At 39.8% G+C, this 115,343-nt stretch carries 96 protein-coding genes and 1 pseudogene (1 of these 97 running past the window's edge); 54 read left to right on the top strand and 43 right to left on the bottom strand.

Going from position 1 to position 115,343, the window contains the following annotated elements; all coding sequences use genetic code 11:
- From L2B55_RS00490 to L2B55_RS00415, 16 genes are all read left to right on the top strand, one after another.
- On the top strand, positions 1 to 332 hold the 3' portion of the coding sequence (locus L2B55_RS00490) for an MmcQ/YjbR family DNA-binding protein (RefSeq protein WP_237848316.1). The gene continues 25 nt to the left of window position 1, outside the view; the window shows 332 of its 357 coding nt (coding positions 26-357); its start codon lies beyond the left edge, outside the window; its stop codon occupies positions 330 to 332.
- 45 nt (positions 333 to 377) lie between these two features.
- Complete coding sequence (locus tag L2B55_RS00485) at positions 378 to 611, top strand: 4a-hydroxytetrahydrobiopterin dehydratase (RefSeq protein ID WP_237848315.1); 234 nt, start codon at positions 378 to 380, stop codon at positions 609 to 611.
- Between the two features lie 94 nt (positions 612 to 705).
- Positions 706 to 2,445 carry a M14 family metallopeptidase gene (locus tag L2B55_RS00480; RefSeq protein WP_237848314.1) on the top strand — a complete coding sequence of 580 codons (1,740 nt, stop codon included), beginning with the start codon at positions 706 to 708 and terminating at the stop codon, positions 2,443 to 2,445.
- 79 nt (positions 2,446 to 2,524) lie between these two features.
- Positions 2,525 to 2,905, top strand: a complete 381-nt coding sequence (locus L2B55_RS00475; protein WP_237848313.1) for a hypothetical protein — start codon at positions 2,525 to 2,527, stop codon at positions 2,903 to 2,905.
- Positions 2,906 to 3,090: 185 nt separating this feature from the next.
- Complete coding sequence (locus L2B55_RS00470; RefSeq protein WP_237848312.1) at positions 3,091 to 4,029, top strand: hydrogen peroxide-inducible genes activator; 939 nt, start codon at positions 3,091 to 3,093, stop codon at positions 4,027 to 4,029.
- A gap of 107 nt (positions 4,030 to 4,136) precedes the next feature.
- A complete protein-coding gene (locus L2B55_RS00465; protein ID WP_237848311.1) occupies positions 4,137 to 5,144 on the top strand; it encodes a right-handed parallel beta-helix repeat-containing protein in 1,008 nt (335 codons plus the stop codon).
- 65 nt (positions 5,145 to 5,209) lie between these two features.
- Complete coding sequence (locus L2B55_RS00460) at positions 5,210 to 5,848, top strand: rhomboid family intramembrane serine protease (protein ID WP_237848310.1); 639 nt, start codon at positions 5,210 to 5,212, stop codon at positions 5,846 to 5,848.
- Positions 5,849 to 6,040: 192 nt separating this feature from the next.
- Positions 6,041 to 6,595 carry an RNA polymerase sigma-70 factor gene (locus tag L2B55_RS00455; protein WP_237848309.1) on the top strand — a complete coding sequence of 185 codons (555 nt, stop codon included), beginning with the start codon at positions 6,041 to 6,043 and terminating at the stop codon, positions 6,593 to 6,595.
- Between the two features lie 91 nt (positions 6,596 to 6,686).
- Positions 6,687 to 7,691 (top strand): FecR family protein, encoded by a 1,005-nt coding sequence (locus L2B55_RS00450; protein ID WP_237848308.1) that lies wholly within the window; start codon positions 6,687 to 6,689, stop codon positions 7,689 to 7,691.
- 139 nt (positions 7,692 to 7,830) lie between these two features.
- Complete coding sequence (locus L2B55_RS00445) at positions 7,831 to 11,313, top strand: TonB-dependent receptor (protein WP_237848307.1); 3,483 nt, start codon at positions 7,831 to 7,833, stop codon at positions 11,311 to 11,313.
- 39 nt (positions 11,314 to 11,352) lie between these two features.
- The gene (locus L2B55_RS00440) at positions 11,353 to 12,780 is read left to right on the top strand and encodes a RagB/SusD family nutrient uptake outer membrane protein (RefSeq protein WP_237848306.1); all 1,428 of its coding nucleotides are present in this window, start codon (positions 11,353 to 11,355) and stop codon (positions 12,778 to 12,780) included.
- 137 nt (positions 12,781 to 12,917) lie between these two features.
- Entirely contained in the window at positions 12,918 to 14,126 is a 1,209-nt protein-coding gene (locus L2B55_RS00435; protein WP_237848305.1) for a thioredoxin family protein, read from the top strand.
- Positions 14,127 to 14,167: 41 nt separating this feature from the next.
- Positions 14,168 to 15,331, top strand: a complete 1,164-nt coding sequence (locus L2B55_RS00430; RefSeq protein WP_237848304.1) for a TlpA disulfide reductase family protein — start codon at positions 14,168 to 14,170, stop codon at positions 15,329 to 15,331.
- Positions 15,332 to 15,410: 79 nt separating this feature from the next.
- Complete coding sequence (locus tag L2B55_RS00425; RefSeq protein ID WP_237848303.1) at positions 15,411 to 15,956, top strand: SRPBCC family protein; 546 nt, start codon at positions 15,411 to 15,413, stop codon at positions 15,954 to 15,956.
- Positions 15,957 to 16,132: 176 nt separating this feature from the next.
- Positions 16,133 to 16,417, top strand: a complete 285-nt coding sequence (locus L2B55_RS00420; RefSeq protein WP_237848302.1) for a Fic family protein — start codon at positions 16,133 to 16,135, stop codon at positions 16,415 to 16,417.
- Between the two features lie 111 nt (positions 16,418 to 16,528).
- Positions 16,529 to 17,278 (top strand): hypothetical protein, encoded by a 750-nt coding sequence (locus L2B55_RS00415; protein WP_237848301.1) that lies wholly within the window; start codon positions 16,529 to 16,531, stop codon positions 17,276 to 17,278.
- Between the two features lie 53 nt (positions 17,279 to 17,331).
- Here the strand turns inward: L2B55_RS00415 and L2B55_RS00410 are convergent, their stop codons facing one another.
- Genes L2B55_RS00410 through L2B55_RS00390 form a run of 5 tightly spaced genes read right to left on the bottom strand, consistent with a single transcriptional unit; the run spans position 17,332 to position 20,168 of the window.
- Positions 17,332 to 17,748 (bottom strand): arsenate reductase ArsC, encoded by a 417-nt coding sequence (locus L2B55_RS00410; protein WP_237848300.1) that lies wholly within the window; start codon positions 17,746 to 17,748, stop codon positions 17,332 to 17,334.
- Positions 17,749 to 17,761: 13 nt separating this feature from the next.
- Positions 17,762 to 18,421 carry an MIP/aquaporin family protein gene (locus L2B55_RS00405; RefSeq protein WP_237848299.1) on the bottom strand — a complete coding sequence of 220 codons (660 nt, stop codon included), beginning with the start codon at positions 18,419 to 18,421 and terminating at the stop codon, positions 17,762 to 17,764.
- 3 nt (positions 18,422 to 18,424) lie between these two features.
- Positions 18,425 to 18,916 carry a GNAT family N-acetyltransferase gene (locus L2B55_RS00400; RefSeq protein WP_237848296.1) on the bottom strand — a complete coding sequence of 164 codons (492 nt, stop codon included), beginning with the start codon at positions 18,914 to 18,916 and terminating at the stop codon, positions 18,425 to 18,427.
- A gap of 28 nt (positions 18,917 to 18,944) precedes the next feature.
- Entirely contained in the window at positions 18,945 to 19,778 is an 834-nt protein-coding gene (locus L2B55_RS00395) for an arsenite methyltransferase (protein WP_237848294.1), read from the bottom strand.
- A 57-nt stretch (positions 19,779 to 19,835) separates the two neighbouring features.
- The gene (locus L2B55_RS00390) at positions 19,836 to 20,168 is read right to left on the bottom strand and encodes an ArsR/SmtB family transcription factor (protein WP_237848292.1); all 333 of its coding nucleotides are present in this window, start codon (positions 20,166 to 20,168) and stop codon (positions 19,836 to 19,838) included.
- Positions 20,169 to 20,341: 173 nt separating this feature from the next.
- On the opposite strand from L2B55_RS00390, the gene L2B55_RS00385 reads away from it, so the two are divergent.
- Entirely contained in the window at positions 20,342 to 21,679 is a 1,338-nt protein-coding gene (locus tag L2B55_RS00385; protein WP_237848277.1) for a neutral/alkaline non-lysosomal ceramidase N-terminal domain-containing protein, read from the top strand.
- Positions 21,680 to 21,769: 90 nt separating this feature from the next.
- On the opposite strand, the gene L2B55_RS00380 is transcribed toward L2B55_RS00385, so the two are convergent.
- Positions 21,770 to 22,753: a hypothetical protein gene (locus L2B55_RS00380; protein WP_237848269.1), complete on the bottom strand. Its 984-nt coding sequence runs from the start codon at positions 22,751 to 22,753 to the stop codon at positions 21,770 to 21,772.
- A gap of 134 nt (positions 22,754 to 22,887) precedes the next feature.
- Positions 22,888 to 24,018 carry a hypothetical protein gene (locus tag L2B55_RS00375; protein ID WP_237848261.1) on the bottom strand — a complete coding sequence of 377 codons (1,131 nt, stop codon included), beginning with the start codon at positions 24,016 to 24,018 and terminating at the stop codon, positions 22,888 to 22,890.
- Between the two features lie 252 nt (positions 24,019 to 24,270).
- Here L2B55_RS00375 and L2B55_RS00370 point away from each other — a divergent pair, with 252 nt between their 5' ends.
- From L2B55_RS00370 to L2B55_RS00360, 3 genes are all read left to right on the top strand, one after another.
- Entirely contained in the window at positions 24,271 to 25,308 is a 1,038-nt protein-coding gene (locus L2B55_RS00370; protein ID WP_237848253.1) for a dipeptide epimerase, read from the top strand.
- Positions 25,309 to 25,463: 155 nt separating this feature from the next.
- A complete protein-coding gene (locus L2B55_RS00365) occupies positions 25,464 to 26,426 on the top strand; it encodes a glycosyltransferase family 2 protein (RefSeq protein WP_237848245.1) in 963 nt (320 codons plus the stop codon).
- On the top strand, positions 26,392 to 27,306 hold the full coding sequence (locus L2B55_RS00360; protein WP_237848243.1) for a lysylphosphatidylglycerol synthase transmembrane domain-containing protein: 915 nt from the start codon (positions 26,392 to 26,394) through the stop codon (positions 27,304 to 27,306). The genes L2B55_RS00365 and L2B55_RS00360 overlap by 35 nt, the downstream gene beginning before the upstream one ends.
- Here L2B55_RS00360 and L2B55_RS00355 read toward each other — a convergent pair.
- Positions 27,301 to 28,260: a GDP-mannose 4,6-dehydratase gene (locus L2B55_RS00355; protein ID WP_237848240.1), complete on the bottom strand. Its 960-nt coding sequence runs from the start codon at positions 28,258 to 28,260 to the stop codon at positions 27,301 to 27,303. The two genes, L2B55_RS00360 and L2B55_RS00355, sit on opposite strands and share 6 nt — an antisense overlap.
- Positions 28,261 to 28,303: 43 nt before the next feature.
- On the opposite strand from L2B55_RS00355, the gene L2B55_RS00350 reads away from it, so the two are divergent.
- A complete protein-coding gene (locus tag L2B55_RS00350; protein ID WP_237848238.1) occupies positions 28,304 to 29,884 on the top strand; it encodes an ArnT family glycosyltransferase in 1,581 nt (526 codons plus the stop codon).
- Between the two features lie 4 nt (positions 29,885 to 29,888).
- Complete coding sequence (locus L2B55_RS00345; RefSeq protein WP_237848225.1) at positions 29,889 to 30,512, top strand: phosphatase PAP2 family protein; 624 nt, start codon at positions 29,889 to 29,891, stop codon at positions 30,510 to 30,512.
- Here the strand turns inward: L2B55_RS00345 and L2B55_RS00340 are convergent.
- The 3 genes from L2B55_RS00340 to L2B55_RS00330 all read right to left on the bottom strand — a co-directional run bounded on the left by L2B55_RS00340 (position 30,509) and on the right by L2B55_RS00330 (position 31,652).
- Complete coding sequence (locus L2B55_RS00340; RefSeq protein ID WP_237848217.1) at positions 30,509 to 30,964, bottom strand: META domain-containing protein; 456 nt, start codon at positions 30,962 to 30,964, stop codon at positions 30,509 to 30,511. The genes L2B55_RS00345 and L2B55_RS00340 overlap by 4 nt on opposite strands.
- A 176-nt stretch (positions 30,965 to 31,140) precedes the next feature.
- Positions 31,141 to 31,329, bottom strand: a complete 189-nt coding sequence (locus L2B55_RS00335; protein ID WP_237848210.1) for a DUF6358 family protein — start codon at positions 31,327 to 31,329, stop codon at positions 31,141 to 31,143.
- A gap of 5 nt (positions 31,330 to 31,334) precedes the next feature.
- Positions 31,335 to 31,652 carry a rhodanese-like domain-containing protein gene (locus L2B55_RS00330; RefSeq protein WP_237848208.1) on the bottom strand — a complete coding sequence of 106 codons (318 nt, stop codon included), beginning with the start codon at positions 31,650 to 31,652 and terminating at the stop codon, positions 31,335 to 31,337.
- 158 nt (positions 31,653 to 31,810) lie between these two features.
- On the opposite strand from L2B55_RS00330, the gene L2B55_RS00325 reads away from it, so the two are divergent.
- On the top strand, positions 31,811 to 33,661 hold the full coding sequence (locus L2B55_RS00325) for a M61 family metallopeptidase (RefSeq protein ID WP_237848206.1): 1,851 nt from the start codon (positions 31,811 to 31,813) through the stop codon (positions 33,659 to 33,661).
- A 57-nt stretch (positions 33,662 to 33,718) separates the two neighbouring features.
- Here the strand turns inward: L2B55_RS00325 and argH are convergent, their stop codons facing one another.
- The 11 genes from argH to L2B55_RS00270 form a co-directional block, all read right to left on the bottom strand.
- Entirely contained in the window at positions 33,719 to 35,050 is a 1,332-nt protein-coding gene (argH, locus tag L2B55_RS00320; RefSeq protein ID WP_237848203.1) for an argininosuccinate lyase, read from the bottom strand.
- Positions 35,051 to 35,133: 83 nt separating this feature from the next.
- Positions 35,134 to 35,952 (bottom strand): class I SAM-dependent methyltransferase, encoded by an 819-nt coding sequence (locus L2B55_RS00315; RefSeq protein WP_237848200.1) that lies wholly within the window; start codon positions 35,950 to 35,952, stop codon positions 35,134 to 35,136.
- Between the two features lie 110 nt (positions 35,953 to 36,062).
- Complete coding sequence (locus tag L2B55_RS00310) at positions 36,063 to 37,124, bottom strand: M20 family metallo-hydrolase (RefSeq protein WP_237848191.1); 1,062 nt, start codon at positions 37,122 to 37,124, stop codon at positions 36,063 to 36,065.
- Between the two features lie 97 nt (positions 37,125 to 37,221).
- The gene (gene proC / locus L2B55_RS00305; protein ID WP_237848190.1) at positions 37,222 to 38,040 is read right to left on the bottom strand and encodes a pyrroline-5-carboxylate reductase; all 819 of its coding nucleotides are present in this window, start codon (positions 38,038 to 38,040) and stop codon (positions 37,222 to 37,224) included.
- 26 nt (positions 38,041 to 38,066) lie between these two features.
- The gene (locus L2B55_RS00300) at positions 38,067 to 38,414 is read right to left on the bottom strand and encodes a transposase (RefSeq protein ID WP_237848171.1); all 348 of its coding nucleotides are present in this window, start codon (positions 38,412 to 38,414) and stop codon (positions 38,067 to 38,069) included.
- 112 nt (positions 38,415 to 38,526) lie between these two features.
- Entirely contained in the window at positions 38,527 to 39,312 is a 786-nt protein-coding gene (gene argB / locus L2B55_RS00295; protein WP_237848169.1) for an acetylglutamate kinase, read from the bottom strand.
- Positions 39,313 to 39,383: 71 nt separating this feature from the next.
- The gene (locus tag L2B55_RS00290) at positions 39,384 to 40,349 is read right to left on the bottom strand and encodes a Rossmann-fold NAD(P)-binding domain-containing protein (protein ID WP_237848167.1); all 966 of its coding nucleotides are present in this window, start codon (positions 40,347 to 40,349) and stop codon (positions 39,384 to 39,386) included.
- Between the two features lie 93 nt (positions 40,350 to 40,442).
- The gene (locus L2B55_RS00285) at positions 40,443 to 41,585 is read right to left on the bottom strand and encodes an aspartate aminotransferase family protein (RefSeq protein WP_237848159.1); all 1,143 of its coding nucleotides are present in this window, start codon (positions 41,583 to 41,585) and stop codon (positions 40,443 to 40,445) included.
- 40 nt (positions 41,586 to 41,625) lie between these two features.
- Entirely contained in the window at positions 41,626 to 42,633 is a 1,008-nt protein-coding gene (gene argC, locus L2B55_RS00280; RefSeq protein ID WP_237848157.1) for an N-acetyl-gamma-glutamyl-phosphate reductase, read from the bottom strand.
- A gap of 87 nt (positions 42,634 to 42,720) precedes the next feature.
- Positions 42,721 to 43,908 (bottom strand): argininosuccinate synthase, encoded by a 1,188-nt coding sequence (locus L2B55_RS00275; RefSeq protein WP_237848143.1) that lies wholly within the window; start codon positions 43,906 to 43,908, stop codon positions 42,721 to 42,723.
- Between the two features lie 117 nt (positions 43,909 to 44,025).
- Positions 44,026 to 44,703, bottom strand: a complete 678-nt coding sequence (locus L2B55_RS00270) for a GNAT family N-acetyltransferase (protein ID WP_237848125.1) — start codon at positions 44,701 to 44,703, stop codon at positions 44,026 to 44,028.
- A 566-nt stretch (positions 44,704 to 45,269) separates the two neighbouring features.
- Here L2B55_RS00270 and L2B55_RS00265 point away from each other — a divergent pair.
- The 9 genes from L2B55_RS00265 to L2B55_RS00225 all read left to right on the top strand — a co-directional run bounded on the left by L2B55_RS00265 (position 45,270) and on the right by L2B55_RS00225 (position 52,808).
- Positions 45,270 to 45,554 (top strand): hypothetical protein, encoded by a 285-nt coding sequence (locus tag L2B55_RS00265; protein WP_237848123.1) that lies wholly within the window; start codon positions 45,270 to 45,272, stop codon positions 45,552 to 45,554.
- A gap of 192 nt (positions 45,555 to 45,746) precedes the next feature.
- Positions 45,747 to 46,925, top strand: a complete 1,179-nt coding sequence (locus L2B55_RS00260) for a DUF4407 domain-containing protein (protein ID WP_237848121.1) — start codon at positions 45,747 to 45,749, stop codon at positions 46,923 to 46,925.
- Between the two features lie 7 nt (positions 46,926 to 46,932).
- Positions 46,933 to 48,321: a M28 family metallopeptidase gene (locus tag L2B55_RS00255; protein WP_237848119.1), complete on the top strand. Its 1,389-nt coding sequence runs from the start codon at positions 46,933 to 46,935 to the stop codon at positions 48,319 to 48,321.
- A gap of 153 nt (positions 48,322 to 48,474) precedes the next feature.
- Positions 48,475 to 48,975: a CHRD domain-containing protein gene (locus L2B55_RS00250; protein WP_237848117.1), complete on the top strand. Its 501-nt coding sequence runs from the start codon at positions 48,475 to 48,477 to the stop codon at positions 48,973 to 48,975.
- A 22-nt stretch (positions 48,976 to 48,997) separates the two neighbouring features.
- Positions 48,998 to 49,372: a hypothetical protein gene (locus tag L2B55_RS00245; RefSeq protein ID WP_237848115.1), complete on the top strand. Its 375-nt coding sequence runs from the start codon at positions 48,998 to 49,000 to the stop codon at positions 49,370 to 49,372.
- Positions 49,373 to 49,379: 7 nt separating this feature from the next.
- Positions 49,380 to 49,940 (top strand): YceI family protein, encoded by a 561-nt coding sequence (locus tag L2B55_RS00240; RefSeq protein WP_237848113.1) that lies wholly within the window; start codon positions 49,380 to 49,382, stop codon positions 49,938 to 49,940.
- 15 nt (positions 49,941 to 49,955) lie between these two features.
- Positions 49,956 to 50,933 (top strand): DUF5777 family beta-barrel protein, encoded by a 978-nt coding sequence (locus L2B55_RS00235; protein ID WP_237848111.1) that lies wholly within the window; start codon positions 49,956 to 49,958, stop codon positions 50,931 to 50,933.
- 59 nt (positions 50,934 to 50,992) lie between these two features.
- Positions 50,993 to 51,580, top strand: coding sequence for an RNA polymerase sigma factor (locus L2B55_RS00230; RefSeq protein WP_237848109.1), 588 nt, complete (start codon positions 50,993 to 50,995; stop codon positions 51,578 to 51,580).
- Between the two features lie 34 nt (positions 51,581 to 51,614).
- Entirely contained in the window at positions 51,615 to 52,808 is a 1,194-nt protein-coding gene (locus L2B55_RS00225; protein ID WP_237848106.1) for a porin family protein, read from the top strand.
- Here the strand turns inward: L2B55_RS00225 and L2B55_RS00220 are convergent.
- Positions 52,805 to 53,296, bottom strand: a complete 492-nt coding sequence (locus L2B55_RS00220) for a GNAT family N-acetyltransferase (protein ID WP_237848104.1) — start codon at positions 53,294 to 53,296, stop codon at positions 52,805 to 52,807. The two genes, L2B55_RS00225 and L2B55_RS00220, sit on opposite strands and share 4 nt — an antisense overlap.
- A gap of 8 nt (positions 53,297 to 53,304) precedes the next feature.
- Complete coding sequence (locus tag L2B55_RS00215; RefSeq protein WP_237848101.1) at positions 53,305 to 53,886, bottom strand: thiamine pyrophosphokinase; 582 nt, start codon at positions 53,884 to 53,886, stop codon at positions 53,305 to 53,307.
- 142 nt (positions 53,887 to 54,028) lie between these two features.
- On the opposite strand from L2B55_RS00215, the gene L2B55_RS00210 reads away from it, so the two are divergent.
- Together L2B55_RS00210 and L2B55_RS00205 are read left to right on the top strand one after the other, a co-directional pair.
- The gene (locus L2B55_RS00210; protein ID WP_237848100.1) at positions 54,029 to 54,880 is read left to right on the top strand and encodes an alpha/beta hydrolase; all 852 of its coding nucleotides are present in this window, start codon (positions 54,029 to 54,031) and stop codon (positions 54,878 to 54,880) included.
- Between the two features lie 23 nt (positions 54,881 to 54,903).
- Entirely contained in the window at positions 54,904 to 55,758 is an 855-nt protein-coding gene (locus tag L2B55_RS00205) for an alpha/beta hydrolase (protein WP_237848098.1), read from the top strand.
- 63 nt (positions 55,759 to 55,821) lie between these two features.
- Here the strand turns inward: L2B55_RS00205 and thiE are convergent, their stop codons facing one another.
- From thiE to L2B55_RS00190, 3 genes are all read right to left on the bottom strand, one after another.
- Positions 55,822 to 56,460: a thiamine phosphate synthase gene (gene thiE, locus L2B55_RS00200; protein ID WP_237848096.1), complete on the bottom strand. Its 639-nt coding sequence runs from the start codon at positions 56,458 to 56,460 to the stop codon at positions 55,822 to 55,824.
- A 7-nt stretch (positions 56,461 to 56,467) separates the two neighbouring features.
- Positions 56,468 to 56,968 (bottom strand): DinB family protein, encoded by a 501-nt coding sequence (locus tag L2B55_RS00195; protein WP_237848093.1) that lies wholly within the window; start codon positions 56,966 to 56,968, stop codon positions 56,468 to 56,470.
- A 146-nt stretch (positions 56,969 to 57,114) separates the two neighbouring features.
- The gene (locus L2B55_RS00190) at positions 57,115 to 59,583 is read right to left on the bottom strand and encodes a TonB-dependent receptor (RefSeq protein WP_237848091.1); all 2,469 of its coding nucleotides are present in this window, start codon (positions 59,581 to 59,583) and stop codon (positions 57,115 to 57,117) included.
- A gap of 395 nt (positions 59,584 to 59,978) precedes the next feature.
- Here L2B55_RS00190 and L2B55_RS00185 point away from each other — a divergent pair, with 395 nt between their 5' ends.
- Positions 59,979 to 61,301, top strand: coding sequence for a S28 family serine protease (locus L2B55_RS00185; RefSeq protein ID WP_237848089.1), 1,323 nt, complete (start codon positions 59,979 to 59,981; stop codon positions 61,299 to 61,301).
- Positions 61,302 to 61,443: 142 nt separating this feature from the next.
- Here the strand turns inward: L2B55_RS00185 and L2B55_RS00180 are convergent, their stop codons facing one another.
- From L2B55_RS00180 to L2B55_RS00170, 3 genes are all read right to left on the bottom strand, one after another.
- Entirely contained in the window at positions 61,444 to 61,917 is a 474-nt protein-coding gene (locus tag L2B55_RS00180; RefSeq protein WP_237848087.1) for a DinB family protein, read from the bottom strand.
- A 30-nt stretch (positions 61,918 to 61,947) separates the two neighbouring features.
- A complete protein-coding gene (locus tag L2B55_RS00175) occupies positions 61,948 to 62,502 on the bottom strand; it encodes an AAA family ATPase (protein WP_237848085.1) in 555 nt (184 codons plus the stop codon).
- Between the two features lie 114 nt (positions 62,503 to 62,616).
- The gene (locus L2B55_RS00170) at positions 62,617 to 64,665 is read right to left on the bottom strand and encodes a M13 family metallopeptidase (protein WP_237848083.1); all 2,049 of its coding nucleotides are present in this window, start codon (positions 64,663 to 64,665) and stop codon (positions 62,617 to 62,619) included.
- 390 nt (positions 64,666 to 65,055) lie between these two features.
- Here L2B55_RS00170 and L2B55_RS00165 point away from each other — a divergent pair, with 390 nt between their 5' ends.
- The 3 genes from L2B55_RS00165 to L2B55_RS00155 all read left to right on the top strand — a co-directional run bounded on the left by L2B55_RS00165 (position 65,056) and on the right by L2B55_RS00155 (position 69,216).
- Complete coding sequence (locus L2B55_RS00165; protein ID WP_237848081.1) at positions 65,056 to 65,370, top strand: carboxypeptidase-like regulatory domain-containing protein; 315 nt, start codon at positions 65,056 to 65,058, stop codon at positions 65,368 to 65,370.
- A gap of 254 nt (positions 65,371 to 65,624) precedes the next feature.
- Positions 65,625 to 68,438 carry a carbamoyl-phosphate synthase large subunit gene (gene carB, locus L2B55_RS00160; protein ID WP_237848079.1) on the top strand — a complete coding sequence of 938 codons (2,814 nt, stop codon included), beginning with the start codon at positions 65,625 to 65,627 and terminating at the stop codon, positions 68,436 to 68,438.
- Positions 68,439 to 68,634: 196 nt separating this feature from the next.
- Positions 68,635 to 69,216 (top strand): outer membrane beta-barrel protein, encoded by a 582-nt coding sequence (locus L2B55_RS00155; RefSeq protein WP_237848076.1) that lies wholly within the window; start codon positions 68,635 to 68,637, stop codon positions 69,214 to 69,216.
- A 54-nt stretch (positions 69,217 to 69,270) separates the two neighbouring features.
- Here L2B55_RS00155 and L2B55_RS00150 read toward each other — a convergent pair whose 3' ends face one another.
- Entirely contained in the window at positions 69,271 to 69,810 is a 540-nt protein-coding gene (locus L2B55_RS00150; protein WP_237848074.1) for a 2'-5' RNA ligase family protein, read from the bottom strand.
- A 66-nt stretch (positions 69,811 to 69,876) separates the two neighbouring features.
- Between L2B55_RS00150 and L2B55_RS00145 the strand changes: the two genes are divergently transcribed.
- A complete protein-coding gene (locus tag L2B55_RS00145) occupies positions 69,877 to 71,772 on the top strand; it encodes an AMP-dependent synthetase/ligase (protein WP_237848072.1) in 1,896 nt (631 codons plus the stop codon).
- A 60-nt stretch (positions 71,773 to 71,832) separates the two neighbouring features.
- Here L2B55_RS00145 and L2B55_RS00140 read toward each other — a convergent pair whose 3' ends face one another.
- The 3 genes from L2B55_RS00140 to radA form a co-directional block, all read right to left on the bottom strand.
- On the bottom strand, positions 71,833 to 72,123 hold the full coding sequence (locus L2B55_RS00140) for a hypothetical protein (RefSeq protein WP_237848070.1): 291 nt from the start codon (positions 72,121 to 72,123) through the stop codon (positions 71,833 to 71,835).
- Between the two features lie 200 nt (positions 72,124 to 72,323).
- Positions 72,324 to 72,854, bottom strand: coding sequence for a DUF1572 family protein (locus tag L2B55_RS00135; RefSeq protein ID WP_237848068.1), 531 nt, complete (start codon positions 72,852 to 72,854; stop codon positions 72,324 to 72,326).
- A 2-nt stretch (positions 72,855 to 72,856) separates the two neighbouring features.
- Positions 72,857 to 74,245 carry a DNA repair protein RadA gene (radA, locus tag L2B55_RS00130; RefSeq protein ID WP_237848066.1) on the bottom strand — a complete coding sequence of 463 codons (1,389 nt, stop codon included), beginning with the start codon at positions 74,243 to 74,245 and terminating at the stop codon, positions 72,857 to 72,859.
- A gap of 168 nt (positions 74,246 to 74,413) precedes the next feature.
- Here radA and L2B55_RS00125 point away from each other — a divergent pair, with 168 nt between their 5' ends.
- On the top strand, positions 74,414 to 74,656 hold the full coding sequence (locus L2B55_RS00125) for a PLDc N-terminal domain-containing protein (RefSeq protein WP_237848064.1): 243 nt from the start codon (positions 74,414 to 74,416) through the stop codon (positions 74,654 to 74,656).
- A gap of 84 nt (positions 74,657 to 74,740) precedes the next feature.
- On the opposite strand, the gene L2B55_RS00120 is transcribed toward L2B55_RS00125, so the two are convergent.
- The 3 genes from L2B55_RS00120 to L2B55_RS00105 all read right to left on the bottom strand — a co-directional run bounded on the left by L2B55_RS00120 (position 74,741) and on the right by L2B55_RS00105 (position 77,884).
- A complete protein-coding gene (locus tag L2B55_RS00120) occupies positions 74,741 to 76,291 on the bottom strand; it encodes an Rne/Rng family ribonuclease (protein WP_237848062.1) in 1,551 nt (516 codons plus the stop codon).
- Positions 76,292 to 76,658: 367 nt separating this feature from the next.
- On the bottom strand, positions 76,659 to 77,489 hold the full coding sequence (locus L2B55_RS00110) for a tetratricopeptide repeat protein (RefSeq protein WP_237848060.1): 831 nt from the start codon (positions 77,487 to 77,489) through the stop codon (positions 76,659 to 76,661).
- Between the two features lie 17 nt (positions 77,490 to 77,506).
- Positions 77,507 to 77,884: an HU family DNA-binding protein gene (locus L2B55_RS00105; RefSeq protein WP_255696526.1), complete on the bottom strand. Its 378-nt coding sequence runs from the start codon at positions 77,882 to 77,884 to the stop codon at positions 77,507 to 77,509.
- Between the two features lie 48 nt (positions 77,885 to 77,932).
- Here L2B55_RS00105 and mutY point away from each other — a divergent pair, with 48 nt between their 5' ends.
- The 3 genes from mutY (at position 77,933) to L2B55_RS00090 (ending at position 80,944) form a co-directional block, all read left to right on the top strand.
- The gene (mutY, locus tag L2B55_RS00100) at positions 77,933 to 78,976 is read left to right on the top strand and encodes an A/G-specific adenine glycosylase (RefSeq protein ID WP_237848057.1); all 1,044 of its coding nucleotides are present in this window, start codon (positions 77,933 to 77,935) and stop codon (positions 78,974 to 78,976) included.
- 42 nt (positions 78,977 to 79,018) lie between these two features.
- Positions 79,019 to 79,489: a single-stranded DNA-binding protein gene (locus L2B55_RS00095; protein WP_237848055.1), complete on the top strand. Its 471-nt coding sequence runs from the start codon at positions 79,019 to 79,021 to the stop codon at positions 79,487 to 79,489.
- A gap of 156 nt (positions 79,490 to 79,645) precedes the next feature.
- Positions 79,646 to 80,944, top strand: a complete 1,299-nt coding sequence (locus L2B55_RS00090) for an OmpA family protein (protein ID WP_237848053.1) — start codon at positions 79,646 to 79,648, stop codon at positions 80,942 to 80,944.
- Positions 80,945 to 81,031: 87 nt separating this feature from the next.
- On the opposite strand, the gene L2B55_RS00085 is transcribed toward L2B55_RS00090, so the two are convergent.
- Positions 81,032 to 82,252, bottom strand: coding sequence for a purple acid phosphatase family protein (locus L2B55_RS00085; protein ID WP_237848051.1), 1,221 nt, complete (start codon positions 82,250 to 82,252; stop codon positions 81,032 to 81,034).
- Between the two features lie 106 nt (positions 82,253 to 82,358).
- Positions 82,359 to 84,104 carry an aspartate--tRNA ligase gene (gene aspS / locus L2B55_RS00080; RefSeq protein WP_237848049.1) on the bottom strand — a complete coding sequence of 582 codons (1,746 nt, stop codon included), beginning with the start codon at positions 84,102 to 84,104 and terminating at the stop codon, positions 82,359 to 82,361.
- 207 nt (positions 84,105 to 84,311) lie between these two features.
- Between aspS and L2B55_RS00075 the strand changes: the two genes are divergently transcribed.
- From L2B55_RS00075 to L2B55_RS00065, 3 genes are all read left to right on the top strand, one after another.
- On the top strand, positions 84,312 to 84,884 hold the full coding sequence (locus L2B55_RS00075) for an RNA polymerase sigma factor (protein ID WP_237848047.1): 573 nt from the start codon (positions 84,312 to 84,314) through the stop codon (positions 84,882 to 84,884).
- Positions 84,885 to 84,957: 73 nt separating this feature from the next.
- Positions 84,958 to 85,503, top strand: a complete 546-nt coding sequence (locus L2B55_RS00070) for a hypothetical protein (protein ID WP_237848045.1) — start codon at positions 84,958 to 84,960, stop codon at positions 85,501 to 85,503.
- The gene (locus L2B55_RS00065; protein WP_237848042.1) at positions 85,478 to 86,536 is read left to right on the top strand and encodes a hypothetical protein; all 1,059 of its coding nucleotides are present in this window, start codon (positions 85,478 to 85,480) and stop codon (positions 86,534 to 86,536) included. The genes L2B55_RS00070 and L2B55_RS00065 overlap by 26 nt, the downstream gene beginning before the upstream one ends.
- Before the next feature lie 64 nt (positions 86,537 to 86,600).
- On the opposite strand, the gene L2B55_RS00060 is transcribed toward L2B55_RS00065, so the two are convergent.
- Positions 86,601 to 87,242 (bottom strand): NAD(P)-dependent oxidoreductase, encoded by a 642-nt coding sequence (locus L2B55_RS00060; RefSeq protein WP_237848040.1) that lies wholly within the window; start codon positions 87,240 to 87,242, stop codon positions 86,601 to 86,603.
- 178 nt (positions 87,243 to 87,420) lie between these two features.
- Here L2B55_RS00060 and L2B55_RS00055 point away from each other — a divergent pair, with 178 nt between their 5' ends.
- On the top strand, positions 87,421 to 88,224 hold the full coding sequence (locus L2B55_RS00055; RefSeq protein ID WP_237848038.1) for a TerC family protein: 804 nt from the start codon (positions 87,421 to 87,423) through the stop codon (positions 88,222 to 88,224).
- A gap of 78 nt (positions 88,225 to 88,302) precedes the next feature.
- Here L2B55_RS00055 and L2B55_RS00050 read toward each other — a convergent pair whose 3' ends face one another.
- Positions 88,303 to 89,490, bottom strand: a complete 1,188-nt coding sequence (locus L2B55_RS00050; RefSeq protein WP_237848036.1) for a class I SAM-dependent rRNA methyltransferase — start codon at positions 89,488 to 89,490, stop codon at positions 88,303 to 88,305.
- A 55-nt stretch (positions 89,491 to 89,545) separates the two neighbouring features.
- On the opposite strand from L2B55_RS00050, the gene L2B55_RS00045 reads away from it, so the two are divergent.
- Together L2B55_RS00045 and L2B55_RS00040 are read left to right on the top strand one after the other, a co-directional pair.
- Complete coding sequence (locus L2B55_RS00045) at positions 89,546 to 90,010, top strand: nucleoside deaminase (protein WP_237848034.1); 465 nt, start codon at positions 89,546 to 89,548, stop codon at positions 90,008 to 90,010.
- Between the two features lie 142 nt (positions 90,011 to 90,152).
- Positions 90,153 to 90,758, top strand: a complete 606-nt coding sequence (locus L2B55_RS00040) for a superoxide dismutase (RefSeq protein ID WP_237848032.1) — start codon at positions 90,153 to 90,155, stop codon at positions 90,756 to 90,758.
- A gap of 164 nt (positions 90,759 to 90,922) precedes the next feature.
- Here L2B55_RS00040 and L2B55_RS00035 read toward each other — a convergent pair whose 3' ends face one another.
- Both L2B55_RS00035 and L2B55_RS00030 read right to left on the bottom strand, forming a co-directional pair.
- The gene (locus L2B55_RS00035) at positions 90,923 to 92,320 is read right to left on the bottom strand and encodes a DUF4270 family protein (protein WP_237848031.1); all 1,398 of its coding nucleotides are present in this window, start codon (positions 92,318 to 92,320) and stop codon (positions 90,923 to 90,925) included.
- 32 nt (positions 92,321 to 92,352) lie between these two features.
- Positions 92,353 to 93,174 (bottom strand): glycogen/starch synthase, encoded by an 822-nt coding sequence (locus L2B55_RS00030; RefSeq protein ID WP_237848029.1) that lies wholly within the window; start codon positions 93,172 to 93,174, stop codon positions 92,353 to 92,355.
- Between the two features lie 80 nt (positions 93,175 to 93,254).
- Here L2B55_RS00030 and panC point away from each other — a divergent pair, with 80 nt between their 5' ends.
- From panC to L2B55_RS00005, 5 genes and pseudogenes are all read left to right on the top strand, one after another.
- Entirely contained in the window at positions 93,255 to 94,163 is a 909-nt protein-coding gene (gene panC / locus L2B55_RS00025) for a pantoate--beta-alanine ligase (protein WP_237848027.1), read from the top strand.
- 482 nt (positions 94,164 to 94,645) lie between these two features.
- Positions 94,646 to 97,060 carry a beta strand repeat-containing protein gene (locus L2B55_RS00020; protein WP_237848025.1) on the top strand — a complete coding sequence of 805 codons (2,415 nt, stop codon included), beginning with the start codon at positions 94,646 to 94,648 and terminating at the stop codon, positions 97,058 to 97,060.
- 40 nt (positions 97,061 to 97,100) lie between these two features.
- Positions 97,101 to 104,846: an Ig-like domain-containing protein gene (locus L2B55_RS00015; RefSeq protein ID WP_237848023.1), complete on the top strand. Its 7,746-nt coding sequence runs from the start codon at positions 97,101 to 97,103 to the stop codon at positions 104,844 to 104,846.
- Positions 104,847 to 104,891: 45 nt separating this feature from the next.
- Positions 104,892 to 107,282, top strand: coding sequence for an Ig-like domain-containing protein (locus tag L2B55_RS00010; RefSeq protein ID WP_237848021.1), 2,391 nt, complete (start codon positions 104,892 to 104,894; stop codon positions 107,280 to 107,282).
- Positions 107,283 to 107,892: 610 nt separating this feature from the next.
- A pseudogene (locus L2B55_RS00005) lies at positions 107,893 to 114,933 on the top strand (Ig-like domain repeat protein); the annotation flags it as partial.
- Positions 114,934 to 115,343 lie beyond the last annotated feature (410 nt).

Below are 115,343 nucleotides of genomic sequence, written 5' to 3'. Positions count from 1 at the left end.
TTTGTATTGCCAAAAAAGGGGTAACCGAAGAACTTCCGTTTGGTCCCGATACGCTAGTGTTCAAGGTAATGGGCAAAATGTTTTGTTTGATAGGTTTAGATGATCCAACTTCCTGTAATTTAAAGTGTGATCCAGAGTATGCTCTTCAATTGCGTGAGCAATTTTCTGAAGTAACCGGGGCCTATCACATGAACAAAAAGCATTGGAATACAGTAAGATTCGACGGGGCATTAAGTGATACTGATATTTTGAAATGGGTAACAGATTCTTATGATCTGGTGGTCGGGGGGCTTCCTAAGAAATTGCGCGAAGAATTAGTTCAAATTGACTAAATTTAAGTCACTTACTACTATAAACTCACTTAAAAGACTATTAAAATGTGGGCCGAAGTTGATAATAAATTAACACGAACCTTCCAGTTCGCAAGTTTTGTTGAAGCCTGGGGCTTTATGACAAAAGTTGCCTTGCTTGCTGAGCGGATGAACCATCACCCTGATTGGTCCAATGTCTACAATCGTGTAGAAATTAATCTCTGCACACACGATGCTGGAAATGTCGTCACAGAGAAAGATCGCGAACTTGCATTTAAGATCGATCAGCTGCTTCATTAACAATTTGCCAGGTACGTAATATTCTTGATTGGCTATTATATCAATATAGATTATTCGGGGCTGATTTTTACTTTAGGGCTCCATTTATAACTATATGAAGAAAGCCCTGTCCGCATTTATTTTGTGTTTGCTCTCGTTTAATGCATTGTCCCAACAAACTCCATTTGAAAAAAGTGATGGAAAAGAAACGGCTACTTATGCCGAACTTATAGACTTCTGTAAGCAGATAGCTCAAAAATATCCTGAAGCTAAACTAATGGAGTATGGAACAACTGATATTGGCAAGCCATTGCACTTGTTAGTTCTTTCCAAAGCAAAGGATTTTGACCCGGCTTCTGTTCATGCAAAAGGCAAAGCAGTTGTGTTGATCAATAATGGGATTCATCCTGGTGAACCCGAAGGAATTGATGCCAGTATGATGCTTATACGTGATGTGTTGGAAAAAAAACAGTTGCCGGATAATGCGGTGCTATGTTTTGTGCCGGTTTATAATGTGGATGGTATGCATAATCGCGGCTCCTTTTCACGTGTAAACCAAAATGGACCTAAAGAATATGGCTTTCGCGGAAACTACCGCAACCTCGACCTTAACCGTGATTGTATCAAAACAGATTCCCGTAATTCTTTGGCATTTCAGCAGCTTTTTCAGCAATGGAAACCGGAAGTTTTTGTAGATAACCATACTAGTAACGGCGCCGATTACCAATATGTGATGACTTACATTGCTACCCAGAAAGATAAGCTTCATCCCCAGGTGTCAAGTTATATAAATGGTAAAATGATCCCCTTGCTGCTTGAGAAGATGAAAAGTCGGAAGTTTGAGATGATACCTTACGTAAACGTTTGGGGTGAAACGCCGGATAAAGGCTATGAAGGATTTAATGATTCGCCTCGTTATACAACCGGTTACAGTACGCTGTTCAATACCATTGGCTTTGTAGTTGAAACTCATATGTGGAAACCTTTTGATCAGCGTGTTTGGGCAACCTATGCCTTTATGCAAGAGTTAATCAGTATTACTGAAAAAGATGCAAAAGAAATCGTAGAAGCTAAGCGCAAAGCGGATGAGGAAGTAAGGAAGCAAATTACATTTCCTATGGATTGGAAAGTGGATACCTCAAAAGTTGAAACTTTAGCCTTTAAGGGTTTTGCAGGTAAGATAAAGACGAGTGAAGTTAGTGGCTTGGATCGATTGTATTATGATAGAAATGATCCGTATGAAAAGCACATCAACTATTACAATTATTTTAAGCCAACAAGTACGGTTAATAAGCCATGGGCATATGTTGTCCCTCAAGCATGGGGTAAGGTGATTGAACTGTTAAAATTAAATGGTGTTAAAATGAAAACACTCAGTAAAGATATGGTAATGAAGGGTGAAGTTTACTTTATTGAAGATTACAAAACCGGGGCACGGCCATATGAAGGCCATTACAATCATTCAAATGTCAAATTGAGCATAGATACTTTAAGCGTTCAGTTTTATAAAGGAGATGTAATAATTCAGGTTGATCAACCAGTGAACCGCTACATTGTTGAAACATTGGAGCCGCAGGCAATAGACTCATACTTTAATTGGAATTTTTTTGACAGTATTTTAGGCCAAAAAGAGGGTTTTTCAGATTATCTGTTTGAAGATTTGGCGGCTGAGTTGCTAAAGAATAATCCTGATTTAAGAGCTAAATTGGAAGCAAAGAAAAGTGCGGATGCCAAATTCGCACAAAGTGCTTATGCCCAACTCGACTTTGTTTATAAAAACTCACCTTATTACGAAAAAACACATAATCGGTACCCGGTAGTGCGTTTGCTTCAACCGGTGTACTTAGGGAATTAGATGGATTAAGTTAAAGTTGTATGTTGTTGATTTTCATATAATTATTGCTTATTTTTTAAGTAGTTTCTCAATTTGCTTTATGAAAACAATAATTTTTATTCTGTTAATGTTATTCATTTCGTTAACATCTTTTTCACAAACAAGACTTGATTATCAACGAAAGAGCAAAAATCAAAAAACAACAGCATGGGTTCTTCTAATAGGAGGAACTACTATGATTACAGCTGGAGCTATTTCGTTAAGTAGCAGTGATGCATGGTCTTCATCCAACACAGAAGGTTTTTTAATACTTGGAGGACTTGTGGCTGATTTGGTAAGCATTCCATTTTTTATCAGTGCAAGAAGAAACGCACGTAAGACTGCTGCATTGGAGATAAATAATCAGTCTGCTTCGATCTTCAAAAAAAACTCACTTATAGTTAAAACGCAACCGTGCATAACTTTAAAGATTCAGCTATAATGATAATTTTTCTTCATAAAATTAAAAGAGACCGTCTGTAGAGAATGGTTTCTTTTAGTTTTTGGATTATTGGTAAAACCTTATACACAATGCTTTTAGGCTCATGTAGTTATCAATATAAATGATTATTTTTAGGGTTGTATAGATTTTATTGATATTTGTAAGTATTGCCCTTAAAACTGATTATGACTTTAACACAGTTAGAATATATAGTTGCGGTTGATACCTTTAGACATTTTGCTACCGCCGCAGATAATTGCTTTGTTACCCAGCCAACCTTAAGTATGCAAATACAAAAGCTGGAAGAAGAATTGGGTGTAAAGGTTTTTGATAGAAGTAAACAACCGGTTTTGCCTACTGAAATAGGTGTTGATATTATTGATCAAGCCAGGTTGCTGCTGCAGGAAGCTGCTCGTTTAAAAGAAATTGTAAAGAATAAGGTTGGTGAAATTGAAGGTCATCTTCGTTTGGGCATCATCCCAACGCTTGCGCCTTATTTGCTGCCATTGTTTTTAAACTCGTTTCTTGAAAAATACCCGAAGGTGAAAATCAGTGTTTGGGAAGAAACCACCGAGAGCATTATTGATCACTTAAAGCACAATCGACTTGATGCCGGAATTCTGGCTACTCCGCTGAATGATAATTCTATTTTTGAATATCCGCTGTTTTATGAAGAGTTAGTTGTGTACGTATCGGCCCAAAATGAATTGATTAACAAGCAATATGTATTGGCGGATGAAATAGATATACAAAAGCTTTGGCTCTTACAGGAAAGTCATTGCATGCGTTCGCAGATTATGAATTTGTGTCATTTGCATAATCAGCTTAAGGCGGATAATAATTTTGAATACGAAGCCGGCAGCATAGAAACCTTAAAAAAAATGGTGGAACTTAATAATGGTGTCACCATTTTACCTGAGCTGGCAATTGATGATTTGCCTGATGATAAAAAAATGCAGGTTCGAAATTTTAAAGATCCCGTGCCTGTTCGCGAGGTGAGCATTGTTACTCACAGGAGTTATGTAAAAAAACGGCTTATTGATGCACTAAAGGAAGAAGTTTTAAACTCCATACCTGCTAAAATGAAAGACAGAGCGGAAGGAAAAGTCGTTCCCATAAATTAAAATGAGTTATAAAAACTATTTGCTCAAAATCCTGTTATATAATTTTTGAAAAACATTCTAATCCAATTGACATAGAGAAAAAGGATATGAAGTTTAAGCGGGATCTTATGCTCATTTTTGTCGTAAGTGAACTCTTGCAATCCCTTACTTTCTGTAAAAAAGAGGATGCGACTTCACCATCTCAAGGTATAACTCATAATCCTCCGCCCGTAATAACAGAGATCGGCAATGATAAAAAAGTAGTTATTCGAACTGTGGATGAATTAATCTCGGCTAATCGTGTGGCAAAAATTGATGATACTATTTACATTCACGATAGTTCGGTAATCGATTTAACAAATTACAAACCAATCACCATAAAGGCAGGAGTAAAATTAGTAAGTGGACGAGGACAAAAAGGTTCAATGGGGGGATTACTAGTTAAATCGGGTTATGAAAATGGTCCAATTTTTATTTCGGGGGGTGAAAATATTCTTTTTTTAGGTTTAAGAATCAAAGGGCCTAATCCAACAACTGAAAAAAGCAGAAATGCAACTGGTATTTCGGTGAACCACAATTATGTGGAAGTGAGATATTGCGAATTAGCAGGCTGGCCATATGCAGCAATAGAATTTAGCCATTCTAATAACGGAAGGGTCAATAATTGCTTAATTCATCACAATCAGAAAAATGGTTTAGGTTACGGAATCGTGATTGTTTCTGCATCAGTAATAATAGATCATAACGTTTTTGATTATAACAGGCATGCCATTGCCGCTACGGGAAATCCAAACGATAGTTACGAGGCGTACAATAATATTATTCTGGGCCACGGCAATGGCCATTCATTTGATATGCATGGAATGAACATTAATGGGAATGTTCTAGGGGGAAGAGACATTAAAATTTATAATAACGAATTTCGAAACCCTAGTGAAAGGGCTGTAATGATAAGGGGAGTCCCTACAGGAACCTGTGAAATCCTTGATAATAAAGTAAGGTCGATCCGAGCCAGTCTGCGTCCAACAATTTATTTTGTATATCCTGTTCTTTCTGCGAGGGTACAGAATAATGTAACACAAGATGAGTTTCCGCCAATAGAAAATCCAATCTTTCAACCTTCAATAAATTTTTAGTATCAGTGAGATTGTTTTTCTTTGCGCTGACACTTTCATTCTTTATTTAAATCAAACAAGATAGTATGCAAGAAATTATTCAAAACACTCCCGTTGCGGCCATCATATTTGCTTTTACCATGCTAACTAGCGTTTATGGCTTGTTCTTTAATCATGGTGTCAATTACACATTCAGCTTGCATCCATATAGTATTAATCGTGGCAGTAGATACTACACTATATTAACCAGTGGGCTAATTCATGCTGATTTAATGCATCTGGCATTTAATATGATGACCTTTTACTTCTTTGCTTTCCCGTTAGAGAAAATTTTCGTTTACAGTTATGGCTCAATGGGGCATTGGTTATTTGCAGGGATGTATGTTTTAGGATTGATTCTGAGTGATATTAGTACAATAATAAAGCACAAGAACAATATTAATTATTACAGTTTGGGAGCGTCAGGGGCAATTTCAGCTGTATTATTTAGTTTTATATTATTTTCTCCTGATACCAAAATTGGGATATTTCTGATTCCAATAGGAGTTCCTGCATATATTTTCGGGCCTTTGTATCTGATTTATTGTGTTTATGCATCTAAAAACCAACAAGATCATATTAACCATGATGCTCATTTCTACGGTGCTGTAACTGGCTTATTGTTTACTGTTATTGCGTTTCCAGGAGTAATTTCACTCTTTCTAAATACACTGTTAGGTAGTTAATTTTTTAAATAATTTATGCTAATTCTAGGGTCTTCTTGTGTCACAAGCAGACCCTGTTAATATATGCTAAAACTCTCCTAAAACGCCTCTGATGCATGCATAAGGCATGGTTGCGGTCGTAAAAGTGAAGTGTTAAGAAATTGTTATTTTAAATTTCTTTTCTATATTCACCGCAGTCTTAAGGCTTTCCGCGTGAAGAGGTATTCTGATATTGAATTGTTTAATCTCGTAAAACAAGGTAATAAACGAGCTTTTGAGGAACTATACAACAGGCATTGGGAACGATTATTCGTTCTTGCTTGTAATAAACTTTCCTCAAAGGATGACGCTATTGACCTGCTTCAGGACCTGTTTTTTCTATTTTGGGAAAAACGGGAGGTGATTCTTATTACCGATTCTGTTGCATCATATTTGAATGTTATGCTAAAACACAGGGTGTTTAATTTTTATAAACACACCCAGGTTGTTCAAAAGCACACCGATCATGTTAAGGCCACTCAAAACGATTCTGATCAATCTACTTTAAACCAGCTTAATTTTAATGAACTTAATCGTTCTTTAGAATTTGAAATAAATCGGATGCCCGAAAAAATGCGGGAGATTTTTCTTTTAAGTCGCGTAGAAGGCTTATCAATTAACGAAATTTCCAATCGCCTCTCCATATCTGAGCAAACTGTAAAAAACCAGGTGAGTAATGCTATTAAGCGATTAAAAGCACATTTGGGAAGTAATTATTCTGCTGAATAGTTATTCAGTTGTGCTTAATTCTGTTTTTCTGTAAAAAATCTTAAAAAAATTTTACATCCATCTAGTACTATCTATTTTTCAAATTGTCCTTATGACTGAAAACCGAAATAAATTGGAACAAAAGGATTCATATAGACCACAGCCAGATTCATTCTTTCCAGCTAATGCTGAAGAGCAAAAACAGCTGGATGCCTGGTTTGATTCATTAAAAGATAATGGGTCAGTTACTCCTTTTGAAAATGATGCCGAGAAAGCTGCATTAAAACAGCGTGTTATTGAAGGCGTCTTTGATCGGATCGGTGATAGGGAGCAGAAAAATTCCGCAGCTCCGATTCGAACTTTAAATTGGAATTGGTTAAAAGTGGCAGCTTCGGTAGCTATTGTTTCAACCTTGGGATTGATAGGCTATAACTACTGGAACAAGCCTAAACCGGTGGAATATGTTGCAGTGTCGGCCAATAACGGAAGGGTTATGCAAGTGATGTTGCCTGATAGTACTACGATTTGGTTACAGGCAGGTAGTACTTTGAAATACCCTAAACAATTTAGCGACACCACAAGGGAAGTGTACCTGGATGAAGGCTTGGCATATTTCAAAGTAACTCATAACAAGGAGAAGCCTTTTATTGTGCATACTCCACAGCTAGACACGAGGGTGTTGGGAACCTCATTCGTGATAAAGTCATACAAACAGTTGGATGATGTGCAGGTAGATTTGCTTACCGGCCGTGTTCGAGTGAGTCATAACAAGGAAACACTGGGAGAACTTACTCCAAATAAACGCTTAACTTTTCATCGAGCCTCTGCAAAGGTTGATATTGAAGAGTTAAATACAGCCGAATCGGCTCGTTTTGTAAGGGGAGATATCGTTTTGCAGCGTGCCGGCTTTGAAGAGTTGTTTACAACATTGCAGAATATTTATGGGGTTAAGTTCAAATATGATGCTGACCGGCTTAAAGACTGCAAGTTTAACTTACGCTTTAAAACGAGTTTAAAAGTTGAACAGGTGTTGGAAATAGTAAATGGTATTCACCCAATTAAATTCAATAGGAATGGTAAAGAAATAACAATAGAGACAAAAGGCTGCAACAAGTAGAAAAAGAAATCAGCGCCTGCTGCAACAAGCGCTGAACGAACAAAAATTGTCGTGTGTTTTAAAGCCATGAATGGTTGCTTACGCAACTATAAAGGCATGGCTTTGTGTTTTAGTGTTCAACCCAAAACAATTCAAATATATGAAGAAAACGTTTACAAAGCTAATCTGGGAAACTATGAGGCTAAGTGTAATTGTAACAGGCATCATTATGATGACTTTCGGAGTGCTCAAAGCAGAAAAAGGCTGGGGCCAGAAACTGAAGGATCAGAAAGTAAGTCTTGGTATTGAGAAAGGCTCTCTGGAGGCCGCGCTAAGGCGTATTGAGGCCGCCGGAGGCTTGGGATTTGCCTATGATTTTGATCTTATTAAAGACATAAAAGTTGCAGAGCATCGCTTTTTAAATCAGTCATTAGAACAGATTTTGAATGCACTTCTATTGTCTAATGGACTTGAGTATAGCGAAAAGAATAACACCATTCTTATTGTAAAAACTCCTAAAGTGGAGAGTAAAAAGGCCTCAGGAATAGTAAAAGGGCGTGTGGTAGAAAATTCATCAGAGGCAACTCCTCTTCCTGGAGTAACAATTCGGGTAGATGGAACTACCACAGCTACTTCTACTGATGCCGAAGGTAATTACAAAATCAACCTGGCCCCAGGTAAGTATCGCTTGATATTTAGCTTTATCGGTTTTGATACCCGTACGATAGATAACGTAGTGGTAGAAGATGGTAAAACTCGAGATATCAATATTAGTTTGAAACCGTTAATTGCTTACCTGCAAGAGGCTGTGGTGGTTGGTTATGGTGTACAAGAGAAGCGAAGTCTAACCGGTGCCGTTGGAACCTTAAAGCCTAATACATTAGGCAAAACTCCATTGTCAATTAGTTCGGGATTAGTAGGTCGCATTGCCGGCGTGCAAGTATTACCTTCCTCAGGTGTACCCGGTGCCGCTTCAGCAATTACAGTTAGGGGAATCACCAGTATTAATGGTAAAGGGAACTCTCCATTGCTTGTTATTGATGGAGTTCCTATGTACGGTATTGATCAGGATAATAATACCACTAATTATTCAGGCAGAACTTACGGTGCCGGATTTGTTGGTAATATTCCTACTGCCTTAACTCAGAATAATAGAGAACGATTTGAAACAGATCCGTTAGCGTCAATTAATCCGGATGATATTGAGTCAATTGAAATATTAAAAGACGCCTATGCTACGGCCATCTATGGTTCGAGAGGCGCTTCGGGTGTAATCCTTATCAATACCAAGAAGGGTTCAAAAACCAATGGTCCAAAGATGGACGTCCAGCTTTCAACGACCTTAAATACTCCTTTTAAGAAACACAGTTTTATGAACGGAGACCAATATGCTGATTTTTATACCTCCTTTTTAAAGGCGATGAATAAAACTACATCATTCCCTAAAGGAAGCAATACCAATTGGTTTGATGAAATAATTAACACTGGTCAGGGGTATAACGCATCATTCAATATTTCAAATGGTAATGAAAATGGTGGTTATTACATTAGCGCATCATATGCTAAAGAGCAGCCATATATAATCAAAAATAACTTTGATCGCTTTCAGGGACGCATCAATATTGACCAGAAACTAGGGAAGTTGTTTAAGGTTGGGGCTAATATTTCATTGTCAAATACACAAAATAATGCCATCAGTACACAACAAATTTATGGCGATGCAGCCATGACTGCTCCTAATAAGCCAGTTGTGAATGAGCTAGGAGAGTATGTTTGGAACGCATGGAAAAATCCGACTTTGCTTTCAACCGGACGGGATCTTAATCCGGTAGGTTTTGCTAATACCACAAAGAATGAGATAGCTGAAAACAGAACCATTGGTAATGTTTTTGGGGAGTTGTCATTGAACTCATGGCTTAAACTTAGGTCAGAAGTTGGTGCTGACTGGAACACCTCAAGAGCGTATAGCCGCTTTACTAATAAGCCACAAACTGTTGGAGGTATAGCCTCTGAAACTGATCGTCAGAATAAAAAATGGGTAATTAATAATACGGCTGTTCTTAATAAGGCTATTGCTCGTCACTCAATAAATGCTACGTTAGGACAAAGCTTTGAATCATCTACTGAGTATTTAAACGCAGCCACCGGTTCAAATTTCCCTAATGATGAAGTGTTAAGCATTTCAACTGCCGGTACACGTACGCTTTCAAATTCCTTAAAGCAGGAATGGGCCCTTATGTCTTATTTCGGACGTTTGAATTATATGTTCAACAACAGGTATATGCTGGGCGCAACCTATCGTATTGACGGATCTTCGAAGTTTAGTAAAAACAAACGTTATGTGGGATTCCCTTCGGTTTCGGCCGGATGGGATATTAAACAGGAATCCTTTATGAGTAAGCTAACCTTCATTGATCAGCTTAAATTGCGTGGAAGCGTTGGACTTTCAGGTTCTGACGGAGGAACAGGTTATTATGGCAATCAGGGAGTTTATGCTAATGCTAGCGGAAATGCAACTTGGGGTAATGAAGTAGCAGTGACCCCTTTTTCGCCAAATAATCCTAATCTTAAATGGGAAACGAGGACTAAGTACGACTTAGGATTGGATGTTTCACTGTTAAAATCTAACGTAAATGTCAGTTTTGATTATTACGATGAGCTAACCAAAAATGCTATACTTTCGTTCCCAATACCAGGTTATTTAGGCTTTACTTCTCAACAACAAAACATTGGCGAAATCTCGAATAAAGGCGTTGAGCTTACTGTGAATACTTCAAACATTACCAAGAAGGATTTCTCATGGAAATCAAGCTTTAATATTGCCAGAAATATTAATAAAATAGAGAAACTATACGCCAGAGATGGCATTACAAATCCTTATCAGCTAGCCAAAAGCTTAGAATCCGGTACGGGTCGTTTCTTATTGGAAGGAAACTCTGTAACAGCATTTTACTTATTTGAATGGGCTGGTATCAATCCTGCAAATGGAAATCCAATACTTATTGATAAAGACGGCAATAATACTGAGGTTGTTCTTGAAAAAACTACAGGAGGGGAAGTCCATAGAAAATATATGGGAGATGCGGCGCCTAAGTTTTTTGGTGGGTTTGATAACATAATTAGTTTTAAAGGGCTTGAGTTAAATGCATTCATCTCATATGCATACGGCAATAAAATGATTAATGGAGCAAAGGCTTATATGTATACCTATGCAACCAATGATGCCTATAATCTATCGCCTGATATGCTTAATTATTGGAATACTCCAGGCCAACAAACCAATATTCCTGCATTATTGAATGCATATAATTCCTTTACCAATACAACTACTGGTGTAAAAAGTTATTCTGGTTCTGACTATGCACTTAGTAGAAATACTTCTCGCTTTTTAGAAGATGCTTCTTACATCAAATTGCGTAACATAACGGTGGCCTATAATTTCAATAAAGGAATTGCTAATCGACTCCGCTTATCTAATCTTAAACTATATGCAGAGGTGCAAAATGTGTTTACCATTACAAAATATTCAGGTATTGATCCTGAGGTAACTGCATTCGGTTCGTCAGCACTTCAAATGGGACGGGACGAGTTTACATTGCCTTCATCACGCATGTACAGTATGGGAGTTAAAATGGGTTTTTAATTAAGTAGTTGTTGAATACTAATTTAATCAAGGAGAATTATGAAATCTTTATATAAAAATACCGTTTGCTTATCTCTGGTGGCCCTGTTAGCAACAAGTGCTTGTGATAAAAAATTGGATCTGCGACCAGAGAATAATCTTACTGAAGCTGCTTTGCTTGAAAATAAGGTTACAACTGAACGGCTATTAATAGGAGGTTATTACGAGCAGTTCTTAGTTGAACGCAGTGTGATAAACCTGGCAGATATGAGCACCGGTATTGCAACTGGTACCCTTAATAACTATTATACAGGCAGTATTGACTCTAAAAATGATGAAGCCTTTAATATATGGAGTGCGCACTATAAAATTATAAATATTGCTGATGTAGTGATAAATCGCTTGCCTTCAATTGGGAAATATGATGAGAGTGCCAAAAAACAGTTTATTGCTGAGGCTAAGTTTTTACGCGCATTTAGTTATTTTAGATTGATTACGCTTTATGGGGATGATGCATTTGGTATAAATGGAGCTAATAAGTTAGGTGTTCCGCTGCGATTGGATGCTTTTGAACGATATGATGAAAGTCAATTATTGCCTCGTTCTGCCAATAAAGAGGTGTTGGATAGGGTAGTAAAAGATCTGGAAGAAGCACTTCCTGACCTTCCAACTACAACTGCAAACATCGATTTACATGCCCGTGCTACTAAATCAGTAGGAAAAGCATTTCTGTCACGTGTATATCTTTATCTGGGTCAGTATAATAAAGCAATTCAAGTGGCTGATGATGTGTTAGCTGATCCGACGTTTGTGTTAGCAGCTAGTCCAGCTACTATTTTTCCTAATAACAGCTCAGTGGTTCAAACTAATAATGCACCACTTAATATCAAGTTTGATAAAGAGGTAGTCTATGGTTATCCGGTTAGTTGGAATGCTTATTTAAATAGTAGTACGACTCATAAGACTTTTACAGGAACGGGAACTACATTTATTGATCCTCAATTTGTAGCCTCTTTTGCTGCAACTGATATCAGAAAATCGGCGATGATAACTATTAAAGCAGTTAGCGGTATAAACAGATTCATTACTTCCAAATATACACATCCATCGCTTTATGATAACTTAATGGTCATTCGTTTGGCTGAAGTAATTTTAAATAAAGCTGAAGCATTAGCCAAGCGCGATGGTAATGTACAGTCTGCCGTTGATATGCTTAATCTGATACATCAACGGGCATTTCCTGCTGGAAACAAACCTGTACCTTTTACAACTACAAGCTTTACCGACGGGGCTGATTTGGTAAAAGCCATTTTGCAAGAGCGTAAATGGGAGCTGGCTTTTGAAGGTCATGATCGTTTTGACCGACTAAGAAACAACATGCCAATTAATGCAGAAATACCTGCAAATAAAAATGTGTTCCCAATTCCTCAAAAAGAGATTGATATCTCAATGGGATTGATTAAACAAAATCCGGGATACGTACAATAAAAATCTAAACCAATCAATAAACGAATGCGGGGTCACTTTATGATTCCGACCCCGCTTCTATTGTTTAAAAATTAGGCCTATCGCAAGTTTATACTTAATCCAAAACCCGGGTAGGGTTATTAAAAACCACTTGTAGAATGAATAAATTTTTAATCACAGCCCTAATTAGCACTGCAATGCTAACGGCTGCAAATGCCCAAAATCGGGAGATTAATTTTAAACACGATGTTCCTTTTAAGGAGGTATTGGCTGAAGCTAAAAAGCAGAATAAATTAATCTTTTTTGATGCATATACTTCTTGGTGCGGACCGTGTAAGGTTATGTCTAATACGGTTTTCAAAACAGATAGTGTTGCAGATTTCTTCAATCAAACCTTTGTTAATTTAAAAGTTGATATGGAGAAAGGGGAAGGCCCTCAGTTGAAAGATAAGTTTGGTGTAAGTGCATATCCAACCTTAATGTTTATTGATGGAGGAGGGAATGTGGTGCATAAAATTGTTGGCTCTGCGCCGGTTGGTGAGTTTATGGCAGAGTCGCGTAAGGCATTGAATCCGAATACAACGGTTACTGGCCTTGCAATGAAATTCAATAAAGGAGATCATTCAAAGGAAACAGCAATGGCTTATATGAAGGCATTAGAAACTGCTTATGAGCATGTCAAATTGGGTGAAGTAGCCAAAGTGTATTTCGATGCACAGCCACAGGAGTCGTTAATGGAAAGTAAGAACTGGGAGTTAATAACTCGTTATCTACTTGACAATAGCTCTACTGCATTTAAATACCTGTTCAATCGTTCAAACGATTTATATGCTCTGTACGGTAAAGGAAAGGTGGACTCCTACTTTTATAAGGTATTTGGAACTACAACAGGTGCATTAAAGAAGGCATATTCAACAAAAAATGGTATTGAAGAGGCAGAAATTAAAGCAAAGGATATGGAAAGCCTTTTGGCCAATAATCCAGCATATCAAAATACATTGTTTTCATTGCATTTAGTACAGTTTTCAAGTAAAGGTCAGTGGGATCAGTTTTGTACCTTAATGGATAAGACAATTAATCAATCAGATCAACTCAAAATTAATTCGCAGTCAATTTTATGGCCCGCTATGGAAATGGTCAAAAACGCCCCTGTAGCATATTGTAATAACGCACTAAAATGGGCCGATTACTATAGTAAGAATACGAATGACCTGTTTACCCAAATACTGGTTTCCGATTTACGAAAAATGGCCAATAGAAAACTAGGGAAAGATAAAGAGGCACAGGCGTTTGCCTTAAGTTCAGAAAGTTTAAGAAAGGAAGCTGCGGCTAAAGGCACTATGACTCCCCCACTGATGAAAGAATAGAGAATAGTAAACTAAATAATAACAATATAGATTTTATAGAAGTGAAACAGTCAATTAAAAAAGTACTAGCTCTTACACTTGCACTAATGAGTGCCGGAGCGTTATATGCTCAAAGCAATAAGCAGATTACAGTAACAGGCAAAGTGAAGTTCCCTGATCCTACAGGTAAGTATAAGATTTATCTGGGGCAGTATGTTGGCGATGGATTTGCTAAGGCTTTTAAGGCTATGGATAGCACTGCGCTTGATGCCAACAATACCTTTAAGTTCACCATCAATACCAATAAGCCCGATTTTTATCAGGTAAGGGTTTATTATATGGATCGGATTGATTTTTGGGCCGACAAAGATGATCTGAAGATCAATTTCCGTGGTATCGATACGGCAAAAAGAATAGTAAAGAACCCTCCTTACATTCGTATTGAAGGATCAGCAGATAATGATGTAGTCAATCACACTAACTTCGTTAATTATCGCAATTATCAGTCAACAATTCTTCTATATAATCAGCTGTATAAAGCAGAACAGGCTAAAGATTCACTATGGGTGGCGAGTGTAAAACGTACTATCGATAGTTTAAACAGTGACGTTAAGGCAAGAATTCGCAATATTGTTGAAATATACAAAGACAAGCCTACTGTACTTTATGCATTGAATGGTCTCAGAGGAAAAGCTGATGAACCATTTGTAATGAGTGTTTTGGATAATTTGATAGAGAAGTATCCAAATCTGCAACAAGCCAAAGCTACTAAAAAAGAAATGGCTGCGGCTAAGGCCCAAACGGAAAAGATTGCTAATGGTAAAGCGGCTCCTGATTTTGCTTATCCTGATCTTAATGGTAAAAAATGGGGACCAAAAGACTTTAAAGGAAAATATGTTATTGTTGATTTTTGGGCATCATGGTGTGGTCCTTGTCGCCAAGAAATCCCACACTTAAAAGAAGTATATAAAAAATATAAAGATAAAGGATTAGAGATTTTGGCCGTATCAGTAGACGCCCAGCCTGAAAAATGGAAAAAAGCGATGGATGAGGAGAAAATGGCCTGGCCACAAATTAATGCCCAAGATTCAAAACCTGTTATGAGCTCGTATCTGTTTAGTGGTATTCCTTATCTGGTACTATTAGATAAAGAAGGCAGAATCATTGAGAAAAACTTAAGAGGAGAAAGCCTTGACAAAAAACTTAAAGAGATATTCGGAATCTAAGAGCTTCTTTTTCATATAACCTAAATCAATGTTGGGGTCGGCAAAACGGCCCCTTCTTTTAATCCAATCAATTCAGAAAATGAAGAAAATAATCAGTTTAATCGTTCTCTTGGGGTTAATCGTAATTGCCAGTCCTAAACCTGCACAAGCTCAAATGGCGGCCGCACAACAAGTAAGTTGGGATGTGTCAAAAATTGCAACAGTAAAAGCTGAGCAAGATGCAGTTTGGGACTTATTGTCAAACTTAAAAGAAATAACTGTATACGGAAAGGGGACGGTTAAGTCAGTAGAAATTATAGGAACATCACTTCCTTATGATCGTGTGCTTACCTTTTCAGACGGTGCGAAACGTAAGGAACAAATTGATCAGATAGATCAGCGGTATAAATTTATGGCCTATAGGTTTAAAGATGAATCACTGCCGAAAGGGATTGAAAAAGTGTCAATAGCAGTATTTACAAAAGATAATAACGGCAATACCGAAGTAAAATGGTTGGCAAGAATTGAAGGTAATAAGGATGCAAAAATGAGTTTGGTGGAGCAATTAACCAAAGAAGCTGAAGTTTACCTGTCTGGAATGGCCAATCTGTTCAATAATGCAATTCCGGCAATGAAGATGAATTAGGAAAAATAGTTTTTAGTAGTTGTAAGGTTTAAATTAATAGGCAGTGGCCGTTCTTTAATCGAGAATGGCCCTGTTTGTTTATAATCATTCCAAATTTTGCCTTAACAGTAATTTAAAATCACGCTAAAACCCTGATTATATACAGCCGATAGTTTCGCGGTGTAAAAAATCATCTAATGAACAAATTAGCTCAGTCAACTTGCTTTATTGAGTATATGCTTGGCGTAATTGAGAAATCGTTAGAAAGTTTACTTAACTACAATAATAGAATTTTAAAAGATGTTGATAGGCTGGAATATTTTCTAAAACTTGGTTTAAAAGAATTTACAAGAAAGGATTACATGAATGTTTTTAAAGATTTATCTTCTGCAACCGCAAGCAGAGATTTAAAAAAAGGAATCGAATTGAATATGTTTGAGAGCATTGGAAATCTTAACAAAACAAAATACATCGTAAAGTAAGGCGTTCTCATCTTCAGCATTTTCAATTGTCACTTCGCTTACACTATTTTCAATTAGGTATTTGCAGCTATCTTTGGCCCTCATCAAAAATTAACATCTTAATAAACTATTATGGAAGAAAGATTAGCCAAAATGCAAAAAGAAATGGTTCGGCTTAAATGGTATGCAGGTATCTCAACTCTGTTTTTTGTTTCTGTCGCCCTGTTTGCGTTTACCGGTTCAGGTATCACTCGTTTTAAAGAAATTTCTGTGGAACGTATTAATGTTGTAGAAGATAATGGCCAATTGCGAATGGTTATTTCCAACAAAAGTAGGTCGCCGGAAAATTTTGCCTATGGTAAGCCCATTACACCTCCTATTCCAGGTGGTAACAGACCCGGTCTGGTCTTTTATAATGACGAAGGCACAGAAAATGGCGGGTTGGTATTCATGGGTGGCAGGGACAGTAGTGGTAAATATCACGCCACTGGTCATCTTTCTTTTGATCAGTATAACCAGAACCAGGTGCTCTACCTTACCTATTCTGATGAGAATGGCGATCAGCACACCGGTTTGCATGTTGATGATTGGCAAACTGCACCAGCGTTTTGGGATTGGCGTGCCGAATATAAAAAAGCACAAAAGCTTCCTGATGGTCCGGCAAAAGAAGAGCTGTTAAAGAAGCTAATGGAGCCAAGGAAAGGGGAGAAGGCCTACGCTCAGCGAATTTTTGTAGGCAAAGACGATAGTAAAACAGCCATGGTAACGCTTGCCGACCGCATGGGTAAACCACGGCTTCAGCTGCTCGTTGATTCAAATGGGACGGCAAAGCTGAATTTTTTGGACCCGCAGGGAAACATTACTTATAGTTTACCCAAATAGGCTAATTAAATATAAAACAAGCTCATGTTGATTAGCATGAGCTTGTTTTTCATTTAGTTCAATTCCTGATCAATAAATTTTAAAACATAATCTTTAATCAGATTGCGGGTATGGAGAAATGCTTCGCGGTTTTGCTCGTAATCACCGGGAAGTTTGGCCGGATCAGGAAAATTGTAATGGAACTTTTTAGCGTTTGAAGGAAACACCGGGCAGCGTTCTTTTGCATTATCACAAACGGTAATCACATAGTCGAAATCAATGCCTGCATACTCATCTACATTGTTTGATGTATGATTAGAAATATCGATGCCATCTTCGGCCATCGCAGCCACCGCTTTAGTGTTAATACCATGTGTTTCCACTCCGGCACTAAATACCTCGGCTTTATTGCCTGCAAAATGTTCTAGATAGCCATGCGCCATTTGGCTGCGGCATGAATTGCCGGTACAAAGCACCAATATTTTTTTCATTTGGCTTAAAAGTTTAAAGTTGAATTGTTTTAATATCCGGTTGTATGGTTATAAGCTTATAGGCTCCGGTGGCGAGCAAAGCCCCAATGATAGGGGCCGCAATATAGAGCCATAAATGCTCAATATGACTGGAAATAATTGCCGGTGCAATTGATCGGGCAGGGTTCATGGAGGCGCCACTTATAGGGCCTGCAAACATTGCCTCCAGCAGCACAACGCCTCCAACTATCAAACCTGTGAACTGCTTGTTTTTAGAGTTTGCCACCAACAGGATAACTAGCATCAGAATAAAGGTCAAAATTAATTCTAGGATGAATGATTGCATAACTCCCCCTGATGGCAAAGTGGTTCCTAGTAATACACTTTTTGCAAATAATGCCTTAAGAGTAATACTTGCAAATAATGCACCTACAATTTGTGAGCTGATATAGGGGAGTACATCTTTCCGCTGTAAATGACCGCTAACAGCCATCGACAAAGTAACTGCCGGGTTGATGTGTGCATGTGAGATTTCGCCCAAAGCATAAATCATTGCGGCCACAATCAGTCCAAAAGTGATGGCAATGCCTGCATGTGTAACTGCTCCTTGGGTTAATTCATTAATAATAATTGCGCCGGTTCCACAAAAAACCAGACAAAAAGTGCCAATTAATTCGGCAAGGTATCTTCTCATTTTTTATTCAATCCCTACTTTGGTACTTCTTCGTTCTAACAGCAATGTATCACGCCATTTACCATTCATTTTGCCAATTCGTTCTCGTTTGCCAACAAGTCTGAAATCAAATTTTTGGTGTAAGGCTAAACTGCCCTTGTTTTCAGGGAAAATCCCTGCTTGTAGTGTCCAGATGCCATTTTTTTCACTCTCTGCCACCAGTTCATTTAACAAAAGCGCTCCAATGCCGTTGCCGCGGTATTTTTCAGCAACATACACGCTCACTTCGGCAACGCCTGCATAAACGCAACGGTCGGAAACTTGCGTTAAGGCTGCCCAGCCCATCACAATATTATCTTCTATAATCACTAGTCTGCAATGCTTAAGATGTGACTGGTCCCATTCGGCCCAGTCTGGCGCCGACAGCTGAAAGGTGGCGTTGTCGGTAGCAATGCCCTCTTCGTATATTGCTTTTACAGCCTCCCAATGTTCGGGCTGCATAGGAATAATGGTCATATTATGAAAATTAACTGGTTATGAGGTTCTAACAACATCCTGGTTGGCAGCAATAGTCAGGTTTTTCAGCATAAACAGTTACGCTGTAAATTCCGGTATTACTTTCTTTGAACGTTTTAATTTCTTCAGGTGAAAGATAGCTGGAAAGTATATCATCAGGAATGACAATTGCTTTTTCTTTTTGCAGAGTAATTTTCTCAAAGCCAGCTTTATCAATTAAGCCTATGTATTCATTTTTTTGAATAGCTCCTGACACGCAACCGGCATACATTTCGGCCGTTTGTTTTATCCTTTCAGGTAACTCACCAACTAAAACAATATCTGCAATGCTGAAATGTCCCCCGGGCTTTAAGACACGATAAATCTCTTTAATTACGTTTTCTTTGTTTGGCACTAAATTCAATACACAGTTGCTTACAATTACATCAGCTGTAGCTGAAGAAACAGGCATTTTTTCGATATCGCCGTAACGAAACTCCACATTATTGAAACCTAGCTTTTCAGCATTTTCACGAGCTTTGTTAATCATGGCCTCGGTAAAATCAATGCCGATTATTTTTCCGGTTTCGCCCGTAAAGCTGCGGGCAACAAAGCAGTCATTTCCTGCTCCTGAGCCAAGGTCAATAACCACATCTCCCTTTTTAATTTTTGCAAATTCAGTAGGCAAACCACAGCCTAATCCTAAGTCTGAATCGGCATTATAACCTTCCAGTTGAGTGTAATCCTCGCTCATAATATTATACACTTCTGTGGAGCAGCAGCCAGAACCACAACAAGAACTCATATTGGTTTCCTTGTCTTGCAAAGCAATTTCAGTATATTTTTCTTTTACCAATTGTTTTAATTCCGCATCTGTTTTCATATTCGAATTTAATTAGTGGTTAATTGCAATATTGCGATAAATAAGGTTAAAATTTTTTTAGCAGCAGCTATTATTGAATTGTTTAAGGTCAATAAAGAGGTTTTTAAATGTATCGGCATAGTGATTCCACATGATTTCATTTATACAATAGCAAACACTTGTGCCCTCTATTGAGCCTTTTATAATTCCCACTGCTTTTAACTCACGGAGGTGCTGTGAAATGGTTGCTTGTGCAAGTCCTATTTCATCAACCAAATCCCCACAGATACAACTTTGTTGCTTCAACAAATGTTGAATAATAGCGATACGGGCAGGATGCCCCAATGCTTTCATCATTTGTGCCAATTCGTTTTGTTCCTGATTAAATATTTCAGTTTTGGTAACGCCCATTTTTTAATCTATATATCGCAATATTACGATTAATATTCTAAGTTGCAAAATTTATTTCTGAGAGAGGTTCTAGATCCATACCCACGCAGAAAATTCTCTTTCATAGCATGATTTTTGAATACTGATATATTTTCACCGATTTTTGTTGGGTAACATTTCAAAATAATCCTAAGGTGAAAAAGTTTTTCAGAATTCTTAATGGTACTATCGTGATATTAATCTTTTTGGCTTTCCTGATGTTTAAGTCTAATGATGATACTCCTTTGGAGCAAACAGATTATTATTACCAAACCATGAAGATTTTAGCCGCGCTACAGCCTCAAAAGGGTTATGGTTCGCAACTAAAGTGCGGATGGTCCAAAAAGAATATCACACCAGATTTTAAGGTACATATTGCAGGGTATGGCGTTCGCAAAAAGGATTATGACTCTGTACACGACAGTATTTTTGTGCGTACTATGGTGTTTGATAATGGCTTGCAAAAGGTTGCGCTGGTTTCACTGGATTTAATGATTGTTCCGCCTCTGGTTGTTGAAAAAGTTATGCCACAACTGAAGCAACAAGGTTTTTCACGTGGGCAAGTTTATTTAGGGGCTACCCATACACACAGCAGCGCTGGCGGCTGGGCAAAAGGTATTGGCGGCTGGTCATTAGCAGGGCCATTTGAGCAAAAAATGATTGATAAAGTTGCCTATGCAATTGTTAGTTCGGTAAAGGAAGCTGTACGAAGGCAATCAATCTGTAGTATTGGTTTTCAAAAAATTGAAGCAGGTGACTTGGTTGCTAACCGTTTATTGGGTGATAGCTATCCTGAAGATCCTTGGTTAAGGGTGGTTAAAGTTGAAAAGGAAAACAAGGAAACAGCTATGCTGATTACTTATTCAGCGCACGCTACCTGTATTGAAAAAAAGGATAATCAGGTTAGTTGTGATTATCCGGGAATGCTGGCTGCAAAAATGGAGAAGGAAGGTGATTGCAATTTTGCGACTTTCTTTGCAGGTGCCGTTGGCAGTATGCGCCCTACTGTTGATAGCCTGAAAGGCTTTAAGAGGGCAGAGGTGCTTGCTGAAAAACTTCAGCAAAGAATAAAAGCCCACTCATCAGAGTTGAAGACCGATACATCCTCTTATATAGAATCAGCCTATTTGCCTATGCTGATGCACGAGCCACAATTGCGTTTGAACGATTATCTGCGTTTGCGTCCTTGGTTGTTTAATGCTTTGTTGGGTAAGCAGGAAATCGGCATAAACCTGCTACAGCTGGGAAATATCTTGTTAATTGGCACTCCTTGCGACTATTCCGGGGAGTTGGTAAATAAAAACGAGCAGCTCGCTGCTTCAAAAAATAACAAATTGTTAATTACATCATTCAACGGGGGCTATGTGGGATACATCACGCCTGATCAATACTATGATAGTGTAAAGAGAGCTGAAGTGCGCGAAATGAACTGGTATGGCCCCAATAATGGCAGGTACTTCAGTGAAGTAGTGAATGGATTGATTGTTAAATAAATTGATTTCAACTTCCCGGCGCAATTCACAAAAATTGATTGCCGCCGGTGTAAAGGCAAAGTTGTCATCTATTGTGAAGATAGCTTTTGGTTAATAAGGCAGATCAACCTTCTCATTAAAGCCACCTTGCTCATTCACTAAAAAAGTCATCGGGTTATCCGGATTTTTGTAGATTTCAAATAAAACGATTCCCCAAGGTTTCCAAAAGGCTTCTAAAACCTGACAATAGGTTTTGTTGTTCCAGCTGTCAAACAAGGCTTTGCCTTCTCCTCCATGAAGTGGCATGGCACTAATGGTATATTTATTCATTTTTTCAGAAGGAGGCAGGCTTACATACTGCGGAATGCGATTAAAAAGATAAGCCGAATAATAAAAACGCGCATTCATTTCTTGAAACTGAATTGGATGTAGTTCTTTTCCGTTAATCAGTTCCAATGCCGGGCGATGCAGGCGTTTATTTTCTCCGTTATCCTGCATGCATACCACAATGCCAAAGCCGTTCATTTGTAATGAAGCAACAAGGGTGTTCATTTCGTTGCGGTAGTCAAAGCGGTCTTCACTTTGCTTAACCTTAAATACACTTACCGACCATGGTTTAAAATCTTCATACTCTGTTGGGATGAACAAGGTCTGAAGGAAACGCAGATGGTTAGAAAATTTATTGATCAATGTAGCGGAAAACGAAAGGGGTTCTCCGGCAGGTTTTTCCAGTAATGCAATCTGTATTTCATTAAAAATGATGCCGTACATAATTTTGCCAAACCACAGAAAGATTTCCTGCTCACTTAAATCTTTAACAACATCATATCCACTTGTAAAAGCGTGCTCAATTTTAGCTTCAAACGGATTCAAAACGTTATTTAACAATGCATTACTTACAGGTACTTTCAATTTGCCATAAGTAGCGTATTTCTCATTCAAATGACGGAAAGGCTTATCATTAAGGTCAAATCGGTTCTGCAGCCAAAGCGGAAAAACTTCTGTTTTTTGTTCAGTTGAGTCAAGTGTTTCACCGCTCAGGTAGCAGGTTTTATTTCCAAAGTTGAAATTATCAAAAGGAGTATGAAGGTTCATGCAATGCAAAATTTAATTAACATTCAATCTAAACCCTAAAGTTTCTTGAATGTTTACAGCGAGGCAAAAATAAGGATTAAAAAAATAGCCGGTCAAAAGAGATTTGAACCGGCTATTAAAAAGGTTATAGCTAATTAATTGGCATAATATCTTTTCAACTTATTTGTCAACTGATCATAAATAGGGCGAGTAAACTCCACAAATAAATCCTGAGGAGGAGGAGGTAAGATTTCTTTACGATTACAGATTGAAAGCTGGTCTTTTGTCAAAGCTCGCTCATCACCGTTAAAACTTCCCCACTCGTGGGCCCAAACAAAGGTTCCCGGAAGGCGGTCCTGAAACACAACATTGTTGGTTCTTGCATCAGTAAGACGTAAGTTTAGTGCTCCTGAAGTAGATACTTCTTTTCTAAAAATTTTCACCTTAGCTTTTACTGTGCCATATGCATTTCTTCCGTCAATCTTTCCAACAACAACAGAGTCTTTCTTCATTTCGAAATTGTTTTCTTTGACATAGGTGTTGCCAACAATGTACTCGTCAAAAGATAATTGCAGTACTTGATCAGGTTGTTTTAAGCCGCTTTGATTAAAATCTTTAGCCGTATAAAAGGCAACAAAAGAGTTGTTACGGTTTGAAAGATTATTAAGGTATTTCCAAACCTGTTCCCTAAAAAACTCATTGCTTAAGCTGAAAGCACGACTTTTAACAGGAATATCTTCCACTAAAACCTTTACGGTAGCTTCCCAATAGGCATCTTGTGCTTTTTGGCGTGCGTCTTTATAACCAGGGTATAATTCTTCTGCGGCCATGTAATGTTCATAAGCCGAGCGGGCATTTTCGCGATAGCCAATTATGATCTCCTTTTCAGCCAAATCGTAGCGAACATCGGCAGCTTTTAGAAACGCTTCACTTTCTGCTGATTTAGAGCTTTGAACCGGACCAATAATTTTCAAGCAAGCCGGACAATAATTCAACTGGTTTATAAGAGCATTGATTGCCTGATATTCACGGGCGACTTTTTCCCAGCGGTATACATCGTTTGAAAGCTTGGCTTCGTTAATAATCCGTAAGTGATCGTTTACGGCAAAGTCAAATGCATCTTTTAAAACAGCAAGTGCTTTTCGATCGGTTGGGTCTTTTTGTAACCTGCTTACCGATTTTGAAAAAGCTTTGGTGTACTCACCTTTATCAAATGAGTTTTTGGGAGAAGCACAAGCCGCAGCGATAAACGCTCCTAACAATAGTGCCCGTAAACGTTTCTTCATTCGTTTTGTTGGTTTAATATTTAATTATCTCATTACGGTAGTTAACCGAAATGAAAACCTGGCTAAAAATAAGGCACTTTTAGTAATTTCTATAGAAATTATTAATCTGATAAGTAAATCATCGTAAAGTGTTCTTTTGATTAACCAGAAAAGCGATTATAAAAATTGAAAACAAATAATCTCATATTAATTTTAACTTGGCAGAAATGTTTTTGATGTAGAAATACCTTTCTCGAATTAAATAATCCAAACATGAAATTAAGTTTCAGCGCGTTTGATTTACAGTTGAAGTATCCCTTTACCATTGCTAATTTTTCTCGCACTTCAACTCCACTAATGCTTACTCAAATTGAGCATGAAGGTATAGTTGGCTTTGGCGAAGCCTCTATGCCTCCTTATCTGGGAGAATCGCATCAAACAGCTGTTGACTTTTTGTCGAAACTTAATTTAAAACAGTTTTCATCAAACCCAAACATTGAAGAAATACTCAACTATGTTGATGCTGTTGCACCTGGAAATCCTGCTGCTAAAGCTTCAATTGATATAGCCTTACACGATTTGATGGGGAAGCTAAACGATAAGCCTTGTTACACTTTGTTTAATAGCCAGCCCAATCAAATGCCTGTTACAAGTTGCACTATAGGAATTGATAATCCTGAAATAGTGAAAAAGAAAGTGCTTGATGCCGGGGAGTTTAGGGTGCTGAAAGTTAAGTTGGGAGGGGCAAATGATAGGGAAATGATTGAAACCATCCGTTCAATTACCGATAAACCATTGTATATTGATGCAAATCAGGGGTGGAGGGATAAATATGAGGCCTTAGACAAAATAAATTGGCTTGCCCAGCATGGAGCCATGTTTGTGGAACAAGCAATGCCCAAAACAATGATTGATGAAAATGCATGGCTGACAGAAAACTGTCCCATCCCGACTTTTGGAGATGAATCCGTTCAGCGATTTGCAGATGTTGAAAAGGCAAAAGGCGTTTTTTCAGGTATAAATATAAAGTTGATGAAATGCACAGGCATGCTAGAGGCATCAAAAATGATATCCCGAGCACGTGAGTTGGATTTACAGGTAATGATCGGCTGTATGAGCGAAACCTCCTGCGCAATTATGGCTGCAGCAGCCTTAGCTCCATTATGTGACTATGCCGATTTGGACGGGCCCTGGCTTACTGTAAATAAGCCTTTTGAAGATCCGGTGTTAAACGCTGGTAAAATAGTACTACCACAAATTGCTGGCTTGGGAATTCGACATAGCTATAAAATGGAGATAAATATTGGGTAGATAAGCATGCTCGACCTCTGGAGTTTCTTGTAACTGACCCATATAAATCTTAAATTACTTAGGTGTTACCTATTTGTATAAACAACTTAAACTTAACAACAGGGTAACATGGGATAAATAGTTTTGACTGCTGACAGCTTAACTGATCTAACTGCATGAGAGAACTTTCTGTAGTGGTTACCGTAATGAATGAGGAGGATAATATTTCGCCCCTTATTGATGCTCTGCGTCAAGCACTTGACGGCATTGATTATGAAATTGTTTTTGTAGATGACGGCTCAACAGATACTACCCGGAAAAAAATAATCCAGCATTCTGATCATCGTGTGAAACTGGTTGAATTGCGCAAAAACTATGGGCAAAGCACCGCCATGACTGCTGGAATTGATAACTCGGGTGGTCGGTATATAGCCATGATCGATGGTGATTTGCAAAATGATCCAGCAGATATACCGTCGATGCTCATAAAACTTAAAACCGAAGATTGGGATGTTGTTGCGGGGGAACGGGTGAATCGTAAAGATGGGGTATTGTTACGTAAAATACCGAGTCAGATGGCCAATGCAATGATTCGCAGTATGACAGGGGTACATATTCGTGATTATGGTTGTACTCTAAAAGTATTTAAACGTGAAATAGCCGAAGATTTGGGCATTTACGGTGAATTGCATAGGTTTATTCCTGTTTTAGCAAAGCTACAGGGAGCAACAATTACACAAGTTCCGGTAAAACATCATCACAGGAGATTTGGAAAATCAAAATACGGAATTAACAGAACGTTTAAAGTGATAAGTGATGTGATGTTGATGGTGTTTTTCAGGAAATATCTTCAAAAGCCCATGCATTTATTTGGTACCTTGGGATTTGTTTCCACGTTTTTAGGAGTGCTAATTAATGTTTACCTACTTGTACTGAAATTAAGGGGCCAGGATATTTGGGGTAAACCAATGTTAATTGCAGGAATTATTTTGTTGATAGGAGGGATTCAGTTTATTACAATAGGAATTTTATCAGAAATTAGCATCCGTACTTACTTTGAATCTCAAAACAAGAAAACATATCAAATAAGAAGAATTGTTGTGAATGGACAGCGACAAGAAGTGGTGGAGCATTATTAAGTTATTGCTTAAACTAGCAGTAACTGTATTTTCTTTATGGTGGGTATCTCGTAAGGTGGATGTAAATGAGGTTATGATGGCTTTTAAAACCACAAACCTTTGGTACGTGCTGCTTGCGGCACTCTTTTTTATCCTTTCAAAAATAATTTCATCAATTAGGCTTAATGTTTTCTTTCATGCAATTGGCCTGTATTTTTCTCAGCTAATCAACTTGCGGCTTTATTGGCTTGGGATGTTTTACAATCTATTTCTTCCAGGAGGAATCGGAGGTGATGGATATAAAATCTGGTGGCTCAACAAACAATACCAAACTTCGGCAAAAAAGCTGTTTTGGGCAGTTTTTCTTGATCGTGTAAGTGGCTTAGTTGCACTGGCATTATTGATTTTAGCTTTATTATTAGTTGTTCCGCTACCCGATAAATTAAATACAGGTTTAGCTGGAATTTCTTTACGCCAAATTATAATTATCGGAGCATTTGTAGCTTGTATTGCATTTTACCTGTTTTATTATTTATGGTTCAAGGAGTTCTTATCCTCCTTTTTTAAAACAGGGTTACAGGCACTGTTTGTGCAGCTGGCGCAAATGGTAAGCGTTTTTTTCATTTTGAGGGCTTTGGGGATAAAAGGTCATCTTCTTGAGTATGAACTAATCTTTCTTATTTCGTCAGCAATAGCTGTTTTGCCATTTACAATAGGAGGTTTGGGAGCCCGTGAATTGGTCTTTCTATTCGGATCTTCCTATTTACTGCTTGATATGCATTTCGCTGTTACCATCAGTCTGTGGTTCTATTTAATTACAGCAGCGGTATCATTTATAGGTGTTTATTATGTTTTTAACCAAGAGAGATTAACGGTGAGCGAACAACATAAAGGGCTATAAGATTGATTTGTTTACGCAATACCATTCATAGAACTTTTGCAGACCCTCTTCCAGTTTTGTTCTAGGTTGATATCCTAATAATCGATAAGCCTTTGAAACATCAGCATAGGTTTGAGGAACATCGCCAGGTTGGAGCGGTAGGGGGTTAATAATTGCTTTTTTGTCGCAAACTTTTTCAATGGCCTTTATTAAGCTGTTTAAGGTTACTGTTTGGTGGTTGCCAAGGTTGATAATCTCATACAAAGTTTCATCGTAATCAATACAAGCCTTAATGCCTGAAACAATATCATTTATATACGTATAATCTCTACTGGTACTGCCATCTCCAAAAACCGGAATGGGAGCATCCTGCATTATCGCCTTAAAAAATTTATGAATAGCTAAATCAGGGCGCTGACCAGGTCCGTAAACGGTGAAAAAACGTAAAGCCAGAAATCGGATGCCATACAGATGGCTATAAACATGGCCAAGTTGTTCGCATGAGAGTTTGGTACTGGCATACGGACTGATAGGCATTAAGGGTTCGTTTTCTTTCCATGGGGTGTTAGGGTTAACACCATACACGCTACTTGATGAAGCAAAAATAAACTGTTTAATTCCCTTGTTTTTTGCAAATTCAAGCAGATTTTGTGTGGCGCTAACATTGGCTCTTTGGTAAGCTAAAGGCTGCTCAATGCTGGGCCTTACGCCGGCCTTGCCTGCTAAGTGAATAATTATATCGAAAGTTCCTCGCAATTGTTCTTTTATTGATTGTTCGTCGGCAAGATCGAATTCCAATAATTCAAAATTAGGGTGATGTGAAAGAGATGCAAGGTTCAATTCCTTAACTTTCCGTGAATAAAAAGGATCGAAATTATCAACACAAGTAATTTTAAATTGCTCTTCAGTTAACAATTGTTTGATAAGATTGCTCCCGATAAATCCGGCGCCGCCAGTTATTAAAAGGTTTTTCATCTAATGTTTTGCGCTATAATTGCTACTATCAAATATAACTTGAATGAGTAAATCCTTATTAAGAAATAACACTAATAATAATTTGTTAATACTGGTCATAGTGTTGGCTGTTGTAAGTTATTTTTTTCATTTGGGTAAAACACCTGTTTATATTTTAGATGAGGCAAAAAATGCTCAATGCGCCCGGGAGATGATGTTGCGGAGTGATTGGATTACACCTACCTTCAACAATGAATTACGAACCGATAAACCTCCTTTGCATTATTTCTTTATGATTTGTGCCTATAAATTGTTTGGAGTAAATGAGTTCTCGGCACGTTTCTTCTCAGCGGTATTCGGGGTATTTACAGTGTTGATTCTGTTTTGGTTTACACGTCGGTTTTTAGGCGAAAAAACAGCGTTTTTTGCTGCATTAGTGTGGTTAGTGTCAATTAACCTGAATCTGGAATTCCACCTGGCAGTACCTGATCCTTATCTGATTTTCTTTGTATCTACTGCGATGTTTTCAGTTTATACATTTCTGGAAACAAAATCTAAAGGGTGGTTGTACCTATTTTATGCACTGCTAGGATGTGGAACATTAACCAAAGGTCCGGTTGCCCTTTTTTTACCCGTATTAATTGTATTCATCTTTCTGCTCTTTCAGCATCGGTTTACTTTAAAAACAATTTTTGGGGAGCTACAACCTTTTGTAGGCTTGTTCATCATTCTGTTGATTGCAGCCCCTTGGTACATTGCGGTTCATATTGCTACAGATAGTGCTTGGACAAAGGGATTTTTTCTGGAACATAACTTAAACCGGTTTTCCGAAATTAAAGAAGGCCATGGAGGTTTCTTTGGATTAACTGCAATTTTTGTTTTTATCGGTTTGTTGCCTTTCTCAACTTTCATTGTACAAACAGTTAAACAATCGTATCGAACATTTGGCCATCCTTTTATTCAGTTTTGCAGTATTTCAGCTTTAGTCTATGTAGTTTTTTTTACAATATCAGAAACTAAACTGCCAAACTATACAATGCCGGCCTATCCGTTTTGTGCGGTGCTAATAGGAAACTTTTTAAGTGCTATTGCCCAATACAACCCCAAGTCAGTCAAGCTATCGTCCTTCTTCAACGTGATTCTATTCTTTGCCTTGCCCTTTGCTCTTTATTTTATCATCCGCTCTGAAGCTCCTATTCGAAATCATTCGGAGTTGGCCTGGTGGTTTACTATTCTTACAGCTGGGGCAATTTTTTCGTTATGGTACTTTAATAAAAGCGAGTGGGATAAGGGAATCTATGCAATGGCAACGGCTTTTATCTGCATGAATCTGTTGTTTATGGGGTGGATATATCCTAATGTGTATTCTGAAAATCCGGTTAGCAGATCAAAACATTTATTGGATTCGAATTCTCCCATATGTGCTTATAAACGCTATAATCCGGCATTTAATTTTTACTTAGCAGAGACTGTGCAATTGTTTGAAGATAAAGATTCGTTAAGTAGGTTTCTTCAAGGAAATCCAAATGCCAGGGTGATCACCCGCAAGGAGTTTGAAAAAGATTTAAGCGCACTTAAACTTAAAGTGTTATTTGAAGGAAAGGATCTGTTTGAATCGCCTGTGTCTGTAATTTTAGCTAAATAATATCATGGAAAGCTTATTGTATAGAAATCGCCTGTTCCTTTGTGGCTATACCTTCCTGCTGGTTTTAACATTGTTTTTTTTGAATGTTTATGGTAAGGATGGAACCTTTATGTCGATAAATAGCAACCATACTAAGGTGTTTGATTATTTCTTTTGGTTGATAACCTATTTAGGAGATGGTATTTGCTATTTGCTGCTGATTGCTGTTTGTTATTTTATTGACCGTAAATGGTTTTATATTTCTTTATGCAGTTTTGTTGCTACAACTTTTGTGGTTCAATTGCTTAAACGATTGATGGTAGAACCGCGCCCCTTAGATCATTTTCAGGATGTTGCTCATCTGCATTTATGTGATTGGGTTAATGTGCATCATACTAACTCATTTCCCTCTGGTCATACTGCATCGGCATTTAGTATGGCTTTCTTGCTTGTAAACATGGTTAACGATAAGCGATGGGGATTATTAATCCTGTTTCTGGCAGCTCTGGTAGGTTATTCCAGAGTGTACTTAGCCCAGCACTTTTTGAGTGATGTTAGTACTGGTTCATACATTGGGATTACGGTTACCATATTAAGCATTTATGCTGTAAATGAACACCAATTTAACAAAATGAGGCTAAGTATTTAATTAGGTTTAGTTGCAGGAGGTATAGGCGGTACTGGATTTTTACTGCGGGTGTATGATGCAATTTGCTTTGTGCCCTGATAAAGAATGAGTTTTTTGCCGTTTAATTTGTAATTGTCAACTGTTTCAAGCAATCGGAGGTATTCCCGTTCAGCCTGCATTTTAGGACAAGCCATTTGGGTTGAGAAGATATCTGCTAGGTGCATTTTGGAGCCTTCAGTAGTAAGCTTGCCGCCAATGGTGTTGCAGCCTGTTGATCCACTAAATTTATTCTGAGATTCGTCGAAGGTTAGAAATATTTGGGCTTTAGGGTTAACAATGTAATCAATCACCACTCCTTCTACTTCATTGAGTTCCCAACGGGTATTGTTAATTGATGCATCTTTAGTGCTGCCGCAAGACGTGATGGTAACAAATAGCAATGCTGATAGGTAGTTAAATAGATTGTTTTTCATAACAGATCTTAAATTTAGATATTAAAGGATAGAAGAGATGATCCTCTTAACTCTTCTCTTAAATCTAAAGAAAAAAGATGGCTTTTAAGCTAATATTTAACGGTTAATTGTGAATAAAACAAAAAAGGTAAGCAGATTTTAAACCAGCTTACCTTTTTTAACTATTTATTTAACGCTTACTTTCTTTTAAGTTCCTGATGCACGTTACGCACATACATAACTTTGATGGCCAGGAAAGCTAAAAAAGCAATTGCAGAAATACTTACATGAATCCAGTTGCGCGCTTCAAATGTATATAATAGCATAATGAAGGAAATGAACAACATAATGGTAATGCAGGTATTTAAAAGAACTTTCTTGCCCATAGCTTTTAGCTTACTTTTAAACTCGGGTCAATTTCGGCAGCCCAAGCCAAAATACCACCTTGTAAGTTAGCGAGATTAGTAAAGCCAAATTGTTGTTCTAACTGCATGATGGCAGCAGCACTACGTTTGCCACTACGGCAGTGAACCACCACATCTTTATCTTTTGAGATTTTGTCTGATTCTAACAAAATATTACCTAATGGAATTAAGGTACCTCCAATATTTGCATCCTGATATTCAAATTCTTCACGAACATCAATTAGCTGAAAATCTTCTTGGTTATCTATTTTTTGCTTTAACTCTTGTACTGTGATTTCTTTCATCTTTTTTTAGTATTAATTAAGTTAAATCTAGTTATAAAATTAGTACAGACGACTAATTTCATTTTAGATTGTTTTGTTTTAGTTTAGGATTTACAAAGATACAAGTTTAAAAAACAACATTCGTTTTGCAAAGTAATTGGTACAACAACCACATACATATGAAAATTAAATACTTAACTGCCTTTATTACACTGCTGTCTTTTTTTATTACAACTCCAGTATGGGCTCAAATTACTCAATACGAAGTCTCTTTTCCGAACTATAAACATCATGAAGCTGAAATTAGTTTGTTGGTAAAGGAGTTGAAGCCTGGGGCTGTTCAGTTTAGGGCTAGCCGCTCTTCTCCGGGACGCTATGCAACACATGAGTTTGGTAAAAATATTTATAATGTGAGAGCATATGACCCTGCGGGGAGAGAATTAAGGGTAAAGCGCTTACAAGGTGATGTATATGAAATTATTGGACACAATGGAGCTGTCAGGTTAAACTATACTTTATTTGGCGTTCGTGCTGATGGTACTTATGCTGATATTGATGAAACACAAGCCCATTTGAATATTCCAGCTGCGTTTATGTGGACAAAAGGCAGAGAAGGGAATCCAATTGAAGTGAAGTTTAATATTCCCGAAGGGCTAAATTGGAAGGTGGCATCTCAGCTGAAACCGCTATCTAATGGGCTGTATCAGGCCCCAAATCTTCAGTATTTTATGGATAGTCCAACTGAATTGAGCAATCATTTTCAACGTAGTTGGAAGGTGAAAAATCCAGATGGAAAAGAACAAACTATTAGTTTGGCTTTGAACACCTCCGCTAATGACTCTGAAGTTGATAATTACACTAAAATGGTGAAACGTTTGGTGTTAGAGCAACAGCTGGTTTTTGGTGAGTTTCCTAACTATGATTTCGGTCATTATACCTTTATACAAAATGTTAATCAGTTTGTAGACGGAGATGGAATGGAGCATCGGAATTCAACAATTATTACAGTCCCAAATACATTCTCTGGAAATGAGAAAAACTTATTAGGAACCCTTTCTCATGAATTTTTTCATCAATGGAATGTGGAGCGTATTAGGCCGAAGTCATTAGAGCCGTTCAATTTTGAACATGCAAACATGAGTGATGAGTTATGGTTTGCTGAGGGTTTTACTAGTTATTACGGTACTTTGCTACTTAAGCGAGCTGGTTTTTATTTAATTGATGAATATTGCATGCGTTTAAACAACTGCATTAATAGTGTGTTGGTAATGCCCGGGGCTCAAAAATATTCGCCTGTAACAATGAGTAATCAAGCGGTGTTTGTGGATGCCGGTGTTGCAATAGATGAAACCAATTACCCCAATATGTTCGTTTCTTACTATCCGTACGGAGAGGCTACAGCGTTAGCACTTGATTTAAGATTAAGAACCGAATTTAAAAACTTGAATTTAGATGATTATATGAAATTGGTTTGGCAAAAGCATGGTAAAAACGAGCTGCCTTATACTTGCGATGATTTGCAAAGTCTTTTAGCCCAATACACGAATAATAAAACCTTTACTGATGATTTTTTTAATCGGTATATCTATAAGGCAGAAAAGAATAACTATGAGAAATTATTAGGTAAAGCAGGATTATTATTGCGTAAGTCTGCTCCAGGCAGAGCCTGGATAGGGAATTTTGGATCTCAGCCGATTGAAAATGGAAGTTTATTGATCACATCTGTCACACAACATGGATCACCTATATATAATGCAGGAATTGATATAAACGATGTGATTGTAAGCTTGGATGGTAAACAAATTAAAGGCCCTAATGATTTACAGAGTATATTGGTAAGTCAAAAACCAGGCGATAAACTATCGGTGGAATTTGTTCACCGTGGGATGAAGAAGAATTCAGAAGTGGTACTTCAGGAAAACCCTCGTTGGGAGGTGATAACTTATGAAAATGCCGGCTTGGATGTTTCTGAAGAGATGAAGAATTTAAGGAAGGAATGGCTTGAGTCAAAAATGAAGCTCGGTTACTAAACTAAAAGGGTCTTGCAAATGAATTATGCAAGACCCTTTTTAGTTTAAGAGTTATGCTTATGCTAAAAGCTTCTCAACAGCCATTTCTACCTTTTCGAACTCAAATCCTGAGATCACCTTTTCCATAGCAGCCTTAATTTGAGCAGTGCACAAATTGCCGATACTGCCTTCGTGGGTATGATTGATACTTTCCGGCACCTCAAAATTACCGTCCTCAATAGCCAAACCTACGTTTTTATAGGCTTCGCGGAAAGGCACTCCTTGCAATACCAGGTTATTTACCACTTCAACACTGAAAATATACTTATACTTTTCATCACGAGTGATATTATCATTGCAAGTGATATGCTGCAACATGTAGTTGCAAATTTGCAGGCAGTCGGTTAGTTCTTCAAAAGCCGGGATTATAAGGGCTTTGGTAATTTGCATATCACGGAAGTATCCGGATGGCAGGTTATTGGTGAGTAAAGTTAAGTCATTGGGAAGCCCTTGCAGCTTATTGCATTTTGCCCTGATCAACTCAAATACATCCGGATTCTTTTTGTGCGGCATAATGCTTGAACCGGTTGTTAAATGATCCGGAAAACTAATAAATCCAAAGTTCTGGCTGATGTATAAACAAACATCGTAAGCAAATTTCGACAGGGTTGTAGCAACAGAGGCCAATGCCATTGAAACAATTTTTTCCGATTTGCCTCTTGTCATCTGTGCATATACGACGTTATGATTCAGTGCACCAAAACCCAAAAGCTCAGTGGTCATGGTACGGTTAAGCGGGAAAGATGAACCGTAACCGGCAGCAGAGCCTAATGGATTTTTATTGGCGACTTTGTAAGCTGCGAGGAGCAGCTCCATGTCATCAACCAATGACTCGGCATAAGCTCCAAACCAGAGCCCAAAAGATGAAGGCATAGCTATTTGCAGATGCGTATAGCCTGGCATTAGCTTCTCTTTGTGTTCTTCGCTTAATCGCTGCAAAGTTTCAAACAACTGCTTGACATGGGAAACAACCTGCATTAATTCATAACGCAAGTATTGTTTGATGTCTACCAGAACCTGATCGTTACGCGACCGTCCACTATGAATCTTTTTGCCGGCATCTCCAATGCGTTGAGTTAACAAATATTCAACCTGTGAGTGAACGTCTTCAATTCCTTCTTCTATTTTAAACTCTCCATGTTCAATTTCACTATATATTTTTACCAGTTCTTTTTTTAAGGTTGAAAGGTCCTCTTTGCTCAATAAACCTATGCTTTCTAGCATGGTGATATGTGCAATAGAGCCCAAAACATCAAATGGCGCCAGATACATATCTAACTCCCGATCGTTACCTACTGTAAACTGTTCTACTTCTTTTTGTACGTTGGTGTTTTTAGCCCAGAGTTTCATCTTTTAGTATTAGAAAGATTTGAATTGATTATACCCATTGAGCAATGGATAATTTTCAAATCTCCATGGTTTCAATCTCAAATTCACGAAGTATGTGCTTTTGCCTGCACAAACGAATAAAAAAATACTGCGTTAGGGTTTTTGGCAACAGTTTTCATTTCCTCTTTTACTTTTTCAGCAATTTCAGGTTCTACATAGCCTGACTCAATTAAATTTGGCATGCCACTCATTAATAAATCAGCCCAGAAATTAATCATTTCAGCCCTTTTGCCTGGCTGACGATTATCCAGGTGAATGGTTTTAACCATTGTTTGAATATTCGTATAACCCACACTTTGCAGCATATTGCCAAGCTTGGCCCCAATAAACGGATCTCCACCCATGTCGTACTGCAAATCGTTATAACGCATCCAATATTGCCAAGTACTAGGTGAGTAAGGGTCGAGAAAAAAACTCGAGTTCAATACTTCCGTCAAGTACACCACACTACCTGGCTTAAGAACCCTTCTTATCTCTGAAAGTACTTTTACCGGGTTAGGAATATGTTCCAATACCCAGCACAAAAATGCTCCGTCAAATTTTTCATTTGATGCAAAATCCATATCGGTTGCATCCATTTGTTTTATTTCATACCGGCCCTTTGCAACTGCATTATGCCCTAAATATTGTTGAGCGGTAGCAATTTGTGTTTCCGAAAAATCGATACATGTTAGTTGTGCTCTAGGAAACCTTCTTAGTAAAATTTCACTTTGAGCACCGACTCCGCTACCCACTTCCAACAGGTTTTCTACAGACGATAAATCAATATCGTGATAGATATAGTTTTCCAAAAAACGAGCCTGACGCATTAATCGCTCTTGTTCCGTTTTTGAGAAACCGTGCAAGTATTTTTCTTTTAGCATGTTGAATTAATGATGGGGATACGGGTTTAAAATAACGAGCTAGCTATAATTCTAATTTAATTAATATACAGGAATCAGCGTTATTAAACTTGTAATTCGTACTCTCTAATCTAACATACTACTTGCTCTAATATTTTTATATACAGGTCAATCCCTTCTTCTATTTCGTTCAAATAAATGTATTCGTCAGCGGTGTGCGAACGAGCAGAATCACCGGGACCAAGCTTTAACGACGGCACAGGAATCAATGCCTGGTCAGAAGTAGTAGGAGAGCCATAGGTGGTTCTTCCTAAGGTTAATCCAGCTTGTACGATGGGGTGAGTTTCTGCAATTGATGATGAGCGCATTCGCATTGAACGAGGCGTTACTTCACTGCTTACGTTAGCCCTAACAGTTTCCAATAGTTCTTCATGAGTATATTGCTCTGTTACCCGTATATCAACAGTAAATTCACAGCGATCCGGAACAACATTATGCTGAGAGCCTGCATTAATTATGGTAACGGACATTTTTATAGGCCCCATAAACGGAGATACCTTTGGGAACTGGTACGTGCTGAGCCATTGAATGTCTTTAATGGCTTTGTAAATAGCATTGTCACCCTCCTCACGTGCAGCATGTCCTGATCTTCCGTAGGCCACACAGTCGCATACCATTAAACCCTTTTCGGCAATGGCTAAATGCATTTGTGTGGGTTCACCAACAATAGCAAATTCAACCGGACCTAGTTCAGGAACGATTAATTCAATGCCATTATAGCCTGATATTTCTTCTTCTGCCGATGCTGCAAAAGCAATGTTATACTTTAAATCTTCCTTTTCATGGAAATAAAGGAAGGTAGCCATTAATGATACTAAACATCCGCCGGCATCATTACTGCCTAAACCGTATAATTTACCATCTTCAACAATTGGGCTAAATGGATCCTTTGTATATCCTTTATTAGGCTTTACAGTATCGTGGTGCGAGTTTAACAGCACGGTTGGCTTTTTAGGATCATAATGTTTATTAAAAGCCCAGATATTATGGATCTTACGGAATGTAAAAACGCTGCGTTCTTTCAAAAATGCTTCAATTACATCTCCTGTTTGATCTTCTTCCTTACTAAACGATTGAATAGAAATCAGCTTTTTCAGCAACTCTATTGCATCGTGTTTAAGTTGATAAGTCATTCTTTAATTCTTTACAGCTTTCTTCATGTCGAAGAATGCTAAGCTTCGAATAGATTCTTTAAACGGTTAATTGTTGCCCGCAAAGGCGATTGCAAAACTAAGAATCCTTCGAATACAATCCACCGGCTTTTATAGCAGAAGTACAAATACCTTTTATTAATGCTGAACTAAAGCCTTGATGCTCCATTTCATTTAATCCGGCGATGGTACAACCACGTGGAGAGGTTACTTTATCAATTTCATGTTCAGGGTGAGCGCCTTCACGAGCTAGCAATGCAGCAGCTCCTTTAGCCGTTTGCACCGCCATGTTTAAAGCTTCTTCTGAATGAAAACCTATTTCAACCCCGCCTTGCATAGCAGCACGAATAGAACGTAAAAAGAAAGCTATGCCGCATGCGCATAAAGCTGTAGCAGAGGTCATTAACTCTTCTTTGATTTCTTGGGTGATACCAACTGTGTTGAAAATATTGTTCACTAGGTCCTTACGTTCAATGCTAACACCATCAAATGCAATACAGGTCATTGATTCGCCAACCGATATTGCCGTATTGGGCATTGCACGAACTACTGCCGGCGCTTTCCCTAAATTATCTTTAATGTCCTGAATGGAAACACCGGTTACTAACGAAATAATCAGCTGTGATTCATTTACAGATCCCTTGACTTCGGCCAGTAATCCATTTAGTTGCTGGGGCAGAACTCCTAATACAACTATATCGGCGTTTTTTATCGCTTCGTTATTGTTATTGGTGATTTTGAAACCCTGAATGGAAAAAGGTTGTAATGCACCTAAATTACGGCGGGTAATGGTAATTTGCTCAGGTTGATAAGTGCCTGATTTTATCAGTCCTTTGGCTAAGGCCAATCCAATGTTTCCACCGCCTAAAATGGCAATGTTGAGGTTTTTAGTTGACATAATGATAAAGTGTATGAAGCTGTGAACTACCCATTTGCTAAAGACAAATGGGCTTCGGACTTCAACGCCTTGTGCTTCTTTTCAGAAGTCTTATTTAAGGCTCTGCCCGTGTTATCGGAGAGTTCCGCCCCGATTATTCTTAATCCTTCTTCAAGGATATTTTTACTTGCATTTATGTCCCTGTCTAAAGTATGCCCATTTGGACAAGTCCATATTCTTTCAGAAAGAGTTAAGTCCTGATGGATATATCCACATTCGTTGCAAGTCTTTGACGATGGATAGAAGCGATTGATTTTAACTATTCGTTTATCATTCCAGCTTGCTTTATATTCTAAAGGCTTCTCCTGAAACAGTTCGTCAGTACATCCTTTCACAAGGTTAGCGTTTGTCCCTTACATCCCTCCCATCGGCTAAAGACTGATGGGTTTTACGCTCCTTTTATAAATATTTCTTCATAATGGTTTAGCGTTGGTGGCGCCAAGTTTATTATGATATTTGAGTCCCCGTATTTTCTGACTCGTTAATGAGTTTTGGCAGGCCATCGGCGTGCATAATGTATACAGATTTTACACCTTTATTAATTGCAGCAAAGGCGTTATCTAATTTTGGAATCATCCCGGCAACAACAACTCCTTTTTCTTTCAGTTCTTCAAAATAAGGCTTTGATATCTGAGGAATTACTTTTTCCTCAGCATCTAACACCCCCTCTTTCTCAAAACAATAAATAAGGTTTACATTAAAGTTTTTGGCCAGTGAAACTGCTACAGTTGAGGCAATAGTATCGGCATTGGTATTTAATATATTACCTTGCTGATCGTGGGTTAAAGGAGCCAAAATAGGGGCAAGGCCACTTTCTAACAATATTGAAAGTACTTGGCCGTCCATTTTGTCTTCTTCAACATCTCCCACAAACCCATAATCAATTTCCTTAACCGGACGCTTATGAGCAGGAATAATATTAGCATCAGCTCCTGTTAAACCTATGGCATTGCAACCCTTTGACTGAAGCTTGGCAACTAGGTTCTTATTAATCAAACCTGCATATACCATGGTTACGATTTTCAGCGTTTCACTATCGGTAATTCTGCGGCCGTCAACCATTTTAGCCTCAACGCCTAAGCCCTTACTTATTTCTGTAGCAACCTTTCCACCACCGTGGATCAATACTTTTAAACCTTTAAGGTGTGCAAAGTCATTTAGAAAAGAAGTTAATTTCGTTTCGTTATCAATGATGTTTCCGCCTACTTTTATGATGTTAACAGTTTGCTGCATATGTGATTAGTTCATAAAAGTGTAAAATGCGGATTTATATTTGCTCATTCTTCACTTATTACTACTCTTTTTTATAGTTTATTACCTTCGATCAATTTTTTTAATACGGTTTGAGCAGAATAAACCCGGTTTGCCGCTTCATGGACGACCAGTGAGTTTTGTCCGTCCAAAATATCATTACCTAATTCTAAACCTCGGCGAACCGGTAAGCAATGCATCACTTTAGCGTTATCAGTTAACTTAAGTTTTGCGTTATCCATCATCCATCCATTCCCATCGGTTAGTATTTCGCCATATTGATTATAGCTAGACCAGTTTTTTACATAAACGAAATCAGCCCCACTTAATGCTTCGTTTTGGTTTGTAGTTATTGTTGCGCCCAGGGTGAACTCTTCGGCTAATTCATAATCTTCAGGATGTGTAATTACGAAATCAACCATATCCATTTCCTGAGCTTTAACCATCCACTCTGAAAATGAATTGGAAACTGCTTGAGGCAATGGTTTTATATGCGGAGCCCAGGTTAAAACCACTTTAGGTTTAGGCTTGGTCGCATGCTCTTTAATAGTAATAATGTCGGCAAAACTTTGCAAAGGATGACGAGTAGCACTTTCTAACGAAACAACAGGCACTCCACTGTATTTGATAAACTTATTCAAGACCTCTTCACTATAATCCTCATGTTTATCTTTCAGGTTAGGGAAACAACGTAACCCTAAAATGTCACAATATTGGCCTAGAACGGCAGCTGCTTCTTTTATATGTTCAACGGTTTGCCCGTCCATAATGACATCATCATTCATTTCAAGACGCCAACCTTCCTTATCCATGTTAATTACCATGGTGTTCATTCCCAGGTTCATGGCTGCTTTTTGGGTACTCATACGGGTACGTAAACTAGGATTCAAGAAAACAAGTCCTAGTGTTTTCTGACCACCAATATCAACAAAGCCTAAGGGGTCCTTTTTGATTTTCAGCGCTTCGTTAACCAAAGCGTCCAAATTAGGAACATCGTGGATTGATGTGAAGTGTTTCATTTTTGAGATTTGAGATATGCGCCTCTAAGTCCGTTTATTTAGTGCTTTTTGCGCTTTTTCAAAATATTAATTATTTCTTTTGCCTTGTTAAAACTATTGAGCAACTGCCAAAGAATTCATTACCTGAGTAAAAGCTTTCAGGAAGTCATCCGCTTGAGCTTTGGTAATATTCAATGGAGGTAGCAAACGGATAGTGTTTTGTTTACCAGAAACGCCTGTTAAAATTTTATGGTCAGTCATTAGTTTCTTACGAACGTCGGCGTAATTGTCCAACTCCAAGCCAATCATTAAACCGTAACCACGCACATCTTTCACTCCTTCAAATTTGTTTAGAGCCTCTATTAAGTATGCACCAATTTCGGCAGCATTTTGTTGCAGGTTTTCTTGTTTGATGATATCGCAAACTGCAATGGCTGCTGCACAAGCTAAATGGTTGCCTCCAAAAGTAGTACCCAGCATACCGTGCTTAGCCTCAATATGTGGAGCGATGATAATCCCGCCAATAGGAAATCCATTTCCCATACCCTTTGCCATGGAAATAATATCGGCTTTTACCCCAGAATGCTGATGGGCAAAGAATTTGCCAGAACGTCCGTACCCCGACTGAATCTCATCTAAAATCATTAACGCGCCAAATTTGTCGCAAAGTGAACGGATTTTTTTCAAGAATGAATCAGTTGGAACTTGTACTCCTCCAACTCCTTGCAAGCCTTCAACAATTACACCGGCAATTTCATTGTTCATTACTGCTTCTAATGCATCCTCATCATTAAATGGAACGAAGATGATATTGCTTGTCTCATTTACAGGAGCGATAATTGATTTGTCATCTGTTGCAGCAACAACAGCCGAAGTACGGCCATGGAATGATTTACTGAATGCCACAATCTTTTTTCTTCCAGTATGGAAAGAAGCCAGTTTTAGTGCGTTCTCATTGGCCTCGGCACCCGAATTACATAAAAACAGGCTGTAATCATCATAACCACCGGTAAGCGCCCCTAATTTTTGAGCAAGCTCTTTCTGAATGGGAATTTGCACTGAGTTAGAATAAAAACCGATTTTATTTAACTGCTCAGTAATCAGTTGTACATAATGCGGATGCGAGTGACCGATAGAAATTACCGCATGACCGCCATATAGATCTAAATATTTATTGTCATTTTCATCCCAAACGTAAGCACCTTCTGCTTTTACCAATTCGAAAGGGAATAATGGATATACATCAAATAATTTCATTTTAAAAGATTTTTTGGGATGAGGCAAACGCTCATCGAGGTTAAAATCCAACTGGTTTCAAATTTAGTCCCGCTTTTTCATCAAGACCAAACATTAAGTTCATGTTCTGAACAGCCTGGCCTGAAGCCCCTTTTAGCAAGTTATCAATGATGCTGAGTACCATTAACTTATTGCCGTGTTTTTCTACATGAACAAGACACTTGTTCGTGTTAACCACTTGTTTCAAATCGATATTTTTATCTGAAACATGTGTAAACGGATGAGAAGAGTAGAAATCTTTGTACAGTTTTTCAGCTTCTTCCTGAGTACCATCAAACTCTGTGTATGCCGAAACCATAATGCCTCTGGCAAAGTCACCTCGGTAAGGAATGAAATTGATATCCTTTTTGAAGCCATTATGCAGCTGCTTTACACTTTGAGTAATTTCTTTTAAATGTTGATGACCAAAGGCTTTATAAACCGAAAGATTATTGTTTCTCCACGAAAAATGAGACGTTTGGCTTAATGATTGCCCAGCACCGGTAGAGCCCGTTGTTGCCGAAATATGAACATCGCTGTTCAATATTCCTTTTTTTGCCAATGGTAATAATGCCAGTTGAATACAGGTGGCAAAACAGCCTGGATTAGCAATGTTTTGAGCTTGTTTAATTTCTTCCCTTTGAAGTTCTGGTAACCCATAAATAAAGGTTCTGGGCCCTTCTTCTGCGCTTAAAACGTGCCCGTTATCTTTCTGTAACCTGAAGTCTTGACTAAGATCAATGATTTTAATTTTTGGATTGAACAGGTTAGTTGCAAGGAATTTTTTAGCATCACCATGTCCAACACATAAAAATAAAACATCAATATTCTGAGATGTTTCAGATGCAAATTTTAAATCAGTATCGCCTAATAAATCAGTGTGAACATCTGAAATAAGGTTGCCGGCGTTACTGTTGCTATGTACAAAGACAATATCAACGTTGGGGTGATTGATAAGGATGCGCAATAACTCGCCTCCGGTATAACCCGCACCGCCGATAATGCCTGCCTTAATTGAAATTTGAGACATTGAAAATTAGATTTTAGATGAAGGTTGAGATTTGAAAAGCCGATAAACCTAAGCTGACTGAATTTTTCAAATCTCAAGCCATATATCTTATAAGTTATTCACTTTATGATAAATACTTACCTGGTTGCCAAATATTTTGGTAAAGCCTTTTACGTCTTCACCAGTCCAGGCGTTGTTCATTTCACCATAGCTGCCAAATTTGGCGCTCATCAAATCATGGTCAGATTCAATTCCGGTAACCATGAACTGGTAAGGTTTTAATGAAACAAACACCTTTCCGCTGACAAATTTTTGAGTGCTTTGTAAAAAGGCTTCTATGTCACGCATAGTTGGATCAAGCAATTGTCCTTCGTGTAGCCAGTTGCCATAGAACATCGCCAATTGGTCTTTCCAGTATAGTTGCCATTTTGTAAGCACATGTTTTTCGAGTGTATGGTGGGCTTTTATGATGATCAGGGGAGCCGGGGCTTCAAATCCCACACGGCCTTTGATGCCAATAATGGTATCACCTACGTGAATATCGCGACCAATTCCAAACGGAGCAGCAATGGCAGTTAATGCTAAAATAGCATCAGAAGGTTTCTCAAATTTATCTTCATTAATGCCTTTTAATTCACCCTGTTCGAAATGAAGTGTAATATTTTCAGGTTCTGACTTGGTTACTTGAGTTGGCCATGCACTTTCAGGTAAGAAGCCATGTGAGGTCAATGTTTCGGCACCACCTACAGAAGTTCCCCAAATACCTTTATTGATAGAGTATTTTGCCTTTTCAGCGCTGTACACAATTCCGTGTCCAGCAAGGAATTCGATTTCTGCCTCTCGTGAGAGTTTCATGTCACGGATAGGGGTAATAATTTCCACCTCCGGAGTCATGATTTGAAATACCATGTCAAAACGTACCTGGTCATTACCTGCGCCGGTAGAACCATGTGCAATTGCATCAGCTCCAATTTCTTTTGCATAGCTGGCTATGGCCATAGCCTGGGCAATACGCTCAGCGCTGACAGATAATGGGTAAGTATTGTTTTTAAGAATATTGCCGAAGATGAGGTATTTGATGCAACTTTCGTAATAGTTGTCTATTTCGTTAATGCATCGGTAACTTTTGGCGCCCAGGGCGAGGGCTCGTTGCTCGATTTGAACTAATTCTTCTTTACTGAAACCGCCGGTATCAACCGTAACGGCATGCACTTCCATGTTTTTTACCTTTGAAAGGTACACGGCGCAATATGAGGTATCTAAGCCGCCGCTGAATGCCAAAACTACTTTTTTCATTTTTGCTTTAGAATATAAAATTACAGGTGTTAGTGATCAGGAAGACATTTTCCGTGACCTTTTACCCTTTGTATGTTACTAATAGTGTTCATTATAATTGCTCAGCAACTGAGTGTATTAAAATCGATTTAAAAAGAAGGCTTGAAAAAGCTTGAATGAGCCTAATTTGCGCTCAATGCGCTCAAAAAGTTTGGCTTTATGCGTTACTTTTTCAAGATGCTCTGTAGGTTCTTCGGGTTTCTCTTCTTTAGTTTTCTCTGTCGGATCATACAACATAGCCGTGCATAGGCAGTTTTTACGGCCTTTGCTCATTAAAATATCATGATTTATACAGCTTTGACAACCCTTCCAAAACTCTTCGTCGGTGGTGAGCTCGGAATAAGTTACCGGTTCATACCCTAGTTCCGAATTAATTTTCATAACGGCCAATCCTGTTGTTAATCCGAAAATTTTAGCATCCGGGTATTTTTGGCGAGAAAGTTCAAATATTTTGTACTTAATAGCCTTTGCCAGGCCCACTTTTCTAAAAATAGGGTTTACGATCAAACCCGAGTTAGCCACAAACTGGCCATGGCTCCAAGTTTCAATGTAGCAGAAACCGGCCCAAGTTCCATCTTTGTGTAAGGCAATTACAGATTTGCCTTCGCACATCTTATCGGCAACGTAATTTGGAGAACGCTTGGCAATACCAGTTCCTCTGGCTTTAGCCGATTCGGCCATCTCCTCAACAATTTGCTCGGCATATGAAACGTGTTGCGCTGAGGCAACAATAATATCGAAATCAGAAAGTTCCACTTCTTCTAAAATGAAATGATTACAAAAAACAACTAAATCAAATGAAGCGAATACAATAATCAGCTTTTAGTATTTAGTTAATGTTAAATGCTCAGAAAAATTTGGGTGAGTTATGAACATCGCGTAGATGTTCTAGATTAAAATGGACGCATCAGCGTCGCGGGAAGTATGCAACCGGGGTTGGGTGAACAAAAACTACGCTCATAAGCGTAGAAAAAACCACTTCTTTCGAAGCGTTTATCATATCGGTTACGTATGATAAAAAGTGTTTTTTCATTTGTTTGAATCAGTTTTTTAGCTAACAGAAAATCGTTGTTAAGGCTAAATCTTTTATGATAAAGTTCTTGGTTCGGACTTTCTGTTTATCTATTTAATAAACAGTAAACTAAATTAGTTATAAATTTTTGCAAATATTCACATTTAATTCTGAAAATCGCAAGTAAAAAAAATAAAAATTACTAAAATGTTAATGCTATGACGTTTGGTTTCCTCTCTTGGCCTTTCCGTTTGGTTTTGGTAAATTTATAAATAATTGAAAATAAGGATATTAATTAAATTTATTTTCTATGAAAACCTTTTTCTTTGATACTCACAACGACCGTCAGTTCAACCGCGCTGCATGGATTATCTTAATTATTTGTGCAGCATTAGCCATTATGTTCCTTGCGTTAGGATTGTTCCCGCAATACAAATGGAATGTATTTATTGCCTATTTGGTTATGCTTCCAGGCTTGATTATTCGCGAGTGGTATAATTACGGACATAATGGATTTGCCTTTGCGATTACAGCATTATGGTTTGTTGGAGGTACCTTATATGTGATCTTTGCTTGGACGAGTTTCCTTAATTAGAAGTCAATTGCGTAGTTAATTTAGAAGTCATTTTTGTGTAGAGTTAATGACCCTGATTGACTATGATTTCTTATCAGATGATGAAAACGACTGGCTCTTCGCTCAGTCGTTTTCTCTTTCTGCAACAAAAATATTTCAGAAAATCTCCTGAAAAACAATGAGCTTTGTATTACCCACAACCATGTATAACAAATGAAAAAAATACAAAGCTTTTTCTGGTTCTGCTCAGGAGCAAATCAATCCGTTCTGAAGAAACATGCTACAGAATACAACAAATACTTTAGCATTGGAGCTACGGTTTTTTTTACGGCGGTCTTTGCGGCTCTTTCAGGCGGTTATGCATTATGGTTTGTGTTTTCCGGCAATTCGATGGCTGTTGTTTTTGCTATTGTTTTCGGGTTATTATGGGGATTGGCAATTTTCAACCTCGACAGGTATATTGTTTCCAGCATCAGTAAACATGGTTCGGCCTTTAAACAATTATTTCAGGCTTTACCACGATTAATCCTTGCCATTTTGGTGGCTGTGGTTATTGCACGACCCCTTGAGTTGAAAATTTTTGATAAAGAAATTCGCTCAAAACTGAAAGAGAATTATCTTTCTGATCAAAAGTCTAAAATTGATACCATCAACCTAAGTTTTGCAAAAAAATATACCATTGAGCTTAACAAACGGTCAGCCTTACAAAAGGAAGCTGACAGTTTGGATAAGGAAATAAAGCAATTGCGTTTTGTTCTCAACCAAGAGATTTTTGGAGATCGCACCAACCAAACTTCGGGAAAAATGGGATATGGACCTTATGCAAAAATGAAGGAAAGTGTAATTATTGAAAAGGAAAAACGTTTATCATTTTTAAGAGCTGAAGGGCTAAACCTTGATAGCCTGATTTCAGCCCGAAAAGAGGCAGATGGGCTTAACAGACAGGTGATTTTGGACGAAAAAGCCTTAGACAGTTTGGCAAACCTTGCAGGTTTTGCAGATCGTAACAGGGCTTTGGCACAGATTTCGGTGCTGAGAAATGGTAAAGACGACGGATCAACAGCTACAGCCGTCTTATTTATCAGTTTGCTGTTTGTAGCGTTTGAATGTTTGCCTGTAATAGTTAAATTGCTGACAGCAAAAGGACCCTATGACGAAGATATCTATGCTGTTGAAGCTGTTAAGATGAATGAGTTGTTGAAAGATGCAGAGAAATCTATACAGGCTCGTAATCAGCTACAAGACAATTTAATTGAACAGGAGATAACAAAGCAGGCCAGACTTGCAGAAGAACGATCGAATGCTGAAACTGCTACCGGATTGGTTGAAATCGAAAGTTGGAAAGAGAAAAAAATAGCTAACAATAAAGAATTTTATACAGACCAGACTTAAAAAATAAATGAAGCGAAACATTTTCATACTCTTAGCACTTTTAACAGCCAATATTGCATTTGCTCAAAAAGTTGACACTGCCTATAAAAAAATTACCAACTCAATAAATATTAAGGAAGGGGAGGTACACCAAATTATTTCTACCCTTGCAGCTGACTCCATGCTTGGGCGTGGGTTGTTCAATCGAGGAGCTGAAATAGCTGCAAATTTTATTGAAAAAGAATATAAACAAATCGGTCTTGAACCTTTAAAACTGCCCAGTATAAAGGGCTTCCGGCAAGGTTTTTCTTCTGTTAGGGTGCAATCATTAAAAGGTACTGTGAAAGTAGGCGACTCCATAATTGATAATAAAAAAGTTATCTACGTTTCAGACAAAGCAGATGTACATTGGCAAAATACAGATCCAGAAAAAACTAAGATTGAATACTTGGGGGCCAAGGATGATATTTTAAAACGTTTAAAGGAAATAGAAAGCTCAAAAAAAGATGCCATTATTTTGGTAGACGAACAGCTCGGGTTCTTCTTTAATAATTACAAGGCAAGGTTTAGAGGAGACCGATTTGAAAGTGACACCGCTGCGTTGGCAAAGGCATCGTATGTGTTTATTCTAACAAACCAAAAGGAATTGCCGAAATATGATATCTCTATTAAGTCCAATGTTAATCATGTTCCGTTGAGTAATATTATTGGGATGATACCAGGTACGAGCAAAAAAGACGAATACGTAATTTTCTCTGCACATTATGATAACGTTGGAACAATTGCACCTAACAAAGGCGATTCTATAGCCAACGGTGCTGATGAAAATGCCTCTGGTGTTACTGCGGTGTTGGCATTGGCTAAGTACTTTAAGGAGAAAGGAGATAATGAGCGGACCTTGTTATTTGTTAATTACGGAGCTGAAACTAATAATGCTGCAAGTTCAAAATTCTTTGCTAAGAATATTGACGCAAATCAGGTTGTCGCCGTTATTAATGTGGATGCGATTGGGAAGATGTCGAAATTTGGACCTCGCTCAGCATTTATTACCGGCTATGATAAAAGTGATTTAGGGAGTCATTTGACCGAAGCTGCCAACCATATTAAGTTCAAGTTTAAAGCTGATCCATACAAGGATAAAACATTGTTTTATCAAGCAGGCAACACAGCATTAGGTATGATGGGGGTGCCTGCTCATACATTTTCAACTATTCAAATTGATATTGATCGTTATTTCAATTCAGTTCGAGATGATATGAATACAATTGAGTTGGAAAATATGGTTGAAACAATTAAGGCCATTGCATATACTACTGATGATCTTGTAAAAGGGAAATTCACACCTGTGCGAATTTCTAATTATAAAGATGATCCGAGCAGTCCAAAGAATTTAAGAAGGGCACAAGTAAACAGGTAAAAAGCAACCGATAATAAAGCAGGGCCGGACGAGATATCGTTCGGCCCTGCTTTATTATTATGGAATAAAAACATTACAACTCAGGCAACCCAAATGAAATAGCATTCGTAACTATAATGTCAATTAAGTTTATCATCTTAAAAACTAATTTTCATGAAAAAGCTAGCATACAATTTTAAAAGCAGGTCAGGGGTATTTGCTTTTATACTTTTTACGAGTGCTGTCTTAATTCTGAATGCATGTAGTAGCAGTGATAATCCTGAACCCGGGAACGGGAACGTTCAGTACGCGGGAACATTCGCTAAGTCAAATGGCTCAGTGGTTACTACTGCAACCGGTAATGTGTCTGGGTCATTTAATCCGACAAATAATGAGTTGACCTACACAGTAAGCTGGAGCAATTTAACCAGCAATGTGGTTGATATGCACTTCCATGATAACGGTCCGATCATTATTCCGATTACAGGGTTTAGTACCGGAGTAACCGGTAGTTATTCTGGAAAAGCAACATTTACATCTCAACAGGTCGTAGATTTGATCGCAGGTCGTATTTATGTTCAAATTCACAGTGTGAATTTCCCCGGAGGAGAAGTGTTTGCTACACTAACCAAATCAAGTAGTGGCCCATCACCAAACCCAAATCCAGGTTATTAATAATAATTAGTAAAGCTGTCAGATGCAAAATACTATTTCTTGGGTGTTGGGTATATTATTTCTGCTGGAAGCATGCACTAGAATGGCTCCTGAAGTAGAACCTCCCACGGACAATACTGATTGTGTTCCTCAGTTTCCCGATCAAAAGGTTACGTATCAGAATTATGTTAAAAATATCGTTGCCCTGCATTGTACAAGGACTTGCCACAAAGGTGGGAATTCATTGGGAACAGGTAATTTTACTACCTACGCAGGACTTAAACACTTTGCAACCGATAGGTTCTATTTCAGGGTTATTCAGAATAATGCAGATATGCCACAAGGGAAAGCTCCTTTGCCAAAGTCAATAAGAGATTCGCTTAATGTATGGTTAAAAAACTGCGCTCCTGAAAACTAAAAACAAGATGAAGAAAGTTAAATTGATATTGCTTTTATTGCTTTTTTTTGCCGGTTCCACAAAAGCACAAAAGCAACTCATAAGCCGGAATGTCGTCATGAGCTTTTTCTCATCGGCTCCATTGGAAGATATTAAAGCTGAAAGTAAGTCTGGATATTCAATATTGGATACAGCCCAAAATACTTTATATTTTAAGATCGAAATCAGAACTTTTAAATTCAGAAAGGGAATGATGCAGGAACACTTTAATGAGAACTATATGGAGAGCGAGAAATATCCATACGCTGAATTTAAGGGTAAAATTATTGATCGGGTTAATTTTTTAACAGACGGAGAGTACAATGTAAAGGTGCAAGGTGATTTGTTGATTCATGGAGTAAAACAAAATTATCTGGTTAATGGGGTAATCTCAGTGAAGGATGGAGTTGTTTCAGGATCATCGACGTTCCCGGTTAAACTGAAAGATCATAAAATAAAAATACCAACGCTGGTCCTAAAAAATATTGCAGAAGTTGTAGATGTTACCATAAAAGTGATGTACGAAAATCCTAATCCGAAGAAAATATAGATATAGATATAGATAATGCAAATCATAACAAATAAACCGAAAGCCGTAACTTTAATACTAGTATTGATGTGTTTAAAAAGTTTAGGTGCGATGGCTCAGAAGGCTGATACTGCTTTTGCCAGTGATTCAATTTCAGGCAAAAATTTCCCCGTTATAGCCACTTTTAAATCGGGGCTGATTATTAACTGTCAGTCAAATGAAACGCTCCATAAACACGATCTTTTAGTCGACATTGCTCACCGATTCGGTGATATTGCCGGGGCCAATGGAGGGGTGCATAATTTCTATGGCTTGGATAATTCAACAGACATCTACATTTCGTTTAAATATGGTATTACTGACCGGTTTACAATTGGTGCAGGACGGGCAAAAGGTGCTCCTAATGGTGTAAACACATTTCAGAAAGAACTGTATAATCTGAGCTTAAAATATCGTTTGCTGCAACAAACAACTGATAATCGCATGCCAGTTTCAGTGACGTTATACGGCAATACGATAATTTGTGGTATGGAGCCGCTTGATCTGGCAACTTCTGATGCTGATTTTCAAAAATTTGGAGATCGACTAAGCTTTACGACACAAGCAATAATTTCCCGAAAGTTTAACTCAAATTTTTCTCTGGCACTACTACCAACATATATCCGCAGAAATTATGTCTCGTTCATGGATATGAATAATATGTTTGCTTTAGGAGTTGCAGGTAGGTTTAAGTTTACAAAGCGAATGGCTATTGTAGCAGATTATACTCATTCCTTCAGGAGTTCAGAAAGTAAAGACTACTATAAGAATGAAAATGATTTTACCTTTTATAATGCATTGGGAGTTGGACTTGAAATTGAAACCGGGGGACATGTATTCAATCTAAGTTTTACCAACTCGACGGCAATTCTGGAGTCGCAATTTGTGCCAAGTACCAGTTCTTCATGGACCAGTGGACAATTCCGTTGGGGATTTAATATTTCAAGAACCTTCACCCTTAAAAGGGATAAATAATATACTAATGATAAATGAAGGCAGGTATTGATAAAGCTTAAAGAGGCAAATAGTATTGCATGACTGATCAGCAGTTGAAGGTTTTAATTAATGGCTGTGTGAATAACAACCGGCAGAGTCAACGGATGCTTTATGAAACATTCTATGGCTTTGCTATGAGCATATGTTTGCGTTATGCGGGCAATAAATACGAGGCAGACGAAATAATTAATGAAGGTTTTTACAAGGTATTTATCAATATAAAAAAATATGATCAGTCTCGACCATTTAAGGCATGGTTAAGAACTATTATGCAGCATTCTTCAATTGATTATATCAGGGTAAATATTAAACGAGTCCTGGAGGATGATTACGAACAAGCTGCAATGGCAGAGGAAGCGCCGATGATAGAAGGGAAACTGGCTTATGAGGAATTGTTGATGCTGATTCAGCAATTGCCAGCAGCTTATCGTGCAGCATTTAACCTCTTTGTAATTGATGGGTATTCTCATGAAGAAATTGCGGCATTATTACATATTTCGGCGGGGACCTCAAAGTCTAATTTGTTTAAGGCTCGGATGAAATTGCAAAAAATGATATTGCAATATAATGAGGATGTAAATGGAACTACAGTAAATGCAGATTATTCACAAAATATGGATCATTGAATAGATCATAAATAAGATGAGATAAGATAACCAGATGAAAGAAAAAAAGTCTGTAGACGAATTATTGAAGCAAGGGCTTGAGCCAGATACTCCTGCTGTTTTCAATGAACAGCAATGGTACCTGCTTGAGAAACGGTTGGATAAGCATGATCGTAATAAAAGAACAATGCTTTGGCTTGGCGTTGCAGGGGGGATTGCTGCTTCATTGCTTTTGATACTTGGCTTGTTTAAACTTTTTACCCCTGATAATTTTCAGGAACCACGTATTGTAAAACAACAAAAGGTAGGTGATGGGAAAAGTGCCAGTTCGAATATACCTGGAAAAGGACAGATTAGTAGAGGCACTGCATCAAATACAACGAAAGAGGATAAGGAGCTTAATGTATCCAATTCGCAACAAGTTAAGCTTGGCACAAATGAACTTTTCTTATTGAAAACTGATAGCTCGAAAATAAACGAGCTTACAAACATAACTTCGATAAGCAATAAAACCGCATTGGTAGATACTGGAAAAAGTAAAAAGCCAGAAATGAGTTTGGGTAACGAAATGCAAAGTAATAGTATTTCTTCGATTGCTCAGAGCAGTTTTAAAGATGCTAAGAAAACCAGTGATTTTGGACGTTTTACATTCTCGGTTGGAGCAGCCCCTGCATTAAATGGAGTCAATTCATTTAAAGACGCAAGTTTCGGTGGAGATTTTGGAATTGGGGTTTCCATGAGTTTAAGTAAGCGATGGAGTGTGAGTACAGGAGCTGTTTATGCTAAAATGGTGTATTCAACAGGGTTCGAAAATTACAAGCCCTCTAATCCATTATCATTTAATTACTCACCTCAATCTATCGATGCTGATTGTCGTGTATTGGATATTCCGTTAAACCTTCATTATAAAGTGTTGGATAAGAACAAGAATAGGATAACCCTGGGAGCAGGTTTGTCATCGTACATTATGTTGAGAGAAGAATATAAATTTAATTACGCTTATTCATCACCCTCAGATCCTAAGTATTATGAGGTAAATAACCAAAACAAACACTGGTTTAGTGTGGCAAATTTTCAATTGCAATACGATCGTAAAATTAGTCCAACTACCTCAATTGGAATTCAACCTTTTGTAAAGGTTCCATTAGATGGTGTAGGGTATTCTCAAGTTAAGCTGCAATCGGTAGGGGTAGCTGTAAAATTTAATTTTGATTTGAACAAAAATAAGAAGACCACAAAAGGCAATTAAACGATTGGTCTGCGCATTACATAATCGTTTAGTACAAAATCTCCATACGGAATATCAACTTCCTGGCTTATTTCAAAGCCGATTTTTTCATAAAATACTTTAGCCTTATTATATCGGTTTACGTTTAATTCTAAAATTGATGCTCCTAATGTTTTGGCTTGTTCACTAACTGAGTCAATCAGAAATCTACCTACACCTTTTCCTTGAGTATCGGGCAATACATATAATTTATGAATTCTAACAATATCCTGCGCTGGTTGCGAGTATGAGGCAAAGCCTAATGCAATATCTCCTTCAAAGGCTAAAGCATATATATGTCCGTCATTTATTTGATTGGCAATAGCCTCGGCAGTATAATTATTGCTATACATGAACTCGATTTGAGCATCAGATATAATGCCTCTGTACGTTTGCTTCCAGGTACGGTCTGCAATAGAAATTATTTCAGGAATATCAGTTGTTGAGGCAATTTTGAAAATAAGTTTCATTAGTGGTCTTATGCTATTTGTTCAGCTACAAAAATAGGGGATTTAGATGTTGTGATTGTCACAATACCGTTGGTTATAGTTGTAAATGTTATATTGTTAAGGGCTTTGGCTCCTCTAATGGAGAAGTCATTTTCAGAGTTAAAATTTATGATTGTAATTGTTTCGCCCGAAGCATACCACTTATCAAGATGAGTTTTCACTGGAAAAATTTTGAGTTGATGATCAAACAAAACCAAATCTATCTTATCAATGTAATTTGCAAGCTGAGGTAGTAAAGTTGCCGGACCAATAATATTTACCGATGGATACTCTTCTTCAATAAGAAGTTCGAGAGCAGTTTCTATGGAATAAGGATTAAGTTCAATTATTCGGGTGAGTTCTTGAATTTCAGGTATATTTTTATCATTACGGGTAAACAAAACATCTATTTTAATGCCAGTAGATAACAGATAGTCATGCTCTTCTTCATACACAAAAACCGTTGGACTCCATTCCAATAGTTGTCCTAAATACTCTTCATTAAAGCCTTCGTTGCTGTAAATAATTAATGCTGGCTCCTGCTTCTCTCTGACTATATGATGTGATGACATAAATCCCAAATACAATTTTGATTAAATGAATAAAAAGGCCCTTCTAAAGTGTTTTATTTGGATTTTTTTATTAGAAAATCTTCTCCAAAACCAGGCAAATATGGAGCATTTTTTGTAAATTATTTATCTAAATCCGCTCTGTATGAAAACATCCTTACCTCTCCCTATTATTGCTTTTTTGTTGTCGGTCCTGAGCGCTTGCAGCAGTATAAGTCGTAACGAGACGTATACGGAAATGCCTTTGCAAATTCTTAAGAATTTGAAGTATGGAACCGATCCTTCACAAACATTTGATTTGCTTATGCCAGTTGAACGCACTGAAAAAACGAAGGTAATAATCTTTCTACATGGAGGCTCCTGGAAAAAGGGGGATAAATCAGATTATACCCCAGCTCTCCGATTGTTTGCCCAACGCGGTTTTGTTATTGTGAATATGAATTACCGATTGGCCGACAAAGATAAGAATAAGTTTCCGGCACAGATGGATGACATTACTTCAGCTATTCATATGTTGGAAAAGATGGCGAATGAATGGGGAATTCCTATGAATAGTATTGGCTTGGCAGGGCATAGCGCAGGAGCGCATTTGGCTTTATTGTACAGTTATAATTTTAATACCACCGGCAAAATAAAAGCTGTAGCCGCTTTAGCGCCGGTATCAGATTTGGTAGCAGCAGGCCGCTCAGCCAATAAAACCTATATAAGTCCTATTGTAAACTTTTTGGGTAAAAAGTTTACTCAAGATTCTACTTTGTGGGCAACAGCCAGTCCTTATTGGATGGCTACTTCTACTTCGGTTCCAACGATACTCTTTCATGGTACGATTGATAAAATAGTACCTTTTAGTCAAAGTGAGAAGTTGGATGAACGCTTAGAAAGTCTAAAAGTTCCAGCTAAATTGATTAAATACAATGCTGGTCATGTTTGGATGGGAAATGATTTGGCTAATACACGCGAAAACTTTATTAAATGGATGGATATGTACTTGCATTAGTCAGAAGCTTTAATTTTGGGTAAATGAGAATAATAAATAGGTTTTTGCTGCTTTTAATGTTTTCTGCATGTCTTAGCGCTTGTAAAAAAGATCTAATTGAACCTCCTGAGACATCGGGTCGAGAAGCGACTCAGTTTATTGATGTGGTTTACGGTAATGCTGCAGAGCAAAAGTATGATATCCATTTGCCCAAGGGCCGCAATGTGCAAACTAAGGTGATGGTGTTTTTACATGGGGGCAGTTGGCGAGATGAAGATAAGAGTCAGTATACCGAGATATTAAAGTATTTTGTTGATCAGGGGATTGCCGTTGTAAATATGAATTATCGTTTGGCAAAGGCTAGCGATGATAAATTTCCGGTACAGATGGATGATATCCGGATGGCTATTGATCATGTACTTGTAAATAGTGATCAATTTGTGGTATCGGATAATATTGCCTTGGTAGGTAGCAGTGCCGGGGGGCATTTAGCTTTATTATACGCCTATGCTTATGATGAGTTTAAAAATGTTAAAGCTGTAGCCGCTTTATCGGCCCCAACTGATTTTGTGCAGGCTGCTGGCTCAGGTAACAATCAGGCAATTGCGACCATACAATATTTTCTTGGTGTGTCATATTCCAATGACCCTGATCTTTGGAGGAATACTAGCCCATATTGGAAGGCCACATCTCAATCAGCGCCCACAATGTTGTTCGTGGGGGCAAAAGATGTGATTGTTCTTCCAATACAGAGTATTAGCTTGCAGCAGCGATTAAACAGCTTTGGAATAAAGAATGAATTGGTAAGTTATCCAAATGAAGGACATGTTTGGGGTGGAGCCAGTTTGGATGATACCCGAAAAAAGATAGTGGAATGGATGAATGAGAATATGGATTAAGTAGATAAGTGGTCGGACGTTAATGCTAATTACTTAATGTAACGCTCCGGCCACTTGCTATTTTTAATAAAGTTTATTGTAAATCTCTTTATACACTTCGGCTGGATCTTCTGCTTGATTAATCGCTGAACAAACCGCTACACCATGTATGCCGGTTTTCATCAAATCCTCAACATGCTCAGGTTTTATACCTCCTGCTGCAATTACAGGCAGGTCAATCCCTTCCTCGTTCATTTGTTCAATGATTGAACGATAGTCATCTAATGATAAATAATCTGTATTATACTTTATGGTTGAGGTTGGCTTATACGGGCCAAGGCCAACATAGTCAGCTCCAGAGTGATAAATAGCTTTTACTTGCTCAAAGTTATGGGCCGAACCTCCAATAATTTTGGTGTCGCCCAGAATCTCTCTAGCTTCAGCAACAGAAATATCTGCCATCTCAATATGTATTCCTTGAGTATCTTCAACAATTTCTACAACGTCTACATTTGAGCAAACTATTAGGGAAGTACCCCAATCATCGCAGATATTGGCAATCTGTCGAGCTTCTGCAATCCATTCTTCGGTTGAGCGTTTGTTCTTAGTTCTGTATTGAATCCATTTAGCTCCTGCCTGGCAGGCCATCTCAACTTGCTGTATGTGGCTGAAATGGTCCATGTCAAGAGTTAGGTAATGAAACTTTTCTATGTGTTTTTTCATCTATAGGTTATTTTGCGGCTGTCAATCCCATTAATGACCATTCTTCTTTTGCCGGGCCATAAACTCCAGTAACAATTAGTCCTGCCTGACGCATAAGTACAGTTAGCTGTCCGCGATGATGTGTTTGATGTAGTAATAGAACGGTGAGTACCTTTCCTTTGGTCCACTGCTCTCCGTACATTCCCACTACAGATTCAAGATCAGAATCCAGCCATTTTCCGCTTACTTGTTTAACGGCTTGTTCTGCAGTTTTCGAATAAGCAATTCTAAGTTCATCGGCTCTTGTAGGGGCTTCAGCGTCACCATCAAGCTCGTTGAGTTCCATGCCTGCCCGATTTAATATTTCGGGAACACTGGCTGCAATGTGCCATACCAATTGGTTCATGGCTCTGCCATCGTCATAGGATTTCTGATTTAAGGCTTGGTCTGTAATTTGGCGAAACAAGGTTTCAGTAATTTCAACTTCCAGGTTCCAGGCAGTAACAAAATCATCAATAGTTCTGAACATAATCGAGCAAATTTTAGAGTTATGAGCATCCAATTTAGTAAAAAACCTTTAGTGGCCAAATGCTTAACCAATACTTGTTGGTTTTTTTACAAGGAGTTAATGTTTAAAAGGAGGCTGCAAGGGAATGCAGGCCTCCTTTTAAAATATTAAAACTTAAGGTTGATTCCCACTAGTACATTAGTGCCTGATTGAGGGAAATAAAAGTTTTCTATAATTTGCTTTCCTCCTGAAATATAGCCCCAGGTATATCCATTGGCCTCATACTTTGCATTAAATAGATTATTTGCCATTAAAGTAAAGGCGAGATTCTTGATTCCTTTGAATTGTAAATTATAGCTTAATAATAAGTCAGTTACAAAGAAAGAGCCAAGAGAACGATTCGAACTTGAGGTATTATCAAGGTATTGTTTGCTCACGTATTTTCCGGACAGTCCAACGTTGAAATTTTTAAACGGAATGAAGTTAAATTGGGTTCCTGCAATGAAGTCAGGAGAATAGGCGATGTCGGTTCTTTTATAATAAATTTCATCTATTTCTTCAGTGTCATAATTAGTAACATACTCTGTAAAGTTTTTAACCTTATTGGTGCTCAAAGCAGCATTCAAATTCCAGGTTAAGAAGTTGGTAAGCTTAAAGCTGCCATCGAATTCCACTCCAGCGCGGTAACTATCAGGGGTGTTCACTCTTATAGCCTCTCCTACATCATTAATTTGTCCGGTTAGAATAAGCTGATCCCTGTATTTCATGTAATAGAAAATCAGACCCAAGTTGCGTGCTGAAGTTTGATTGCGGTAACCCAGTTCAATGTTGCTTAGTTTTTCGGCTTTAGGTCTACTTGTTGGAGTAGATTTGATGTACTCATCTCTTGAAGGCTCCTTGCCTGTATGGGCGTAGGAGATATAAGCATTGTTATAATCATCAAACTGATAATTAAAGCCAACTTTCGGATTAAAGAAATTTAATATTGCATTTTGCTGAACATTGTTTAATTCCTGGTCATAACCTAAAAATGAATAATTTATACGGCGGTATTGCAAATCTAAGAATGCATTTAACTGATTGTAGATTCTGTAATTTGCTTTGCTATAAATGTTAAAGTCGTTTTTGGCTGCATCGTTATCATAATATCGGTTGTCAGGATTGCTGTTTGACGCGTACTCTGCCCAAATTACTTTGCCGTAATGATTGCCTCTGTATCGATTATAAGCACCTCCGAAGGTTAAAGCAAGTTTATTCACTGGAATATACTCCAGCGAGAAAACGGTTCCATAGAAATCGTTGTTTAGCCATTTCTGGCGGATTAGGTTTGAATTGGTAATGGTTTCTCCTCCGATAACAACATTGTTTAACCCATAATCAGCAAGAGTAGCATTGTATTTATATTCTTCGTAATAACCTTCTCCATGTGTGTAATGTAGACCTAAGTTCAGATTCAAATTGTCACTTATTGCATGTGTATAGAACGCCTGGTAATGGTCCTGACGGTAATTATCTGTTTGATTATCGTAAGTAAAATAATTATAGGTTCTAGGGTTTGATTGGAACAAATTCAGTGAATCTTCTTTAGTGTTATACATTGCTCCGTCGTAACCGGTATTTCGGTCATAATGTTCTTGTAATAAGTTTTGGTCGCCAAAAAGCTTTGCTTCTGGTATACCATTCCAAGCCTGATAGGTTTTTTCTTTACCAGAAATCACGTTAAGTTTTAGCAAGCTTTTATTGCCGTAGTATCCACCTGAAAGAAAAAATGAACGAAGATTTGATGATCCGCGGTCAATAAAACCATTAGAGTTTATCATAGACAAGCGGCCATCAACTGCAAATTTGCCAATTAAACCAGTGCCCAATTTTAACGTATTTTTCACCGAGCCGAATGAACCGCCCGAACTAGCCACTTCGGCATAAGGTTTTTCATTTAAGGTATTGGTTTGTATGTTGATGCTGGCTCCAAATGCCCCAACTCCGTTTGTAGATGTTCCTATTCCTCGTTGAATCTGAATATTTTCAACCGATGAGGCGAAATCCGGTAAATTAACCAGGAATGTCCCTTGTGACTCAGCGTCATTTAAAGGGATTCCATTAATGGTGATGTTGGTACGAGAAGCATCACTTCCCCTAATCCGGATGCCGGTGTAGCCAATGCCATTACCTGCATCAGATGTTACCACTACTGCAGGAGTTTGATTTAAAAGGAAGGGTAAATCTTGACCTAAATTTTGCTTCTCAAGGTCTTGCTTAGAAATGTTTTTAAACGTTGTGCCTGTATTTGCTGTAGCTCGTGTCGAACGGACTACTACCTCCTCTGTAACTATATTTCTTCTCTCAAGTTTTATGTCAATAGTTTGGTCATTAGTTAAGTCTATTGGTTGGTCAATCGTTTGGTAACCTACGAATGAAATTTGAAGTAAATATTTTCCGTTTTTTACCTTTTTGAATTGAAAAGTTCCGGCAGCCGTTGTTTGTGTGCCAATTTGGGTTCCTTTAAGCGCAACACTTGCACCTGCTAATAACTGGTTTGATTGTTTGTCAGTTACTTTCCCACTCAACTGAAATTGAGCAATTGCCAATAATGGCGTTACCATGGCTACAATGGCCATTAGTAAAACTTTCTTCATTTTAAATTGATCTGTTTTGTTAAACACTGCAGAAGTAAAGGGTATACTTCTGTAACTCTACCTCCCTACGCCGGCATTATCCGTATCAGGTGCTCAATGCCCGATTTTTGAGTAATCTCTGCATCGATGGGTATAATCTCAGCCTGTTAGTTCTTAAAATGATCAAACTACTAAGGCACCCCTTAAGAATAGGGCAAAATTAAAGTTAATTTGAGAATGAACGAAATAACAAGGGTGCAAATTCAATCAGTATCATTGTAAACAGATGCTTAATGATGTATTGATGGTGTAATAATCGGGCATTAAGGTCAAAATCGTATTGGTTTGAAATAGAAAAACATCTACAGGGATAACCTTATTATTTTAGATTTGATGAGTATTAAATTTTTAGCCATATGATTAGACGAGTTATAGGGGGGGTAATCCTGTTTATCTCAGTTTGGGCTCAATTAGGTTATGCCCAGGAACAAGGGGTGTATGAAAAGTTGAAGCAGATTCCGGGGGTTGAAGTCCAAGTTGTAAATGGGAGTAAGCTTTTCAAGGAATATTTCATCCTCAATATTGAGCAACCTATTGATTTTAAAAAGCCCAAAGGGGCAAAATTCAAACAACGTGTATTTTTAGGGTTTAGAGATGCTAATGCTCCTACAGTTATAGAAACTGAAGGCTATGCTGGTGACCGGGCTGAGAATCCCAACTTTCAAAATGAACCGGCAAAGTTGCTCAACGGTAATATGGTTTTTGTAGAGCATCGTTACTTTAGTAAATCAACCCCAGCAAATCCCGATTGGACAACTTTAACCGTGGAACAAGCGGTGAATGACTATCACCGAATAAGAGAATTGCTGAGACCTGTTTTTACAGGTAAATGGATAGCTACCGGAATAAGTAAAGGTGGACAAATGAGTACCGCATACCGTGTCTTTTATCCTAATGATGTTAATGCAACCATTGCTTACGTTGCACCAATTAATTTGGAGCTGATTGATCCTCGTATCGAAAAGCATTTTTCAACTGTTGGAACTCAGGAAACAAGGGATAAATTAAGGGCGTTTCAGCAGGTATTGTTGGACAGAAAAAAGGAGCTTTTGCCTTATTTTGAAAAACTTTGGGCCGAGAAAAAGATAGAACTAAAGCCTTTCGATGCAGAAACGGTATTCGATTATGAGGTTTTAGAATATCCATTCTCTTTCTGGCAATGGGGGCATAAAGTTGATGATATTCCTGATGCAGGAGATGCTCCGGAGAAGGTGGCTGGTTATTTAGAGGGCCTTGTTGGTGGGAGCTATTTCACCAATGCTGAAATCGAAAAGACTGGACCTGCTTATTATATGTTTTTTCATGAGTTTGGTTATTATGATTATAAAACAGATTCGTTTAAAGGTAAATTAAAGCAAAGCTCATATCCTCTTAATGTTTTTGTTCCCAAAAACACTCAACCGTCGTTTGATTTAGGATATATTAACAAGCTGAAGAAATTTATTGCAAAAGGAGGAGAAGATAGAATGCTATTTGTTTATGGGGAGCTAGATCCATGGGGTGCAACTCAAATTAACCTGAATGGTAAAAAGGATAATTTGAAGATGGTAGTTGAAAATGGTTCGCATGCTGTTCGGATAAAGCATCTGTCGAATGATCAAAAGGAATTGGTTTACGCGGCCCTTAAGAAATGGGTTGGAGTGGATATTCCTGTTGAAACAGTTTTGCAAGGAAAGTAAGAACTTCTAATTCGAATGGAAAAGGGCATCAGGCTTAGAAATATATTGTAGCCGAGATGCCCTTTTCTGTTTTGTTTTGTAGAGTTAGGAATAAACTTTTTAAGAATTTCTATCCTTCAGTCTTTATCCTTCAAAGTTGCTGCTATACATTTTCTTTTATGGCTACGAGTCTCTTCAGTGCCATAATATAACCTAAATGAAGCCCTTCGTGATAAAGTAAAAAAGTGGTGGCATCTTCAATAGTACGTAGTTCGGTGCCATAACGCGTTGTCCAGGGGGTATAATTAGAAAGCAGCTGATTGTTATAATCTGCTTCAAACTGATCAATTGTGCCTAAAAGAAGATCTCTTGTTTTTTCGATTTCATCCGCACTGATAATTCCTTCAGGTTTCGATCCCGGCTTATAGCTGGAAAAGTAGCTTTCGTCAATAATCATTTTATTGTTTGAACGCAAATAACAAACACCCTGTTGTGCCGCAACAAGGTGACTAAGGTTCCAAGCGATGTTATTATTAAAGCCTGCAGGAACTTCGTTTAATTGTTCAATCGTTAAGTCTCCAATAAGGTCAAGTAAGCTTTTTCTTGTTTTTCTAAGCATTTCAAATTGTTCTTTCATACTGAATTGTAGTTTTATAGTGACGTATTTTTAAAAAACCTGACTGAAGGCAAGAATGGCATTGACTCCATTGTCAAAACGTTGTTGCCCCTGCCCCTTAATTATTGTATAGGTGGCCTTGATTGCTTCGAGTTCTTTTTTGTAAACCTCAAAGAAGAATTCCCGTTTTTCCGGAAAATTACGCAGAGGATCTTCTTCCCATGGGTTGTCGATGTCCATTAGTAGATAGTGGTCATAGTGTCTGTTTTTGATCTCCTCAACAACAAAATCAGGAGTGAATCCAAAAACTTCATCACACCAAATCTTAACTGTTAGGACAGTAACATCACAAATTAGGAGATTGTTTGCTTGTGGGATTAATTTTTCTTCGAGTGCCAGCTGGCCATAAAACATATTGATTTCATCCTCCATTGTACAATCTCTATCTAATCCTTCACAATATTCCCTTGCGTATTCGGGTACCCAAACGGTATTAAAGTAGGTGGCTAAATACTGAGCCATTGTTGACTTTCCTGTTGATTCGGGGCCAATAATTGCAAATTTCTTAATAGTTGATGGAGGATTGTGAGTTTTGAGCTGCATCATGCCCAAAGGTAATTGTTCATAATGATCAAAAGTAGGAGAGTATGAGAATAAGGAAATAATTGAAGAAAAGCCAGAAGTATGAAATTAGTACCTTCTGGCTTTCATTCTTCAATACTACCAAATCTTTACACGCAAACTATCGGGTCGCCACATTGGGTCGCCTTGTTTTATTCCAAATGCTTCATAAAATGCAGGAATATTAGCAAAAGGACCGTTTACCCGAAGGTTAGCCGGAGAATGAACATCGGTCATAATTTGGTTAGCCAGATTTTCATCACGTTGATGTCCGAGCCAGCCAAGTGCATAACCGAGGAAATAGCGTTGAGCCGGAGTTAATCCATTGATTTTCTCTCCTTTCTTGTATTGTTCTGTTTTTACAAATGCATCCCATCCTAATAAAATGCCACCCAGATCGGCTATATTTTCTCCTTGTGTAGCGTCTCCGTTTACATGCATGCTATCAAGCACTTTATATTCATTAAATTGCTTTATAATCATTTTGCAACGCCCTTTAAACTTGGTTTCATCTTCTGGAGTCCACCATTTTTTAAGGTTTCCTTTAGCGTCAAACTGGCTGCCCTGGTCATCAAACCCATGGGTGATTTCGTGCCCAATGGTAGATGCAGCAGCATAACCGTAAACAACTGCATCATCAATATCTTCATCATTCCACCCTGGAATTAAGAAAATGCCAGCAGGAAGAACGATTTCATTATTTGAGGGGTTGTAGTAAGCATTGTAAGTTTGAGGAGTCATTTCCCATTCGGTCCGGTCAACCGGTTTACCCAGCTTGTTAATATTATAGTCATACCAAAAAGCAGCTCCACGTTTCATGTTTTCAACATATGAGCTACGGTCTATTTTTAAGGCTGAAAAATCTTTCCATTTATCAGGATACCCGACTTTCTTGGTCATTGTTGCAAGCTTTTCCAATGCTTTCTTCTTGGTATTTTCACTCATCCAATCCAGTTTTTTGATGCGCTCTTTATAAGCGTCACGAATTGCTTCAACTAAATTTTCATAGCGTTTTTTGGTTTTTGGTGAATAAAATTCTTTTACGTACAACTGTCCCAAAACCTCGCCCATTACCGATTCTTCCGAAGTAAGAACGCGCTTCCAGCGTGGACGCTGTTCTTTTTTTCCGGTTAATACAGTGCCATAAAAGCGGAAGTTTTCATTATCAATAGCTTTATTGAGGTAAGATGCACATGAGCTGAAATAATTCCAGCGTAAATAATTCTTCCAATCATTTAGTGAAGCAGTTTTTAAACTTTGTTCAACTTGTTTGAAAAATTCAGGCTGACCCACAATGACAGAATCCACCTTCTTGATTTTCATTTTGCTGAATAAGTCAATCCAATTAATACTTGGAGTTAGTTTATTCAGATCAACAACTGACATTTTGTTATAGTTAGCATACGGGTCACGTAAGGCCTCCAGTTTACGAGAGGCTTTTGCCAAGTTTTCTTCCAATTTATAAGTTCCTTCTGCCGCTGATTTTGAATTTGTCTCATCAAGGTCCGACAGTTTAAACATTTTGATTAAGTGCTGTCCTTTGTAATCATCTCTTATTGCTTTGGTACGACTATCGGTATTAAAGTAATAGTCTCTGTCGGGAAGTCCAATGCCGCCTTGGTTAAGGTAAAGTGCCATCTCCTCACTATTCTTCATATCCTGATATACATACATGCTGAACAGCGGACTGTTGCCAATGGTATGTTGATAAGCAATTTCATTCAGAATACCCTTAATGTCGCTAATGGCATTTATTCGGTTCAGGTCAGCTTTAATAGGGGTGATTCCTTGCTTTTCTATGGCAACGGTGTCCATACCTGCAGTCCAGAAATCTCCGATTTTTTGAGAGTTGCTGTTTACGGCGGCCTTTTCCTTGGCTGCATCTTCATTAATCTTTTTCAGCTTTTCATAAATCTCATCATTTACCAAATTACCAATTCCCCAGCGGCTATATGCTGCCGGAATAGGGTTATTTTTTATCCAATTGCCATTTGCATACAGGAAAAAATCTTTACCTGGATTTATTGTTGTGTCAATGTTGGTTTTTACCAGGTCTACTTTTAAATCGTTAGAATGCTTGCAACTGAGCGCAATGGCCGATAAGCATCCTGCAAGTATTAAATTGGTGGGGATTCTGTAAAGGTTCATGATTAGTATTGTTTCTTTAAAAATAGAAAAGAAAATAAATAAGAATAAAATATTACCTGTAACGGATGAGTCATAAAAATAATTTTAGATTAAAAGTTTACTGGCCAAGCAAGGCAAAATAATTGTCTGCGTGCATTATAAACGATCTTTTTTTAAAAGAACTATGGAATTAATTATCCAAATAGATGCATATTTTCCCCAGTTTCAATTTGTTTTATGTTCTTGAAATAGAGACAATAACGCTCTTGGTGGTTGTGAGCAAATTTTCAGGCTTCTTTTTTAATAAAGGCATTCAATTTGGATACTAACTAATTATACCAACAATGGAAAGCGATGGATAATATTTACCTGACAATTAATAAATGTTAAACATTAAAATCTAAAAAAATCATGAGAAATGTATTGTTTGGAATTGTAATGCTAACAGGAATATCGGCAGGACTTTTTGCATTTAAAGCTATAGACCATGCAGGTATTAAAGGTAAAATTGTTCCTTCAGAAGGTGCAGCAACAGTTTGGGCAATAATGGGAGCCGACTCTTTACGTGCGCCGGTTAATGGTGGTGCCTTTGAGTTTCAAAATGTGAAACCTGGTAATTATAAAGTAATTGTGGATGCCATCGAGCCATTAAAAGATGTTCAGGTTGAAGTAACTGTTCCTGAAAATAAAATGGTAGATCTTGGAGAAATTAAACTTGTTCAATAATAGATAGATTCTAATAGGATTAGTTTTCTGATAGGATTAGTCATATATAAAAAATATCAAACCCAGAACCCGGTTAATTTCAGGCGAGAAGAGCTGTTTCAGTCGAATGCTGTTGCAGCTCTCTCTGTTTTATAAGCAATTGAACTTTAGCTTTTTGTTAGGTTTTAAGGCGTAAAATAAAAGAAATAAAAAATATCATTATATTATTTCCGAAAAATGATACCTTTGCACAATTTTTAGACTCCCTTCAAGAGATGCCAAGAAACGAAAGTATTAAATCTGTCCTCATCATCGGTTCTGGTCCAATCATTATCGGCCAGGCATGCGAATTCGATTATTCAGGCTCCCAAGCAGCATTATCATTAAAAGAAGAAGGTATTGAAGTTTCGATCATAAATTCGAATCCTGCTACCATCATGACTGATAAGGTAATTGCTGATCATGTGTACCTGTTACCGCTTAATTGTGAAAGTATTGAACAAATTTTACAAGAGCGTAAAATTGATGCCGTGTTGCCAACCATGGGAGGCCAAACGGCTCTGAATCTTGCCAAAGAATCAGAAGAGCGTGGAATATGGGCAAAGTATGGTGTTAAAGTTATCGGGGTGGATGTTGCCGCGATTGAAAAGACTGAAAACCGTGAAGAGTTCCGTCAATTAATGATTGATATTGGAGTGGGTGTTGCCCCTTCAAAAATTGCTAACTCCTTCCTTGAGGGTAAAGAGGCGGCTCAAGAAATTGGGTTCCCATTAGTAATTCGCCCATCATATACCCTTGGCGGATCAGGTGGAGGTTTTGTTCACAGAAAAGAAGAGTTTGATGCGGCCTTAAACCGTGGTTTGCAAGCTTCGCCTACACACGAAGTGTTAGTGGAGAAAGCGGTTTTAGGTTGGAAGGAATATGAGTTAGAGTTACTTCGTGATAACAATGATAATGTGATTATCATTTGTTCTATCGAAAACTTCGACCCAATGGGTATCCATACCGGCGACTCAATTACGGTTGCTCCTGCGATGACCCTTTCTGATCGTTGTTACCAAGAAATGCGTAATCAAGCGATCAAAATGATGCGCGCTATCGGAAACTTTGCCGGAGGATGTAACGTGCAGTTTTCGGTTAATCCTGATGATGAATCAATCATTGCTATTGAGATTAACCCACGTGTGTCTCGCTCATCAGCGCTGGCTTCTAAAGCAACCGGTTATCCAATTGCTAAGATTGCAGCTAAGTTGGCGATTGGTTATAACTTGGATGAAATCGAAAATCAGATTACCAAAACCACATCGGCCTACTTTGAGCCAACTCTTGATTACGTTATTGTAAAAATTCCTCGCTGGAACTTCCAGAAATTTAAAGGAGCCAATAAAGAATTGGGCTTGCAGATGAAATCGGTAGGAGAGGTAATGGGTATTGGCCGTAGCTTTAACGAAGCTTTACAAAAAGCATGTCAGTCGTTGGAAATTAGCCGCAATGGTTTAGGTGCTGATGGAAAACAATTGAAGGATCTTGATAAAATCATGCAAAGCCTTGAGCGTCCAAGTTGGGATCGTTTATTCCATGTAAAAGATGCACTTGCATTAGGAGTTCCGGTTTCTTCTGTTCAAAAGGCTACTAAAATTGATCGTTGGTTCTTGATGCAAATTCAAGAATTGGTGCATCTAGAGCTTGAAGTTAAGCGTTATTCACTTGCTAATATTCCGAAAGACTTACTAATTAACGCTAAGCAAAAAGGCTATTCTGACTTACAGTTAGCGTATTTGTTAGGAGTTGAAGAGGACGATATTTATTACAAGCGTAAAGAATTAGGCATTAATAGGGTTTACAAAATGGTAGATACCTGTGCGGCTGAATTCCCTGCTCAAACACCTTATTATTATTCAACTTATGAGGGCGAAAATGAGTCGATTCCTTCTGATAAGAAAAAGATCATTGTATTAGGTTCAGGTCCTAACCGCATTGGTCAAGGTATTGAGTTCGACTACTCATGTGTTCACGGTTTATTGGCTGCTAAAGAAGCAGGTTATGAATCAATTATGGTGAACTGTAACCCAGAAACGGTGTCTACCGACTTTAACATGGCAGATAAATTATACTTTGAGCCTGTTTTCTGGGAGCACGTCCGTGAAATTATCGACCTTGAAAAACCTGAAGGTGTAATTGTTCAATTGGGCGGACAAACGGCTTTGAAAATGGCAGAGCTGTTGCACAAAAACAATATCAAAATCATCGGTACTTCATTCCCTGATATGGATGTTGCTGAAGATAGAGGTCGTTTCTCTGATCTTTTAAAAGATCTGGATATTCCTTACCCTAAATATGGTGTGGCTCACTCGGCAGATGAGGCTATTAAAGTGGCAAATGAGGTGGGTTATCCTGTATTGGTTCGTCCTAGCTACGTTTTAGGAGGCCAAGGTATGGAAATCGTTATAAACGATGAAGAGCTGGAGCGTGCAGTTGTGAAATTGTTGCGCCATATGCCTGATAACAAAATCCTGATTGACCATTTCCTTGATCGTGCCGAAGAATCAGAATCTGATTCTATTTGTGATGGTGATGACGTTCACATTGTAGGTTTAATGGAACATATTGAACCGGCAGGGATCCACTCAGGCGATTCAAGTGCAGTGTTGCCTCCATTTAGTTTGTCTGAGAATGTGAAGAGTAAAATGGTTGAGTACACTGTTAAGTTAGCGAAAGCATTAAATGTGCGTGGATTGCTTAACATCCAGTTTGCAGTAAAAGATGAGAACGTTTATGTAATTGAGGCTAACCCTCGTGCTTCACGTACGGTTCCGTTCATTGCTAAAGCGTATGATGTACCTTACATAAACATAGCAGCAAAGGTGATGTTGGGGGCTAATAAGCTAAAAGACTTTACCATTAAGGAAAAGTTGAATGGTTATGCCATTAAGGAGCCGGTGTTTTCATTTGATAAATTCCCAGAAGTGAATAAGGAACTTGGGCCTGAAATGAAATCTACTGGTGAAGCAATTCGTTTTATCAAAGATTTGGAAGACCCTTATTTCCGTCATTTGTACAAAGAAAAATCAATGTACTTGTCGAAATAAGCAGGTAACTATAAAGTATAAAAAAAACTCCCGGATATAAATTTATTCGGGAGTTTTTTATTTAAGCATTTACTTATGACTTTGAAAAACTCATTTAAGTTTTGTAATGCGGTGAAACTTAATTAAATTAGGATTACCATCTAATTATTTGTGAAATAAAAACACACTATTTATCTAAAATTAAACGCTAATCTTTATGAAAAAGCTCTCTACTCTCTTTATTTTGCTATTGGCAGTTACGGTAACTGTTAAAGCTCAAACCCAAAAAGGCAACTTCCTCATAGGGGCACAATTGGCCAATATAGGAGGTATTTTTCAAAGCGATAATGATGTCTTTAATTTTGGAATTACACCAATGGTAGGATTCTTTATCCAAGATAACTTGGCTGTTGGTCCAAATGTTAACTTTAGCTATACACATTCAAGTGGCGACAACTACTTTAGGTATGGCGTGGGAGCATTTGGTCGTAAGTATTTTGAGGATCCAAGTATTGAATTTTCTAAAAGAAGTACATGGTTCTTAGAGGCCAATGCAGGCTTCCAGGGCGAGAATTTGGCTGGAAGTAATACTAATGGATTAGGACTTGGTTTTGGGCCTGGATTAGCCTATTTCCTTACTCCAAATATAGGGCTGGAGGGTTTGTTAAAGTACAATCTTACAATTGGATTTGGTAGTTCAACAACTACTAATGCAGTAAATCTTAATGTAGGGTTCCAAATTTATCTACATAAAGAAAAGGCAAAAAAAATCATTGAAGAAGAGAAAAAAGGTCAGTAGGAATAATTTAATTTGAAGCGGCACTTTTAAAGAAGGTGCCGCTTTTATTTTTCATCAGAACTTAAAGGCTTTAAATCTTTGCCATTTGTGCCCATCATGTTTCAGCAAGTGAAACTCCCTTACCTCAAAAGTCCTTGCATAAGATCTGTTTTCAAACTCTTGCCATGCTTTCTTTCTCTCTTTTTTATCTAAATCACGATTGGCAACTGTAAGGTGAGCATTGAAATTGGAAGAAGGTAAATTAATTTCGAAGTCTGCAGATCTAAGCATGTTTGTCAATTCTTTTTGAAAAGCTAATAACTGAACATTTGGTTCAGGTTTTACATAAACAACATCACTATGTCTTCCTGAGAAATAACCAAATCCGTTGAGCTCAATTGAGAAAGTGTTTTGTCTTTCAGCAAATTGTTCCAATGCGGCTGATGCTAAACTTTCTATTTGATCGCTTAATTTCATTGGAGGAATAAGTGTAATATGTGGCAATACTTTTAAACTATAAACAGAGTTGTACTGAGTAGCAAATATCTTTTTGAACTCATTGATTTCTTCAGCAATAATATCAGGCGGTAATATGGCAGTTAAATATAGGCCCATTGAGAAGTATTGATTAACTTGATTTCCTGACTTTGAGAAAGATTATATTTGTCTTTTTACTATGTTATGAAAACAATAGTTGATCTGTTTGAAGAGAGTGTAAATAAATATACTAATAATCCGTTTTTGTGGGAAAAGCAAAGCGGAGATTACCAAGCCTTAACCTATGGGCAAGCCTGTGAACAGGTGCATCTTCTTGGTGCCGGATTGATGGCAATGGGAGTGCAAAAAAATGATAAAATTGCATTTCTATCAGAAGGTCGCAATGCCTGGATAATTGGTGAGCTTGGTGTTTTACATGCAGGGGCTATAAATGTTCCTCTTTCTGTAAAGCTTGAAGAAAGCAATGATCTTATTTTCCGTATTCAACATTCTGATGCTAAATATATAATGGTTTCAGCGCGAAATCTGCCTAAAATTCGTGCAATTATTGATAAGCTAACTGCTATTGAAAAGGTTATTCTTTTTGATGATGTAAGCAATTATCAATCAAAAGAAGTTCACATTTCTACTGTAACGGAAGCTGGAAGAACTTTTTTGGCTAATAATAAGGCTGATTTTGAGTTGCGTTACAAATCGATTGAGGGGGATGATTTTGCTAATATCAGTTATACTTCAGGTACAACTGCAGATCCTAAAGGTATTATCCTTTCGCACCGCAATTACACTGCAAATGTTGAGCAAGCCCTAAGTCTGATGGATATTCCATCAAACTGGAAAACATTAATCATTTTGCCACTTGATCATTGCTTTGCCCACGTCGCCGGCTTTTACAGTTTTATGGCTTCTGGAGCTAGTGTTGCTACCGTTGATCCGGGTAAGAATGCAATGGATACCTTGAAGAATATTCCTATTAACATGAAAGAGGTTAAGCCTAATCTGTTATTGAGTGTGCCGGCATTGGCTAAAAACTTTAAAAAGAATATTGAAACCGCCATAAAGCAAAAAGGAGGATTAACTGAAAAATTATTTAACCATGCATTAGAAACTGCATATAAGTACAATCGTGAAGGATTTAATAAAGGACAAGGGGTAAATCCTTTTTATAAAGTTCTGCTTTCGTTTTATGATAAAGTCATTTTCTCAAAAGTAAGAGAGGCTTTCGGTGGCCAGTTAAATTTCTTTATTGGTGGTGGCGCTTTGCTTGATATTGATTTGCAGCGCTTTTTCTATGCCATAGGCGTACCAATGTTTCAGGGCTATGGTTTGTCGGAAGCTACTCCAATTATTTCGTCAAACGCGCTTAAAAAGCACAAACTGGGCTCGTCAGGTTATTTGGTACAGCCAATGGAGTTGAAAATCTGCGATGAGCAGGGTAACGCCCTTCCCGTTGGGCAAAAAGGAGAAATAGTGATTAAAGGCGAAAACGTGATGATTGGCTACTGGAAGAATGAAGTTGCCACAGCAGATACAATTAAAGATGGATGGCTTCATACCGGTGATTTGGGCTATATGGATGAGGATGGTTTTCTGTATGTTTTAGGTCGCTTTAAAAGTCTGCTTATTGGTGGCGACGGTGAGAAATACAGTCCAGAAGGAATTGAGGAGTCATTGGTGCAGAACTCTAAATTTATCGATCAGGTGATGCTGCATAATAACCAGGATGCTTATACTACTGCATTATTGGTTCCTAATAAAGAGTCGATAAAGTCATATTTAAAACAAAAGGGTATTGAATGGGAGTCAATTGAGGGTAAAAAAGAGGCAGTTAAAATTTTACAGTCAGAACTTAATGAGTATAAAGGTGCCGGAAGATTCTCCGGAATGTTCCCGGAGCGCTGGTTACCTGCAACTTTTGCTGTTTTACCAGAAGGCTTTACCGAGCAAAATCATTTCTTGAATAGCACTATGAAAATGGTGCGGGGTAAGATTGCCGAACATTATCATGATCGCATTGAAATGCTTTATACGCCGGAAGGGAAAAATGTATTGCACAATGAGAATTTAAGTTCATTGAACTAAAAAAACGGTCGGTAATTGTAATTGCCGACCGTTTTTACATACTCAAAAAATAATTAAAGATTAGTTCTTTTCGTCTTCACGAAATACTTTGTAACATGAAACAATGTACCATACACAACCTATTCCTATCATCGTTAGCTCTGGAGCAGAAATACCAGTATTGTTCCCAATAATTAATGTTGCCAACATTAAAAGAACCGGAAGTATTACTTCTTTGCGGTATAATTTAACAGTTTGATTGTCTATATTTTTGCCATCAGTAGCTTCATATACAGAAGATACTTTCGAGAGCTTAGAAACGGTTGGAATACTTTCTAATTTAGATGTTTGAGCGTTTAAATTTAAATCCATAGGCTTTGGGTTTAATTTTCTATTCCAAAAGTAATTTTACTTTAATTCAGTTCAATATAATATTTTCAATTTGCGTATTTATACGTATCGGTTAAGTAGACTAATTTTAAGAATAATGGTTTAATCTTATCTGAAATAAGATACGAAATAAAGTTGAATTAAGGTCGTAATTGGCTGGAAATATTTTAGTTATAGTTGCATTATTTTTTCATAAAGGAATCGTTAAAAGCCTGTGATTGATTCAGTGGGATACTTAAAGAACTCCATTTGTCTTTTTTAATGAGCTTGCCCAATTGAACAATTTGGCCAACATGATACGCATAATGATTAACCTGCCGATTGATGGCATCCAAAGCGGAGTGAGGCTCTGAACGTATATATACGGTTTTAAGCAAGTCCTCGTCTTTAAGAGTATTTAGCAAATTCATCAGAGTAGTCCAGCTACTTTCCCAGGTTGCTAGTAATTCACTTCTCGTTAATTGTCGCTCTTGAAACTCTTCATCACGATTACGATTAGGTTTTTCTCCGTCAGAAATAAAAAAATCAGTAAATCGGGATTTCATATTGCCGCTTATATGCTGAATTTGAATGGCTATGCTGTTGGTATTTTCATCGGGGGTAAAATGCAATTCATTGTCAGTTAGTTGTGCAAATGTTTTGTCTGCAAGTTCTTTTTGTGAATTGAAAAGCTTCTTAACATTTTCAATGTAAACCTGTCCGATTGTTTTCATAGTTAACCAAATAAATAATTAAACACTTCTTCAATTTTACCAACACTAACAATTTCGATGTTAAATCGTTTTAAATCCAATGATTTTTGGTTGTACTTTGAAATAAATATTTGTTCAAATCCTAGTTTCTCTGCTTCAGCAATGCGTTGTTCAATACGGTTAACGGCTCTGATTTCGCCGGATAAGCCAACCTCGGCAGCAAAGCAAGTTTTATAAGAAACGGGAATGTCCTCGTTTGAGGAGATAATTGCTGCAACAAGTCCCAAATCGATTGCCGGATCCTCAATCCTGATTCCACCAGTAATATTTACAAAAACATCCTTCATTCCAAGCTTGAAGCCGCCTCTTTTTTCCAGAACTGCAATCAGCATGTTCATCCTCCGGATATCAAAACCTGTGGCAGAACGTTGTGGAGTGCCATAGGCAGAGTGGCTAACCAATGCCTGCGTTTCAACTAACATGGTACGAGCACCTTCAACAGTTGCTGACACGGTAACGCCACTAAGAGGCTCATCACGCTGCGATAATAAGATTTCCGATGGATTACTCACTTCTCTTAGGCCGCTTCCCTGCATCTCGTAAATGCCCAATTCAGCGGCAGAGCCGAAACGGTTTTTTACTGCACGCAAAATGCGGTACGAATAATGCCTGTCGCCTTCAAACTGTAAAACAGTATCAACCATATGCTCCAGTATTTTTGGGCCGGCTATCATTCCGTCTTTGGTTATATGGCCTATCAGGAATACCGGAGTTGAAGTTTCTTTCGCAAAGCGGAGCATCTCGGCTGTGCATTCCCGAACTTGTGATACGCTTCCCGGAGTTGAGTCAATATGAGCAGAATATAATGTTTGTATCGAATCGATAATGACAATATTGGGCTCCAGCTCTTCTATCTGCTTGAAAATATTTTGGGTAGAGGTTTCTGTAAGAATGTAGCAGTTTCCGCTTCCTCTGGCATTATCGATGCGCTCCGCTCGCATCTTTATCTGCTGATCACTTTCTTCGCCAGAAACATAAAGTACTCGTTGATTCTTCAATGTTAACGCCAATTGTAGCATTAAAGTTGATTTCCCAATACCAGGCTCTCCTCCAATCAGCACTAATGATCCTTGGACAATCCCTCCTCCCAAAACACGGTCGAGTTCACCATCATGGGTGAGAATGCGCTGTTGTTCATTATATGCAATAGAGGTGATTTCTTGTGGTTTGGCAGCCCGTTGAAAACTTGTTGAAGTTGATGGGGCTTTCCAGTCAGGAATATTACTATTAGTTTTTTCTATCACCTCTTCAACAAAGGTATTCCATGATAAGCATGAAGGACATTTGCCTAGCCATTTAGGTGACTGGTAGCCGCAGCTTTGACAGAAATAGGAGGTTTTAATTTTTGACAACGTAGTTAAATTGAAAAATTTGAGAATATGAAAATGTGAAAATTATGGGCAATAAGCCTAATAAATTTTCACATTGCCTATTTAAAAAATGGAATAAGATTGCTTTGCTTTGAGTATACTTTTTAGGAAAGGTCACTATATTTGAAATACAACCTAAAAATTTTATTTATGAATACCTTATTAGCTTTTCTTAATCTTGGCACAGGTGAAATAGTATTACTGCTTTTTGGCCTAATTGTAATTTTGCCATCTCTGATATTGTGGGTGGTATGTTTAGTAGATATTGTGCGTTCTAATATGTCAGGTACTAATACCTTATTGTCGATACTTTTGATTGTGTTATTCCCACTGATTGGAAGTATTATTTACTTAATCATAAGGAATAAATTAAAAGAGCCTGTTCAAGCTTAATTGATAAAAAAGAATATGAAAGGAGCTTCGGCTCCTTTTTTATAATAATTCTAATGAATAGCGCTTTCTAAAGTATGACAAGCCCTAGAAAGAGATTTCTTCTTCGCTAGGATTAAAGAAATGATATTCAGTTAACGTATATGAAGTAACAGCTTTAACTTTTACCCATTTACGGTAATTGAACAACCACTTCATTCGGATTGAAGGAAAGCCTTTGGTTAAGTAAGCCGCAATGTACGGATGAACGCATAGTGTAATATTGTCTTCATTTTGTTCTTCCAGAATATATTGCAAGTTATTTTGAATGTCATCAATCAAAGTAATGGTGGCTTTCACCTCGCCGGTACCGTTACAAGTTGGGCACTTTTCAACAGTAACAATATTCATTTCAGGACGAACACGTTGGCGGGTAATTTGTACTAAGCCAAATTTACTTGGTGGTAAAATTGTGTGTTTTGCACGGTCTTCCGACATTTCTTTACGCAAAGCATCGTATAAAGCTTTACGGTTAGTCGGTTTGTGCATATCAATAAAATCAATCACGATAATACCGCCTAAATCGCGTAAGCGCAATTGACGGGCAATTTCTTTTGCAGCCTCAGTGTTTACCAGCAGTGCATTTTCTTCCTGAGTGTCTTCGCTGGCATTGCGGTTACCGCTGTTTACATCGATAACATGCATAGCCTCAGTGCTTTCGATGATCAGGTAAGCTCCACCATGGAAATTTACAGTGCGGCCGAATGATGATTTTATTTGCTTCTCAATGCCATATTGCTCAAAAAGAGCTTCACGACCTTTGTGAAGTTTAACGATTTTCTCCTGCTCAGGGGCAATGTTATGAATGTACGAACGTATTTCCTCGTAAATTCCTTGATCATCAACAATAATGTTTTGAAAATCAGGGCTTAATATATCTCGTAGAATGCTTGATGTACGGTCGATTTCACCCAGAACCTTTCGTGTAGGCTCGGCCGTCTTTAATCTGCGTGCAAACTCCTCCCATTTATTTACCAACTCAGTTAAATCTGCATGCAGCTCAGCTACACCTTTGTTTTCAGAAACCGTTCTGATGATTACGCCAAAGTTTTTTGGTTTAATGCTTTCAATCAGTTTCTTCAGACGCATGCGCTCTGCTGAAGTTTTGATTTTTTTTGAGATGGAAATGGTGTCAGAAAAAGGTACAAGCACCACAAAACGACCGGCTAAAGAAATATCTGAACTTAAGCGTGGGCCTTTGGTTGAAATAGGTTCTTTAGCAATTTGAACAGGTATTAGTTGGTTCTTGCTAAGAACTTCAGAAATCTTACCGCTTTTATTAATATCCTCTTCACCTTTAAAGCTTTGAAGATCGTGGTAATTGTGACTTCCGTTTCGTACTTCTTTGGTTACCTTTAATAGCGAACGTACCTGCGGACCGAGGTCGAGGTAGTGCAAAAAGGCATCCTTCTCATAACCTACATCAACAAATGCGGCGTTTAAGCCCGGCATTATTTTTTTAATACGGCCAAGATAAATATCGCCAACAGCATAATTCTTATTACGCTGTTCCTGATGTAGCTCTACAAGTTGTTTATCTTTTAATAAGGCGATGGTAACTCCGGTTGGAGTTGAATTGATTAGAAGTTCCTTTACCAAAAAATAAATCCCAGATAATCTACTTGATTAGCATACTGCCAACAAGTGAGATGGTTAGAAATACGATTAATTCTCTACTGAATTCCAACAAAGTGCTTATGATTACAATTATTCATAAGCTAACTATTATCGTTTTTAATGGCTACTGTAAACCTTAAAAACTGATTAAATAGACGAAAAACAAGGACACAAGCGCATTGTTTTGCAGTTTATGTCCTTGTAAGCAATAATAGCGAAAAGAAGATTAACTATTTCTTCTTATGTCTGTTTTTTCTTAAGCGTTTTTTGCGCTTGTGGGTAGCCATTTTATGTCTTTTTCTTTTCTTACCGCTTGGCATAACTTAAAGTCGTTTTAAGGTGTTACAATTTATTTAAGCTCTTTTATAATCATGTCAATTTGCGCAGTAAACTGCGGATCAACTATGAATTCCTTTGATTTCTGATAAGCCTCAATTGCTTTAGCCTTTTGGCCCAGGTTTCGATACGTTTCACCCAGGTAAAAATAAGCATCGCCACTTGGGGCTTTTTTCAGAACGGTGATAAAGCGTTTTTCAGCTTTATCATACTGGCCTGATCGCATAGAAAACAATCCTAAATTTAGGTTTGCTTTTACGTTTTCAGGGTCTTTTTCAACTACCTCGCGAAGCAAAGTAATACCCTGCATTGGGTTTTGAGTAGCTTCAACAAAACAGATCCCTAAACCGGTTTTAGCATCTAAATTTTCAGGATCCATTTCCAGCGCTTTTTGGTAAGAATTTATTGCTTTTTCAACAACAAACTTCACTGCCAAGCTATCATTTAATGCGGAAATTCCTGCCTGTAATTTATCTCCCGCTGTTAACCAATTTTTTAACTCTGGTTGTGTTTGGGCAATTTCATAGTAGTACAAGCCACTTACATAGCTGTAGCTTAAACTTGCTTTTTCCCATTCTTGAGCGAGTGCTTTTTTCAATTCGGCATTTTGAGGGTCTTTGGCTAATTGAGCTTCCAGATCTTCAATTCGTTTGGCTGTTCCAGGGTTTAACTGTTTTTTTGCCGATTTAGCAATCGATTCTGTTGAAACTGTTGATTCGGCCTGAGCCTCCTCCGCTTTCTTGCCCTCTTTGGGGTTTACCAGCCCTTTGATGTCGAGTGAATACAGAACTCCAACCAGTATAACTACCGACAGAATGACTATTATTTGTTTTCTCGACAACAATTTGATAGGGTGTTAAATTACGCTTCTACTACTCTTTCTGCAGCAGCTGCAGCCATTTTAGCTTTCGCACTGCTGTTTTTTACTTTCTCTACAAACACTTTTGCCGGTTTAAAGCTTGGGATAAAGTGCTCAGGAATAATGATTGCAGTGTTTTTAGAAATATTTCTGGCAGTTTTTTCAGCTCTTTTTTTGATAACAAAGCTTCCAAATCCTCTCACATAAACATTCTCGCCTTCAATCATTGAGTTTTTGATTACTTTGAAAAATGCTTCAACACACTCTGCTACATCAACTTTCTCAATTCCAGTTTTTTGTGCAATTTCTGCAATTACCTCAGCTTTAGTCATCTTTTTTCTTTTTAAAGTCCTAACGTCTTCATTAATTTGGGGTTGCAAAGTTATGTGTTTAAACCGATTATAAAAATCAAAAAAATATTTTTTTAAGTGTTTGTTGAAGAAGTTACAAAATGGTACAAAATTAATAAGAGAGATTTGCCTTGGCGCAACACACAAGATGCCTATGTAATATGGCTTTCTGAAGTTATTTTGCAGCAAACACGTGTGGAACAAGGGCTCCCTTATTTTCATAAATTTCATGAACGGTTCAATACAGTAACCGAATTAGCCCAGGCATCAGAAGATGAAGTACTCAAGCTATGGCAGGGGTTAGGGTACTATTCCCGTGCCCGTAACATGCACGCTACTGCAAAGATTGTAATTGAACAATACAATGGAGTATTTCCGACACAGTACGAGCAATTAATAAAGCTCAAGGGGGTTGGAGAATATACAGCAGCGGCTATCTCGTCATTTTCTGCTAATGAACGTCATGCGGTGGTTGACGGCAATGTCTATCGGCTGCTTTCAAGGCATTTCGGGATTGAAACACCCATAGATAGCAGTGCAGGAAAGAAGCAATTCAAAGAATTGGCCTATGAATTGCTATTATATGCAGAGCCTACGGTTTATAATCAGGCAATTATGGAGTTTGGAGCCCGGCAATGTAAACCTGTTGCTCCAAATTGTGGAGATTGTCCGCTAAAACTTACCTGTGTTGCATATAAAGAACAGAAGATAAGTGAATTGCCTGTTAAGGCTAAAAAGATTGTGACTAAGTCGCGTTATTTCAATTATTTGATCTTTAGACAGGACGATGGTGTACTGTTAAAGAAGCGTTTAGGAAAAGATATATGGCAAAACATGTATGATTTTCCGTTGATAGAAAGCTCAAGGTCATTATCTGAAGAAGAGATACTGAAAGACAATTTTTTTCAGAGAATTTTTCCCGGGAAATCGTTCAGAATTATGTCGGTTTCAGATGAGAAAAAACATGTTTTATCTCACCAAGTTATATATGCCCGTTTCTGGGAAATGGAAGCAATTGGTTATAGGATAGATAGTTTTGAAAATGGTTGTTGGGTTGCGGGAGAAATGATGGAGAACTATGCTGTACCAAAATTAGTTGATAATTATTTAAAAAAGTTTTAACTTATTCTGAAAAATCTAAATTGAGCTAAATACAGTTTATCTATGTCTGGAATTAACAAAGTTATCTTAGTTGGACATTTGGGCAAGGATCCCGAATTAAGACACCTGGAAGGCGGTGTAAAGGTGGCAAGTTTCCCTTTGGCAACCTCCGAAACATATACAAAAGATGGTAAAAAGGTTGAACAAACTGAATGGCACAATATTGTAATGTGGCGAGGTTTGGCCGACATTGCTGAGAAATTCCTTGTTAAAGGTAAGTTGGTTTACATTGAAGGTAAACTCCGAACCCGTTCTTGGGAAGATAAGGAAGGACACAAGCGCTACCAAACGGAGATTGTAGCCGATAACTTTACCATGTTGGGAAGAAAGAGTGATAACGAACCAGTAAATGGAGGCAGTTACAGCTCTTCGGGAACGTATGAATCTTCGCAAAATCAAGGAAAGGTTGATGAACATATTCCTGCGGCAATTTCTGCAAGCCAAGATTCGCCAGACGATGATCTTCCATTTTAATTTATTGTTATTTAGAGCATCTATTTATAACGAGGCAGATTCTATTAAAGAGTCTGCCTTCTTTGTTATTAAAATATTGATTAATAGTCAGTTGAAAACGTTATCTTTAAAAGATAACCTGTAAACACTCTATTTATAAACCAAAATCTAAAATTTATGGCAACAAATATTATTGACACCCTCAAAGGGTTTGTCTCCCCCGATTTGGTTTCTCAGGCATCCTCAATGTTTGATGAATCACCTAGTAGTGTAAGCTCAGCAATGGGAACTGCATTCCCAAGTATTTTGGCAGGGTTATTAAATAAATCATCGGATTCATCTGCAATGAGTGGCATCTTTGATTTGATCAAAGGTGCAGGAGGAGGTGCAAATAGTGTCCTGTCTCATCCTAATGATTTATTGACAGGGTTGGGTAGTGGGGAATCAGGGGGTGTGATTGAACAAGGGAAAAAGCTTCTTTCATCGCTTTTTGGGGATAAAACAGCTGAATTGTCCACTATGTTGGGGAGTGTTTCTGGGCTTAAAAGTTCAAGCGCCGGTTCTATTCTGAGCCTGGCAGCTACGATAGTGATGAGTTTCTTAGGGAAAAAAGTTGTTAATGAAGGTCTTGGGTTGAGTGGTCTTCTTAGCTTTTTAGGTAGTCAGAAAGATAATATCATTAATGCTGCTCCAGCCGGTTTAAGTAGTTTACTCGGCTTGGGTAGTTTGGCCAATTTGGGATCCAATTTAGGAAGTATAAAGGATACAGTTACGGGGGCGGCCCGACATGCGGAGCATGCAGCACCTTCTCCGAGCGGATCATCATGGCTGCGTAATTTATTACTTGCTGCTGTTGCGCTGTTAGCAGTATTTTTCTTGTGGAGAAGTTGTAATAAAAAACCTGATATGACTGCTGTAACCCCAACTGTTGACTCAATGGTTGATAAGGCTACGGAAATGGTAGACACAGCAGCACAGATGGCTTCTGATGCAGCAACAAAAGCAGCAGAAAAATTGGGAGCTTTCTTCAAAAGAAAATTACCCAATGGTATTGAGTTAAATATTCCTGAGTTTGGTATCGAAAATAAACTGATTGCCTTTATTGAAGATGCAAACAAACCGGTTGATAAGACTACATGGTTTTCGTTTGACCGGTTAACTTTTGAAACCGGTTCGGCTGTTTTAAAGCCAGAATCACAAGAACAATTGCAGAACATTGCCGAGATTTTGAAAGCCTATCCTAATGTAGAAGTGAAAATTGGAGGCTATACAGACAATGTTGGTGATGCTAAAGCCAATCTTAAACTTTCGACAGATAGAGCTAACAATGTTAAGGCCGAGTTGGAAAAATTAGGTATTGACGGAAAACGTATTTCAGCAGAAGGCTATGGACATGAACACCCGGTAGCTAGTAATGATACAGAAGAGGGTAAGGCTCAAAACCGCCGGATTGATATTAGGGTGACAAAAAAATAACCCCTAGGTTAAGATATTGCCCTAAATGCAAAAAGCAGAGTATTTGACTCTGCTTTTTGCATTAAATTATTTTACAATGATTATGAATTAAGCATTTTTGCTTACCAAATAGTTGCCTACCTCAGAACCATTATCATCAAGCATTTGCATGCTTAGTTTTTTTGTATCAGCTTTTAGTTTAATAAGTGTGCGTTTTCCGTCTATCGGGCCTCCGCCAATAATAATCGGATAATTATGCGTGCCTGGTTTACGTTCGTGAACTTTATAAGTATGGGTGTGTCCACAAATTACCATATCTACTTTCCCTTTGTTAAATAAGTCTGCGAACATTTTGCGTGAATGCGTACTGCCGTGCTCTTCTTCCGAGTAGAAGTGTGGTATATGCATTAAAACTACTCTGAATGGAGCTTTTTTAAACTCAGGCTTTTCAATTTCACGGAGAAGCCATTGCGCTTGCATTTCTCGGTAGTGGTCAAAATCCACTATGCCAGCATAAACTGGATGCGTGTCTTCTTTGTCTTCGCCTGTATCCAGACAAACGAATCTAACCGGGCCAAGGTTAAATGAGAAAAAGAACTTTCCGGAAATATTATCAAAGTAATCTACAAACTCACGAGCGAATTTGCCCCGGGTCTCATGGTTGCCACGAACATACATGAACGGAGTTTTCGTGGCAAAAGATTCCGAACAGGGCTTAAGCATATGATCGATTATTTGTTTTTCATCAGTTTGATAGTCAAACATATCACCATTGAAGAAAACCATATCATACGGATCTTCACCGTTTATGCTCATCATGTGTTTAATGCTTTCGGGTCGATCATGTAAATCATTCATGATAAGCATAGAAACAGTTTCAGATTTCTCTTTAAAAGTTTTAAAACTAGCCTGCTCACTGATTATGGTCTTACCGTAAGTAACACGATAAGGATGGAAATCAAGAATCTCTTTAGAAACAATTCTATAATGATACTCTTTGCCTGGTTCCAGATGTTCGAGTTTAATTTTATATAAGCGACAATTGGCATCAACTAATCCATCATGAGATGAATAGGCCTTTTTATCCAAGGTATTATTCTCACCATACTCTACCCAGCTGAAGGCCTTTTTATTGGTGAGCCACATTAATGTTATTGATGTAGAAGTAGGGCTTTGCAAATAGGGGGCAGTCAAAAAATTAAATTGTTCTTCATCTTTTAACAACTTGTCCGCCTTCGAAATTAATGGAGTGGACAAAACGGCTCCAAGCGCACCGGCCTTTGATAGTAGGCTTACAAAACCTCTGCGAGATAGAGAATCTTTGCTCATAGCTTAAAAACGAAAGAAATGGTTAGCCTTAAAAGTATTGCAATTTCGATGGAAATAAAAAATGCCATGATGGAGGTCATGGCATTTTAGGCGTTTAAACAGTTAATCAAACGGTTGTTTTAATTTTCAACTCATCCAGTTGCTCATGGGCAATTGTCGAAGGAGAATCAATCATTACATCACGCCCGGAATTGTTCTTAGGGAAAGCAATTACGTCGCGAATAGTATCTAATCCCGCAAATAATGAACACAAACGATCAAATCCGAAGGCAATACCACCATGAGGAGGGGCCCCAAATTCAAATGCATCCATTAAGAATCCGAACTGTTTGTGGGCTTCTTCTTTGGTGAATCCTAAATGCTTAAACATTAAGCTTTGTAATTCCTTATCGTGAATACGGATAGAACCTCCCCCAATTTCGGTTCCGTTTAATACCATATCATAGGCATTTGCACGTACGGCTCCCGGATTTGTTTCAAGAAGGGCAATGTCTTCTGGCTTTGGAGAAGTAAATGGATGGTGCATGGCATGCCATCTGCCGCTATCTTCGTCAAATTCTAATAGTGGGAAGTCAAGAACCCAAAGAGGGGCAAAGGTGTTTTTGTCACGAAGTCCTAGACGGTTACCCATCTCCAGGCGAAGTTCGTTTAAAGCTTTGCGGGTTTTATCTGCTTTTCCGGCCAAAATTAAGATCAGGTCTCCTTTTTCGGCTCCAAATGCACTAACCCATTTTTGAAGTTCTTCTTCCGAATAGAATTTGTCTACGGATGATTTAATCGTGCCATCCTCGTTATATCTACAATAAACTAATCCAGTTGCGCCAATTTGAGGTTTTTTTACAAACTCGGTTAACTCATCAACTTGTTTACGCGTATACGATGCACAGCCTTTGGCACATATACCAACAACTAATTCTGCGTCATCAAACACTTTGAAGTCTTTACCTTTTACAATATCATTAAGCTCAATAAACTTCATGTCGAAACGAATGTCTGGTTTGTCAGAGCCATAATATTTCATGGCATCGGCATAAGTCATGCGCGGTACATCGTTGATTGCAATTCCTTTTATCGACTTAAATAAATGCTTAAACAAGCCTTCAAACATATTTAATATGTCTTCTTGCTCTACAAAGCTCATCTCGCAGTCAATCTGCGTAAATTCAGGCTGACGGTCAGCACGCAAGTCTTCGTCGCGGAAACACTTAACAATTTGAAAATAACGGTCAAATCCTGAAACCATTAACAATTGCTTAAATGTTTGTGGTGATTGTGGCAAAGCGTAGAACTCACCAGGATTCATCCTACTTGGCACTACGAAATCACGAGCTCCTTCAGGCGTTGATTTAATTAATACCGGTGTTTCAACCTCGATAAAATTATTATGACTTAAATAATTACGCGTTTCATGAGCCATTTTATGACGAAGCTCCATGTTTTTACGCACCACACTGCGGCGAAGGTCGAGATAGCGGTATTTCATGCGAAGATCATCACCGCCATCAGTCTCATCTTCAATTAAGAATGGAACTGTTTTAGCCGCATTTAAGATCTCCAGCATTGAAACCTTAATTTCAATTTCTCCGGTAGGGATTTTAAGGTTTTTGCTAGAACGCTCAATTACTTTTCCGCTAACTTTGATTACAAACTCGCGGCCAAGCTTACGTGCTTCGGTACAAAGTTGCTCATTGTCTTCCATGTTGAAAACCAGCTGAGTAATACCGTATCGGTCACGCAAATCAATAAATGTCATTCCTCCCAAATCACGCGATTTGGCAACCCAACCGCTCAAGGTAACATCAGTACCTAAATCTTTTATAGTTAACTCTCCACAAGTGTGTGATCTATGCATATGTTTGTGTTTTGCAGTATGTTGAGGCGCAAAAGTAATTAATTAAGCCGAAATTAAGCAGCCAGTTTGTTGCATTTATAATGGTAAAATCGGTTAATTACTATGAATTTAACTATTTTCATTATGATTTATCACCGCCTTTATAATTACTCTTTTTAAGTTTTTTCAAAAAATAGTAAACATCGTGCAACATTTGTTGAAACCCCTATGTCATTACAACGAAAAAAGATCCAATTGGAAGCACTAACACTTGATAAGCATTTCGACCTGGTAGAAAAATGCCGGACGGGTAGCAGTAAAGCTCAGTATGAGCTTTATCGATTGTATTCGCGTAGCATGTTTAACGTTGCAGTGCGCATATTAAATGATACAGGAGATGCAGAAGATGTGTTGCAGGAATCGTTTATAGATGCTTTTGACAAGTTGGATGGTTTTAGAAATGAATCAACATTTGGCGGTTGGCTGAAAAGAATTGTGATCAACAACTCTATTAATTATCTAAGAGCCAGACGGGTAAAGTTTGAAGATATTGACAGTCACCCTGAGGTAGATGTTGAAGATGAGGTGTTTGATGAAGAAGAAATAGTATTGAGGGTGAATGAAGTTAGAGCTGCAATTCAACAATTAGCTGATGGTTATCGAACGGTGTTGACGTTGTATTTACTTGAAGGATATGATCATGAGGAAATTGCAGAGATATTAAGAATTAGTGAGTCAACTTCAAGAACTCAGTATATAAGAGCTAAGAAGCGACTGTTAGAGTTGTTAAAGGCGAAATAAAAAAATTACAAACATGATGAAGATTTAAGAAGCGAATGCTTTCTCAAATCTCAAGTCTAAAATCTAAAGAAATATGAAATATCGTTTGGAGCGCTTTGTTGATGAACATCGGGAAGAGTTTGACGTTTATGAGCCAAGTGCCAATGTGTGGCGTTCAATTGATAAAAGCATGCGCAATGAGCCTAAAATTATTAAGCTCAAATTTAACTGGCGTATAGCTGCTGCAGTTGCCATCGTTATAGGTTTCGGTTTTACTTTATTCCGAATTTCAAATCGTGCCCCACAACCTGAAGATACGTTAGCTCGTGTAAACCCGGAATATGCTCAAACAGCCTTTCATATGGCGGCATTAATTGAGATTAAACGGGAAGAGCTTAAACGTATTGAAAAGGAACAGCCTGAGCTTTACAAAGAGTTCTCCGAGGATTTACAACGATTGGATAAGAATTATCAAAATATGAAAATCCAATTGGGAGGAGCGGCTAATCAGGAAAAATTGGTAGAAGCCATGATACAAAATTTACAATTGCAGATCGATCTGTTAAATCAACAGTTAGTTATAATTCAACGCATTAATAACAAGAACAAACAGTATGATAACAAGACTAATATATTATAAAACATTGTTTATCGCTTTTTTACTTGTTGCATCCAACGCTATGGCCGATGATGGTGCCATGGTAGGATGGGAAGCACAGAAGACAAAAAAGGTAATCAGGACCTATCAGGTAAGCTCAAGAGATGCACTTTCTATAGATAATAAATATGGTTCGGTAACAGTAAACACGTGGGATAAGAGCGAGTTTAGGGTTGAAGTTACCATTACAGCGTATGAAGACAATGAAGAAAGTGCTCAGCAACAACTTGACAGGGTGAGTATTTCTGATAGCAAAGTTGGGAACGAGGTTAAGTTTGTAACTAACATTGAAAGTAAGGGAAACTGGGGCCGGCAACGTTCATCAGGAGGGAAGCAAGGGTTAGAAATTAATTATGTTGTTAACATGCCTAAAAGCAATCCATTAAGTATCAGTAATAAGTATGGAGCAACCATAATTCCTGACTTTAACGGGGCATTAAGCATTAATGAGTCTTATGGATCATTTTCAGGAGGAAAACTTAACAGTTCCGAAAATGCTATTATTGTTAAATACGGCAGCGCAACCATTGAAAGCATTAAAAAGGGTAATTTGGATATTTCTTACTCAAAATTGATTCTTCAAAAAGCTGATGATCTTACATTAGCACATAGATACGGTTCTTTGGAATTGGGAGAGGTAAATAATTTTACAGCAAATATTGACTATTCTAGTATCCGTATTAACGCAATCAACCAAAGTGGAAATATTAATACCAAGTATTCAAGTGGAATTAAGCTCTTGAATGTTCCTAAAACTCTAAAGTCACTAGCTATTAATTCAGCATATTCTGGGGTTAATTTAAATTTTGATGACAATGCAACTTTTGATGTGGCAATAGATGTGTCTTATGGGGATTTCGGATATGACAAAGACAAAGGAGCAGGCATCTCAAAGGTTGGAAGTGATGATAAAGATTGGAAACCCTCAAAAAGCTATTCCGGTCGATATGGAACAGGGGCATCAAATGGTAAAATTGCCATTAGTGTAAAGTACGGAAGCGTAAGGTTTAACTAATTAAGGTTAGATGATAAACACGAAAAACGCCGGTGTAAAAATTAACTCTGGCGTTTTTTTAATATTAATAGCCCACTGTAAATCGCTTCTTGATAAACTTAGGTTTTTCAATTTCATCAACAATAGCAACTGCTAAATCCTGTATTGAAATAATATTCTGACCTTCTGAATTAAATACAGGCTGATCCGTTCCGTAACGGAAATTTCCGGTTCGTTTTCCAGGAACAAGGTGTTGGGCAGGGCTTACAAACGTCCAATCGAGTTTAGTTTCTTCCCTTAGTCGATTTAATGCATCTCGTGCAGCCAATGATCCTTGTTTATATTCTTCGGGGAACTCGTCGGTATCAACCAACTGTAGACCTGGGGATATTTCCAAACTTCCCGCACCTCCAACTACCAATAAGCGCTTAATACCAACCTGTTTAATGGCTGCATTTATTGAGGCTGAACCTTTAAGGAAGTCGGCATAAATATAAGGATTGGTCCATCCGGCATTATAAGCGCTGATTACGACGTTGTGACCTTTTAGGATTTGAGTAAGATTTTCAGTTTCGAAAATGTCAGCCTCTACTATCTTTAAGTTAGGTTGGGCCGTTAAAACCGATGCATTTCTTGCTACAGCAGTTACATTATGACCTCTGCTTAATAATTCTGTTAAAATATGTGAGCCCACAAATCCAGTGGCTCCAATTAAAACAATTTTCATAAAGCATAATAAATTTAAACTTCATTACACCAATAGAAACTTAAGGACTAGAAGTGTTAGCAGCTTAATATTATATAGTGAGCCTTAACGCTTCCGGAATTCACCCTTATTCTCTGCTCTCATAAATTTCGCAATAATATTTATCTTGGCGCCTCATTAAAATAATTAAATTATATCTATGGAGTGGATTTCTAATCCCGACGCTTGGTTGGGACTATTTACATTAACATTTCTTGAAATTGTATTAGGGGTTGATAACATTATCTTTATTTCAATTGCTGCCGGTAAGTTGCCAGGAGAGCAAAGAAGCAAAGCGACTAATATTGGGTTGTTTTTAGCGATGATCATGCGTATTGCCTTGCTTTTTGGTATAAACATTCTTATCTCAATGAAAGAGCCGTGGATTGAGTTTCACGCATCTTGGTTTCATGGGGCATTTTCAGGTCAAAGCTTGATATTACTTGCAGGAGGGATTTTCTTGTTATATAAAAGTACTTCTGAAATCCACCATAAGCTGGAGGGGATCGAACATCATGAAAGTTCAACAGGAAAGAAAGTTGTGCATAGTTTAGGAGGAGCAATTCTTCAAATTACAGTTATCAACATTGTTTTCTCTTTCGACTCAATTTTAACTGCTGTTGGTATGACCAATGGATTGCCTAATGCATTAACATTGATGATCATAGCAGTGGTTTTGTCAATGTTGATTATGATGTTGTTTGCAGCACCGGTAGGCAAATTTGTAAATGAGCACCCTACTATTCAAATGTTAGGCTTGTCGTTCTTAATTCTTATAGGCTTTATGTTGATTACGGAATCTGCGCATTTGGGTCATTTGGTAATAATGGGTAATGAAGTGGGAGCTATTCCTAAAGGATACTTGTATTTTGCAATTTCCTTCTCATTGGCAGTGGAGTTTTTAAACATGCGATTAAGAAAAAAAGGAGAGCCTGTTCATTTGCATTCACATTTAGATCAATAATTTTCTTGTACAGGACAATCAAAACGGGCTTGTTTCAACTGAAACAAGCCCGTTTTGATATTTATCTTTTTTATATTCTTATACAATTCTGCACATCAGCCCTTTCAAATATTCTGATTCAGGGAATGAGGCTAGAATAGGATGATCTTCAGGTTGTCCGAACACTTCAATAAATTGCACTTCTTTGCCTGCATCTAATGCCGCCCAAGCTACAGCCTGTTTAAGCATTGAAAGTTCAACGCCTCCTGAGCATGAAAACGTTGCTAGTAAGCCTCCTTTTTTCAATAGTTTTAATGCCTGCAGATTTAAGTCTTTGTACGCCCTTAGCGCACGGTCAACCATTGAGCGACTTGGAGCTAACTTTGGCGGGTCGAGAATAATTAAATCAAAAGCTCTGTTCTCTTGCTGAAATCTTCTTAACGTAGTGTTGGCGTCGCCTTTAATCAACTCTTCCTCTGAGAAAGGAATGTCATTAGCTTGATGATTTCTTCTAACCATTTCAATTGCCAATGCAGAGGAGTCAACACTAATTACTGATTTTGCACCTGCATTTTTGGCGTTTAGGGTAAAGCCACCCGCATAACAAAAACAATCGAGGACATTTAGATTTTGGGCATAAGCAGCCACGCGTTTACGAGTTGTACGCTGGTCTAAGAAATAGCCTGACTTTTGTCCATCGGCAATATTTACAACAAACTTAAGATCATTTTCGATGATAGTGGTAAATTCTGGCGGTTCGGTTCCTAATAGTAAACCGTTTGATGTTTTTATTCCTTCCAGACTTCGAGCGGTAGCATCACTGCGCTCATAAATACCAATTGGCTTTAATAAGTCGAAAAGAGTTTCTGCAATTAGTTGTTTTCGCACTTCAATGCCAACAGTTAAAACCTGAATAACAAGATAATCGGCGTATTTGTCAACAATTAAGCCCGGTAGTCCATCGGCCTCACTATATATTAATCGATATGAGTCGTGATTTTTTGCAGCGGATAAGTGTTTCCTGCGCTTCAGAGCACTTTCTATCTTTTCTTTCCACCACCCATCATTCACTTTAATTTCTTCATTCCATTCAATGGCTCGTACAGAAATTTTTGAATTTTGATTGTAATATCCATAAGCAAGAAAGTCTCCTTTAGCGGAGATGAGTTTTACTATTTCCCCTGATTCGGGTTGATGCTTTATGGGCTCTAATGCGCCCGAAAATACCCATGGATGATGCTGACATAATGCTTTGTCTTTTTTGGCTTTTAATTGCAGCGTTTTCATGCAGCAAAAGTAGACTTTTGATTACACAGATTATTAATAATGCTAGTTTTGTGCTATGATATTTAAGTTTGAAGACGAAGCAAGCGTTTCAACCGATGAGTTTTATATGAAACAGGCGTTAAAGGAAGCTCTGCTTGCCTTGCAAGCGGATGAGGTTCCGGTGGGCGCAGTTGTAGTTTGTAGAAATAGAATTATTGCCAGGGCTCACAACTTAACTGAGCGCTTAAATGACGTAACTGCCCATGCCGAGATGCAGGCCATTACCGCAGCAGCTAATTTTCTTAATGGTAAATACCTTGATGAATGCACTTTATACGTTACGCTTGAACCTTGCGTAATGTGTTCAGGAGCATTGCATTGGGCACAAATTGGTCGTATTGTATTTGGAGCATTTGATCCTAAGAGAGGCTTCATGCGATTGCTCCCTAATCCACTTCATCCTAAAACGGAATTTGTTGGTGGTATACTGGAAAATGAATGCGGTCAGTTGATTAAGGATTTCTTTAAGGGCAAAAGATAAATCTCTTTAAGAGGCACATAACTAAAATCTTGCACCAGGGCAATAATTAATTAATCATAAACAAGTATTTTTACGAGCAAACCATTGAGGTGCTTAATGGTTATTTATTCATCTATTGTTTTACTTTAAAAATCTATAAAAGATGGCATTTGAATTACCTGCGTTACCATACGCATTCGACGCCTTAGAGCCTAACATCGACAAATTAACCATGGAAATTCATCATGGTAAACATCACCAGGCTTATGTAACCAATCTTAATAATGCAATTAAAGGTACCGATGCAGAGAGCTTGAGCATTGAAGCGATCTGCAATAATGTATCTAAATACCCTATGGCTGTGCGTAACAACGGAGGAGGTCATTATAATCACTCATTGTTCTGGTCGGTTATTGGGCCAAATGCAGGTGGTATGCCTACTGGTGAATTAGCTGATGCTATTAATAGCACATTTGGTTCTTTTGAAGCATTCAAAGAAAAATTTGCTAACGCTGGTGCTACCCGTTTTGGTTCGGGATGGGCTTGGTTATTAGTTAAAGACGGTAAGTTGGAAGTTAGTTCAACTCCTAATCAAGACAATCCTTTGATGGATGTTGCTGAAGTTAAAGGAACTCCAATTTTAGGTATGGACGTGTGGGAGCATGCTTATTATTTAAAATACCAGAACCGTCGTCCTGATTATATCGCTGCATTCTTTAATGTGATTAACTGGAAAGCTGTTGCAGAGCTTTACGCTAAAGCGAAGTAATAAGTTAAGAGATAGAAACAAGTATTCACTTGTAAGTTTAAACAGGATCTTTCAGCAAAAAGAAGATCCTGTTTTTATTTCAAGGGATTTTATAAAAGGAAGCCCCTGCATGAGTTTCATACGGGGGCTTCCTTTTATAGTTATAGTATTACTGTAGAATTGTACTATTTATTATCAGAGTATATAATTCTAAGTTTCATGCTGTAGCTAGGACCTTTAGGGCCTCCAAGTACGGCTCTTTCTGCACTTGCCGCAGGGTTGTCAAACGTTAAGAACAAGTTGTCGTCAGTTTCTTTCCCATCTAAAATATCCTGGATGTATTTGGTAACTAATACTGCATATGTTTTTTTGCTGGTATTATATAAACCACTTAGTCCGGCAGCAGGTGGAGACATTCTATGGTCTGCTACACTCAAATCAGCAATTTGAATATAAGAGCCGGCGTTATCTAATCCTTTGTTTAATATTATACGCGCAGGAGTCGTAAAGGTTCCTGTTGTTCCCGGGTCAATTGTTATAACCAGTTCTGCTTTGTTAATAGCTTTCTTATTGTCTTTTACTAATTGCTTAATATAAGGGAATTTAACTTTGGTTTTCACTCCTGCCATTGCCTGAACATAAGCAAACTGTTGATTGTTAGTTCCGCCGCTTAACAAAGTTTCAATAATTGAGCCTGCGTAATCGTGTTTGAAGTAGTTTGTTTGTGCTACCGAACCAGATAATTTAAGCGATCGTACTGTAGTATCACCTCCAACTTTGTGATAATATAGAGACAAAGCAGAAAGTTCAGAATTGCTAACATTCAAGTAAACAGCTCCTCCACTTCCGGTGGTTTGGCCTGCATCAATACGTATTTTCAAACCTTTCATATATTCATTGAATTTAGCAGCATTGTCATAAACGCCGTTTGGAGCCTCAATGAATTTTGTAATGGCATAATTTTTATCAATTGGAATACGAATGTGGCCGGCAACTGCTTTCAATGTATCAGGCTTCCCCTTGATAAAGTCCATGATTTTCACTTTGGTTTTGGGATTTGGAGTAAAAAAACCTCCACCAACGAAAATGTTCTTTACATTGAAGAAATGGTCAGAGTAGTAAGATGTATCTACACGCAATGGATCACTAAGTTCTTCAACAACAACCTTTAGCTTAGAGGTGGCGCTGCCATAAAATGTATTGGCTAATGCAGACGTATCTTTATAAGCCAATGTTAATACAGCGGAGTCCAATGTGCTTTCAGCAGGAAATTTAAAAACTGAAGTGTCTGGTCTAACCAATTGTGAGTTAATTTCAGCGTAGCTCTTACCAAAAACATCGTCGTTCATATAACCTAACAGTTTATTAAATAAGTTAGGGGTAGAAAGACCGTTATAGGTAAATTTGTTGTCGGTTCTAACCTTAGGATCAGCTACTAACTGAGTTTGTACGGTAAACGTATCAATTTGTTTTCCATTTTGATAATCGGTATTATCTAGTCCGATTCCATCAGGGTTTTCGCAACCCGAGAAAATAAAAAGACTTATTAATAAAATTAATAAGTCTAGTTTAATCAACTTCATATATGACTGTGTGATCTCTAAATTACTTATTATTAAGCTGAAACCAATTCTGCGTTAGCCATTTCTTCGTAAAACTGTGCAAAAGCTTCAGTGTTTTCAAAGGTAGTATAATTCATAAGAGGTTTACCACTTTGAGTAATAAATTCTTCTACTTTCGGATCAATTTTCTCATCTCCCTTAATAATTGCATCTGCAAACCCAATAGCTCCCATGTGTAAAGCATTGTTTGTTGCATCAGCGTAATTTACCAAATCATCATGTGTCATTTGGTTCATTACAGCTTTTTTGCTAAACGCAGGGTTTAAAGTTTCACTGAAACTGTTCTCATAAATTGAATAAGCGACCTTAGTGTTTTTAAACATTGGGTCGTTTTTATAAGTTGTTTTTAAGTAAGCTGGCACCAAACTGCTCATCCATCCATGGCAGTGAACAATATCTGGAGTCCAACCTAGTTTTTTAACAGTTTCAATAGCTCCTTTGCTGAAGAAAATGGTACGTTCATCGTTATCATCAAAGAACTTTTCTTTGTCATCTCTGAAAACGTATTTTCTTTGGAAATATTCTTCGTTGTCAAGAAAATAAACTTGCATCTTCGCCCCCTGAATTGATGCCACTTTGATAATCAAAGGGTTGTCATTGTCGTCAATTGAAATATTCATCCCTGACAAGCGAATTACTTCGTGCAAACGGTTACGGCGTTCGTTAATACAGCCAAAACGCGGCATTAAAACTCTAATCTCGTAACCTTGTTCTTGAATTGCTTGTGGAAGTTGGCGGGTGATTTTTGAAATTTCAGTCAACTCTAAAAACGGCGACATCTCGTGGGTGATGTACAGAACCTTCTTCTTTGCCATGCTCTTCTTTCTGATACTTAAAACTAATTGTGTACTAAGCCAATAATGTTGCAAATGTACGAATATTTTATTAATTATAAATGAATTACATATTATGGTTTGGTAAATCAGTTCGTTTTTTGCAAAATTTGCGAGTTTTAAACTCTTTCAGCTTGTTAAAAATTATTACAACTAAGGCTCAAATGCAGCAGGAGCTTGCAATGCAGCAAGGAAAATCAATTGGCTTTGTTCCGACCATGGGCGCCCTGCATAACGGGCATTTATCCTTAATTGAGCAATCGAAGCAGGAGAATGATTTTACTGTGTGCAGTATTTTTGTAAATCCTACTCAATTTAATGACCCTGCTGATTTAGAAAGATACCCACGCCCTGTGGATGCAGATTTGAAAAAATTACAGGATGCCAATTGTGATTTACTTTTTATGCCTGCCGTTGACGAGATGTATGCCAAAGGCGAAACCTGGCATATGGATTTGGGTGATTTAGAGCATGTGTTGGAAGGAGCTTTTCGCCCGGGGCATTACCAGGGTGTTACTCAGGTTGTGAAAAAGCTGTTTGATATTGTGCAGCCAACAAGAGCTTATTTTGGACAAAAGGATTACCAGCAAGTAATGGTGATTAAAAAGATGGTAGAAACTCTTAATCTGCCAGTGAGTATTGTTAGATGTTCTACTGTGCGAGAACAAGACGGGCTTGCCATGAGTTCTCGCAATGTTCATTTAAGTAACGAAGAGCATCAACTAGCCTTAACTCTTTCTTCAGCATTAAATGCAATAAAAGAAAGTGTAGGAGTGGAGTCGGTTGCAATTGCAATTGAACATGCCAAAGCCTTAATTCTTTCAAAAGATATATCCCTTGAATACTTGGTTGTTGTAGACGGAGCAACACTTAAAGATATTTCAGACTGGAATCAATCAAAAGAGCTGGTAGCATTAGTAGCTGCCAAGGTTGGTAAAACCAGGCTGATTGATAATGTGGTGCTGAGTTAAAATAGTAGTACTCAAAATTTCTCCTAGGTTTTCTATTTTGGATATACTTAAAGATATCCCTGTCTGTTTATTGCATTCTACCTACATTTAGTGTAATATTCTCATTACATAAAAATAATCTCATTGATTTATAGAAGTATTTATATTCTGAAAACTTATTCTATTTTTGTGGTCGTAAAATTGCTGTCGGCGGAGTTATAAAATATTCGTGGAATTTTATACCCATATAGTGTAAGTTTAGTTAATTATTGACCAGAAATGATGCTTTTCAGAAACTTATGCATCATTTTTTTTGATTTGAATTGTTTTATATTTAAATCGTAACAAAAATTTTTCAACAGCCTAAAGGTTCTGCTCTCCGAATGAATCAACACATGCATGTATTGTATTACATGGTGAACATTTTATGATCATCAATGATTAGGACTTTTACTCTAACATTTAACTTCATACATATAATCACAATAAGGCACCTACTCCGGGTGTTATTAATACTTATTTTCTTTAGTTTAAGCATCAATTCTTACGCGCAAAATGCTGGCGATTTTAGATCAACGGCTTCGGGGGGAGCGTGGAATGTTTCATCCTCATGGGAAACTTACAATGGAACTTCATGGGTAGCTGCTAGTACCTACCCGGGTGCATCATCAGGAAGTTATGCTGTTGAAATAGTTGCAGGATCCACGGTGACAATTTCAACAACAATTTCTACTCAGCCAATGGGTACGGTCACGGTTAAGGGTACTTTGGAATTAATAGGAACCTCAAGTTCTCAGGTTAATATTGGTATAAATACACAAAATTTAATTGTAACGCCTTCTCTCTCTCCTTATGCTACCATAAAGTTTACGGATAAAGTTAAATTAAGTCTTCCAAATAACGCAGTGATTAGAGTTTCAACTGGTGGCTTGACTGGTGACTGTAACAATAACGAGGATATTTATATCGGAGGAACGAGTTATGCAGTTTGTGCAGGAGGTAATTCAGATTATACTTTTGCAGAATTAATGACTCAAGGAGGTACGATAAAAGCCGAACCTACCTTAAAAAATCCAGTTTGTGAAGGTGGAATAATAGAATTATTAGGTAATTATTCAGGCTATGTAGAAGCTACTCCTACATATAGTTGGACAATTACAAATCCCAATAATGTTGTTACTACTTCAAATCAGCAAAATCCTCCTTCAATATCACCAGCAATTGCAGGTACCTATTCTGCGATATTGAAAGCTAGCGTAGGGACTGGTTCTAACGCATATGAGAATACGCAGACTTTGACTTTTACAGTCACTGCTAAACCAACAGTGAACGCAGGAGGACCAAACACAGTCTGTCAATCAGCTACTCCTTCTGCCATCACGCTAAGCGGTGCAAGTATCGGAGGTGGGGCAACTACAGGGGCTTGGTCTATCACTTCAGGAGGAGGAACCCTGAGTAGTTCTGCTCAAACAGGTACTCCGGCTACGGAAACCTATACACCGGCTGCAAATTTTAGCGGCACGGTTACCTTAACTTTAACTACAAACGCGCCCGGAGCATGTTCTGCAGTAAGTGCAACAAGGACGATCATTGTGACTCCAATCAACACTGCTGGCCCTGCGTCATCGAGCCCAACAGTGTGCATCAGTACGGCCATGACCAATATCACGCACACCACCACCGGAGCTACGGGAATCGGTGCGGCCACGGGCTTGCCATCTGGTGTAACGGCCAGCTGGGCAGCCAACACCATTACGATCAGCGGAACGCCGACAGCCTCGGGACCGTTCAGTTATACCATCCCGCTAACGGGCGGCTGCGGTTCGGCCAGTGCGACGGGCACCATCACGGTAACCCCGGCCAATACAGTTAGCGCAGCCTCTTCGAGCCCAACAGTGTGCATCAGTACGGCCATGACCAATATCACCCACACCACCACCGGAGCTACGGGAATCGGTGCGGCCACGGGCTTGCCATCTGGCGTAACGGCCAGCTGGGCAGCCAACACCATTACGATCAGCGGAACGCCGACAGTCTCGGGACCGTTCAGTTATACCATCCCGCTAACGGGTGGTTGTGGTTCGGCCAGTGCGACGGGCACCATCACGGTGACCCCGGCCAATACAGTGAGTGCAGCCTCTTCGAGCCCAACAGTGTGCATCAGTACGGCCATGACCAATATCACCCACACCACCACCGGAGCTACGGGAATCGGTGCGGCCACGGGCTTGCCATCTGGTGTAACGGCCAGCTGGGCAGCCAACACCATTACGATCAGCGGAACGCCGTCAGCCTCGGGACCGTTCAGTTATACCATCCCGCTAACGGGCGGCTGCGGTTCGGTTAATGCCACTGGAACGATTACAGTGAACCCTACTCCGACAGTTACTTTAGGAACAAACCCCTCAATTTGTCTGGGAGTAACAAGTGCAAATCTCACTTATTCGGCAACAACAGGTTTGTCGGATCAATACAGCATTGATTTCGATGCAGCTGCTAATGCCGCAGGCTTTGCAGACATAAATAATCAAACGTTGCCAGTAAGCTCTATCAGTATTGCTGTTGCTGCTACGGCTGCTGCAGGTACATATAATGGGCAATTAACAGTACGCAATAGTGTTACAGGATGTGTTAGTATATCCTATCCGATTGCTGTTTCGATTTATGCTCCTATAGTTTTTACTACGGCGTTTACCAATGTGAAGTGCAAAGGTGGTTCTGCAGGTACTATTACGGCAACAGTAACAAGTGGCGGTTCTGGGGAGTATGAGTTTATACTAAAATCAGGTGCCACAATAGTGCAAAATGTTAGTCCAGGAGCTAGCGTCAGTAATTATCAATTTACAGGAGTTGGTAAGGGAGTTTATACAATAACAATTAGGGATATAAACACAGGCTGTTCAACAGTTTGTCAGTAATATAATGAGTTTAAAAAGTAAAAAGTATTATAGCTATAATATGGGAATTATTTACCAAATCATCAAAAAAGCAAAACGGAGCAGTAGTTTAATAATTACGGCACTTTTGTTGTTTTTAGCAAATTATTCCTTCGGGCAGGTTTGTCCAATCACCATCAAGGAGCCACCAACGGCAAAGTTCATTCCTTTACCGGCGTCAATTTGTTCTGGTCAACCATTTAACTTAGTGGTTAACCTGACGAGTGATGATGAGTCGACATTGACACCTGAATGGACTTTTATCTATTCAGATGGTACAACACCAGTAACAGTCAAAACCGTGGGCCTACCTTCAAGCGGTGCAGGTACCACAATCAACCGGTCAGGAAAGAATGCAACGGTAACGATTCCTATAACACTAACAATAGCAAATACTTATAACTATACTTTTACTTTTTTAAGTGATACTTGGTATGATACACCTGTTGATGGGTGTAATTATGCTGGAACGGCTTCAATAACGGTAAATCCAACTCCAGTGGCACCGACCGTGGCAGCGATAACGTATTGTCAAGGCGATGCGGCCACAGCATTGACGGCAACCGGCAGCAACTTGTTATGGTACACCAGTGCGACAGGCGGAACGGGAACTGCAACGGCACCAACCCCAAGTACGGCAACAGCAGGAACCACATCATATTGGGTGAGCGCGACCACTGGTACCTGTGAAGGTCCAAGAGCGAAACTGGATGTAACGGTAAATCCAACTCCAGTGGCACCGACCGTGGCAGCGATAACGTATTGTCAAGGCGATGCGGCCACAGCATTGACGGCAACCGGCAGCAACTTGTTATGGTACACCAGTGCGACAGGCGGAACGGGAACTGCAACGGCACCAACCCCAAGTACGGCAACAGCAGGAACCACATCATATTGGGTGAGCGCGACCACTGGTACCTGTGAAGGTCCAAGAGCGAAACTGGATGTAACGGTAAATCCAACTCCAGTGGCACCGACCGTGGCAGCGATAACGTATTGTCAAGGCGATGCGGCCACAGCATTGACGGCAACCGGCAGCAACTTGTTATGGTACACCAGTGCGACAGGCGGAACGGGAACTGCAACGGCACCAACCCCAAGTACGGCAACAGCAGGAACCACATCATATTGGGTGAGCGCGACCACTGGTACCTGTGAAGGTCCAAGAGCGAAACTGGATGTAACGGTAAATCCAACTCCAGTGGCACCGACCGTGGCAGCGATAACGTATTGTCAAGGCGATGCGGCCACAGCATTGACGGCAACCGGCAGCAACTTGTTATGGTACACCAGTGCAACAGGCGGAACGGGAACTGCAACGGCACCAACCCCAAGTACGGCAACAGCAGGAACCACATCATATTGGGTGAGCGCGACCACTGGTACCTGTGAAGGTCCAAGAGCGAAACTGGATGTAACGGTAAATCCAACTCCAGTGGCACCGACCGTGGCAGCGATAACGTATTGTCAAGGCGATGCGGCCACAGCATTGACGGCAACCGGCAGCAACTTGTTATGGTACACCAGTGCAACGGGCGGAACGGGAACTGCAACGGCACCAACCCCAAGTACGGCAACAGCAGGAACCACATCATATTGGGTGAGCGCGACCACTGGTACCTGTGAAGGTCCAAGAGCGAAACTGGATGTAACGGTAAATCCAACTCCAGTGGCACCGACCGTGGCAGCGATAACGTATTGTCAAGGCGATGCGGCCACAGCATTGACGGCAACCGGCAGCAACTTGTTATGGTACACCAGTGCGACAGGCGGAACGGGAACTGCAACGGCACCAACCCCAAGTACGGCAACAGCAGGAACCACATCATATTGGGTGAGCGCGACCACTGGTACCTGTGAAGGTCCAAGAGCGAAACTGGATGTAACGGTAAATCCAACTCCAGTGGCACCGACCGTGGCAGCGATAACGTATTGTCAAGGCGATGCGGCCACAGCATTGACGGCAACCGGCAGCAACTTGTTATGGTACACCAGTGCGACAGGCGGAACGGGAACTGCAACGGCACCAACCCCAAGTACGGCAACAGCAGGAACCACATCATATTGGGTGAGCGCGACCACTGGTACCTGTGAAGGTCCAAGAGCGAAACTGGATGTAACGGTAAATCCAACTCCAGTGGCACCGACCGTGGCAGCGATAACGTATTGTCAAGGCGATGCGGCCACAGCATTGACGGCAACCGGCAGCAACTTGTTATGGTACACCAGTGCAACGGGCGGAACGGGAACTGCAACGGCACCAACCCCAAGTACGGCAACAGCAGGAACCACATCATATTGGGTGAGCGCGACCACTGGTACCTGTGAAGGTCCAAGAGCGAAACTGGATGTAACGGTAAATCCAACTCCAGTGGCACCGACCGTGGCAGCGATAACGTATTGTCAAGGCGATGCGGCCACAGCATTGACGGCAACCGGCAGCAACTTGTTATGGTACACCAGTGCAACAGGCGGAACGGGAACTGCAACGGCACCAACCCCAAGTACGGCAACAGCAGGAACCACATCATATTGGGTGAGCGCGACCACTGGTACCTGTGAAGGTCCAAGAGCGAAACTGGATGTAACGGTAAATCCAACTCCAGTGGCACCGACCGTGGCAGCGATAACGTATTGTCAAGGCGATGCGGCCACAGCATTGACGGCAACCGGCAGCAACTTGTTATGGTACACCAGTGCGACAGGCGGAACGGGAACTGCAACGGCACCAACCCCAAGTACGGCAACAGCAGGAACCACATCATATTGGGTGAGCGCGACCACTGGTACCTGTGAAGGTCCAAGAGCGAAACTGGATGTAACGGTAAATCCAACTCCAGTGGCACCGACCGTGGCAGCGATAACGTATTGTCAAGGCGATGCGGCCACAGCATTGACGGCAACCGGCAGCAACTTGTTATGGTACACCAGTGCAACGGGCGGAACGGGAACTGCAACGGCACCAACCCCAAGTACGGCAACAGCAGGAACCACATCATATTGGGTGAGCGCGACCACTGGTACCTGTGAAGGTCCAAGAGCGAAACTGGATGTAACGGTAAATCCAACTCCAGTGGCACCGACCGTGGCGGCGATAACGTATTGTCAAGGCGATGCGGCCACAGCATTGACGGCAACCGGCAGCAACTTGTTATGGTACACCAGTGCAACGGGCGGAACGGGAACTGCAACGGCACCAACCCCAAGTACGGCAACAGCAGGAACCACATCATATTGGGTGAGCGCGACCACTGGTACCTGTGAAGGTCCAAGAGCGAAACTGGATGTAACGGTAAATCCAACTCCAGTGGCACCGACCGTGGCGGCGATAACGTATTGTCAAGGCGATGCGGCCACAGCATTGACGGCAACCGGCAGCAACTTGTTATGGTACACCAGTGCGACAGGCGGAACGGGAACTGCAACGGCACCAACCCCAAGTACGGCAACAGCAGGAACCACATCATATTGGGTGAGCGCGACCACTGGTACCTGTGAAGGTCCAAGAGCGAAACTGGATGTAACGGTAAATCCAACTCCAGTGGCACCGACCGTGGCAGCGATAACGTATTGTCAAGGCGATGCGGCCACAGCATTGACGGCAACCGGCAGCAACTTGTTATGGTACACCAGTGCGACAGGCGGAACGGGAACTGCAACGGCACCAACCCCAAGTACGGCAACAGCAGGAACCACATCATATTGGGTGAGCGCGACCACTGGTACCTGTGAAGGTCCAAGAGCGAAACTGGATGTAACGGTAAATCCAACTCCAGTGGCACCGACCGTGGCAGCGATAACGTATTGTCAAGGCGATGCGGCCACAGCATTGACGGCAACCGGCAGCAACTTGTTATGGTACACCAGTGCGACAGGCGGAACGGGAACTGCAACGGCACCAACCCCAAGTACGGCAACAGCAGGAACCACATCATATTGGGTGAGCGCGACCACTGGTACCTGTGAAGGTCCAAGAGCGAAACTGGATGTAACGGTAAATCCAACTCCAGTGGCACCGACCGTGGCAGCGATAACGTATTGTCAAGGCGATGCGGCCACAGCATTGACGGCAACCGGCAGCAACTTGTTATGGTACACCAGTGCGACAGGCGGAACGGGAACTGCAACGGCACCAACCCCAAGTACGGCAACAGCAGGAACCACATCATATTGGGTGAGCGCGACCACTGGTACCTGTGAAGGTCCAAGAGCGAAACTGGATGTAACGGTAAATCCAACTCCAGTGGCACCGACCGTGGCAGCGATAACGTATTGTCAAGGCGATGCGGCCACAGCATTGACGGCAACCGGCAGCAACTTGTTATGGTACACCAGTGCGACAGGCGGAACGGGAACTGCAACGGCACCAACCCCAAGTACGGCAACAGCAGGAACCACATCATATTGGGTGAGCGCGACCACTGGTACCTGTGAAGGTCCAAGAGCGAAACTGGATGTAACGGTAAATCCAACTCCAGTGGCACCGACCGTGGCAGCGATAACGTATTGTCAAGGCGATGCGGCCACAGCATTGACGGCAACCGGCAGCAACTTGTTATGGTACACCAGTGCGACAGGCGGAACGGGAACTGCAACGGCACCAACCCCAAGTACGGCAACAGCAGGAACCACATCATATTGGGTGAGCGCGACCACTGGTACCTGTGAAGGTCCAAGAGCGAAACTGGATGTAACGGTAAATCCAACTCCAGTGGCACCGACCGTGGCAGCGATAACGTATTGTCAAGGCGATGCGGCCACAGCATTGACGGCAACCGGCAGCAACTTGTTATGGTACACCAGTGCGACAGGCGGAACGGGAACTGCAACGGCACCAACCCCAAGTACGGCAACAGCAGGAACCACATCATATTGGGTGAGCGCGACCACTGGTACCTGTGAAGGTCCAAGAGCGAAACTGGATGTAACGGTAAATCCAACTCCAGTGGCACCGACCGTGGCAGCGATAACGTATTGTCAAGGCGATGCGGCCACAGCATTGACGGCAACCGGCAGCAACTTGTTATGGTACACCAGTGCAACAGGCGGAACGGGAACTGCAACGGCACCAACCCCAAGTACGGCAACAGCAGGAACCACATCATATTGGGTGAGCGCGACCACTGGTACCTGTGAAGGTCCAAGAGCGAAACTGGATGTAACGGTAAATCCAACTCCAGTGGCACCGACCGTGGCAGCGATAACGTATTGTCAAGGCGATGCGGCCACAGCATTGACGGCAACCGGCAGCAACTTGTTATGGTACACCAGTGCAACGGGCGGAACGGGAACTGCAACGGCACCAACCCCAAGTACGGCAACAGCAGGAACCACATCATATTGGGTGAGCGCGACCACTGGTACCTGTGAAGGTCCAAGAGCGAAACTGGATGTAACGGTAAATCCAACTCCAGTGGCACCGACCGTGGCAGCGATAACGTATTGTCAAGGCGATGCGGCCACAGCATTGACGGCAACCGGCAGCAACTTGTTATGGTACACCAGTGCGACAGGCGGAACGGGAACTGCAACGGCACCAACCCCAAGTACGGCAACAGCAGGAACCACATCATATTGGGTGAGCGCGACCACTGGTACCTGTGAAGGTCCAAGAGCGAAACTGGATGTAACGGTAAATCCAACTCCAGTGGCACCGACCGTGGCAGCGATAACGTATTGTCAAGGCGATGCGGCCACAGCATTGACGGCAACCGGCAGCAACTTGTTATGGTACACCAGTGCGACAGGCGGAACGGGAACTGCAACGGCACCAACCCCAAGTACGGCAACAGCAGGAACCACATCATATTGGGTGAGCGCGACCACTGGTACCTGTGAAGGTCCAAGAGCGAAACTGGATGTAACGGTAAATCCAACTCCAGTGGCACCGACCGTGGCAGCGATAACGTATTGTCAAGGCGATGCGGCCACAGCATTGACGGCAACCGGCAGCAACTTGTTATGGTACACCAGTGCAACGGGCGGAACGGGAACTGCAACGGCACCAACCCCAAGTACGGCAACAGCAGGAACCACATCATATTGGGTGAGCGCGACCACTGGTACCTGTGAAGGTCCAAGAGCGAAACTGGATGTAACGGTAAATCCAACTCCAGTGGCACCGACCGTGGCAGCGATAACGTATTGTCAAGGCGATGCGGCCACAGCATTGACGGCAACCGGCAGCAACTTGTTATGGTACACCAGTGCAACAGGCGGAACGGGAACTGCAACGGCACCAACCCCAAGTACGGCAACAGCAGGAACCACATCATATTGGGTGAGCGCGACCACTGGTACCTGTGAAGGTCCAAGAGCGAAACTGGATGTAACGGTAAATCCAACTCCAGTGGCACCGACCGTGGCGGCGATAACGTATTGTCAAGGCGATGCGGCCACAGCATTGACGGCAACCGGCAGCAACTTGTTATGGTACACCAGTGCGACAGGCGGAACGGGAACTGCAACGGCACCAACCCCAAGTACGGCAACAGCAGGAACCACATCATATTGGGTGAGCGCGACCACTGGTACCTGTGAAGGTCCAAGAGCGAAACTGGATGTAACGGTAAATCCAACTCCAGTGGCACCGACCGTGGCAGCGATAACGTATTGTCAAGGCGATGCGGCCACAGCATTGACGGCAACCGGCAGCAACTTGTTATGGTACACCAGTGCGACAGGCGGAACGGGAACTGCAACGGCACCAACCCCAAGTACGGCAACAGCAGGAACCACATCATATTGGGTGAGCGCGACCACTGGTACCTGTGAAGGTCCAAGAGCGAAACTGGATGTAACGGTAAATCCAACTCCAGTGGCACCGACCGTGGCAGCGATAACGTATTGTCAAGGCGATGCGGCCACAGCATTGACGGCAACCGGCAGCAACTTGTTATGGTACACCAGTGCGACAGGCGGAACGGGAACTGCAACGGCACCAACCCCAAGTACGGCAACAGCAGGAACCACATCATATTGGGTGAGCGCGACCACTGGTACCTGTGAAGGTCCAAGAGCGAAACTGGATGTAACGGTAAATCCAACTCCAGTGGCACCGACCGTGGCAGCGATAACGTATTGTCAAGGCGATGCGGCCACAGCATTGACGGCAACCGGCAGCAACTTGTTATGGTACACCAGTGCGACAGGCGGAACGGGAACTGCAACGGCACCAACCCCAAGTACGGCAACAGCAGGAACCACATCATATTGGGTGAGCGCGACCACTGGTACCTGTGAAGGTCCAAGAGCGAAACTGGATGTAACGGTAAATCCAACTCCAGTGGCACCGACCGTGGCAGCGATAACGTATTGTCAAGGCGATGCGGCCACAGCATTGACGGCAACCGGCAGCAACTTGTTATGGTACACCAGTGCGACAGGCGGAACGGGAACTGCAACGGCACCAACCCCAAGTACGGCAACAGCAGGAACCACATCATATTGGGTGAGCGCGACCACTGGTACCTGTGAAGGTCCAAGAGCGAAACTGGATGTAACGGTTCTTCCTCCAATCACTTACACTTACAAATTCACTAATGTGGTTTGTAAGGATGAAACAACACCAACGGGTTCAATTACGGTAGCAGCAAGTGGAGGATCTGGTAGTTTTAAATTTATTTTGAAATTAAGAGGTACAATTATCAAGACTGATACAGGAAATGGCTCCTATACATTTGATAAGTTGATTAGGGGATCATACACAGTAGAAGTAGTAGATGCTACTTACGCTTGTCCTGGTACTTGTAATGGGTTAACTCCCTAACTAATGTTGCTTTTGGTGCATGTATAATGATTTATCAAGCATAGTATGAAGAGTAATATATATACAGCTAATAACAGAACAATTTGGTACAGCAATATTTTTGTTGCTGTACTACTATTGTTTTGTGCTAATTATTCTTTCGGCCAATGTACGGTAGATATTAAAATGCCCCCTACTGCTAAAGTTACACTCTCTCAAGCAACTGCTTGTTCGGCTCAAACGGTTAATTTAACGGTTAGCCTTACCAGCGATGACCTTTCTACGGTTAGTTCTCCTGAATGGAGATTTACATATACACAAAACGGTGTTGGTACAACTATTAACACGGCCAGTTCTCTGCCTTACGGGGTTACAATGAACCGTACAGGAAAGAATGCTATGATTATCATTCCTTTAAACATTTCAATACCAGGTATCTATACTTATGGTATCTCTTCGTTAAGTGATAATTGGTATCCAGCCAGTGCTGCAGTAGATCCTTGTAATTATAGTGGTACAGCAAGCTATACGGTTAATTCTATTATGACTATGGCTGCTTGTTCTCATGCCAATACAACTTGTTTTGGTTCACTAACCGGATCGGTATCAGCGGGGGCAGTATCCAATTCAGTTGGAACTGTAAATTATACATGGAAGAACAGTAGTAATGTAATTGTTGGAACCACTTCGTCGGTGAATAACTTACCTGCCGGAACGTATTCATTAATGGTCGCTGATAATTGCACTACGCTTTTTTGCTCGCAAACTATTACAGAGCCTTCTGCTATAGCAGTAGCCAACAGCAGCCACATCGATGTAAGCTGTAATGGTGGAAATAATGGAACGATCACCCTGGGCTCGGTAAGCGGCGGAACAGCTCCGTATGTTTATAGTTGGACTGGCCCATCGGGCTTTACGGCCAACACGGCCAATCTTAGTGGTCTTGTGGCTGGTACTTATAACTATAGAGTAACTGATAAAAACAATTGTACGGCAGTAACTGGAAGTGTGTTGGTTGGTCAACCAGCAGCGTTAATCGCTACTCTCACCAAATCTCGTGATGCTTCTTGTTCATCAGGTACTAATGGAGCGGCTACTTTCACAACTTCAGGAGGAGTTAATCCGGTAATAACTTGGACAAAAGATGGCTCTTCAATTGCAGCCCCTAATTTAAATGCCATGAATGCAGGTGTTTATCAAGTTACAGTAACGGATGCTTGTGGCTCGGTATCACGTAGTATTACCATTAGTAGGAGCAACCGTGCTCCGGTAGCAGCTGGAGAGATCTTTAGTACAACTGCAGGGACTGCAATTAATAATACAGTGGCAACGAATGACTCAGATCCTGATGGGGAATTGTTAACCTATTCTGTTCAGCCAAACGCTAATAGAGGAACACTTGTATTGCAAGCCAATGGTACGTTTATTTATACACCTGCTGCTGGATTTGCTGGAGTTGATGTATTCACCTATAAAGTTACCGATCCTTGCGGTGCAAGTGCTACTGCAAATGTGAGCTTTACAGTAAATCCAATTCAAGTAAATAGTGTGCCTGTTGCAGTTAATGACAGTTATTCTACAACAGAAAATGTTTCAATTATTGAACCCGCATCTGGCATAATAAAGAATGATTCTGATCCTGAGAAAAATCCATTGACTGCACATTTGGTCACAAGTACTTCAAATGGCTCTTTAACATTGAATGCTGACGGTTCGTTTACGTATATTCCTAATGCTAACTTTTTTGGTTCGGATAGCTTCACTTATCGAGTAAGCGATGGCGGAAATAATAGTAATATTGCTACGGTTACAATTATGGTTAATCGTGTAACCGCTGATCTTTCCATTTCGAAAATTTCTCAAGGAAAAGATATTAAACCAGACGAAGTATTCGAATATCAGATTGTTGTAGAGAATAATGGAGCAAATAATGCTACCGGTGTGGTTGCAACGGATGTTTTGCCTTCCGAATTAAAATATGTAGATGCTTCTGCAAGTGCGGGTACTTACTTCTTTAATCTGTCTAACCGAACAATAACCTGGAACCTTGGCGGCTTAAGTGTAAATTCTCATCAAACACTTACTTTAAAGGTTAAGTCAACAAAAGGAGGAAGGATTGTAAATACTGCAACCGTTAGAGGTAACCAGTTTGATCCAGATATGTCCAATAATACTTCAACCGATAGTCGTTTAATATTAGGAGTTTTCATTCCGAATGTATTCACTCCAAATGGAGACGGTGTTAATGAAACATTTGTAATTGATGGACTAGCAGGGGTAGAGAACGAGATTTATATTTACAATCGCTGGGGTAACGAAGTTTACAAGAGCAGGAATTATGATTGTACCTGGAATGGATTAGACCTTCCTTCTGCAACCTATTACTATGTGCTCAAAATAAAAGGTAATTCAGGTAAATGGACTAGTTATTCAGGTTTTGTTGAGATAATGCGATAAATATTAATTATAAAAGCGGCTTTAGAAATGGAGCCGCTTTTTTTTTGACGATTCAATATATAACGTATTATAGGTTATATTTTTTTATTTAATATCAATTTTGAGTTAGAATGTTTACTTTTCTTGAATAGATGTATGTTTTAGTAAACTTCAGGTTTTAATTGCCCTCTTTTCCTACTTTTCCCTTAATTCATTACAAAACTATTTTCTATTTAATTATCACTTAAATTTTGTTTTAATTCTTTTTAAGAATTTTAATCAAGTATTTGTTAATGCACTGATGGTCAGATATTAAAAGTCCTTGACGGAACTATTTTTGATAAACATTTAAAAGAATTTAGTAATAATTATCCTCAAAACAGATTATCCTAATTCGTTGTATTCACTCTCTATTCTAAATTAATATTTATGAATATTAAGTTTACGCTCTCCTCTTTTTTTATAAAATGTCTATACTATAGATATTTTTTTCAATCAACTGGTAGGAAAAAGGTCCCCCAAAATAGCTGTAATTATTTTATCATCAGAAACTGTTCAGATTAGCTTTGAACAGCATGATTTTCATAATCAGGTCTTCCACACATCTTCTCACGCTCTCTATTCTTAAAAAATGTATTTCTTGGTAATAAAAAAAAACACGGATTTTTTTCCTGTAAGAAGGAGTAACTCCTTTACATTATTACTCTCGATTTTTACTGGATTTTTGATCTTAGGGTTTGTTCTATTAGGCATTTCTGCCAATGCTCAAACTATCACTACCACAGATCTATTGTCCGATGTTAATCCGTCATGTAATGGCTCAAATGTAACATTTAGGGCAACGGTTACTCCAAATTCTGTAACAGGGACCGTTGAATTTTTTGATGGTGCAACTTCACTTGGAACTGCCCCCGTTTCAGGAGGCACAGCGACATTAACGATTAATACACTTTCAGTTGGTACTCATATAATTAAAGCAACCTATTCTGGAGAGGTAGGAACATTCGACCCCAGTACTTCTTTAGAATACAATCAAGTTGTAAATCCATTACCAACGGCAACAATAATAGCAGGCGGTCCGACGACATTCTGTGAAGGAGGCTCTGTGATATTAACCGCTACGGCCGGTTCATCCTGGTTATGGAGTAATGGAGCCACGACCCAATCCATTACGGTATCAACTGGAGGCAATTATGCAGTAACGGTCACTGACGGGAATGGCTGTTCAGCCACATCAGTGCCCACAGTAGTTACAGTAAATCCATTGCCAGCGGCAACAATAACAGCAGGCGGTCCGACGACATTCTGTGATGGAGGCTCCGTAACATTAACGGCTTCGGCTGGTTCATCCTGGATATGGAGTAACGGAGCCACGACCCAATCCATCACGGTATTAACAGGAGGAAATTATACAGTAACTGTCACTGACGGGAATGGCTGTTCAGCCACATCAGTGCCAACAGCAGTTACCGTAAATCCATTACCAGCAGCAACAATAACCCCAGGCGGTCCGACGACATTCTGTGATGGAGGTTCTGTGACATTAACAGCATCGGCTGGTTCATCCTGGTTATGGAGTAACGGAGCAACGACCCAGTCCATCACGGTATCAACAGGAGGAAATTACACAGTAACGGTCACTGAAGGGAATGGGTGTTCAGCAACATCAGCGGCCACAGTAGTTACAATAAATCCATTGCCTGCCGCAACAATTACTGCAAGTGGCTCGACGACATTCTGTGAAGGAAGCTCTGTGGCATTAACCGCTTCAGCCGGTTCCTCATGGTTATGGAGTAACGGAGCAACGACCCAATCCATCTCGGTATCAACAGGAGGAAATTATACAGTAACGGTCACCGATGGGAATGGTTGTTCAGCAACATCACCGCCCACAGTAGTTACAATATATCCATTGCCTGCTGCAACAATTACAGCAGGCGGTCCGACGACATTCTGTGACGGAGGCTCAGTGACATTAACTGCTTCAGCCAGTTCATTCTGGTTATGGAGTAACGGAGCAACGTCCCAGTCCATCACGGTATCAATAGGAGGCAATTATACAGTAACGGTCACTGACGGCAACGGCTGTTCAGCTACATCAGCACCAACAACAGTTACGGTAAATCCATTGCCAACGGCAACAATTACAACTGGCGGTCCGACGACATTCTGTGACGGAGGCTCTGTGACATTAACCGCTTCGGCCGGTTCATCCTGGTTATGGAGTAGCGGAGCAACGTCCCAATCCATCACGGTATCAACGGGTGGCAATTATACAGTAACGGTCACTGATGGGAATGGTTGTTCAGCAACATCAGCGCCCACAGTAGTTACAATAAATTCATTGCCTGCCGCAACAATTACTGCAAGTGGCTCGACGACATTCTGTGACGGAGGCTCCGTGACATTAACCGCTTCAGCCGGTTCCTCATGGTTATGGAGTAACGGAGCAACGTCCCAGTCCATCACGGTATCAACAGGAGGAAATTATACGGTAACGGTCACTGACGGGAATGGCTGTTCTGCTACATCAGTACCGACAGCAGTTACGGTAAATCCATTACCAACGGCAACAATTACAGCGGGCGGTCCTACCACCTTTTGTCAGGGAGGTAGCGTTATCCTGACGACCAATGCCGGTTCTGTCTATGCCTGGTCAAGCGGACAGACCACCCAATCCATCACGGTATCAGCAGGAGGAAATTATACGGTAACGGTCACTGACGGCAACGGTTGTTCAGCCACATCGGCACCAACAGTAATTACTGTAAATCCATTACCATCGGCAACAATTACAGCAGGCGGTCCTACCACCTTTTGTCAGGGCGGTAGCGTTATCCTGACGGCCAGTGCTGGTTCTGCCTATGCCTGGTCAAGCGGACAGACCACCCAATCCATCACGGTATCAACGGGGGGCAATTATACAGTAACGGTCACTGACGGCAACGGTTGTTCAGCCACATCGGCGCCAACAGCAATTACTGTAAACCCATTGCCAACGGCAACAATTACAGCGGGCGGTCCGACGACATTCTGTGCCGGAGGTTCTGTGATATTAACCGCTTCAGCCGGTTCATCCTGGTTATGGAGTAACGGAGCAACGTCCCAAGCAATCACAGTAAATGCATCAGGTTCCTATTCGGTAACCGTAAGCGATGGTAACGGCTGTTCTGCCACCTCAGCACCAACAGGAGTTACGGTAAATCTATTGCCGGCGGCAACAATTACAGCAGGCGGTCCTACTACCTTTTGTCAGGGCGGTAGCGTTATCCTGACGGCCAGTGCAGGTTCTGCCTATGCTTGGTCAAGCGGACAGACCTCCCAATCCATCACGGCATCAACGGGAGGCAACTATACAGTAACGGTCACCGACGGGAATGGTTGTTCAGCCACATCAGCACCAACAGTAATTACTGTAAACCCATTGCCAACGGCAACAATTACAGCAGGCGGCCCGACGACATTCTGTGCCGGAGGCTCCGTAACATTAACAGCTTCGGCTGGTTCATCCTGGATATGGAGTAACGGAGCAACATCCCAGTCCATCACGGTATCAATAGGAGGAAATTATACAGTAACGGTCAGTGACGGAAATGGCTGTTCAGCCTCATCAGCGCCAATAGTAATTACTGTAAACCCATTGCCAGCGGCAACAATCACAGCGGGCGGTCCGACGACATTCTGTGCCGGAGGTTCTGTGACATTAACCGCTTCAGCCGGTTCATCCTGGTTATGGAGTAACGGAGCAACGTCCCAAGCAATCACAGTAAATGCATCAGGTTCCTATTCGGTAACCGTAACCGGAGGTAATGGCTGTTCAGCCACCTCAGCGCCAACATCAATTACGGTAAATCCATTACCAACGGCAACAATTACAGCAGGCGGTCCGACGGCATTCTGTGCCGGAGGCTCTGTGATATTAACCGCTTCAGCCGGTTCATCCTGGTTATGGAGTAACGGAGCAACGTCCCAAGCGATCACAGTCAATGCTTCAGGTTCCTATTCGGTAACCGTAACAGGTGGTAATGGCTGTTCAGCCACATCAGCAGCAAGGCTAGTTACAGTAAATCCATTGCCAACGGCAACAATAACAGCAGGCGGTCCGACGACATTCTGTGCTGGAGGCTCTGTGACATTAACGGCTTCAGCCGGTTCATCCTGGATATGGAGTAACGGAGCAACGTCCCAGGCGATCACAGTCAATGCATCAGGTTCCTATTCGGTAACCGTAACAAATGGTAATGGCTGTTCAGCCACATCAGTGGCAACAGCAGTTACGGTTAATCCTCGGCCAATACCAATTATCAGTGGTTCTGCAGCTGTATGTGCGGGCAGTACAGGTATAGTGTATACAACAGAAGCCGGTATGTCAGGCTATACTTGGACAGTAAGTTCGGGCGGTACAATTACTGCAGGAACAAATACAAATAGCATTATTGTAAGTTGGACAACTAGTGGGGCTAAAACTGTCACGGTTAATTATACAAATTCAAATGGATGTGCAGCCGCAACTCCTTCAAGTTTTGCTGTTACAGTTAACGCAAATCCTGTATGTTCTATAACAGGAGGGTCAACTACAATTTGTTCGGGTAGCCCAACAACATGGACTGCTCCAGCAGGAATGACATCTTATTTATGGACTGGCCCAAGTGGTTTTACTGCTTCAACACAAGCTATTACCATCGGCACAGCAGGTACATACAGTTTAATTATTACGAATTCCAGTGGTTGTCAGAGTTCGTCGTGTTCCAGAACACTTACTGTTAATCCCGTACCCACTGTATCTATTAGTTCGAATTATTGTTTTGGTGGAGGAAAAGTGCAATTAACTGCCAATGCATCACCATCAACAGTAAACTATTTGTGGAGTACAGGTGCAACTACTCAATCTATCTTGGTTGATCAGGCAGGGAATTATACAGTAACAGCTACCATTCCTTCAACTGGTTGCTCCGCGACAGCTTTTAGTAATGTGGCGCAGGAGCTTGTTACCAATGGAAATTTTTCTGCAGGTAATACTGGGTTTACTGTAGGGGCCGGATATTCTTACCGGGCAGATGTTGCTGGCAATACTGAATTAAATCCTGAAGGCCTATATGGAGTAGGTTCAAATGCTAATAATTATCATTCCAATTTCTGGGGTTTTGATCATACCACGGGCAATGGCAATTTCATGATCGTGAATGGTTTCCCAGGAACACCTCAGCCAATTATTTGGCAACAGACTATAACAGTTGCCCCCAATACCACATATTATTTTTCAGCTTGGGCAATGAGCCTAAACAGCGCAGGAAATTATGCTAATCTACAATTTGCTGTTAACGGCGTTCCTATAGGAACTACTTTACCACTACCGCCAGGTGTTAACAATAGCAGTAATAATGGATGGGGAAGATTTTATGGAACCTGGAACTCGGGAGCTGCCACGTCTGTAGTAATTTCAATAATAGATTTACAGAATGCTGCCGGCGGAAACGACTTCGGTTTGGATGATATTTCCTTTGGAACACTTTCACCCGTTACTTTTGCGGCTGCTCCCTCTGGAGTCGCCTGTGAAGGAGGCCCTCTTAATTTGCTTGCAAATATAACAGGAGGATCTAGCCCGTTTACATATTCTTGGACTGGACCTAATGGATTTTCTTCTAATTTACAAAATCCAGTTATCCCAAATGCCACTGCAGCATTACACAATGGTACTTATACTTTATCAGTAACAGACGGTTATGGATGCCCAATATCAGCAAGTACTTCTGTTGCTGTAAATCCAGTGCCGAATATTGCTAGTCAAATTACCACTATTTGTAGCGGCTCAACATTTACATTAACACCACCAGGTGTTCCTGCCGGAACAACATATACATGGACCGCTCCAACAGGTACTGGATTTACAGGAGGATCTGCCCAATCAACAGGCCAATCTTCTATTAGTCAGACATTGACCAACACCACATCTAGTCCGGTAACAGCAACTTACACAGTAACACCTGTAGCAGCGGGATGTCAAGGAAATCCATTTACAGTTGTTGTTACAGTGGATCCGATTGCAACAGTAAATGCTGGAACATCACAAACCCTGTGTGCAGGCGGTTCTATAAACCTGAATGGTACTATTGGTGGAGCTGCAACGGGTGCTACCTGGAGTGCACCTAGTGGTACTTTCTCCAATCCAAACTCTCTAACATCAACCTATACTCCATCAATTGCCAGTGGAAACGTAACTCTTACTTTAACGACAAATGATCCCGCGGGATTATGTCCGCCAGCAATTTCCACAGTGGTAATTACTATAAACCAGGCTGCAACTGTAAGTGCGGGAAGCCCTATTACTGTTTGTCAATCTGGCTCTCCTACTGCAATTACATTATCAGGAGCGAGTGTTGGAGGCAGCGCATCAACTGGTGCATGGTCGATTACAAGTGGCGGAGGCTCACTTAGCAGTACATCGCAAACTTCGAATCCCCAGAACGTAACTTATACACCTGCTGTTAATTACACAGGAACAGTTACTTTAACCTTAACTACCATTGATCCTTCAGGACCTTGCCCGGCAGTAAGTGCAACAAGAACAATTATTGTTAATCCGGCAGCAATTGTAAATGCCGGAACTCCACAGTCCGTATGTACAGGAGGCACAATTACTTTAGCCGGTGTCATTGGTGGTGGTGCAACAGGTGCAACCTGGAGTGCGTCAAGTGGTACCTTCTCCAATCCCAACTCATTAACTTCAACTTATACTCCAACAATAACAAGTGGAACAGTAACTCTGACCTTAACTACAAATGATCCAGACGGTGCAGGGCCGTGTCCAGCAGTAAGTTCTACCGTTGTGATCACCGTTAATCCCCTTCCAGTAACAGCCGGAGCTACCATTTGTCAGGGAGGTAGTGGTAGTTTGACAGCAACATCTCCATGCGGGTCCCCTCAAACAGTAGTTGAATTTAATTCTAGTCAAGTATTTACAGTACCTGCTGGCGTTACAAGTATAACTGTTCAAGCTTGGGGGGCAGGTGGCGGCGGTGGAAATGGCAATAGTGGTGACAATTCCAGAGGTGGTGGAGGTGGAGGGGCTTATTCGAGCAGTACACTAACAGTTACACCAGGTTCTAACATTAACGTCGTTGTCGGTATTGGAGGAACGCCGGGTGTAAATGGAACAAGTTCAACTTTTGGATCGACTTTGGTGGTTGCGGCCGGTGGTGCGACTCCATCCTCCTCTGGTGGTTCTGGTGTTGGCGGAACAGTTGGTGCAAGTACCGGAACGATAAGATTTGCTGGTGGGAGTGGAGGAACAAGAAATGATGGTAATGGTGGCGGCGGCGGAGGAGGATCTGCATTTACCACTGTAATTGGAAATAGTGGACAATCAAACCCTCCCGGAACTGCCGGAGGAATAGGAGGGACAGGAACAGGTAATGGCGGAAATGGGGGTGCTGATGGCGGAAATGGTCAAAATGGATTTGCACCTGGTGGTGGCGGTGGAGGAAAAGGTGATAATGGTTCGAGTTCAGGAACCGGTGCAAATGGGCGTGTTATTGTTACTTATAGTTCTCCCGGTGCTTTCCAGTGGTACAGTCAAGCCACAGGGGGAGCTTTGTTGTTTACGGGGTCATCGTTTAATCCTGCTGCATTTTTACCTGGTGGAAACACTAATAGCCCTGGAATATATACCTTCTATGCTGAATGTTCAAATGCCCCTGGGTGTCGTACTGCTACTAATTTTACTATTAACCCTGCCGCATTTGTAAATGCAGGCACAGCACAATCTATCTGCGCCGGAGGTGCAGTGACTTTAGCGGGAACCATCGGAGGATCGGCAAGTAATGCTACGTGGAATGCACCGAGTGGAGCATTCTCCAATGCAAGTTCACTTACGTCAACTTACACTCCAAGCATAGCAAGTGGAACGGTTATACTCACTCTTACAACTAATGATCCAGATGGTGCAGGCCCATGTTCAGCTGTAACATCAACAGTTGTGATTACGGTTGATCCATTGCCAACGGTAACGGTGAACTCACCGGCCGTCTGTGCAGGCAGCCCAGCAACGATTACCGCCACTCCAGGTGCAGCGGGCACCTATGA

This window comes from Solitalea lacus (genome assembly GCF_022014595.1).
Classification (GTDB): Bacteria; Bacteroidota; Bacteroidia; order Sphingobacteriales; family Sphingobacteriaceae; genus Solitalea; species Solitalea lacus.
The sequence above is the reverse complement of the archived record's forward strand: the minus strand, read 5'-3'. Positions and strand labels throughout refer to the sequence as shown.

Excerpts from the sequence above, each read along its gene's own strand:
- L2B55_RS00485 (WP_237848315.1), top strand. The coding sequence starts at position 378 with ATGTGGGCCGAAGTTGATAATAAATTAACACGAACCTTCCAGTTCGCA.
- L2B55_RS00480 (WP_237848314.1), top strand. The coding sequence starts at position 706 with ATGAAGAAAGCCCTGTCCGCATTTATTTTGTGTTTGCTCTCGTTTAAT.
- L2B55_RS00475 (WP_237848313.1), top strand. The coding sequence starts at position 2,525 with ATGAAAACAATAATTTTTATTCTGTTAATGTTATTCATTTCGTTAACA.
- L2B55_RS00470 (WP_237848312.1), top strand. The coding sequence starts at position 3,091 with ATGACTTTAACACAGTTAGAATATATAGTTGCGGTTGATACCTTTAGA.
- L2B55_RS00465 (WP_237848311.1), top strand. The coding sequence starts at position 4,137 with ATGCTCATTTTTGTCGTAAGTGAACTCTTGCAATCCCTTACTTTCTGT.
- L2B55_RS00460 (WP_237848310.1), top strand. The coding sequence starts at position 5,210 with ATGCAAGAAATTATTCAAAACACTCCCGTTGCGGCCATCATATTTGCT.
- L2B55_RS00450 (WP_237848308.1), top strand. The coding sequence starts at position 6,687 with ATGACTGAAAACCGAAATAAATTGGAACAAAAGGATTCATATAGACCA.
- L2B55_RS00445 (WP_237848307.1), top strand. The coding sequence starts at position 7,831 with ATGAAGAAAACGTTTACAAAGCTAATCTGGGAAACTATGAGGCTAAGT.
- L2B55_RS00440 (WP_237848306.1), top strand. The coding sequence starts at position 11,353 with ATGAAATCTTTATATAAAAATACCGTTTGCTTATCTCTGGTGGCCCTG.
- L2B55_RS00435 (WP_237848305.1), top strand. The coding sequence starts at position 12,918 with ATGAATAAATTTTTAATCACAGCCCTAATTAGCACTGCAATGCTAACG.
- L2B55_RS00425 (WP_237848303.1), top strand. The coding sequence starts at position 15,411 with ATGAAGAAAATAATCAGTTTAATCGTTCTCTTGGGGTTAATCGTAATT.
- L2B55_RS00420 (WP_237848302.1), top strand. The coding sequence starts at position 16,133 with ATGAACAAATTAGCTCAGTCAACTTGCTTTATTGAGTATATGCTTGGC.
- L2B55_RS00415 (WP_237848301.1), top strand. The coding sequence starts at position 16,529 with ATGGAAGAAAGATTAGCCAAAATGCAAAAAGAAATGGTTCGGCTTAAA.
- L2B55_RS00410 (WP_237848300.1), bottom strand. The coding sequence starts at position 17,748 with ATGAAAAAAATATTGGTGCTTTGTACCGGCAATTCATGCCGCAGCCAA.
- L2B55_RS00405 (WP_237848299.1), bottom strand. The coding sequence starts at position 18,421 with ATGAGAAGATACCTTGCCGAATTAATTGGCACTTTTTGTCTGGTTTTT.
- L2B55_RS00400 (WP_237848296.1), bottom strand. The coding sequence starts at position 18,916 with ATGACCATTATTCCTATGCAGCCCGAACATTGGGAGGCTGTAAAAGCA.
- L2B55_RS00395 (WP_237848294.1), bottom strand. The coding sequence starts at position 19,778 with ATGAAAACAGATGCGGAATTAAAACAATTGGTAAAAGAAAAATATACT.
- L2B55_RS00390 (WP_237848292.1), bottom strand. The coding sequence starts at position 20,168 with ATGGGCGTTACCAAAACTGAAATATTTAATCAGGAACAAAACGAATTG.
- L2B55_RS00380 (WP_237848269.1), bottom strand. The coding sequence starts at position 22,753 with ATGAACCTTCATACTCCTTTTGATAATTTCAACTTTGGAAATAAAACC.
- L2B55_RS00375 (WP_237848261.1), bottom strand. The coding sequence starts at position 24,018 with ATGAAGAAACGTTTACGGGCACTATTGTTAGGAGCGTTTATCGCTGCG.
- L2B55_RS00370 (WP_237848253.1), top strand. The coding sequence starts at position 24,271 with ATGAAATTAAGTTTCAGCGCGTTTGATTTACAGTTGAAGTATCCCTTT.
- L2B55_RS00365 (WP_237848245.1), top strand. The coding sequence starts at position 25,464 with ATGAGAGAACTTTCTGTAGTGGTTACCGTAATGAATGAGGAGGATAAT.
- L2B55_RS00360 (WP_237848243.1), top strand. The coding sequence starts at position 26,392 with ATGGACAGCGACAAGAAGTGGTGGAGCATTATTAAGTTATTGCTTAAA.
- L2B55_RS00355 (WP_237848240.1), bottom strand. The coding sequence starts at position 28,260 with ATGAAAAACCTTTTAATAACTGGCGGCGCCGGATTTATCGGGAGCAAT.
- L2B55_RS00350 (WP_237848238.1), top strand. The coding sequence starts at position 28,304 with ATGAGTAAATCCTTATTAAGAAATAACACTAATAATAATTTGTTAATA.
- L2B55_RS00345 (WP_237848225.1), top strand. The coding sequence starts at position 29,889 with ATGGAAAGCTTATTGTATAGAAATCGCCTGTTCCTTTGTGGCTATACC.
- L2B55_RS00340 (WP_237848217.1), bottom strand. The coding sequence starts at position 30,964 with ATGAAAAACAATCTATTTAACTACCTATCAGCATTGCTATTTGTTACC.
- L2B55_RS00335 (WP_237848210.1), bottom strand. The coding sequence starts at position 31,329 with ATGGGCAAGAAAGTTCTTTTAAATACCTGCATTACCATTATGTTGTTC.
- L2B55_RS00330 (WP_237848208.1), bottom strand. The coding sequence starts at position 31,652 with ATGAAAGAAATCACAGTACAAGAGTTAAAGCAAAAAATAGATAACCAA.
- L2B55_RS00325 (WP_237848206.1), top strand. The coding sequence starts at position 31,811 with ATGAAAATTAAATACTTAACTGCCTTTATTACACTGCTGTCTTTTTTT.
- argH (WP_237848203.1), bottom strand. The coding sequence starts at position 35,050 with ATGAAACTCTGGGCTAAAAACACCAACGTACAAAAAGAAGTAGAACAG.
- L2B55_RS00315 (WP_237848200.1), bottom strand. The coding sequence starts at position 35,952 with ATGCTAAAAGAAAAATACTTGCACGGTTTCTCAAAAACGGAACAAGAG.
- L2B55_RS00310 (WP_237848191.1), bottom strand. The coding sequence starts at position 37,124 with ATGACTTATCAACTTAAACACGATGCAATAGAGTTGCTGAAAAAGCTG.
- proC (WP_237848190.1), bottom strand. The coding sequence starts at position 38,040 with ATGTCAACTAAAAACCTCAACATTGCCATTTTAGGCGGTGGAAACATT.
- argB (WP_237848169.1), bottom strand. The coding sequence starts at position 39,312 with ATGCAGCAAACTGTTAACATCATAAAAGTAGGCGGAAACATCATTGAT.
- L2B55_RS00290 (WP_237848167.1), bottom strand. The coding sequence starts at position 40,349 with ATGAAACACTTCACATCAATCCACGATGTTCCTAATTTGGACGCTTTG.
- L2B55_RS00285 (WP_237848159.1), bottom strand. The coding sequence starts at position 41,585 with ATGAAATTATTTGATGTATATCCATTATTCCCTTTCGAATTGGTAAAA.
- argC (WP_237848157.1), bottom strand. The coding sequence starts at position 42,633 with ATGTCTCAAATTTCAATTAAGGCAGGCATTATCGGCGGTGCGGGTTAT.
- L2B55_RS00275 (WP_237848143.1), bottom strand. The coding sequence starts at position 43,908 with ATGAAAAAAGTAGTTTTGGCATTCAGCGGCGGCTTAGATACCTCATAT.
- L2B55_RS00265 (WP_237848123.1), top strand. The coding sequence starts at position 45,270 with ATGAAAACCTTTTTCTTTGATACTCACAACGACCGTCAGTTCAACCGC.
- L2B55_RS00260 (WP_237848121.1), top strand. The coding sequence starts at position 45,747 with ATGAAAAAAATACAAAGCTTTTTCTGGTTCTGCTCAGGAGCAAATCAA.
- L2B55_RS00255 (WP_237848119.1), top strand. The coding sequence starts at position 46,933 with ATGAAGCGAAACATTTTCATACTCTTAGCACTTTTAACAGCCAATATT.
- L2B55_RS00250 (WP_237848117.1), top strand. The coding sequence starts at position 48,475 with ATGAAAAAGCTAGCATACAATTTTAAAAGCAGGTCAGGGGTATTTGCT.
- L2B55_RS00245 (WP_237848115.1), top strand. The coding sequence starts at position 48,998 with ATGCAAAATACTATTTCTTGGGTGTTGGGTATATTATTTCTGCTGGAA.
- L2B55_RS00240 (WP_237848113.1), top strand. The coding sequence starts at position 49,380 with ATGAAGAAAGTTAAATTGATATTGCTTTTATTGCTTTTTTTTGCCGGT.
- L2B55_RS00235 (WP_237848111.1), top strand. The coding sequence starts at position 49,956 with ATGCAAATCATAACAAATAAACCGAAAGCCGTAACTTTAATACTAGTA.
- L2B55_RS00230 (WP_237848109.1), top strand. The coding sequence starts at position 50,993 with ATGACTGATCAGCAGTTGAAGGTTTTAATTAATGGCTGTGTGAATAAC.
- L2B55_RS00225 (WP_237848106.1), top strand. The coding sequence starts at position 51,615 with ATGAAAGAAAAAAAGTCTGTAGACGAATTATTGAAGCAAGGGCTTGAG.
- L2B55_RS00220 (WP_237848104.1), bottom strand. The coding sequence starts at position 53,296 with ATGAAACTTATTTTCAAAATTGCCTCAACAACTGATATTCCTGAAATA.
- L2B55_RS00215 (WP_237848101.1), bottom strand. The coding sequence starts at position 53,886 with ATGTCATCACATCATATAGTCAGAGAGAAGCAGGAGCCAGCATTAATT.
- L2B55_RS00210 (WP_237848100.1), top strand. The coding sequence starts at position 54,029 with ATGAAAACATCCTTACCTCTCCCTATTATTGCTTTTTTGTTGTCGGTC.
- L2B55_RS00205 (WP_237848098.1), top strand. The coding sequence starts at position 54,904 with ATGAGAATAATAAATAGGTTTTTGCTGCTTTTAATGTTTTCTGCATGT.
- thiE (WP_237848096.1), bottom strand. The coding sequence starts at position 56,460 with ATGAAAAAACACATAGAAAAGTTTCATTACCTAACTCTTGACATGGAC.
- L2B55_RS00195 (WP_237848093.1), bottom strand. The coding sequence starts at position 56,968 with ATGTTCAGAACTATTGATGATTTTGTTACTGCCTGGAACCTGGAAGTT.
- L2B55_RS00190 (WP_237848091.1), bottom strand. The coding sequence starts at position 59,583 with ATGAAGAAAGTTTTACTAATGGCCATTGTAGCCATGGTAACGCCATTA.
- L2B55_RS00185 (WP_237848089.1), top strand. The coding sequence starts at position 59,979 with ATGATTAGACGAGTTATAGGGGGGGTAATCCTGTTTATCTCAGTTTGG.
- L2B55_RS00180 (WP_237848087.1), bottom strand. The coding sequence starts at position 61,917 with ATGAAAGAACAATTTGAAATGCTTAGAAAAACAAGAAAAAGCTTACTT.
- L2B55_RS00175 (WP_237848085.1), bottom strand. The coding sequence starts at position 62,502 with ATGATGCAGCTCAAAACTCACAATCCTCCATCAACTATTAAGAAATTT.
- L2B55_RS00170 (WP_237848083.1), bottom strand. The coding sequence starts at position 64,665 with ATGAACCTTTACAGAATCCCCACCAATTTAATACTTGCAGGATGCTTA.
- L2B55_RS00165 (WP_237848081.1), top strand. The coding sequence starts at position 65,056 with ATGAGAAATGTATTGTTTGGAATTGTAATGCTAACAGGAATATCGGCA.
- carB (WP_237848079.1), top strand. The coding sequence starts at position 65,625 with ATGCCAAGAAACGAAAGTATTAAATCTGTCCTCATCATCGGTTCTGGT.
- L2B55_RS00155 (WP_237848076.1), top strand. The coding sequence starts at position 68,635 with ATGAAAAAGCTCTCTACTCTCTTTATTTTGCTATTGGCAGTTACGGTA.
- L2B55_RS00150 (WP_237848074.1), bottom strand. The coding sequence starts at position 69,810 with ATGGGCCTATATTTAACTGCCATATTACCGCCTGATATTATTGCTGAA.
- L2B55_RS00145 (WP_237848072.1), top strand. The coding sequence starts at position 69,877 with ATGAAAACAATAGTTGATCTGTTTGAAGAGAGTGTAAATAAATATACT.
- L2B55_RS00140 (WP_237848070.1), bottom strand. The coding sequence starts at position 72,123 with ATGGATTTAAATTTAAACGCTCAAACATCTAAATTAGAAAGTATTCCA.
- L2B55_RS00135 (WP_237848068.1), bottom strand. The coding sequence starts at position 72,854 with ATGAAAACAATCGGACAGGTTTACATTGAAAATGTTAAGAAGCTTTTC.
- L2B55_RS00125 (WP_237848064.1), top strand. The coding sequence starts at position 74,414 with ATGAATACCTTATTAGCTTTTCTTAATCTTGGCACAGGTGAAATAGTA.
- L2B55_RS00095 (WP_237848055.1), top strand. The coding sequence starts at position 79,019 with ATGTCTGGAATTAACAAAGTTATCTTAGTTGGACATTTGGGCAAGGAT.
- L2B55_RS00090 (WP_237848053.1), top strand. The coding sequence starts at position 79,646 with ATGGCAACAAATATTATTGACACCCTCAAAGGGTTTGTCTCCCCCGAT.
- L2B55_RS00085 (WP_237848051.1), bottom strand. The coding sequence starts at position 82,252 with ATGAGCAAAGATTCTCTATCTCGCAGAGGTTTTGTAAGCCTACTATCA.
- aspS (WP_237848049.1), bottom strand. The coding sequence starts at position 84,104 with ATGCATAGATCACACACTTGTGGAGAGTTAACTATAAAAGATTTAGGT.
- L2B55_RS00075 (WP_237848047.1), top strand. The coding sequence starts at position 84,312 with ATGTCATTACAACGAAAAAAGATCCAATTGGAAGCACTAACACTTGAT.
- L2B55_RS00070 (WP_237848045.1), top strand. The coding sequence starts at position 84,958 with ATGAAATATCGTTTGGAGCGCTTTGTTGATGAACATCGGGAAGAGTTT.
- L2B55_RS00065 (WP_237848042.1), top strand. The coding sequence starts at position 85,478 with ATGATAACAAGACTAATATATTATAAAACATTGTTTATCGCTTTTTTA.
- L2B55_RS00060 (WP_237848040.1), bottom strand. The coding sequence starts at position 87,242 with ATGAAAATTGTTTTAATTGGAGCCACTGGATTTGTGGGCTCACATATT.
- L2B55_RS00055 (WP_237848038.1), top strand. The coding sequence starts at position 87,421 with ATGGAGTGGATTTCTAATCCCGACGCTTGGTTGGGACTATTTACATTA.
- L2B55_RS00050 (WP_237848036.1), bottom strand. The coding sequence starts at position 89,490 with ATGAAAACGCTGCAATTAAAAGCCAAAAAAGACAAAGCATTATGTCAG.
- L2B55_RS00045 (WP_237848034.1), top strand. The coding sequence starts at position 89,546 with ATGATATTTAAGTTTGAAGACGAAGCAAGCGTTTCAACCGATGAGTTT.
- L2B55_RS00040 (WP_237848032.1), top strand. The coding sequence starts at position 90,153 with ATGGCATTTGAATTACCTGCGTTACCATACGCATTCGACGCCTTAGAG.
- L2B55_RS00035 (WP_237848031.1), bottom strand. The coding sequence starts at position 92,320 with ATGAAGTTGATTAAACTAGACTTATTAATTTTATTAATAAGTCTTTTT.
- L2B55_RS00030 (WP_237848029.1), bottom strand. The coding sequence starts at position 93,174 with ATGGCAAAGAAGAAGGTTCTGTACATCACCCACGAGATGTCGCCGTTT.
- panC (WP_237848027.1), top strand. The coding sequence starts at position 93,255 with ATGAATTACATATTATGGTTTGGTAAATCAGTTCGTTTTTTGCAAAAT.
- L2B55_RS00015 (WP_237848023.1), top strand. The coding sequence starts at position 97,101 with ATGGGAATTATTTACCAAATCATCAAAAAAGCAAAACGGAGCAGTAGT.
- L2B55_RS00010 (WP_237848021.1), top strand. The coding sequence starts at position 104,892 with ATGAAGAGTAATATATATACAGCTAATAACAGAACAATTTGGTACAGC.